Below are 111953 nucleotides of genomic sequence, written 5' to 3' on the forward strand. Positions count from 1 at the left end.
GCCCCCGTCAGGGGGCGAAGATTTTTCGGCGAAAAATCTCGCCTGCCTCAGCCGACGACGTTGAATTCCGGCCCGTAGGGATAGCCGGTGATGTTCTCGTTGCCGTCCTCGGTGATCACAAGGATATCGTGTTCACGATATCCGCCTGCGCCGGGCTGGTCATTGGCGATGGTCAGCATCGGTTCCATCGAGATCACCATGCCCGGCTCAAGCACAGTGTCGATATCCTCGCGCAGCTCCAGACCCGCCTCGCGCCCATAGTAATGGCTGAGCACGCCAAAGCTGTGACCATAGCCAAAGGTGCGGTATTGCAGCAGGTCACGCTCGGCAAAGAAATCGTTGATCTTGTGGGTGACCTCGGCACAGCTCGCCCCCGGTTTCAAGAGCGACATGCCGTATTCATGGGCTGCGACATTGGCCTCCCAGATCTTGAGGCTCGCCGGGTCCACTTCCTGCACGAACATGGTGCGTTCCAGCGCCGTGTAATAACCCGAGATCATCGGAAAGGTGTTGAGCGACAGGATATCGCCGCGTTCCAGCACCCGTCCCGTCACCGGGTTATGCGCGCCATCGGTGTTGATCCCGGACTGGAACCAGACCCAGGTATCGCGGTACTCGGCGTCTGGAAAGCGCTTGGCAATCTCCAACTCCATCGCGTCGCGCCCGGCCATCGCCACGTCGATCTCGCGCACTCCGGCCTTGACCGCCTCGCGGATCGCATAGCCGCCCACATCGGCCACCTGCGCGCCCTGCCGGATCAGGGCGATCTCGGCCGGCGATTTCATCATCCGCTGGCGCATGGTGGTGTCAAACAGGTCGACGGTTTTCGAAGGCGCCAGGAAGCTGTCCATCTTACCCTTCTGCAACAGGCTCAGGTGGTCGCTTTCATAGCCGATCACCCGCCCCTCTCCGGTGACCGAGCGGATCGCGCGCCAGTAATTGTCACGCTGCCAGTCGGTATAGGTGATGTTGTCGCCATGGCAGCGTCGCCAGGGTTGACCCGCGTCGATACCCGCGCTGATGGTCACGCTTTCGGTCGGGGTGACGACCAGCGCATAGGGCCGCCCGAAGGCGCAATAGAGAAAGCCCGAGTAATAGGCGATGTTGTGCATCGAGGTGAACACGGCGGCCTCGGCACCCAGCGCCTCCATCCGGGCGCGCAGCCCCGCAAGACGCACCTCATATTCGGCGGCCTCAAATGGCAGCCTGGCCTCGGTTCCGTTGTGATAGCGATAGAATTCCGGACGCGACAAATCAGCGGTCATGGTTGACCCTCCTTTGCAGAAAGGTCCCGGCGTTCAGGACGGGGAGCGGGCGCATGCCGCGCGGCATGAGGCGACGCCATCGCCAGAGCCCGCGCGGAGATTGGCCCAGAGCCCCGAGTCGTGCAAGCGGGATTTATCAGCCCTCACCGAGGAAATTTGATCAAATCTGGATTGATTCCAATTGCACTGTGGACATAGACAGGAACAGCGCCACCTGTTTGGGTGGACCCACGAATTCTAGGCGGAGACATGCCATGCTGGATGCAGCAACCGATCTGAAATCCCTTCTCAAGACGCCCGACCTGTTGGCGACCAAGGCCTATATCGGCGGCCAATGGGTCGATGGCGACAACGGCACCTTTGCCGTGACCAACCCCGCGCGCGGCGACGTGATCGCCGAGGTCGCGGACCTGAGCCGGGCCCAGGTGGCAGGCGCCATCGCCCAGGCCGAGGCGGCGCAAAAGGAATGGGCCAAATACACGGGCAAGGAACGCGCCGCGATCCTGCGGCGCTGGTACGACCTGATGATGGCCAATGCCGAGGATCTGGGCCGCATCCTGACCGCCGAACAGGGCAAGCCCCTGACCGAGGCGGTGGGTGAGATCGCCTATGGTGCATCCTTCATCGAGTTCTTTGCCGAAGAGGCCAAGCGCATCTATGGCGAAACCATTCCCGGCCACCAGCGCGACAAGCGGATCACCGTGCTGAAACAGCCGATCGGGGTGGCCGCGTCGATCACGCCGTGGAACTTCCCCAATGCGATGATCACCCGCAAGGCTGGCCCGGCGCTGGCGGCGGGCTGCGCCTTTGTTGCGCGGCCTGCGGCGGAAACCCCATTGTCGGCACTGGTTCTGGCGGTGCTGGCCGAACAGGCAGGCATCCCGGCGGGCGTGTTCAACGTGGTGCCCTCGTCGCGCGCCAGCGAGATCGGCAAGGAGTTCTGCGAGAACCCCGGCGTGCGCAAGCTGACCTTTACCGGCTCGACCGAGGTGGGTCGCATCCTGCTGAAACAGGCCGCCGACCAGGTCATGAAATGCTCGATGGAACTGGGTGGCAACGCGCCCTTCATCGTGTTCGACGATGCCGATCTGGATGCCGCCGTCGAAGGGGCGATGCTGTGCAAGTTCCGCAACAACGGCCAGACCTGCGTCTGTGCCAACCGGATCTATGTGCAGGCGGGCGTCTATGACGCCTTTGCCGAGAAACTCGCCGCCGCCGTGGCCAAGCTGAATGTCGGCGACGGGCTGAATGACGGGGTGACCACCGGCCCGCTGATCAATGCCGAGGCGGTTGAAAAGGTGCTGGAACATCTGGGAGATGTCACCGCCAAGGGCGGCGCGGTCCTGACCGGCGGCAAACCGCACGCGTTGGGCGGCACCTTCTTTGAACCGACCGTGGTAACGGGCGTCACGCAAGAGATGAAGGTCGCCAAGGAAGAGACCTTTGGCCCCCTCGCCCCGCTGTTCAAGTTCGACACGGTGGACGAGGTGATCCATATGGCGAATGACACCATCTTTGGCCTTGCCGCCTATTTCTATGCCAAGGATCTGAGCCGGGTCTACAAGGTGGCCGAGGCGCTGGAATATGGTATCGTTGGCGTCAATACCGGCATCATCTCGACCGAGGTCGCGCCCTTTGGCGGCATCAAGCAATCGGGCCTGGGCCGCGAAGGCAGCCATCACGGGATCGAGGACTATCTGGAGATGAAATACATCTGCATGTCGGTCTGACCGGGGTCAGGCGGGCGCGGCCAGCATCTCCATCAGCTGCGCCACCGCCTCGTTCCAAGCGGCTGTTTCCTCGGGCGACAACGCGTCCCCCATCACATCGGACAAGGCGGTCTGCAATGCGCGGGCCGCCTTTTTCAGGTCGGCATGGTTCAGATTGAACCGCGCATGCGACCGGGCCAGACCGCGCCCCAGAAGCTGGAAACTCTTCGCGTCGCTCATGCCGCGAACTGTGGCGGCCAGCATCGAGGCGAACATTTCCTTTTGCGCCGGGAAATCGCCTTTGAACAGCCGCCGGGAGTCGGGCAGTTCCCGGAAAAGATGGTGATAGAACCGTTCGGTCAGTTCCCCTTTGCGCGCGAATACCCGGGCAAAACTGGAATGTACCAGCCGGATCTGATCGTCTGTCATGCCACCTCACCATGCCTTACCGTCCGTCATCGGCGAGTATGGAGACCGCCGGTTAACGACGGGTTTCCGTTTCGGCAAAACGGAGTTCGGGCTTGTCCGGCGTCAGCGGCGCTTGCGGTCCAGCTTGCGCTTGATCTTGTCGGTCTTATGCTTGGCCTTGGCAGCCTTGCGGCGCACCACGCGTTTGCCTTTGGGCGGGGTGCCGCCGCGCGGCATCGCGTTATCCTCAAGGCTCAACATCTCGAATTCGAGCCCGCCGGTTACTGGCGAGGCCTGCGCCAGCCGCACCGTCACACGCTGCCCGATCGAGATGAGCAGCCCGGTTTCCGACCCCATCAGCGTGCCTGCCTCGCGGTCGAAATGAAAGAATTCACGCCCAAGCGAACGCACCGGGACCAGCCCGTCGGCCCCGGTCTCGTCCAGTTTCACAAAGGCGCCGAACCGCGCGATGCCGCTGATCCGGCCGGTGAACTCGTTGCCCACCCGTTCCGACAGATAGGCCGCCAGATAGCGGTCGGTGGTGTCGCGCTCGGCCATCATCGAGCGGCGCTCGGTGTCCGAGATATGGGTGGCGATGCGGTCCAGCTGCTCGATCTCGTCCGCCGTCAGCCCGTCATCGCCCCAGCCATGCGCCTTGATCAGGCCGCGATGCACGATCAGGTCGGAATAGCGCCGGATCGGCGAAGTGAAATGCGCGTAATTCCTGAGCGCCAGACCGAAATGCCCGAAATTCTCGGGGTTGTAATAGGCCTGCGCCATCGACCGCAGTGTCGACATGTTGATCAGCTCCGCCTCGTCGGTGCCCGCCGCCTGATGCAAGAGCGCGTTCAGGTGGCGGGTTTGCAGAACCTGCCCCTTGGCGAGCGTCAACCCCGAGGCCTGCGCCGTCTCGCGCAGCGCCTCCAGCTTTTCGGGGGCGGGTTCCTCGTGCACCCGGAACAACAGCGGCACGCGTTTGGCGATCAGCGTCTCGGCGGCGGCCACATTGGCGAGGATCATGAACTCCTCGATCAGCTTGTGCGCGTCCAGCCGGTCGCGGAAAGCGACGCTTTCCACATGGCCCTTGTCGTTCAGCACGATCTTGCGTTCCGGTAGATCAAGGTCGAGCGGCTGGCGCCGGTTGCGTTCCGCATCCAGCGCCTTGTAGGCAGCGTAAAGCGGCTTCAGCACCTCATCCAGAAGCGGCCCGGTCTTGTCGTTGGGGTTGCCGTCGATGGCGTCCTGCACCTCCTGATAGTTCAGCGAGGCCACCGAACGCATCAGCCCGCGCACGAACCGGTGCCCGATCTTGTTGCCCTGCGCGTCGATCTGCATCCGCACCGCGATACAGGCGCGCGGGACGCCCTCGTGCAGCGAGCACAGATCGCCCGACAGCCGGTCGGGCAGCATCGGCACCACCCGGTCGGGGAAATAGGTCGAGTTGCCACGCTTGCGCGCCTCGCGGTCCAGTGCGCTGCCCGCGCGGACATAGGCCGCCACATCGGCAATCGCGACCCAGACCACATGGCCGCCGGGGTTCTTGGGGTCGTCATCGGCATGGGCGAAACAGGCGTCGTCATGGTCGCGCGCATCCGAGGGGTCGATGGTGACCAGCGGCATGTCACGCAGATCCGTCCGCCCCGACAGGCCCAAAGGTTTTGTGCGGTCCGCCTCCTCGATCACCTTGTCGGGAAAATCGTCGGGGATGCCGTGCTGGTGAATGGCGATGAGCGACACCGCCTTTGGTGCGCTTGGGTCGCCCAGCCGCTCGATGATGCGGGCGCGTGGCAGGCCCATGCGGCCCTTGGGCCCGGCCTGTTCGGCTTCGACCAACTCGCCGTCCTTGGCGCCATGCACCGCGCCCTCGGCCACCAGCCATTCGTTCTGGCCCGCCTTGTCGATGGGCACGATGCGCCCGCCCTCGGCCCCCTTGCGAAAGATGCCCAGGATCTTGTGCGGGTTGGTGCCGATCCGCCGGATCAGCCGCGCCTCGTAATTGTGGTCTTCCTCATGCACCACGGTCAGGCGGGCAAGGATGCGATCCCCCGCCCCCAACGCCGGATCGCTGGCGCGCGGCAGGACCAGCACGATGGGTTCCACCCCTTCGCCATGCCATTCCAGCGGGCGCGCGAAGAGATCGCCGTTCTCGTCGGGTTCCTTGACCTGCAACACGCTGACCGGCGGCAGCCGGTCCGGGTCGGCATAGCTGCGCTTGCGCTTCTCCAGATGGCCCTCGGCCTCGAGCTCCTTGAGGACCCGTTTCAGGTCGATCCGGTCCGAGCCCTTGATGCCAAACGCCTTGGCGATATCGCGTTTCGAGGTGAGTGTGGGATGCGCGGAAATCCAGTCGAGGATTTCCTGCTTGGTAGGGATGCGAGTCATATCTCCGCCGTAGCACGCGGCGCGGTTCGCGTCATTGCAAAAGCGACGGCAGGCGGGCATCGCGCAGGTCGGCGGCGGTATCGACATCTTGCAGCGTGTCGACCAGGGCAACCCGATGCCCGCGCACCCCGGCCAGCGTGTCGCCCAGCGCGTGTTCGCTGGACCAGCGCACATCTCCGAACAGGCCCGGCGGCAAGGCATAACGCCGCGCTGCGCCCACCAACCAATAGCCCCCATCGGGTGCCGATCCGAACACGAAATCAGCCCCCCCCAGCGCCGCAAAGGCGCGGGCGATATGGGCGCGGGTGACGCCGGGAATATCGGCACCGATCAGGCAGACCGGCCCGCATGGCGCGCTCCGCAATTGCCGCGCCATGCGCTGGCCCAGATCGCCGCGCCCCTGCGGGCGGCGCGCCAGATCGGCGGGCCAGACCCGGCTGGCCATCCCCTCGGCATCCGGCGACACCGCCAGCACGATGCGCCAGCGCGGATCGCGCAACCGCCGGAGCAACGCCCGGGTCTGATGGCGAAACCACCAGGCCGCGCCCACCATGCCGATATCGCGCCCCAGCCGGGTTTTCACCCGGCCCGGATGCGGTTCCTTGACCATGATGACCAGCGTACACCGCATCGCTTTCGCTCAGGCGAAATAGTCCCGCAGGATCCGGCTATATATGGCCTTGAGCTGATGGATCTGGGCGATCTCGACCCGTTCGTCCACCTGATGCATGGTGCGGCCCACCAGACCGAACTCAACCACCGGGCAATGATCCTTGACGAACCGCGCGTCTGAGGTCCCGCCCGAGGTGGACAGCACCGGCACAACGCCGGTTTCCGCCTCGACCGCAGCCGCCACCAGATCGGACAGCGCACCGGGCGGGGTGAGAAAGCTTTCGCCGGAAATCTTCACCTTCATCTCGACCGCGACGCCGAATTCCTCGGCCACCCGGTCCGCCTCGCCCTGCATCCATTTGGTCAGGCTGGCACCCGAATGCAGGTCGTTGAACCGGATGTTGACCGCCGCGCGGCATTGCGCCGGGATCACATTGGTCGCGGTATTGCCGGTGTCGATGGTGACCACCGCAAGCGTAGACGCGTCAAAATGGTCGGTACCCTGATCCAGCTCGTGACTGGCCAACCGGTCCATCAGCCGTGCCATCGCCGGCAACGGGTTCTTGGCCCGGTGCGGATAGGCCGAATGCCCCTGCACGCCCGTCACCGTGAACCACGCGGTCATCGACCCGCGCCGCCCGATCTTCATCATCTCGCCCATGCGGTCGGGGCAGGTCGGCTCTCCCACGAGGCAGACCGACATCCGCTCGCCCGAAGCAGCCATGTAGTCGAGGAGCGCGGTGGTACCGTCCAGCGCGTCGCCCTCCTCATCCCCGGTGATGGTGATGATCACCGCGCCCTCGGGCGGGGTGCTGGTGACCAGGTCCACCGCTGCCGCGACAAAGGCCGCAACGCCCGATTTCATGTCGGTGGCACCGCGCCCGTAGAGAAAGCCATCCTTTTCCTCGGCCCCGAATGGCGCCACGGTCCAGGCCGCTGTGTCGCCCACCGGCACCACATCCGTGTGACCGTTGAACCCAAAGCTGCGTGCGTGTCCCTTGTCGCCCCAGCGCGCAAACAGGTTGCAGATACCGCCCCGGTCAACCCGGGAACAGGTAAATCCCGCCTGCGAAAGCACCCGCTCAAGCACGTCAAGCGCGCCGTCATCGGCGGGCGTGACCGAGCCGCAGCGGATCAGGTCGGCGGTCAGGCGGGCGGCGTCGAGTGTCATTCAGGCCTCCTTTGCGGTTTGGGCATCGTCCGGAACGGGAAATGTGACGAAAACGTCGCGTTGCCACCTCTGAATTGCCCGTTTTCACTTAACAGCGACAGAACTCCCATGCTAGCCTATAGGTAGAAAACAAAAGACCCGAGGCAGGGTTACGAGCAGCAAGGCCGCAAAGCGAGCAGTAACAATCGCAAAGACGGCTGAACCAAACCGGCAACCGCACGACAGATGCGATCGGTTTTAAGTGGTGCGTGGCGAATGCCCGCTCCGTCCTCCCTGCCCAGGATCGTGAGACCGTGGGGCAGGAGATGGCAACAGGCGCCGAGCTAAACTATAATCAGGGTGCCTCTGCGATGCAGATGGCGCAGACGATCTTTGGCGACGGTGTCACCGTTGTCGGTGCTTCTTATTCCGGCTGGAGCCAGTCTTCGGCAATCTATTCCAACGGTGACGCGCTGGCGCCGGGGGCCACCCCGGGCGATACCGGTGTGATCCTGTCCACCGGGCGGGCTAGCCATTTTACCCGCAACGGCAGCGACCCGAACCGGTCCACCAACACGTCGACCAATACATCGGGCGAAAACAACAACCCCGATTTCAACGCCGCAGCCGGCACCAATACCTATGACGCCTCGTATCTGGATGTCAGCTTCATCCCGGAACACGGTGTCATGACGATGCAATTCATGTTCTCGTCCGAGGAGTATCCCGAGTTCCAGAACTCGGTCTATCAGGATTTCGTCGGCGTCTGGGTCAACGGGCAACAGGCCCAACTGGAGGTCGGCAACGGCGATTCCGATCCCGGCAACATCAACTCGGTCAACAACCAGAACCTGTTCCTGGACAACACGGGCGACGCGTTCAATACCGAGATGGACGGTCTGACCGTCACCATGACCCTGACGATGAACGTGATCCCCGGACAGGTGAACACGATCCGTATCGGGGTCGCCGACGTGTCCGACAGCAATTACGACTCGAACCTGCTGATCGCCGCCAACAGCGTGCAAACCCGGCTGGTCGCGGTCGCCGATCACAGCACGATCTATCCCGACGGCAGCGTCACGATGGATATCCTGGACAACGATATCAACCACTCGGGCGCCACCCTGACCATCACCCACCTGAACGGCATTCCCGTCACCGCGGGCAGCACGATCACGCTGGCCACCGGGCAGACCGTAATGCTCAACGCCGATGGCACCATCACCGTGACGGGCGATGGCGATGTCGAGCATTTCAATTTCACCTACACGGTGACCAACGGCGCACAGACCGATACCGGCATCGTCAACGTCAACGCGATCCCCTGTTTCGTGGCGGGCACCCTGATCGACACGCCCTATGGCGAACGCCAGGTCGAGCGGCTGACGCCGGGTGACCTGGTGATCACCCGCGACAACGGTTCGCAAGCGGTGCGCTGGGTCGGCGAGCGCACAGTTGACGCCGAGGGCGATTTCGCCCCCGTCCTGATCCGCGCCGGAACCTATGGCGCCCAACGCGACCTTCTGGTCTCGCCACAGCACCGCATCCTCATCCACGACAGCCTGAGCGAGCTGCTGTTCGGCGAACGCGAGGTTCTGGTCGCCGCCAAGGATCTGGTAGATGGGCGCAGGATCCGTTTCATGCCCGGCGGGCGCGTCACCTATGTCCACGTGATGTTCGACAATCACGAGGTGATTTACTCCGAGGGACTGGCGAGCGAAAGCTTCCTGCCCGGCCCGCAAACCACGCATCTGTTCGAGCCCGAGACCTTGAACGAGATCCGGGCGGTTTTCCCCGAACTCGACACCGACACCGGCGAAGGCTATGGCCCTGCCGCCCGTCGGGTCCTGCGCAAATACGAAACCGAGCTGCTGCTCACATCGGCAAAGGTGGCCTGACATGGGATGGATCGCCGTTTCCGCCCCCGAGAACGAACATTTCCGCCCTGAGGGGCTTGGCGCCTCGACAAATGCGCCTTGCCTGGTCGGCACCCATGAAGACGACCTGATGGTTCGCGGCACTCTTGTGTTTGAAACCCGGCTTCCCAATGCCCAGCGTCCGCGCATCCTGTTGCAGTTCGACCGCGGCGGCGCCTGGCCCTTCCACCTGTCGTTGCAGGCGATTCCGGGCGGCGGGCTGATACTGATCGTCAATCAGGGGGGCTCGGTCCTGCATCAGGTTCTGAACGTGGCCGATACCGGGCGCATCGACACCTTGCGGCTCAGCTATGCCTGGGATGCGCCGGCCCGTGCCGGCTGGCTGGCCCTGGAACATGATGAACGCGAATATGCGCATCTGATCGAGGTCGAGGCCCCCAGCCCGCTGCGCATAGGTGATCTGCGGATGCTGTTTCGGGACGGCCCGCACCGTTTCACCGCCCCCGAACTGGTCTATTTCGCGCTGTCGAGCGAAATAGAACCCGTGGGCCCGATGCCCTCGCTGCACCCGGAAACGCCGATCGCCACACCAGAAGGCTACCGGCCCCTGTCGCGGATCCGGCGCGGCGACACGGTGATCGTCGCCAGCGGCGAGGCGGTTCCGGTCCTGCATCGGGTCAGCCGCACGATGCCAGCCTTCGGCAGCACCCGGCCCCTGACGATCCGCCGGCCCTATTTCGGTCTGAGACAGGACATCCAGGCCGCGCCCGCGCAGCGTCTTTTGCTCTCGGGAACCGAGGTGGAATACCTGTTTGGCCGAGAATCGGTGCTGGTCCCCGCCCGCCATCTGACCGGCGGGCATTCGGTTCTGCCCGCGCGCGCCGGGCTGACGGCGACCTATGCGCAACTGCTGCTGCCCACCAACGAGGCGATGGTCACGGCCGGGGCGCTGGCCGAAAGCCTGTTCATCGGCCGTCTGCACCGCAAGCCGCTTCATCTGGCCGCCAGCGTGCTCGCCGGGATCGAGCGCAGCCGCCTGCCCGATCATGGCCGCCCGAGCCATCATGTCCTGCGCGCGTTCGACGCCCGCATCCTGGCCGAGGCACGCGTCGCCTGATCCGAACCCGATGATGCTCAGGGTCCGGCCCGTGCGCATGACGGGCGCGGGCGGATTCTGCTGATAGCACGCCAGACGGGAAGCAAGCCCGGCTTTTCCCCTTGCCATGAGCAAAGCTGACCCTGGGGTCGCCTTGTTTGAACGCCCCGGCTGGGGTATGGGGCAAAAAACCGGAAAACAGTTTGCCGATGCACAAGCTCCTCATCTCTGTCTGCCTGGCCCTGGGATTGTGGCCGCAAGTGCTGTTGGCGCAGTCGCTGAACGTCGCCACGGTCACGCGTCCTCCCTTCTCTTTTGTCGAGGATGGGACAGAGACCGGTTTTTCGATCGATCTGCTCTCGGCGTTGGCCGACAAGCTTGGCTGGACCTACACGCTGGACCGCAAGGACAGGTTCTCGGACATGCTGACCGCCGTTATCGACGGAGAGGCGGATATGGCAATCGCCAATATCTCGATCACCGCCGCGCGCGAGACCGAGATGGACTTCAGCCAGCCGATCTTTGAATCCGGACTCCAGATTCTGGTGCCGTCCGAGAGCAATGCCGGCTCATCGCTCCTGAGGGCGCTGCTGTCCCGAGACCTGTTCATGGCCATCGGCGCCGCCTTCTTCATCCTGCTGACCGGCGGCATGTTGATGTGGTATTTCGAGCGGCGCGCGCAGCCCTATTTCGATCGCAAGCTGCACGAAGCCTGGTTTCCCTCTTTCTGGTGGGCACTGAACCTCGTCGTCAATGGTGGGTTCGAGGAACGGGTGCCGCGCACCGCCTTTGGCCGGCTGTTCGGCGTTGTGCTGGTGATCTCCTCGCTTTTCGTGGTTTCGGTCTTCACCGCGCGCATCACCTCGGTCATGACCGTCGAGGCGATCAGCGGCTCGGTGAATTCGGTCAACGATCTCTACGGGCAAGAGGTCGGCACCATCGAAGGCTCCACCGCCGCCGGCTTCCTCAATCGTCGTGACATCGGATTTGCCGCTTTCTCGAACCTTGACGAGATGCTGACTGCCTTTGAGCAAGGCGCGCTCGACGCGGTGGTGTTCGACGCGCCGATCCTATCCTATTACGCTTCGCATCAGGGCAAGGGAAAGGCTGTCACCACCGGTTCGGTGTTTCTGCGCGAGAACTACGGTATCGCATTTCCAACCGGATCAAGCCGGGTTGAAGACGTCAATCAGGCGCTGCTCGCCCTGCGCGAGGACGGCACGTATGACCAACTTTACCGCAAGTGGTTCGGTCGCCGGAACTGATCCGCCTCAGCCCGCCGCCTCGTCGTCGTCGAAAAACGGTGTCATCTGGGCCACGATGACGGCGTTTTCGTCCAGCGCCCGCTGCATCAGCGCGCGCTCTTCCGTATCGATCTCGTGACCCTGCGCCTCGCGCTCTTCGAGCGTGCCGTATCCGGTGACATCCAGCGGCGCGGTGTCAGCCTGTTTCAGAATCGCCACCGTTTCGCGCACCGCCTCGGCCTCGTCGACGCCGCTGGCATAACACATCAACGCCGCGCCGGTTGCCCCGTCTGGCAGGCCGTCACCGGACTTGCGCCCGATCTGGACGACAAGGGTATAGACTTGCTGGCGGGACTTTTTGGCGGGCTTTTCCATGCCGCCGCCTTAGCCTGCGCCAATCGACAGGTCAACGCCCGACAGATGCGGACAATTCTCCAAGAATACCAGACATCGCACCCGCAGTTGGTAAGAACACGGAAAGGGTCAACGGGATAGGCCGGGGATACGACAATCAGCAAGGCCCACCCGACATGCCCACAGCCAGTGAACTTCCCGTCGATACTTCGGCATCTGCCCTGGACATGGCGGATGCCATGTTCGGCTCGGGGATAGAGGTGGTAACAGCCAGCTATTCAGGCGCCACGTCGGCTTCAGGTATTTATTCGAACGGAGATACCGTCGCCCCCGACATCACGCCCTCCGACAGCGGGGTGATCCTGTCCACCGGCAACGCAACCTCGATCACCAACAGTTCGGGCGACGCGAATGTGTCGGCGGGCACCAGTACCAATCACGGCCTTGCCGGTGACGCGCAATTGTCCGAGATGGCGGGCGCGCAGACCTATGACGCGTCCGTGTTCGAGGCCAGCTTCATCCCCGAAGGCTCGACCCTGACCATGCAGGTGGTGTTCTCGTCCGAAGAGTATCTCGAATATGTAGGGTCCGGTTTCAACGATGCGGTCGGTATCTGGGTGAACGGCGTGCAGGCCGAACTGACGGTCGGTGACGGTGACATCACGATCGACAGTATCAACGATCAGTCGAACTCGAATCTCTATGTCGACAATCCGGCCTCGGGCGAGATCGCCAATACCGAGATGGACGGGTTCACCGTGACCCTGACGCTTAAGGCGCCGGTCAATCCCGGCGAGGTCAACACGATCAAGATCGCCATCGCGGACAGCGGCGACGGCGCCTATGATTCGAACCTGCTGATTGCCGGCGACTCGATCCAGACCGCCCTGATCGCCGAGGATGACAGTGTCGAAATCACTGGTGGCAATGCGGAAACCGTGGACGTCCTGGCCAACGACAGCTCTTCCGCGGGCGGCACGCTGACCATTACCAAGATCAACGGGCAGCCGGTATCGGCGGGGGATACCGTGACCCTGCCGACGGGAGAGACGGTCCTGCTGAACCCCGACGGGACATTCACCATCGATTCCGATGGGTCCGAGGAAAGCAGCAATTCCTTTTCCTACGAGGTCACCGATTCAGCCGGGAACACAGATACCGGTTTCGTCACGGTCAAGACCACACCCTGTTTCGTCGCTGGCACCCCGATCCGGGTGCCGAATGGCCGTGTTCCGGTCGAGAAGCTTGAGATCGGCGATCTTGTGATGACCCGCGACAACGGTCCCCAGCCATTGCGCTGGATCGGTCGCACGACCCGCCTGTCCAAGGGGATCGACGCACCGGTTCTGATCCAGCGCAATGCGCTGGGGCGGCATGGCCCGGTCGCCGTCTCACCCAACCACCGCGTGATGCTGGAGATGTCGCGCTCCGAGCTGCTGTTCGGGTCTCGCGAGGTTCTGGTCAAGGCCAAGGACCTGGTGAACGGACGAGATATCAAACGGTGCACGGACGGGTTGCCGGTGACCTATGTGCATCTCCTGTTTGACCGGCATGAAGTGATCTGGGCCAACGGCCTGGAAAGCGAAAGCTATCATCCCGGCGACATGTCCATCGGGGCCTTCGATACGGCCACACGCAGCGAAATCCTGCGATTGATGCCCGATTTGTCCGCGCCAGATTACGGCTACGGGCCCGCCGCGCGCCCGGCATTGCGCAGCTATGAAGTGCGCGCGCTGATGCGGGCCTGAAGGGAAACAAAAAAGGCCGCGGCACCTTTGCGCCACGGCCCAACCTGATGCGACTTGCCGGCAGGTTAATCCCGCAGCAACTCGTTGATGCCGGTTTTCGACCGGGTCCGTTCATCCACCCGCTTGACGATCACCGCGCAATAGAGGCTGACACCGCCGGTCGACGGCATCGAGCCCGAGACCACCACCGAATACGGCGGCACCTCACCATACATGACCTCGCCAGTCTCGCGGTCGACGATCTTGGTGGACTGACCGATATAGACGCCCATGCCCAGCACAGAGCCTTCGCGCACGATCACGCCCTCGACCACCTCGGAGCGGGCGCCAATGAAGCAATTGTCCTCGATGATGGTGGGACCGGCCTGCATCGGCTCCAGCACGCCGCCAATGCCGACGCCGCCCGACAGGTGCACGTTCTTGCCGATCTGGGCACAGCTGCCCACGGTGGCCCAGGTATCGACCATGGTGCCGCTGTCCACATAGGCCCCTAGGTTGACGAAGGACGGCATCAGCACCACGCCCGGTGCGATATAGGCCGACTTGCGCACCACGCAGTTGGGCACGGCACGGAACCCGGCGGCCTTCCACTGGTTCTCGCCCCAGCCTGCAAACTTGCTGTCGACCTTGTCCCACCAGCCGCCGCCCTGCGGGCCGCCCGACTGGATTTCCATATCCTTGATGCGGAAGCCCAGCAGCACCGCCTTCTTGGCCCATTGGTTCACGTGCCAGCTGCCATCGGCCTGTTTCTCGGCCACCCGCAGCGCGCCGCTGTCCAGCGCGGCCAGCGTGTCTTCGATCGCCTCGCGGGTGGCGCCTGTGGTGGCGGGTGTGATGCTGTCGCGCGCGTCCCACGCGGCCTCGATGGCGACTTCCAGCTCTCGGTTGGACATGAGGTCTTGCTCCCTGATGAATGCGTCACGTTGGTTTCGCCTATACGCAAGCGCGGACCAAGGCGCAATGCGACGCGCCCCGACCCGATTGCGGCCTTATGCGTCTTCCAGCGCCCCCAGCGCGGCGAACATCTCGGCATCGGCGTCGGTTCCGGCATTGGGCGCGGGCAGCGGCACGTCGCCATAGAACACCGAATTGGCCCCGGCCAAAAAGCACAGCGCCTGCTCGGCGGCGCCTTTAGCCTCAGCAGCCCCTCGCGCACCGGCACATGACTGGCATCAAAGGTACGCACGATATGGTCCTGACGCAGCTTCTCGTCCGCTGGCCGGGCGCCGCTTATCGTCCGCTGGCTGAGCCTCGCTTAGAACGTGTCGGCGATGGTTGCTGTCAGGAATAAAAATAAAGATCCCGGGTACAACCGGAACAAGCCGCAATCTTCACCCGGCAAAGGGATCCGGGGCGATATTGCCGCCGCAGACCAGCACCGCCACCCGCTCGCCTGGTTCGGGCCGATAGGCGCCACACATCAGCGCCGCCAGCGCGGTTGCGCCTGCCGGCTCGACCAGAACCCGCCGCTCGGCCCAGAGCGCGCGCTGGGCCGCAGCAATCGCCGCGTCCGGAACCAGAACCGACTGTGCCCCGCGTTGCGCCAGACCGAAACAGATTTCGCCGATCCGCCGCGCCCCCAGCGCATTGGCGGCGATGCCCGAGACCTCGACATCGACCGGCCCGCCAGCAGCGAGCGCCGCATTCAGTGCGCAGGAGGTTTCCGGCTCGACCGCAACCACCTTGCGTGCGCCCTGCCACCAGGCCAGTGCACCAGCCACCAGCCCACCACCGCCGACCGCGATCACAACCGTATCGGCCTCTAGCGCCTGCGCGTCCCATTCGGCGAAACAGGTGCCCTGCCCCGCCACGGTCGCGGGCGCGTCATAGGCATGGATCTGCATCGCACCAGTCGCAGCTTCATGCGCCTGTGCAAGGGCCAACGCATTTGCATACTCGCCCGGCACCACCTCAAGATCGGCGCCGGTATCCCGGATCAGCGCGATCTTGGCGGGGCCAGCCATTTCCGGCACGAAGATCTTGGCCTGATGGCCCAGCGCGCGGGCGGCATAGGCCACCGCAGCACCATGATTGCCACCCGAGGCGGCCACGACTCCGGCAGCGGGCACATCACTGGACAGCAGGGTATTGAAGGCCCCGCGCGCCTTGAAACTGCCGGTATGCTGCATCTGTTCCAGCTTCAGGCTGAGCGGATATGACAGGCCAAATCCGCGCGTCTGCATCACCGGGGTCACTTGCACATGCCCGTCAATTCGTGCCGCCGCCGCTGTGATCTCTGCTTTCCAATCCATTCTCATACCCTCTTCACCACCCGCCTCTGGCGCTTGCCCCGCGAACCCTATAGCTGTGGGGCAAAGACGCAAGCAGGGAAGCCCGCAGATGAGAGACGATCGTCAGAGCCCGTTTCGTGACGCCCATACCGACCGCTCGACGGCCAGCCATGTGCCCGATACGCCGCAGACGCGCTCGCCCGCCTATAAACTGGCCTTTGCCGACGAGGATTTCCTGTGCCGGGACGAGCTGCGCCCGGTGCGGTTGCAACTGGAATTGCTCAAGCCCGAGATGATGATGGCCGAGCGCGGCATCACCTCGACCGTGGTGATGTTCGGCGGGGCACGGATCCCGGAACCGGCGAAAAAGCACACCGCGCGCACCCAGACCTTGGCGGAGCTGTCGGAATACTATGACGAGGCGCGCGAGTTTGCCCGGCTGATCACCGAGAAATCGAAAGAGTCAGGCTGCAAGGAGCTGGTGATCGTCACCGGCGGCGGCCCCGGCGTGATGGAGGCCGGCAATCGCGGCGCCAAGGACGCGGGTGGCTGCTCGATCGGACTGAATATCGTGTTGCCGCATGAACAGGCGCCAAACCTGTTCGTGACGCCCGAGCTCAGCTTCAACTTTCACTACTTTGCAGTCCGCAAGATGCATTTCCTGATGCGCGCACGGGCGATTACCATCTTCCCGGGCGGCTTCGGCACGCTGGACGAACTGTTTGAATCGCTGACCCTGATACAGACCGGGCGCATGGAGCGGGTGCCGTTCCTGCTGTTCGGGCGCGATTTCTGGGAACGGGTGATCAACTGGCGGGCGCTGGCGGATGCCGGCACCATCTCGGCCGAGGATCTGGACCTGTTCCGCTTTGTCGACACCGCTCAGGAGGCGGTCGAAATTATCGACAACTGGGAGCCCGCGCCACCCCGCGATGCGATCCCGGGGCGCTGAGGCGGTCGGGTCGGTTCAGGCGAATTCAGCAGGCAACACGCCCAGTTCGACGCCCTGCGGCAACCGGGTGACCACCTGCGTGCCCTGCACGTCCTTGATGGCATAACCATAACCCATCAGCCGGAACTTCCATTCCCGCGCGCTGAGCGCCTTGGCGCGTTCGCGGTACAGCAGGTCCAGAACCCCCGCCTCGATCATTGCGCCACCGATATCTGCCTGTGCCATTTTCTGTCCTCCATGGCTTTGTTGCTGATTTCGAAACTGACTGTTGATCGGGGCGGAAATTCATCGCGAATGAGGAAAATTCAGGGCGCAGGCCTTTTGGGATAGGATGAAGGGGGCGCTGCCCCCGTCGCCTGCGGCGCCTCCCCCGGAGTATTTTGGGCGAAATGAAGGTGCAGCCATCTCTTTGCTTTGCCGTCGCGCAACCGGGTGCTAGATCGCGGTTTGACAGGCACGCGGGAGGGCGACAATGGAACATGGCGATCACGGGACACCTCGGATGGGTGCCTTTCTGCATCTGCGCGGCAACGAGATCGACAAGGGCGATCCGGTGGCGCTGCCGCTGGTGCAAAGCTCGATGTATCACCTGCCGGGCGCGCCCGATGGCGGCAACAGCTATGGTCGGGCGGACAATCCCACATGGGTGGCGCTTGAACATGCGATCGAGCATCTTGAAGGGGCGCCCTGCCGGATGTTTCCCTCGGGTATGGGCGCGATTTCGGCCGCGCTGTTTGCCACGCTCAAGGCCAGACAGCGCCTTTTGATCCCCGCGGATGGCTATTATGTCACCCGGTTGCTTGCCGACCGTTACCTGCGGCCTTTGGGGGTGATTGTCGAGGAGCGGCCCACCACCGGCTTTGCCGAGGGCGGGTTTAGCGACATTGACGTGGTGTTTCTGGAGACGCCGTCCAATCCGGGGCTGGACCTGATCGACCTTGCCGCCGTCGCGGGCGCGGTGCGGGCAGCCGGTGGCATCACCATCTGTGACAATACCACGATGACACCGCTGGGACAGCGGCCGCTGGATCTGGGCATCGACATCGTGGTCGCCTCGGACACCAAGGCGATGGGCGGCCATTCCGACCTGCTGCTGGGGCATGTGGCCAGCCGCGATGCCGGGCTGGTTCAGGCAGTGGAGGATTGGCGCCGTATCTCTGGCGCGATTCCGGGCCCGCACGAGGCCTGGCTGTTGCATCGCGGGCTGGAGACGCTGGAGGTGAGGTTCGACCGCATGTGCCGAAACGCCGAAGCCCTGGCGCCGCGACTGGCCGAACATCGGGCGGTGAGCGCCCTTCGTTATCCCGGTCTGCCGGGTGATCCGGCGCATAACCTGGCGCGGGCGCAGATGCAGCGGTTTGGCTTCCTGCTCTCGCTGGATCTGGGCAGCGAGGAGAAGGCGGAACAGTTCATCAACGGCTGCCCGCTTTTGCGTCCGGCGACCTCGTTTGGCGGCGTGCACAGTTCGGCCGAGCGGCGCGCGCGCTGGGGCGACGCGGTGGCACCAGGATTCGTGCGCCTCTCAGTCGGCTGCGAGCCGGTCGAGGAGTTATGGCAGGCCCTGCGCGATGCGCTCGATACACTCTGAATTCAGGCTTTCGGCTCTCGCAGGCTCTTGAACACATAGATCGGCAGCAGGATGCCGGCGATGAGCGCACCGAGCCAGACAAGCAGGGTCGCGGCCAGCAGGTTCGAGATCCCGCCCACGATCAGGCCCGAGGTCACCAGTTCGGTGACCAGAAGGCCGACGAAGATGACCACCAGCGAGATCCCGCCCTGAAGTGCGGGCAGGTTGCGCGCGCTCAGGCGGCGGATCAGCGGTTCGGCCAGGGCCTGGATCAGACTGAAGACGATGACCACGACAATCAGCGACAGCGGCGCGATGGAGAATCCGTCGAGCAGCAGCGCGGCAAGCAGGAGTCCAATGGCATTGCCGGCCAGAAGCGCGGCGATCGAAAGCAGGCGTCGAGACATGGCGAACCTCTTGAAGCTATTCACCCGAGCCTAGCCTATCACCCGCGTGAAATCACCACGGGAATCAAAGCCCCGTCTCGGCCTCGATCTGCTTTTTCGACTTGCGCGCCCGTTCGGTGGCCGATTTGAGCTGCCCACAGGCGGCCATGATGTCGTCACCGCGCGTCTTGCGGATCGGCGCGGCATAGCCCGCCTGATAGATGATGTTGGCAAATGCCCGAATGCGGTTGTTTGACGACCGCTTGTAGGGTGCGCCGGGCCATTCGTTGAACGGGATCAGGTTGATCTTGGCCGGGATCTTGTGCCGCTTGATATGGTCGAGCAGGCGATGGGCATCCGCGTCGCTGTCATTCACGCCGTCCAGCATCACGTATTCGAACGTGATCCGCTCGGAATTCGAGGCTTTGGGATAGACGGCCAGCGCAGAGAGCAGTTCCTCGATGTTCCAACGCTTGTTGATCGGCACCAGCACATCGCGGGTCTCGTCGGTGGTGGCATGGAACGAGATCGCCAGCAGACAGCCGATTTCTTCGGCCGTACGCGCGATTTCGGGCACCACGCCGCTGGTCGACAGCGTGATCCGGCGGCGCGACAGCTGGATGCCTTCGGGGTCCATCGCAATCTTCATTGCATCGCGCACGTTGTCGAAATTGTAGAGCGGTTCGCCCATGCCCATCAGCACGATGTTGCTGAGCAGGCGTGTTTCGTCCTTGGGCGCCCCCGGCACCGGCCATTCGCCCAGGTCGTCGCGCGCCATCATCACCTGGCCCACGATCTCGGCAGCGGTCAGGTTGCGCACCAGTTTCTGGGTGCCGGTATGGCAGAACGAGCAGGTCAGCGTGCAACCCACCTGCGACGAGATGCAAAGCGTGCCACGATCCTCTTCGGGGATATAGACCACCTCGACCTCATGCCCGCCGGCAATGCGGACCAGGTATTTGCGGGTGCCGTCTTCGGACACCTGCCGGGTCACGACTTCGGGGATCTCGATGGTGAAATGCTCGGCCAGTTGCGCGCGATAGGCCTTGGCGAGGTTGGTCATCGCGTCGAAATCGCGCACGCCCCATTGATAGATCCACTGCCAGATCTGGCCCACCCGCATCTTGGCCTGTTTCTCGGGCGTACCGTGTTCGATCAACACCTCGCGCATCCGGTCGCGGGTCAGCCCGACCAGGTTGATCCTGCCTTCGGGCAGCTTGCGGGGGATGGTCACGACATCCTGGGTGATCGGTGCTTTGACGGACATGGGTGCACTCGGCGGCTGATGGGGTCTGAGGCGATGGATGCGCCTCTATATAGGAAAGCGCGCGAAGATCAAAAGATTTCGCGCCCTCTTTGCCGCCGGTCGTTTGGGATGGTGCGGCAGGGGGCGCTGCCCCCATCGCGGCAGAGCCGCTCCCCCCGGAGTATTTTTGGCGAAATGAAGAGTTGAGTTACCGCGCCATCGCCATCAGGTCGCGGGTCCGGGCGCGGCCCAGTTCGATCTGGCAGGAGGTGATCGCGATGCCCGTGCCCGAGCCGCCGCCAAAGCTGGCACCAACTGCATCGCAATGCGCGTCGCGATAGGTAACCCAGGCCAATTGCGCAGCTTCAAGCGCGGGAAGTGCGACCTTGCGCCCGGTGACTTCGTCAAGTTCACCCGCCGAACCGCGGGCAATGTCGAGCGCGACGGCCAGCGCACCCTCGACACGATCTCTCATTTCGGAAACGCAGGCGCCAATCTCGACCTGGCTGCCTGCATCGCTGCATTCAAGCGCAGGATCGGCGGTGGCCGCCAGCGGTGCCAGCGCGAGCACAAACGCGAATTGAACCCGTCGCATATCACATCCCCATACAAGACCGACGGCGGGCCACTTACCCGCCGCAGCGTTTCTCGGCATCTTCGACAGCTGCGGTGAAGCCCAGCAGCGAGAAGGTATCCTTGGTCTGGGTGCCGCGCGCCGAACGGGCAGTCAGCACCGCGTCGGTGCCGCGCTTCATCACCGCAACGATCTTGGCGTCGTCGGCGGCGGTTGCCGGCCAGGCCCATTCGCCCTCGGTGATCAGTTCGAACTCGGTGCCGCCCACATTGAGATTGACCGTCGATCCGGGCGCGAAAGGATAGCCGCCGGTAAAGGTGACTTGCCCCTTGACCCCGGCCTTGGGCCGGAAGAACACCATCAGCAGGATATCGCTGCGGCGCACCGACACGACGCTGCCACCGCGGGTGTTCACGGTTTCCTTCGGTGCCGAAACGCTCCAGCATTCGGTCGGGTTGTCCTCGACGAAGACGCTCCAATCGGTCTTTGACGCGACCCGGTTGGTGCTTTCGCTTTGCTGCGCGGATACGCTGGTGGCGGCGGCCGTTCCGGCCAGACACAGGCCCGCAATGGCGCGGACAAGTTTCGATCCCATCTGTTCAGCCCTCCAGCTGACCTTTACCTCAATTCCATCACAGGATGCATTCGCGGAGTTTTGCCGATCCGTCTGGCTTGCGCATCCCGTCGATTGCCGACATAGACACAATAGCGCAGGTTTCGCCACGGACGAAAGGGCGATTGGCGAGAATTCGCGCAGATTTCTATTGGGGGACAGGATGACGCGACCGATACCGATGGCCGAAATCTGGCGCGGCGCGCTGTTGGAAAGCGTGCATTTGGGGCATGCGGTGATCTGCGACGGCAGCGGCCAGGTGGTGCGTAGCTGGGGCGATCCAGGGCTGGTGATGTATCCGCGCTCGTCCTCGAAGATGATCCAGGCGCTGCCGCTGCTGTCCTCGGGAGCGGCGGCCAAGTTCGGGTTGAGTTCGGAACAGATGGCGCTGGCCTGCGCCTCGCATAACGGGGCGGCGATCCATACCCATCGGGTGAATGATTGGCTTGGACAGCTGGGGTTGGGCGACGGCGACCTGCGCTGTGGCCCGCAGGATCCCGATGACCGGCCCGAGCATGAGCGGCTGATCCGCGCCTTTGAAAGCCCGTGCCAGGTGCATAACAACTGCTCCGGCAAACATGCGGGCTTTCTGACGCTGGGGCGTCATCTGGAGGCCGGACCCGAGTACCACGAGATCGACCACCCGGTGCAGCAAGCCGCCTTGGCCGCTTTTGAAGAGGTCACAGGCGAGGCAAGCCCCGGCTATGGGATCGACGGCTGTTCCGCCCCCAACTTTGCCACCAGCCTGACGGGACTGGCGCGTGCGATGGCCTGGTTCGCCTCGGCCCGCGACCGCTCTGACCGGCAAAGCCAGGCAGCGGCACAGCTGACCGAAGCCATGATGAAACACCCCGAACTGGTCGCAGGCGAAGGCCGCGCCTGTACCGAGCTGATGCGGGCCATGGGAGGGCGCGTGGCGATCAAGACCGGGGCCGAGGCGGTGTTCGTCGCCATCCTGCCCGAACAGCGTCTGGGCGTGGCACTGAAGATCACCGACGGCGCCACAAGGGCCAGCGAATGCGCGATTGCGGCCATACTCGTCGGTCTCGGCGTGCTGGACCCCGCGCACCCGGCCACCCGCAAGCGGCTGGACGCACCCATCCTGAACCGGCGCGGCATCGACTGCGGCAGCATCCGCGCCACGGCCGAGCTGCGGTTCTGACGCCGATCACATCTCGATGATCTCGGCCACCTCGACGGTGCCGTTGCCCGACATCACCATCGGGCAACCCCTGGCCATGTCGGTCGCGGCACCGATATCGGCGGCACGCACCACGGTATAGCCCGAGAGCGGGTTTGCGCCGCCATCGTCGGCCACGCCTGTGGCGCTGACCGTCTTGGACTGGCCAACCGGGTTGCCGGGGATCACGACCGCATCACCCATGCTATCGAACCAGGCCTGCCATGCGGCCATGACCTCGGCGCCTTCCTCGGGCGTTTCGGGCGTCTTGCCGCCATGATAGGCAAAGATGAAATCAGGCATGTCGCGTTCCTTCCCTTTGGTTGTAAAACATCAGGATCAGGCGAGTTCCGCCTCGAGCTTGCGCAACGACGAGGTCCAGCCCGCCTCGTGGCGCTGGCTCATCTCGTCGTCGCCCAATTCGCGGTGATCCAGGATCAACCGCGCGCCTTTGGCGCATGGTTCGACGATGAACATCACATGGCTTTCCGGCCCGCGCTGGTCATCATCGTCATGCCAGCCCCAGGTGAAGCCCACGGATTGCGGCGGTTTCACATGGGTAACATGGCCCGAGACCTTGTAGCGGTCGCCCGCGCCATTCACCATGACCGAGAACCAGGGCCCCAGCCGGGTGAAATCGAGGTCATGCTGATCGGCGGGCACATGCAGGCCCTCGGGTCCCCACCATTGCAGCAGTTTCGCGCCATCGCTGACCCAGGCGAACAGGGCCTCGGGCGTGACGGCGAATTCGCGTTCCAGTCTCAGGTCGGCCATGTCTTGTCGCTTTCGATTGCGGCGGCCAGCCGGTCCAGGCTGCCCTCCCAGAAGGTGCGTTTCGAGATCGTCCAGTCGGCAATCGCGCGCAGCCCCTCGGGCGCCACGGAGTAAAGCCGCTGGGTGCCATTGATACGCTGGCGAACCAGCCCGGCCTCGCGCAGCAGCTTCAGATGGCGCGAGATGGCAGCACCCGACATGCCCTTACCCTCGACCAGATCACCGGCGGGCAATTCGCCCTCGGCCATCAGTTGCTCGACGATGGCGAAACGTGTCGGGTCGGACAAAGCCGAGAAGGCGGCCAGAAGCTGGGTCATGGCTGCATTATTTAACCATTGGGTTAATAATGCAAGCGGAAGATCAGCCCGTCACGAAATCCGCCCGCGCATAGCCCTGAACAAAAAGCAGCGCCGTCAGGTCGCCGTGGTTGATGCGTACCGCGCATTGAGCCGCGACCGAAGGTTTGGCGTGCAGGGCAACGCCGGTGCCAGCGCGGCCCAGCATGCCCAGATCATTGGCGCCGTCGCCCACCGCGATCACATCCTGTTCGGACAGGCCCAGCCGCGCGGTGATCTGCTCCAGTGCATCGACCTTGGCCTGACGGCCCAGGATCGGGCGGGCAACATCGCCGGTCAGCTTGCCATCATCCGCCAACAGCGTGTTGGCGCGGTTCTCGTCAAAGCCCAGCTGCGCCGCCACCTGCGCGGTAAAGGCGGTGAACCCGCCCGAGACCAGCGCCGCATAGCCGCCATTGGCGCGCATCGTCGCCACCAGCGACCGCCCGCCCGGCATCAGGGTGATGCGCGTGTCGAGCACATGGCCGATCACCGCCTCGTCCAGCCCGCGCAACAACCCCACGCGTTCGAGCAGCGCGCCCTCGAAATCCAGCTCGCCGTTCATCGCGCGGGCGGTGATTTCCTTGACCCGCTCGCCGACGCCTGCCTCGTCGGCCAGTTCGTCGATGCATTCCTGCTGGATCATGGTGCTGTCCATATCCGCCAGCAGCATCCGCTTTCTGCGACCCTCGGCAGGCTGCACCACCAGATCGACACCCAACGCTTGCAGATCGTCCCAGACCTGCCAGCGATTGTCGGGAAGGGCTGCAAGCGTGAATTCGGCTGCTTCATCGGGGCTCAGCCAGACCGCATCGCCACCGCCCCAGGCGTTGCGCAGCGCATCGACCAGCGCCGGGTCGAGACGGGCAATGGAGGGGTTGGTCAACAGCGTGGCGACATACATGGGGCATCTCCTTTGGGTCGGGATGCCCATAGCGCAGGTGCGAAATCTCTTCCAGCCCCGCCCGACTGCGCGGACCGCATCGACAACCAACCTCCGCGCCGCCGCAGCTCGTGATTAACACTTTGTAAAAACTTGGATATCTTGAATCGCCCCCTAGGCCGGGAACGCGAGGTCTGCCACAGATCATTCTTTCCTTGCCGGGAAACACAAGTTTCCGATCGTAGTCGCAAAGGTCGCAATCAAATTTCAAAGCGGCGATTTTCGACCTCAATTCCGCTTGCGTGCCGCACTGCGGCGGACTAGCTGTTGCGGTGGGACACCCCTCCCCAACGAGGGGCGTATATCTGTAAGGGTAACACCAATGACTATCGACCAACCGGCAACGCGGCCGGTCAATCCGCGGTTCTCTTCTGGCCCCTGTGCCAAACCCCCCGTTTTTGATGTCTCCAAGCTTGCCGATGCCGCGCTGGGTCGCTCGCATCGTGCCGCCATCGGCAAGGACAAGCTGAAGGCTGCCATCGAAGGCACGCGCGAGATTCTGGGTATCCCTGCCGACTATCGCATCGGCATCGTTCCCGCCTCGGATACCGGCGCCGTGGAGATGGCACTCTGGTCGCTCTTGGGCGCCTGCAAGGTCGAGATGCTGGCCTGGGAAAGCTTTGGCGCCGGCTGGGTCACCGATGTGGTGAAGCAGCTGAAACTGGACGCCGAGGTCAAGACCGCCGACTATGGCCAGATCGTCGATCTCGCCTCGGTGGATTTCGACAATGACGTCGTGTTCACCTGGAACGGCACCACCTCGGGCGTGCGCGTGCCGAATGGCGACTGGATCGCCGCCGACCGTCAGGGCCTGACCATCTGCGACGCCACCAGCGCCGCCTTTGCCATGGACCTGCCCTGGGACAAGCTGGATGTGACCACTTTCTCCTGGCAGAAAGTTCTGGGTGGCGAGGCGGCGCATGGCATGATCGTGCTGAGCCCGCGCGCGGTGGAACGGCTGGAAAGCTATACTCCCGCCTGGCCGCTGCCCAAGATTTTCCGCATGACCAAGGGCGGCAAGCTGATCGAAGGCATCTTCAAGGGCGAAACGATCAACACCCCCTCGATGCTGGCGGTCGAGGATTATCTGCTGGCGCTCGACTGGGCACGCTCGGTCGGTGGCCTGAAAGGTCTGATCGCGCGGGCCGATGCCAATGCGCAGGCAATCTTCGATTTCTGCGAGGCACATGACTGGATCGCCAACCTGGCCGAGGATGCAGCCACGCGATCCAATACCAGCGTCTGCCTGAAATTCACCGATGCCCGCATTCAGGATGGCGCAGCGTTTGCCAAGGCGGTTGCCAAGCGGCTGGAGGCCGAAGGTGTGGCGCTGGATATCGGCGCCTATCGCGACGCGCCCGCAGGCTTGCGCATCTGGTGCGGTGGCACGGTCGAAACCTCGGATGTGGCGGCGGTGTTGCCCTGGCTCGCCTGGGCCTTCGAGGTCGAAATCGCCGCGCAAGCGCAAGCCGCATAGTCGCCCCCACCCTTGCAGGTGTCCTCGTCAAGAGGGTCCCCAAGGGTGGGTAGAGCATTGTATTTCCCTGCAAAGGACCAGCAGACATGGCCCCCAAAGTACTCATCTCCGACAAGCTCTCCGACGCCGCAGTCCAGATCTTCAAGGATCGCGGGATCGAGGTCGATTTCCAACCCGACCTGGGCAAGGACAAGGACAAGCTGGCCGAGGTCATCGGCCAGTATGACGGCCTTGCCATCCGCTCGGCCACCAAGGTGACCGAGAAGATCCTGGAAAACGCCACCAACCTCAAGGTGATCGGCCGCGCCGGCATCGGCACCGACAACGTGGACAAGGACGCCGCCTCGAAAAAGGGCGTGATCGTCATGAACACGCCCTTTGGCAACATGATCACCACCGCTGAACACGCCATTGCCATGATGTTCGCCGTGGCCCGCCAGATCCCCGAGGCCAGCGCCTCGACCCATGCGGGCAAGTGGGAAAAATCCAAGTTCATGGGCGTCGAACTGACGAACAAGACGCTCGGCGTGATCGGTGCCGGCAATATCGGCGGCATCGTCTGTGACCGCGCGCGCGGCCTCAAGATGAAGGTCATCGCCTATGACCCCTTCCTGGGCGAGGAGAAGGCCAACAAGATGGGCGTCGAAAAGGTCGAACTGGACGAGCTGCTGAAACGCGCCGATTTCATCACCCTGCATGTGCCGTTGACAGATCAGACCCGCAATATCCTGGGCCGCGAGAACCTGGCCAAGACCAAGAAGGGTGTACGTATCATCAACTGCGCCCGTGGCGGCCTGGTGGACGAGGAAGCGCTGGCCGAGATGCTGCAATCGGGCCATGTGGCAGGCGCCGCCTTTGACGTGTTCAGTGTCGAACCGGCCAAGGAAAACCCGCTGTTCGGCCTGCCCAACGTGGTCTGCACCCCGCATCTGGGCGCCGCCACCACCGAGGCACAGGAAAACGTCGCCCTGCAAGTGGCCGAGCAGATGTCGAACTATCTGCTGACCGGCGCGGTGGAAAATGCGCTCAACATGCCGTCGGTCACCGCCGAAGAGGCCAAGGTGATGGGCCCCTGGATCAAGCTGGCCGGCCATCTGGGCAGCTTCGTCGGCCAGATGACCGACGAGCCGATCAAGGCCATCAACATCCTCTATGACGGGACCGCTTCGACGATGAACCTGGCGGCCCTGAATTGCGCCACCGTGGCCGGTATCATGAAAAAGTCGAACCCCGAGGTGAACATGGTCTCGGCCCCTGTTGTCGCCAAAGAGCGCGGCATCCAGATCTCGACCACCAATCAGGACAAATCGGGCGCTTTCGACGGTTATATCAAGGTGACCGTGGTCACGGCCAAGCGCGAACGCTCGGTCGCGGGTACCGTGTTCAGCGATGGCAAGCCGCGTTTCATCCAGATCAAGGGCATCAATGTCGATGCCGAGATCGGCGCGCATATGCTCTATACCACCAACGAGGACGTGCCAGGCATCATCGGTACGCTGGGCCAGACAATGGGTGAGAACGGCGTCAACATCGCGAACTTCACGCTTGGCCGCGCCGCAGCCGGGGGTGAGGCAATCGCGCTGCTCTATGTGGATGAGCCGGTCCCGGCCGAAGCCCGCGCGAAGCTTGCCGAAACGGGCCTCTTCAACCAGATCAAACCGCTTGAATTCGACGTCGCCTGACCAGCGCGCCATTCAATCGAAAACGCCGCCTCGTAAGGCGGCGTTTTCGCGTTCAGGCCCTTGCAGCCACGCGCCTTGGCGCTTTCAACACGATCCAGCCGAACAACAGCATGGAAACCAGCATGATAACCGAGCCGAGCTTGGCCAGAAGCTCGGTCTTGCCCTGAATGGCCAGTGCCACGCCGGGCGCCAGCAGGATCACCGCCGCAACCACAAGGCCGAAATGCACCCGCGCCAGCGGGTTCTCGGCGGCGTCCGGCACAAGATGATAGTAGAATGCAAAGATCGAGCAGCTGACCCAGCCCAGCAGGTTCAAATGCCCATGCGCCGGCGACAGTGTGTGATCGTGGCTGGCCGACATCTGGATACCCCAGACCATGCCGCACAAGCCCGCCAGAATCGCCACCAATAAAAACGCTCTCGCCACACCGTTCATGTTTCTTTCCTCTCCCTGTTCGTGGCCGTATCGCCACCTGTGTCAAGTGTGAGGACATCATAAAAATATGTGAAATCAATAGATATTATGATATCTATCAGCTTGATGAATTTCAAAACCTTCGATCTGAACCTCTTGCGTGTTCTCGATGCGCTGCTTGCCACCCGATCCACCACGCTGGCAGGTCAGAGGCTCGCCCTGTCACAGCCGGCGGTCTCGGCCGCGCTTGCGCGGTTACGGCATGCACTGGGAGATCCGCTCTTCATCCGTCAGGGACGGCAGTTGGTTCCCAGCGATTACGCCACCAGCCTGCAAGCGCAGCTGCGATCGCTTCTGGAACAGACCGAATCCATGCTGGCGGGGCAGCCCGATTTCGACCCCGGAGCCTCGACCGACTGCCTGACCCTGTCAGGCAGCGATTTCTATGCCGAGCTGCTGATGCCCCGGCTGGCCCGCCACCTGTCCCGCCTGGCGCCGGGCATGCGCGTGCAGCTCGTCGATCTGGTGCCGGACAATTATGTCCAGTCGGTTGGCGAGTCCGGGGTCGATATGGCGATCCTGCCTGCGACTGAAACGCCCGACTGGGTCGAACAGCAGCGCTTGCACGGCTCGCATTTCCTTACTGTCGCACGCGCCGACCATCCGGAGATCGCCAAGGCGGGGCACGCCCCGGGCGAGGTCCTGCCGCTCGATCTCTTCTGCGGTCTCCAGCACGCGCTGTTCTCGCCCGAGGGCAAATTGCACGGGCTCGGCGACGCCGCCCTCGCCCGCATCGGCCGCGCGCGGCAGGTCACCATGACGTTGCCAGTGTTTTCCGGTGTGCTGAACGCCGTGTCGCAAAGCGACCTGATCGCCCTCATCCCTCATCAACTGGCCGAAAGCGTCGCGCCACGCCTTGGCCTGTCGCTCTATCATCCGCCCATCCCGGTTGGCCCGGTCGAAATCGTTCTCGTCTGGCACAAACGCGCCAGCAGCGCGCCGGCCCATCGCTGGCTGCGTGACCAGATTGCCATGCTGATGGCCGAGCTCGACACGATCCCTTCCATCGGATGCGGCGCTGCGGCAGAACCGGGCCTGCAAACAGCGGAGCAGGCGACATGAGCACCCCGATATACGCGGTCGGCGACATACACGGTCAGGCAGAGCAACTGGAAACCGCTCTGGCCCGGATCGAGGCCGATGGCGGTTCTGATGCCCGCATTGTCTTTCTAGGCGATTATGCCGACCGGGGGCCGGACAGTCGCGCGGTGCTGGACCGGTTGATCGCGGGTCAGTCGCAGGGGCGCGACTGGATCACGCTCAAGGGCAATCACGACCGCATGTTCGAAATGTTCCTGCGCGACCATCCCGCCCAGGATGACCGGCTGCTGATCGGGTATCACTGGCTGCACGATCGCATCGGTGGCGTCGAAACCCTCGCTTCGTACGGCGTCCCGGTGCCCGAAGGCGTTCGCACCTACCAGGTTCATGCCCAGGCGCGCGCGGCAGTGCCCGCCGAACACCGGAACTTTCTTGCCGGGTTACCCAACTACCATCAGGAGGGTGGGCTGCTCTTCGTACACGCCGGTATCCGTCCCGGCCTGCCGCTTGACCGTCAGGTGGAAAATGATCTGATCTGGATCCGCCAAGAATTCCTGGATGATCCGCGCCCGCATCCCTGGCTGGTGGTCCATGGGCACACCCCCGGCAAACGGGCCGAGCATCACGGCAATCGCGTCAATCTCGACGCTGGCGCCGGTTATGGCCGTCCGTTGGCAACTGCCGTGTTCGAAGGCGGCCAATGCTGGCTGCTGACCGAAACCGGCCGCCAACCGCTTGCCCCACACGCCTGACTCCGGCTTTCTTCTGTTCAAAAATACCTCGGGGGAGTCGCCCAGCGGGCGACGGGGGCAGCGCCCCCATCCCTCAGGTCCAGTCCAGCACCACCTTGCCGCTCAGTCCCGATTTCATCGCAGCGAACCCCTCGCGGAAATCATCGACCCCAAAACGGTGGGTGATCACCCGGGACACGTCCAGCCCATTCTGCAACATCGCGATCATCTTGTACCAGGTCTCGAACATCTCGCGGCCATAGACGCCCTTGATGGTGATCGCCTTGAACACGATCCGGGACCAGTCCACCGGCGACTTGCCCGGCGGAATGCCCAGCAGTGCGATCTTGCCACCCATCACCAGCGCCTCGACCATCTGGTCGAGCGCGGCTTGCGAGCCCGACATCTCCAGCCCCACGTCAAACCCCTGCTTCAGGCCAAGTTCGTGCTTCACATCAGCCAGCTCTTCGCGTGTCACGTCCACCGTGCGCGCCTTGGGCACCACATGCTGCGCCAGTTTCAGCCGGTCGGCATTGATATCGGTGATCACCACATGGCGAGCGCCCGCATGCTTGGCCACCGCCGCCGCCATGATACCGATGGGGCCCGCGCCGGTGATCAGCACATCCTCGCCCAACAGGTCGAAGCTCAGCGCCGTGTGCACCGCGTTGCCCAGCGGGTCGAGGATGGCGCCGATCTCGTCGGGGATATCGTCGGGCAGCGGCACCACGTTGAAGGCCGGCAGACGCAGGTATTGCGCGAAGGCCCCCTGCACATTGACGCCGATCCCGCGCGTGCCGGGGTCAAGGTGGAACTTGCCCGCCCGGCTCTGACGGCTGTCGGTGCCGATCAGATGCCCCTCGCCCGAGACCCGCTGACCGATGCTGAGACCGGTCACATCGCGGCCCAGCTCGACGATCTCGCCCGCGAATTCGTGGCCGGTGATCATCGGCACCGGCACCGTGTGCGCGGCCCATTCGTCCCAGTTCCAGATATGGATATCGGTGCCGCAGATACCGGTCTTGTTGATCCTGATCAGCACATCATCGGGGCCGATCTCGGGCACCGGCGCCTGAACCATCCACAGCCCCTCTTCAGGTTTGGATTTCTCCAGTGCTTTCATCGTATTGGGTCGCATCAGATCACTCCCAGTGCTTTGCCTGCGGTGGCAAATGCGGCCAGCGCGCGGTCCAGTTCCTCTCGTGTCAGGGCGGCGTTCATCTGGGTGCGGATACGCGCCTGCCCGCGCGGCACCACCGGAAAGAAGAAGCCCGAGACATAGACGCCCTCGTCAAAGAGCCGCGCCGCCATGTCCTGCGCCAGCTTGGCCTCACCAAGCATCACCGGGATGATCGGATGCTCGCCGGGCAACAGGTCAAAGCCGAGGTCGGTCAACCCGGCCCGCCAATAACGGGCGTTGTCGAACAGCCGCGCGCGCAGATCAGCGCCCTCCTCGACCAGCCGGATCGCCTCAATCCCGGCCATCACGATGGCGGGCGGCAGCGAGTTCGAGAACAGATAGGGCCGCGCCCGCTGACGCAGCAGATCGATGACCGGCTGCGGTCCGGCGATGTAACCACCGATGGCCCCGCCCAGCGCCTTGCCCAATGTGCCGGTCAGGATATCCACGTCCAGCCCAAAATGGTCGGGCGTACCCGCGCCATGCGGCCCCATGAAGCCGGTGGCGTGACAATCATCGACCATCACCACCGCATCATATTGCTGCGCCAACCGGGTGATCTCGGGCAGGTTGGCCAGATAGCCATCCATCGAGAAAACGCCATCGGTGGCAATCATCACATGCCGCGCGCCATCGGCGCGGGCCTGTTTCAGCTGCGCCTCCAGATCACCCATGTCGCTGTTGGCATAGCGATAGCGTTTCGCCTTGCAAAGGCGGATCCCGTCGATGATCGAGGCATGGTTGAGCGCGTCCGAAACAATCGCGTCCTCCGGCCCCAAGAGCGGCTCGAACAGCCCGCCATTGGCGTCGAAACAGGCGGCGAACAGGATCGCGTCATCCTTGTTCAGGAACCGCGCCAGCCGCTGCTCCAGTTCGCGGTGAATGTCCTGCGTGCCGCAGATAAAGCGGACCGAGGCCATGCCGAACCCCTTGGGCTCCAAAGCGTCACGCGCGGCGGCGATCAGCGCCGGATGATCGGCCAGACCCAGATAGTTGTTGGCACACAGGTTGATCACCTGCCGGTCACCAACGGTAATTTCGCCCCCTTGGGGCGAGGTGATCAGCCGCTCGCGCTTGTAAAGCCCCTCGGCCTCGATCTGGGCAAGCGTGTCGGTGAGATGGGACAGAAAGGATTGGGACATTGCGACCTCCGATTTGGCGCAATGTCTATCATAACGGATACGATTCCGAAATAGGGGAATTCGCTATGTTGGACAAAAATCCGTGAAACTGGACATTAGCGCTCCTGCTTGCCCAAGGGTACCACATTGGGCACCGGATCGGGGGCCAGTTCTTCGAAATCGAAATTGTCCAGCCGTTGCGCCCGCCGCCCGGCCTTGTCGGCGCTGATCTTGATCTCCGAGATATCCTTGGCCGCTTGCCCGAAATGGCGGTCCAAGTTCTCGACCCGGTCGCCCAGCCGTTCCACATCCTTGTGCAGCAGGCTCAGCTCCTTGCGGATGGCGCCCGCCTGTTCACGCATCCGCGCGTCCTTGAGGATGGCGCGCATGGTGTTGAGCGTAGCCATGCAGGTGGTGGGCGACACGATCCAGACCCGCGCGGCAAAGCCTTCGCGCACGATATCGGCGAAATTGGCGTGCAACTCGGCATAGACCGCCTCGGACGGCAGGAACAGCAGGGCGCCATCGGCAGTTTCACCCTCGATGATGTAGCGCTCCGAGATTGCCTTGATATGCGCCCGCACGGCAGTTTTCATCTGGCGCGCGGCCTCGGCCAGTTGCGGCGGGGTCTCGGCCCGGCGCAGCGCCTCATAGGCCTCCAGCGGGAACTTGCTGTCGATCACGATCGGCCCCGGCGGGTTGGGCAGATGGATCAGGCAATCGGCCCGCCGACCGTTCGACAGGGTATGTTGCAAGGAGTAGCTGTCGGTCGGCAGCGCCTTGGACACGATATCGTTGAGCTGGATTTCGCCGAACGCCCCGCGCGTCTGCTTGTTGGACAGGATGTCCTGAAGCGACAGAACATCGCCCGACAGCTTGGTGATATTGTCCTGTGCCTTGTCGATGGCAGCCAGCCGTTCCTGCAATTGCGTCAGCGAGGTCGCGGTCTGTTTCGAGCTGCCATGCAGGGTGGTGCTCATCTTTTCCTGCATCTCGGCCAGCGCCCGCTGCGCGCGCATGGCATTGTCGGCCAGCCGGTCGTTCATGTGCTGCTGCACGGCGGACAACCGCGCCTCGACCGTCTGGATCATCTGCACCTGCGCGTTGGCCTGCGCGTCCGAGACATGCGCCAGCCCGCCCCGCAACTGTTCCTGCCCCATGCTCAGTTGCTGCACGTTCTGGCCTAGCCAGGCCAATTGCTGCGCCATGGGTTCGGTCGTCCGGGCCGAGCGGTTAGCGGCACGCAGGGACAGAAATAGCATCAGCAGGATCAGCAGCAATACAGCGCCGCCGCCCAGAACCGCCATCACGATGGGGTCCTGCAAGGAATAGCTCTGATTGCCGATCTGAATCATGGTCTGCTCGCCTGTTCTTGTTTTGTTTTCAACTCCTATCCGGGATCGCCTGCCGGATCAACTGCGCCCGAACAACCGCTCGATATCGCTGAGTTTCAGTTCCACATAGGTGGGGCGCCCGTGGTTGCATTGGCCGGAATGGGGCGTCGCCTCCATTTCGCGCAAGAGCGCATTCATCTCTTCGCCCCGCATGCGGCGGCCCGACCGGATCGATCCGTGACAGGCGACCCGGCTCAGGATCGCCTCGATCCGGGCCTGAAGCGTGGCGCTTTCTCCCTGATCGGCCAGTTCGTCGAGGATATCGCGAAGCATCACGCCCGCATCCACCGGCCCCAGGATCGCCGGGGTCTCGCGCACCGCGACGGCACCACCGCCAAAGGGCTCGACGCTCAGGCCAAGGCGCGAGAGATCCTCGGAAAGGTCGAGCAGTCGCGCGCAATCGGCGGCGGAAAGCTCGACAATCTCGGGGATCAGCAGCGCCTGCGCCGCAACACCGTTCTCGGCCATCTGGCGTTTGAGTTTCTCATAGACCAGCCGTTCATGCGCGGCGTGCTGGTCGACGATGACCATGCCATCGGCAGTCTGGGCGATGATGTAGTTTTCATGTACCTGCCCGCGCGCCGCGCCCAGCGGCAGGGATTCGGGCGGGGTTTCGGCTGCTGGCTCCTCCGCCCTGCGGGCGTCCTCGCTGGGATCGGGTTCTACCATCCGGCCGCTATAGCTGCCGGAGAGTTCGGCAAATCCGGGCGCCTGCGCCTGATAAGAGGCCATACGCGCGGCAGGTGAGGGCCGGTCCATCTGGTAGATGCGCGCGCCGGTCTGTTCAGGCCGCATCGCCCCCAGCGTCGCCCCGGCCACGGTGGTCGAGGCCCGATGCCCGGCCTCGGCCAGTGCGTGCCGCAGGGCCGAGACGATCAACCCCCGCGCCACGCCGGGATCGCGAAACCGCACCTCGGATTTCGCCGGGTGCACGTTCACGTCGACCAGCGTCGGATCGCAGTCGATGAACAGGGCCGCCGCCGGGTGCCGGTCGCGGCTGAGAAAGTCGAAATAGGCCGCCCGCAGCGCCCCGGTCAGCATCTTGTCCCGCACCGGGCGCCCGTTGACGAAGAGGTATTGCGCCACCGCCGCACCGCGCGAATAGGTGGGCAGCGCCGCATAGCCATAGAGCCGCAGCCCCTCGCGCATCGTGTCGATCCGCAAGGCGTTGTCGGTGAACTCACGCCCCATGACGCGGCCCAACCGGTCGCGCAGCGCGTCGAACAGGTCGCCGGTTTCCGCATCCGCGCGGAACACCAGCCGCCCCTCGCCACCTTCGGAGACATCGCGCAGGGTGAAAGAAACCGAGGGTTCGGCCATGGCAAGCCGCTTGACCGTATCGGTCACCGCCTGCGCCTCGGCCCGGTCGGTGCGCATGAATTTGAGCCGCGCAGGCGTGGCAAAGAAGAGATCGCGCAGCTCCACCACCGTGCCCGCGCGCAAGGCGGCGGGCTTCACCGGATCGACCCGGCCACCCGAGACCCGGATACTGGCCGCCTCGGCGCCCAGGGCGCGGCTGGTGATGGTCAGCCGCCCGACCGAGCCCAGCGAGGGCAGCGCCTCACCCCGGAACCCGAAAGTGTGGATGTTGAGCAGATCCGACCCATCGATCTTGGACGTTGCATGACGCGCCAATGCCAATGGCAACTGATCGGGTGTCATGCCGCAACCGTCATCGGTGACCCGGATCAGTGTCTTGCCGCCATCCGCCAGGTCGATGGAAACTCGCGTCGCCCCGGCATCAATCGCGTTCTCGACCAGTTCCTTGACCGCCGAGGCCGGACGTTCCACCACTTCGCCTGCCGCGATCCGGTTGATCGCGGTTTCGTCCAGCTGGCGGATTTCCGGCTGCGTGGGGATGATATTGGGGTCTGTCGATGCCATACCCCTAGACCTAGCATGAGGCCCGGCGATTCTACCACCGGTTTGATGGTCGGCACCGCCCGGTCTCCCTTCCCGCGACACTTGCGCGGCGCGGGTCGGTCTGCCGCGAAAACCGGGCGGCGGGTGAGTGGTGGTCGGCACCGGATTCTATCCGGCCTGTTCACCTCAGCACTATCAGACCGCACTGCCAAGACGGAGGTTCACAGAGCCGCAAGTTGGGCGCCGATAAGCCAGCACCAGCACCAGACCCCGGCGAATTCCCGCCCAGTCAAGACTGAACGGGCGCTCCGGTCCGACTGCGGCAGGGACCGAACCGGGCCGCGAGTGCCAGGATGAGGCCCGACATCGTGGCGATCATCCCCGCAGCGCTGACCGCGTCGCGCGCGCCCAGCCACAGCGGGCCATAGCCCGCCAACACATAGCCCAGCACCGCCGAGAGGATGGCGAAGACGACGCTCCAGCCAACCTGCCCTTCAAGCGCGTTGGTCATCATCCGTGCGGCGGCGGGTGGACAGATGAACATCGCGATGACGATGATCGAGCCGACCGCGTCAAAGGCCGCAACCGCAGCCACAGCAGCGACGATGACCAGTGCAAGGCCCAAATGGCCGGTGCGAATACCGAGAGTGCGGGCAAACCCCTCGTCGAAGGTCGACAGCTTCAGGGGGCGCCAGAACAGCCAGATGAACCCGGACACCCCGGCCAGCGTGACCAGGATACGCGGCAGTTCCACCGGCAACCCAGCCAAAGCCAACGGATCAACCAGCGAGGCCCAGCCGGTGGCATCAAGCCAGATCAGGCTTTCCAGATTGCCATAAAGCGCGTGTTCCACATCCAGATGCACGGTCGAGGTGTCGGTCTGCTCCAAGAGCAGCACGCCGGCGGCAAACATGGTGGTAAAGACGACACCCATCGCAGCCCCCGGTTCGATCCGGCCCAGACGACGGATCGCCTCGATCAGAACCACCGCGACAACGGCAGCCCCGGCGGCGCCCAGCATCATCGGCCAGGCAGCAATGGCACCGGTCAAGAGGAACGCCACCACGATCCCCGGCAACACCACATGGCTGATGGCATCGCCGATCAAAGCCTGCCGACGCAGCACCAGGAAGTTGCCGGGCAGCGCACAGGCCACGGCGGAAAGGATGCCGATCAAGAGCGGCGTCAGCGACAGGGGCACAAATTCGGAACCGCTCATTCCGGGACCTCCTGGGGGCTACCGATGCGGCGGTCAATCTCGGCAATCTGGTCGTGGGTCAGCACGGTTTCGATATCGCGCAATCCGTCATAGAGGGCGGCGGCGGCTTCTTGCGCCTGATCGGCGCGCACGATTTCCCATCGCTTCTCGTCCCGTAGCGCTTTGGCGGCGCGTGCCCGGCCAATATCGGTTGCGACCCCGTCCGCGCGCACCAGTTCTGCCTGACGCAAAAGTCGCAATGTCAGTGGCTCGTAGATCCGTTGCCCTTGTGCCAGCGCCAGCAGCCCTTGCCTCAGGTGCACCCGGCGCTGGAATTGCGTATGGCGCAGGAACGCCGCCAGCACGCCGCGCCCCGGCGCCACCAGTAGCGACAAGGCGAAAAAGGCAAAGGACACCAGCACGATGATCGGCCCGGTGGGCAGGTTGGGGGCCGAGGCCGAGATCGCCGCGCCAAGATACCCGGCGAGCCCCCCGGTCAAGCCACTCAGCAGCACCACGCGGTCCGACCGCTCGGTCCAGAACCGTGCGGTGACCGGCGGGATGATCAAGAGCGCCACGATCAGGATCAGGCCAACGATCTTCAGCCCGACCACGGTGACTGCCATCACCAGCCCCATCATCGCCAGATCGATCCGATGTACGGGCACCCCGCGCGCGGCGGCATATTCGGGATCGAAGGCGACCAGCGTCATCGGACGGCGGATCAGCAGGATCAGCGCCAGCGCCCCCGCCCCGCCGAGCGCGATCACAAGCGCATCGTTCCACAGCATTCCTGCGGTCGATCCCAGCAGGAACCCCTCCAGCCCGGCCTGACGCCCGGCCCCCAACGTCTGGATCACGGTCAGCAGGACGATGCCGAAACCGAAGAACACCGACAGCACCGCACCGATCGCCGCGTCCTCGGCCAGCCTTGTGTTGCGGGTCAGCCAGTTGAGGCAGAGAAGCCCAACCCAGGCCGACAGTGCGGAACCGGCCATAAGGCCGGGCAGGCTGCGTCCATCGCCGCCCAGTGCCACCATCAACAGAAAGGCCAGACAGATGCCCGGCAACGTGGCATGGCTGATCGCGTCGCTGACCAGCGCCCGCTTGCGCAGGAAAAGGAACGTGCCGGTCGCTCCGGCGGATATGCCCAACAGCGTCGCGCCAACCGCGACAAGCGTGGCGTTATAACCCAATTGCAGCAAGAGCGCGTCGCGCAGCATCGGATCAGCCCAGCACGCGCGCCAGTTGGTCGACCTGCGCCGTTGCCAGCCGCCCGCCATAGGCCGCCTGCAAATTGTCGGCGGTAAAGCTCTCGGTCACCGGCCCTTCGGCCACGCGGCGGGTGTTGATCAGGAACACATGGTCGAAATAGTCGGTCACCGTGGCCAGATCGTGATGCACCACGACCACGGTGCGACCGGCCTGTTTCAACGCCTTGAGAACCGCGATAATCGCCTTCTCTGTCGCTGCATCGACCCCGGCAAAGGGTTCGTCCAAAAGGTAGAGATCGGCCTCTTGCGCCAGGGCACGGGCCAGGAACACCCGCTGTTGCTGGCCTCCCGACAATTGGCCGATCTGCCGGTCGGCGAAATCGCGCATGCCTACACGGGCCAGACAATCGAGCGCCCGCGCCTTGTGCCGGGCGCGCAGGCGGCCCAGCAGGCCAAGCTCGCAATAAAGCCCCATCAGAACAACATCGATCACCCGGGTCGGGAAATCCCAGTCGACACTGGCGCGCTGCGGCACATAGGCGATGCGGGCACGCTGTTCCTCGAGCGGGCGGCCAAACACGGTGACCTGCCCCGACAGCGGTTTGACGATGCCCAGCGCCGCCTTGAGCAGGGTCGATTTCCCTGCCCCGTTCGGCCCGATGATCGCCGTCATCGCGCCCGGCTGCACCGTCATATCCACCGAGAACACGGCCGGTTTCTGCCCATAAGACACGGTCAGCCCACGCACCGCCAGCGGGCTGTCGCCGATGGCGTCATCCTCGAGTCGTTTGCCTTCACGCGCCGCCAGTTCGATCATCGCTCAGAGCCCTGCCAATAATTTGCCATCCATGCCACGGGGCGGCACCTGTCCGCCCAGCGCGGCGGCGATGGTGGTGATGTTGTGATCAAGCATGCCCAGATAGGTCCCCTCGTAAGAGCCGTCAGGCCCCATCGCATCGGAATAGAGCTCGCCCCCCACCTGTACCTGATGCCCCTGCGCCGCGGCGCCTTCGATCAGGGCCCGGACCGATCGGTCCGAGACCGAGCTTTCAACAAAGACCGCCGTGATCTTGCGCGACACCAGCGTATCGACCAGTTCCGCGATCCGGTTCAGCCCCGCCTCGGACTGGGTCGAGATGCCCTGAACGCCCAGAACCTCGAAACCATAGGCCTGCCCGAAATAGCCGAATGCGTCATGCGCGGTGACCAGCGCCCGGTTACCCTCGGGCACCGTGGCCAGAACCGTTTCGGCATACCCCGACAGCCGGTCCAGATCAGCGATATGGCGGGCGGCATTGGCGGCAAAGGTCTCGGCGGCCTCGGGGCGGGTCTCGGTCAGGGCACGCGCGACCTCGGCCACCACCTCGCGCCACAGATCCGGGGTCATCCACACATGCGGGTCGAACTTGTCGGCATAATCGTCATGGGCGCGCAGGCGCGACGGCTCGATGCCTTCGGCCACCGCAACCACCTGACGCTTACGGCCCAGATCGTGAAAGAAGCTTTCCATCTGAGCTTCGAGGTAGAGTCCATGCCACAACACCAGATCAGCGCGGGTCATGGCGACGATATCGCTGCGGGTCTGGCGATAGGCATGCGGGTCGATGCCCGGCCCCATCAAGCCGGTGACCTCGACCAGATCGCCGCCAACCTGGCGGGCGGCATCGGCGATCATGCCGGTGGTTGCCACCACACGCAGCGGTGCCTCGGCCCAGGCCGCGAGCGGCAGGCTGCATGTCAGGGCAAGTGCGGCAAGGAACCCACGGCGAATCATCGCATACCTCGAAATCCAACTCTCTCACGGATGAATATGAGAACCATTCGCAACTAAGTCAACGCAATTGAGAATTATTCGCAAGAAAGAACACTTTTGTCCGAAAGGTAAAATTTTGACGCCGCGACCCACCTGCCTCCGCTTGCCATTCTGTCGCAGGTCATGCGACCTTGGCCGGGAACCTCCCAAAGGATGTGAAGATGGAAACGCAGAGCCTTGAGCGCACCGCGCATCTGCCGCAAGTGACCGAGCCGCGAAACCCCGGCATGGAACTGGACCTCGACTGGGTTCGCGCGGTGCAGGCCAATACTTCGGCGATCGAGCGGCGGGCGGCAACGCTGCCCGGCAGGCGCTCGGTGAAAAAGGATTATCAGGCTGCTTGGTTGTTGAAAGCGATCACGATGATCGACCTGACCACCCTGTCGGGCGACGACACCGTGGGCCGCGTGCGGCGCCTCTGCGCCAAGGCGCGGCAGCCAGTGGCACCCGCGCTGCTAGAGGCGATGGGCATGGGGCCGATCACCACCGGCGCGGTCTGTGTCTATCACGACATGGTCGCAACGGCGGTCGAGGCGCTGGGCGGTTCGGGTATTCCGGTGGCCGCCGTCAGCACCGGGTTTCCGGCGGGCCTGTCGCCCTTTCACCTGCGGGTGGCCGAGATCGGCGAGAGCGTCGCGGCGGGCGCCGAAGAGATCGACATCGTGATCTCGCGCCGGCATGTGCTGACCGGTGACTGGCAGGCGCTTTATGACGAGATGACGGCCTTTCGCGAGGCCTGCGGGCATGCCCATGTCAAGGCGATCCTGGCAACCGGAGAGCTGGGAAGCTTGCGTAACGTGGCGCGCGCCTCGCTGGTCTGCATGATGGCGGGGGCGGATTTCATCAAGACCTCGACCGGCAAGGAAAGCGTCAATGCCACCCTGCCCGTCTCGCTGGTGATGATCCGCGCCATCCGCGACTATTACGATCGCACCGGATACCGGGTCGGCTACAAGCCCGCCGGGGGCATTTCCAAGGCCAAGGACGCGCTGGTCTATCTGGCGCTGATCAAGGACGAACTGGGCGACCGCTGGCTGCAACCGGACCTGTTTCGCTTTGGCGCCTCATCGCTCTTGGGCGATATCGAGCGGCAGCTGGAACATCACGTGACCGGCGCCTATTCGGCGGGCTACCGCCATGCCATGGGCTGACCGGCGCGACAGGCGCCGGAATTTTGAAAAAATTCCGGCCCGTTTTCCGTGACGGAAAACGGCCCCCGGATACCGAGGACACCGCTATGACCATCAAGGAACTCTTCGACACCATGGAATACGGTCCCGCCCCCGAAAGCGCCGCCGAGGCGCTGGCCTGGCTGGTCGACCAGGGCGACCGGTTCGGCCATTTCATCAACGGCGCCTTTACCGCGCCAGGCGACGGGTTCGACAGCCGCAATCCCGCCACCGGCGAGGTCCTGGCCACCCTGACCCAGGCGAGCCAGGCCGATGTAGATGCCGCCGTTGCCGCCGCCCACAAAGCGCAGCCCATATGGGCCGCACTCGGTGGCGCGGGCCGGGCGCGGTACCTCTATGCCATTGCGCGGCTGATGCAGAAACACAGCCGCCTGTTTGCCGTGCTGGAAACGCTGGATAACGGCAAGCCCATTCGCGAGAGCCGTGACATCGACATCCCCCTGGCGCAGCGGCATTTCTACTATCACGCGGGCATGGCGCAGTTGATGGAAAGCGAGCTGCCCGACGCCGAGCCACTGGGCGTCTGCGGTCAGATCATCCCGTGGAACTTCCCCCTGTTGATGCTGGCGTGGAAGGTTGCCCCGGCGCTGGCCATGGGCAACACCGTGGTGCTGAAGCCCGCCGAATACACCTCGCTCACCGCACTCTTGTTTGCCGATATCTGCCAGCAGGCGGGTCTGCCCAAAGGGGTGGTCAATATCGTCACCGGTGACGGTGCCGTGGGCGAGATGATCGTGGCGTCGGATGTGGACAAGATCGCTTTTACCGGCTCGACCGCCGTGGGTCGCCGCATCCGCGAGGCCACTGCCGGGCGGGGGCTGGAGCTGACGCTCGAACTGGGGGGCAAATCCGCCTATATCGTGTTCGACGATGCCGATATCGACAGCGCCATCGAGGGGCTGGTCGATGCGATCTGGTTCAACCAGGGCCAGGTCTGCTGCGCCGGATCGCGCCTCTTGGTGCAAGAGGGCATCGCCGACCGGTTTCATACCAAGCTGCGCACCCGGATGGACGGGCTGCGGCTGGGCAATCCGCTCGACAAATGCATCGACGTCGGCGCGGTGGTCGATCCGGTGCAGTTGCAGACCATAGAGCGGATGGTCGCCAGCAACACGGCTGGCACGGTGCACCATGCCGCCTGTGCCCTGCCCGAAAACGGCTGCTATTATCCCCCGACCCTGATCACCGGATTGTCGACCAGCGACCCGCTGATGCAGGAGGAGATCTTTGGCCCCGTCCTCGTCTCGACCACCTTCCGCACCCCGGCCGAGGCGGTGGAGCTGGCCAACAACACCCGCTATGGGCTGGCCGCCACGGTCTGGACCGAGAATGTGAACCTGGCGCTCGATATCGCGCCGAAACTGGTGGCGGGGGTGGTCTGGGTGAATGCTACCAACCTGTTTGACGCCGCCGCCGGGTTTGGCGGTGTGCGCGAAAGCGGCTTTGGCCGCGAAGGCGGGTGGGAGGGGCTGACCGCCTATACCCGGCCCAAGGGCAAGCGCAAGGCGCTGGCCCGGATCGAGCCCGCCACCGGTCACGGTACACCGGTTGACCCGATCGACCGCACGGCGAAACTCTATGTCGGGGGCAAGCAGGCGCGGCCCGATGGTGGCTATTCCCGACCCGTCTGGGGTAAATCCGGCCTGTTGGGCCATGTCGGCCTTGCCAACCGCAAGGATGTGCGCAACGCGGTCGAGGCGGCCGCAGGCGCAACTGGGTGGGCAAAGGCCACAGGCCATCTGCGCGCGCAGATCCTCTACTACATCGGCGAAAACCTGTCGACTCGGGCCGCCGAATTCGCCCATCGGATCGACGCGATGACCGGCAAGCGCGGCGGGGCGCAAGAGGTCGAGGCCAGCATCCAGCGCCTGTTCACTGCCGCCGCCTGGGCCGACAAATATGACGGGCAGGTGCATGGCGTGCCGATCCGGGGCGTGGCGCTGGCGATGAAGGAACCTGTGGGCGTGATCGGCGCGCTTTGCGCGGACGAGGCGCCGCTCTTGGGCCTTGTCTCGGTCATGGCGCCCGCCATCGCGATGGGCAACCGCGTTGTGCTGGCGGCAAGCGAGCCCTATCCGCTGGCGGCCACCGATTTCTACCAGATCCTCGACACCTCGGACGTGCCGGCAGGCGTGATCAACATCCTGACCGGCTGCCATGCGGAGCTGGCCAAACCGCTGGCCTCGCATCTGAACGTCGATGCGGTCTGGTCCTTCTCCTCGACCGATCTGTCGGCCGAGATCGAAAAAGCGGCGGCGGGCAACCTGAAACGGACCTGGGTCAATAACGCAACGTCCCTTGATTGGGACGTGGACCACAGCAAGCGCTTCCTTCAGGCTGCGACCGAGATCAAGAACATCTGGGTGCCCTACGGAGAATAGGGCATCCCTGCACAAGGGAGGCTCTACATGGATTTCACCGGCAAGACCGTCGTGGTGATCGGCGGCACCAGCGGCATCAACCGCGGCATAGCGCTAGCCTTTGCCCGGGCCGGCGCGCGGCTGGCCGTGGCCAGTCGCAGTCAGGACAAGGTGGACGACACCGTGACCGAACTGCGCGCCGCAGGGGCGCAAGAGGCCCTCGGCGCATCCTTCGATGTGCGCGATGCCGAGGCGGTGGCCAAGGGTCTGCAAGGGTTCCGCGATCAACTGGGTGAATTCGATGTGCTGGTTTCGGGCGCGGCGGGCAACTTTCCTGCGCTGACGGCGGACATGTCGATCAACGCCTTCAAGACGGTGATCGACATCGACCTGATGGGCACCGTGCATGTGATGAAGGGCGCCTATCCGCATCTGAAGCGCCCCGGCGCCAGCATCATCAACATCTCGGCGCCGCAATCCTGGCTGCCCTACGAGGGGCAGGCGCATGTCTGCGCCGCCAAGGCGGGCGTCGACCAGATCACCCGCACACTGAGCCTGGAATGGGGGCCCGAGGGGATCCGGGTAAACTCGGTCGTGCCCGGCTTTATCGAGGGAACAGAGGGCGCCAGACGGTTGGCACCAAGCCCCGAGGCGGAAAAGACCTTCAAGGCGGATGTTCCGCTGGGTCGCTGGGGTCAACCGCAGGATGTGGCAAATGCCTGCCTGTTCCTGGGCTCGGACATGGCTGCCTATATCAGCGGCACGGTGCTGTCGGTCGACGGCGCACTTTATCAGCGTGGCTCGGGCCGGGCGGGTCAGATGATTGGCCAGATGCTGCGCGCAATGCCCAAGCGCGGTTGAACCGGCGCGTCTCCCGCAAGGCAGACGCCGGAAAACATGTGTTTTCCGGCCCGTTTTCCGAGCCGGAAAACGGCACCGCCGCGCACGATGCGCCAGAGATCAGTTGGTTCCTTCCAGCCCCACGGGCTTGCCCACGACGGTGAAGCTCAATCCCTCTGGGTCGAGGAAACCGGTGGCAAATGCGTTGATCTCTTCCAGCGTCACCGCATTCACCTGGTCGTTGCGGGTGGCGATATAGTCAATCGGCAGACCCTGTATCTGCATCCCGGCCAGGATATTGGCGATCCGTCCATTGCCGTCAAAACGCAGCGGATAAGCACCTGTCAGATATGTCTTGGCATCCTCCAGTTCCTTGGCCGTCACACCATTAACCGCCACATCCCGCCAGACATCGCGTATGACGGACACCGCCTCGGCGATCCGGTCATTGGCCGAGGCCACCGATCCCATGTAAATCGAAGCCAGATCCTTGGGCAGCAGATAGGAATAGACCCCGTAGGTCAGCCCCCGCTTCTCGCGCACCTCTTGCATCAGCCGGCTCTCGAACCCGCCGCCGCCGATGATGTGGTTGAGAATATAGGCGGCAAAGAAATCGGGATCATCGCGATCGATCCCCGGCTGCATGAACAGCGCCACCGACTGCGGTGTGTCGAAATCGACCACCCGCACCGGGCCGGGAACGCTGACCTGCGCCCGGTCAGGGATCGGCGCGCCAGTTTCCGGAAGGCCGGAGAGAAGCGTATCGAGCAGCGCGCCCAGTTCCTCGGCGGTGATATCACCCACCGCGCCGACATAGACCCGGTCACGTGCCAAGGCCCCCTTGAAGGCCGCCAATATATCGTCGCGCGTCAACGCCGCGACGCTGTCCACCGTTCCCTTGCCCTCGGTGGCGTAGGGGTGTTCGCCATAGACGGCCTCGGAAAGCGCCGCGCCAGCGATGCTGTGCGGGTCGGTCTCGTCCGAGCGCAGCCCCGACAGGACCTGCGCGCGCACCCGCTCTATGGCCTCGGGGTCAAATCGCGGCGCGTGCAGGGTTGTGCGCAATAGGTCGATCACCTCGTCGCGGTTCTCGGTCAGGAAGCGCGCCGAGACCGACAGCGTGTCATCGGTCACGTCATAGTCAAAGCTCGCGGCCAGTTCTTCCAGCCTTCGGGCATAGGCGCGCGCATCCAGCTCTCCTGCCCCTTCCTCGATCAGGCCGGTCATCAGATAGGTCGCGCCCCGCTTGCCTGGTGCATCGAGCGAGGTACCGCCACGGAACCAGATTTCGAGGGCGGTAAAGGGGATCGCGTGATCCTCGACCAGCCAGGCATTGTAGCCTTGGGGGGAGGTGACCTCCTGGATCTTGACTTCGGCCCAGGCCGGCAACGCCAGCATCAGGGCAGTCAATGCAGCAAAGAACGCCTTCATTGGGTCACCTCCTCGACATTGGTCAGCCAGCCTGTCACCGAAACCTCGGGCCGCAGTACCGACCGGGCGGCGGCGATGATCTCGTCGCCCGTCACCGCCTGCAGCACCTCGGGCCAGGCCTGCACATCGGCAATGGTCAGACCGCTGGCCAGGGCGGCGCCATAGCGGTTGCCAATCCCATCCACATTGTCGCGCTCGTAGATCAGCGCCGCACGCAGTTTCATCTTGATCCGGTCGAGATCCGCGGCATCCACCCCTTCGGCAATGAAATCCGCCAAAACCTTGTCCATTGCCGCTTCGGCCTCGGACAGGGTAACGCCCTGTGCCGGCACCACAATCATGTCAAAGGTGGTGTCGTCCAGCGAAAGCCCGCTGTAAAATGCGCCGGTATAGATCGCGGTCTGGCTGTCGAATTGCAGCTTTTCGTTCATGTAGGCCGTGGTGCCACCGCCCAGCAGTTCAGCCAACAGATAAAGCGCGGCGGCCGTCTCCTGAGCGCCAGCATCACGCTCGGGTGCCAGATAGGAGCGGTGAACATAAGGCTGCGCCACCCGCGCATCCTTGAAGGTCAGGCGCCGCGCGGCGGTTTGCGGCGGCTCCTGGCTGCGGAACCGTTCGGGCAGGTCGGGGTTTGCCGGGATCACGCCATAATAGGTCTCGGCCAATGCGCGCACTTCGTCGGGCTCGACATCGCCGGTCACGATCAGGATGGCGTTGTTGGGAGCGTAATAGGTGCGGTAGAAGGACAGCGCATCCTGCATGTCCAACGTTTCCATCTCGTGTTTCCAGCCGATCACCGGGACACCATAGCGGTGGTTGAGGAACTGGGCCGCATCCATTTGCTCGCCAAACAACGCGCGCGGGTTGTTCTCGGTGCGCTGGTTGCGTTCCTCCAGGATCACGTCGCGCTCGGTCTCGATATCGCGTTCGGTCAGGCGGATGTTACGCATCCGATCCGACTCCATCCGCATCATCAGTTCCAGTCGATCGGACGCCACCCGCTGGAAATAGGCGGTATAGTCATACGAGGTAAAGGCGTTGTCGGCACCGCCATTGGCCGCCACGGTGGCCGAGAGTTCACCCGCCTCCATCGTTTCGGTCGCCTTGAACAGCAGGTGTTCCAGGAAATGAGCCACCCCCGAGGCGCCGACCGGCTCGTCCGCCGATCCGGCCCGGTACCAGACCATCTGCTGTACCACGGGGGCGCGGTGATCTTCGATCACGACGACATCCATACCGTTTTGCAGGGTAAAGGTGGTGACCGCCTCTTGTCCCTCGGGCGCCGCCCAGAGCGGCGCAGCCGAGACAAGAGCGGCAACAAGAGCAAAAGCCCGGACCATGCGCATCCTCCGTATCGCTAGCCGACAACCTACGGCAGGCCCGGCAAGGTTCAAGACGCGCTGACGTAAAATTAAGGATTATTCACTTTCCGGCGGCGCCGAGGGCGTCGCGGCCCCGGCCCGACGGAAGCGCTCGTTCTGGTTGAACGGGTTGATCGCTTCCTTGCGATAGGCCTGCTCATAGCGATCGACCGGGAACAGCCGGATACGGGTCCAGCGCCCCTGACGCTTGCGGAATTCGGCGTCTTCGCTGGCCAGCGCGGTGCGCGTATTGGCGGGGACGCCATAGCGGCTGGAGGCACTGACCAGCGCCTGATCCGAGGCAGGAATGCCGCCACCCGGTTGCAGCGCGGTCTCCTTGCCGCCCAGCGCCACCACCGCATCGGCGGCGGGCGTCGGATCGGTCAGGTTGGCGCCACCCGGTGTCGGCGCGGGCAACACGTTGAAATCCTTGGGCTGGGTCAAGGGCTTCACCGGCATGATGGCGAACTCGTCGGGTCCGGTCCCCTGCGAACGGATATCGCGCAGCCCCTTGCTGGAGCAGCCCGATACCGCCAGGGCGGTCGCGATCACGATCAAAGCCAGCGGCGCGCGCATGGTCATCTCCTGCCTGTTTCGTCGGGTTTTATCGCATATCCGCGCGCCCGTCACGAGGGCTTTTTGCCATCCATCAGGATCAGCGCCGCCGCACCGGCAAAGATAAAGATATCGGCCACGTTGAACACATAGGGGTTGTCGATACCACAGCAGGACATGTTGAGGAAATCGAGGACATAGCCATAGATCAGCCGGTCGATCACGTTTCCGAGCGCACCGCCGATCAGCAACCCGCCTCCGATCAGCATCCACCGCGACGGGCGTCCCCGCGACAACCAGAACAGTACGACCGCACAGATCGCCAGCGACAGGCCAATCAGTATCCAGCGCGCGGCATCGCCCTCACCCTGGAACAGGCCAAAGTTGATGCCGCGATTCTCGCCATAGCGAAATGTCAGGAACGGCGGCAGCACCTCGATGCTGCCGCGATGGGCCACGTCCATCACGTGCACGACCAGGTATTTGCTGATCTGGTCGATCAGAAAGGCCCAGAAGGCGGACCAGAAGAGGAGCCGGGCGCGCATCAGTGCCGGAAATGGCGCATGCCGGTGAAGACCATGGCCAGACCCGCCTCGTCCGCGGCCTTGATCACCTCGTCGTCGCGCATCGAGCCGCCGGGCTGGATCACGCAAGCGCCCCCTGCCGCAGCCGCCTCAAGCAAACCGTCGGGGAACGGGAAAAATGCGTCCGAAGCCACGGCGCAGCCCTTGGCCGGGCTTTCGGGCAGGCCCAGTTCGGTCGCCATGCGCTGCGCCTTGGCGGCGGCCACATTGGCACTGTCCAGCCGGCTCATCTGACCCGCGCCGACACCCACGGTGGCGCCGTCCTTGACATAGACGATGGCGTTCGACTTGACATGCTTGCCGACCTTCCAGGCAAACAGCAGATCGGCCATCTGCGCATCAGACGGGGCCTTCCTGGTCACCACCTTGAGGTCGGCCAGATCGACATGGCCCACATCCTTGTCCTGCACCAGCATGCCGCCGGCCACCTGTTTCATCGCCACGATGGGCTGGCGCGGATCGGGCAGACCGTCGGTCAGCAGCAGGCGCAGGTTCTTCTTGGCGGCAAAGATCGCGATCGCCTCTTCGCTGGCACCAGGAGCAATCACCACCTCGGTAAAGATCTCGACGATCTTGCCAGCGGTCTCGGCGTCCAGCGGCTGGTTCAGCGCCACGATCCCGCCAAAGGCGCTGGTGCGGTCGCAGTCGAACGCTTTCTGATAGGCCTCGGACAGGGTCGCGCCCAGCGCCACACCGCAGGGGTTGGCGTGCTTGATGATCGCACAGGCCGGGCCGTTTTCGGGCGCGAATTCGGCCACCAGCTCGAACGCGGCATCGGTATCGTTGATGTTGTTATAGCTCAGCTCCTTGCCCTGCAACTGCCGCGCGGTAGCCACGCCCGGACGGTTCGAACCATCGGTATAGAACGCCGCCTGCTGGTGGCTGTTCTCGCCATAACGCAGGGTCTGTTTCAGTTCACCGGCAAAGGCGCGGCGGCGGGGGGCCTCCAGCGCCAGTTGACCGGCCATCCAGTTGCTGACGGCGGCGTCATAGGCGGCGGTGCGGGCATAGGCGGTCTGTGCCAACCGCTGGCGGAAGGCATAAGAGGTCTGGCCGTCATTGGCCGCCATCTCGGCCAGCAATGCGTCATAATCCGCGACATCCACCACCACGATGACAAAGGCGTGGTTCTTGGACGCCGCACGGATCATCGCCGGGCCGCCGATGTCGATATTCTCGATACAGTCGTCATAGGCGGCACCCTTGGCCACGGTCGCCTCGAACGGATAGAGGTTGACGACCAGCAGGTCGATGCCCGCGATACCGTGCTGCTCCATTGCCGCCACGTGCTCGGCATTGTCGCGCAGCGCCAGCAGGCCGCCATGCACCATCGGGTGCAGCGTCTTGACCCGGCCATCCATCATCTCGGGGAAACCCGTCACCTCGGCCACGTCGCGCACCGTCAGGCCCGCATCGCGCAGCGCCTTGGCGGTGCCGCCCGTCGACAACAGCTCGACCCCGCGCGCGGCGAGGGCCTGGCCCAGCTCGATCAGTCCGGTCTTGTCGGAAACGGAAAGAAGCGCGCGGCGCACGGGGGAAAGGTCGGTCATTTGCTCGGGGTCCTTATGCGGATCAGTCGAATTCGGGCTCGTCCCGGTTCAGGTCGCGAATGGCAATCGCGGTGTCCTGCGCTTTGCTCAGCGTCCACCGGATGCGGGTCGCATACTCCATTGCGCGCCCGGATAGAACGATCTGTTTTGTCGCGCGCGGCTTCAGGCGGGTCTTTTCAAGATAAACACTTGGCTCCAATGACAATTTATATTTGCCATCATGGCGGAAAACCCAGATCTCGCCGCTTTTGAGGGCCATCGACACCGCCGCGCCCCCCAGATCGACCGCCGCGTCCACCTCAGGGTGCAGATGCAGGCGCAGGTCGAATCCGACCCCTGCCAGCACCGAAGCATCCATCGCCTTGTCAAACCGGCGCTTGGCGGCATCGTCCATCGCCAGCAGCATGTCCTCGCCTGCCAGGCCGCGCCCGTCATGGCTCAGTTCCAGCGTTCGGGCATGGGTCAGGCCGAACACCTTGGCATAGCCATCATGGCCACCCTGAAAGCGGATACCATCCGTCATCTCCGAGATCTCAACCGGCACTTGTGTCGGGCCTTCGATCAGTGCCTCCAGCCCGGTGCCACGTTCAGGGTCGGCCAGGCGCGCGCTCGAGAACCCATCGAGGCAGAGGGTGGAATGGGACGGCGTGGCCCGTCCGGCCCGGCGCCATTCCACCCCGAAACTGATGCCCGAGCCGCAATTGACGATCAGCGGGCGGCGCCCTGAGGTCAGCTCGAACGCCAGGGTCGAGGCATGCGCGTTATAGGAGGCGGCGCCGCGCGGCGGCACGCTGGCATCGACGATGACACTGGTGCGCCCACCCGACAGGCGCGCATAGCCCATCGACAGCCCCTCGGCATGGACCGGCTTTACGCCGCTGGCCGCCAGTGCGTGATCCAACCGCCCTTCAAGCCCGCGCCCGCCGCCATGAAAACGACCCAGTTGCCCATCCGCATGGCGCAAGGCGCGCAGGGTCGGTGCGATCCGCTCGATTGCCTCGGTCTGCGCATGCGGCGCGCCGCGCCCTGCCTCGTGCAGCGCTGCGGTGGCCCAGCTAAGCAGGGTGAACACCTCCAGCAACTCCTCGGGGTTGCGGGTAGGCAGCCCGCCCTCCTTGTCGATCTGGTTGTTGCAATCGCGCGCCAGCGCCCGCACCGCCGGGTCGGCCAGTTCCTCCAACCCTTCCAGCGCCAGAGCCGCATAGATAACCCCTGTCAGCGCCTCGAACCGGCCCAGACCCGGCTTGGCGCCGGGCCAGCGTTTCGACAGGAACCAGGTCTGCTGTCCCAGCGAGCGAAAGAAAGCATGGCTTTGCTCGGGCTCGACGCCGCGAAGCAGGAACGGAGCGTGGTTGATCCAGCGGATGACGCGGCGTCCGGTCAGCTCGGGTGTCCAGCCGGAACCGCGCCCGCGCCCATGCGCCTCGATCCAGCCCCACAGCCAGCGCTGCGCCTTTTCGCGCGCTCGCACGTCGCCCACGGCGGCGAGATCGTCGAGCCAGGCAAAGCCCTGACGCTCGTCGTCAAAGGCGCCATTGGGCGCCGCGACCTCCCACAGGCCGCTGCTTTGGGATTCGACCAGATAACCGGCAAACAGCAGATTGCCCGCCACCAGCTGCCGCCCGCGCGCATAAGACCCGATGGTGCGGGGTTCGGGCTGCGAGACAAAGGCGCGCACCGATTTGTGCCGCTGGCTGACACGCGCGTAAAGACGGTTCTGGAACCGCGCCCATCTGCTGGCCATGTTATGCGAACCGGACATACGCTCTGCCTCTCACGCTCTTTGGCGTTTGTGGCGGAGGATAGCGGCACCGGCGCCGCAAGTCACCGGTTATTCCGGACCGTCGGCCGCCTTGCGCAGAACCGCCACGTAGAACCCGTCCATACCGCCCCTTTCGGACCAGTAATCGGGGCGCAGGCGCAGACCGCCCTCTTCGGTGATCCAAGCGGGGTCGATGCCCGGCAGGTCCAGCGCGGCGCGGTCAACGGTCATATCGGGATAAAGCGTCAGTGCCTCTTCAACCTGCACCTCGCCCTCGTCCGGCAACAGCGAGCAGGTACAGAACACCATGCGCCCGCCGGGTTTGACCAGGGTCCAGGCATGGGCGATCATCTGCGCCTGCAACTCGATCAGCGCGCCGAATTCGGAACCGTCCTTGGCCAGCGGCAGATCGGGGTGACGGCGGATGGTGCCGGTGGCCGAACAGGGCGCGTCCAGCAGCACCGCATCATATTGACCGCCCTGTTCCAGCGCGTCGCCCACCACCGTTTCGGCACTCAGGCCAGTGCGGGCAAGGTTTTCGCGCACGCGGGCCATCCGCCCTTCGGAGATATCGAGCGCGGTGACCCACGCCCCCGCGGCGGCCAGTTGCATCGTCTTGCCGCCCGGCGCGGCACACAGGTCCAGCACGGTCTCGCCCGGTTGCGGATCGAGCAGCCGCACCGGCAGCGCGGCGGCGGCATCCTGCACCCACCAGTCTCCGGCGGCAAAGCCCGGCAGGGCCGAGACCTGCCCCGCCTCATGCAGACGGACCGACCCGGTCGGCAGCACCTCTCCGCTCGGCGCGGATGCTCCGGGTTTCAACGTCAGGTCAAGTGGAGCGCCCGCGAAATGCGCCGCCTCCATCGCCGCGACGGCAGGTGCGCCCCAAGCCTGAACCAGCGGATCGCGCAACCAGCGCGGCAGGCGCGGCACCCGCAGCCGCGCCCAGTTAGCTGGCGCATCAGCGGCCACCTTGCGCAGTACCGCGTTGACGAGCCCCTTGAGCCGCCCGTGCCGGCGCGAGCGGCCGACAATCTCGACCATGGAATGCACCACGCCATGCGCGGCGGCCCCATGGGCCAGTTCAACCGTCCCCAACCGCAGCGCATTGCGCACACTCAGCGGCGGCGCCTTTTGCAGATGCGGTTTCAACAGCCGGTCGGCACGTTCCAACCCACGCAAGGTGTCAAGCGTCAGCCGCTGGGCGCGGGCGCGTTCCTCGGGCGGCAACCGGTCCAGCGCCCCGGCGCCGAGGCATTCGGACAACAGCCGTCCCTCGCCCAAAATCTGGTCGAGCAGATAGATCGCGCTCTGCCGCGCCTGGGTCGCGCTGTCCGCCATGGGGTGCCTCGTCCGGTTGTGACCATCCGCCCGCATTGCCAAGGGCGGACGCGGGCGTGTATCAGGATACCAGACCGAAAGGAACAGCAAAGCCATGAGCGAGCCGCGCACAGACCTGCCCCCCGCCGCCCAACGCGCCCTCGCCGAGGCCGAGGAACGCCGCCGCAAGGCCGAGGCCGAGGCCAAGCCGCTGCCCAAGGAGCTGGGAGGGCGCGACGGACCGGACCCGGCCCGTTACGGCGACTGGGAGAAAAAGGGCATCGCCATCGACTTCTGACCAGCGCGTTCCGGGTTGCAACCCGGCGACCCAGACCGCACTCTCTGACGCAAGGCAAGATTGGCCCAAAGGGCGACAGAGAGTTTCCATGACCTCCAGACCTCCGATGCAAACCGTCTCGACCGGCCTCGTCGTGGCTATCGTCGGTTTTTTCAGTTCGTTTCCGATCGTCTTGCAGGGTCTGGCAGGGGTTGGCGCGGATACTGCGCAAGCGGCCTCGGGTCTGATGTTCGCGGCGCTCTCGATGGGCCTCACCGGGATAGTGCTGAGCCTATGGACCAAGTCGCCCGTCTCGGTCGCGTGGTCCACGCCGGGCGCCGCGTTGCTGGCGGTGTCGGCGATGCCCGAGGATGGGTTCGGCGGAGCTGTGGCCGGGTTCATATTGGCGGGCGCATTGACCGTGATCGCGGCCTGGTGGCGTCCGCTCAGCCGCTTGACCGCCGCAATCCCCGGTCCCATCGCCCAGGCGATGCTGGCGGGGGTGCTGTTCTCGCTTTGCCTGCGCCCGTTTCAGGCATTGGCAGAGATACCTTTTCTCGCCCTGCCGATCCTGCTGACCTGGTTCATGGTCAGCCAGATCAGCCGCCCCTTTGCAGTGCCCGCCGCTGTGGTCGCCGGGGCGCTGGTCGTCACCGTCAACGCGGGCTTTGACATTCCGGCGCCAGAAACGCTGATTGCCGCGCCGGTCTGGGTCACCCCGGTCTTTTCGCTGGAGGCGCTGACCAATATCGCGCTGCCGCTTTTCATCGTCACCATGGCGACCCAGAACGTACCCGGCCTGGCGGTGCTGCGCGCCTATGGCTATCAGCCGCGCCCGGCGCCTCTGGTAACCGGGGTCGGTCTCGCCAGCGTACTATCCGCACCCTTCGGGTCTCCGGCCACCTGTCTGGCAGCAATCACCGCCGCCATGTGCGCCAACGAAGAGAGCCACCCGGACAGCGCACAACGTTATTGGTCGGCTGTCATGGGCGGGCTGTTCTATTGCGTGCTGGGCCTCTTTGCCGGGGTCATCGCCGGATTTGCGGCACTGACCCCCGCGCTGGTTCTGGGAACCGTTGCGGGCGTGGCGCTGCTGGGTGTCTTTGCCGGCTCGACGCTGGCGGCGCTGGAAGAGCCCGATTATCGGCAGGCCGCCGCCGCCACCTTTCTGATCACCGCGTCGGGCATCACCATCCTTGGGCTCAACGCCGCCGTCTGGGGCTTGGTGATCGGCGGTTTGATGCAGGCGATATCGGACCGGTTGCGGCCCATGCGTGTCTAGCCTCCCTCTCTACTCAGAACAGCAAGAAGCCCCTCGACCAGAGCGCGCTGACGCCGCGCGGTCAGGCGATCGCTGGGCCAGGTCAGCCAATACCCGTCACGCGTCGGTATCCGAGGCGCGTCCAGCAGGCAGAGTCGGCCTGCACCCAGCGCCGCGCGCGCCAGCGGTAGCGAGCCCAAAGCCACCCCGATCCCCTGTTCGGCGGCCACCAGCGCATGTCCCATGGAATCGACGCTCAACCGCGCCTGCACCTCGGGCATGGCTCCGGTCAGGCGCGCCCAGTCGCGCCAGCCGGGCCGCTCTCCGCGCAGGTCGATGATACCCGCATCCCAGCCCTGCCCCGGCGCCGCCATCGGCGCCAGTATCTCGGGCGCGATCAGCAGCGCCTCGCGCCCGGGCCAGGCACCACGTCCGAACCGGATTTGCAACCAGGTCCGTTCTTCGTCCAGACCGGCGCGGCGGGCGGCGGAATCACTCATCAACCGCACTCCGGGATGCGCCGCCAGAAATGCCGCCGCGCGCGGCAACACCAGCGCCTCGATATGCGAGGCAAGGCCCGCCACCCGCAACTCGGTCGGCGCGGTGCCGAACAGGTCCTCGGTGCTGCGGGCCAGCGCCGAAAGGCTTTCCTGCACCAGCGGCAGATAGCTTTCGCCCTCGACCGTCAGCGTTACCCCGCGCGGTCCGCGCACAAACAGCGCCCGGCCCAGCCAGGCCTCTAGATTGCCGATCCGCTGGCTGACCGCTGCCTGCGTCAACCCGAATTCCCGCGCCGCCGCCGAGAAGCCGCCCAGCCTGCCAGCAGCTTCAAACACCCGCAACCAGTCGAGCGGTGGCAAGCCGATGCGTGTTTTTCCCATAGATATTTCTAACCCTAAGCCAAAAGAAGGGATAACTATCTTGATGCCATTTGGCGCGCTATCTCTCAAGCCAGCAAATATGCGACAAAGGAGAGGCCTCATGCTGCGCCAGGTCACCCATACCGACCAAATCGTCACGCTGGAATTTGCCGATGGCGCCACCGCGCGGTTTCACGCCGTCTGGCTGCGCGACAACGCACTGGACCCAACGACCCGCGCGCCCGGCAATGGCCAGCGCCTGATCACCATCGGCGACATTCCCGCCGATCTTAGCATCGGCGCGGCCGCGCTTGCAGGGGACGCGCTGTCGGTCACCTTCTTGCCCGAGAACAAGACCGTCACATTTCCGGCAGACTGGCTGGCCGCCCATGCCTATGACCGAGATCAGGATCACCCGATCGGATGGACCGCCCCCGGCATCACCACCTGGCAAAACGGCATCGCCGCACCCGGCGCCGACTGGACCGCCGTGCATGCCAATCCAGCGGTCAAGCGCGACTGGCTGGCGGCAGTGGCCGAATTCGGCTTTGCCCGGTTGACTGGTGGGCCCACCGAACCCGGCGCGCTGCTCAAGGTGGCCGATCTCTTCGGTTATGTGCGCGAGACCAATTATGGCCGCTATTTCGAGGTGCGGACCGAGGTGAACCCCACCAACCTCGCCTATACCGGGCTGGGCCTTCAGGCTCATACCGACAACCCCTATCGCGATCCGGTGCCGACGCTGCAAATCCTCTACTGCCTGGAGAACAGCGCCGAGGGCGGCGACAGTATCGTGGTTGACGGCTTTCGCGCGGCAGAAAGGTTGCGCGATGCAAACCCCGAGGGGTTCGCGCTGCTTGCAGGCTATCCGGCCCGGTTCGAATACAAGGGAGCGGACGGGGTCTGCCTGCGGGCGCGCCGTCCGATGATCGAACTGTCCCCCGATGGGCAACTGGTGGCGATCCGGTTCAACAACCGCTCCTCTGCCCCCTTCGTGGATATCCCTTTTGACAGGATGGAGGCCTATTACGCCGCCTATCGTCAATTGGCCGAGTTCATCGACGACCCGGCGATGGGGGTCGCGTTCAAGCTGGAACCGGGCGAGAGCTTCATCGTCGACAACACCCGTGTCCTGCATGCGCGCACCGGCTATTCGGGCGCCGGGTCGCGCTGGCTGCAAGGGTGTTACGCCGACAAGGACGGGCTCCTCTCGACCCTCGCCGCAATGGAGGCCGCCGCGCCGGAGGCCGCGGAATGAACCCTGATTTCACAACTCTCAACCGCGACAACATCGTCGCGTTCCTTGTTGATATCTTCGCCCGCCGCGGCGGCGAGGAATATCTGGGAGAGCCGGTGACCATGGCCCAACACATGCTGCAAGGCGCCACCATCGCCGAACAGAACGGCCTGCCCGAAGAGATCATCGTCGGCGCGCTCTTGCATGATATCGGGCATTTCACATCGGAATTCGGCACCTATCATCCCGACGACACCGAGGACCGCCATCACGAGGATGCGGGCGAGGCGGTGCTGGCACCGTTCTTTCCCCCGGTGATAACCGATTGCGTGAAGTACCATGTGGCCGCGAAACGCTATCTCTGCGCCACCAAGCCCGCGTATTTCGCGCGCCTGTCCCCCGCCTCGGTCCATACGCTGGAGTTGCAGGGCGGGCCGATGAGTACCGAAGAGGTGGCCGAGTTCGAAAGGAACCCGAACATCGAAGCAATCATTCAGGTCCGCTATCTGGACGAGGCCGGCAAGCGAGCCGATATGGAAACCCCCGATTTCGACCATTTCGCGCCGATGGTTCAGCGTATGGTCGACCGGCATCTGCCGGGATCATAGGACGGAGCTGGGGACCAGCCCCCAGACCCCCGGAGCATTTCCGACCAGAAAGAAGCAAAAACGCTCCTGCTTCTTTCTGGTTTGCAAATACTCCCGCCGGAGGCTCCCGCCCGCACGGCAAAGACCCGCGCGGGCGAAGGCATGTTATACTGCGGTCTACTCGGCGGCCCAGCCGCCGACCGCCTTGACCTCAAGGAAGTCTTCCAGCCCCCAGACGCCACCCTCGCGCCCGTTGCCGGATTGTTTCATGCCGCCAAAGGGCGAGCCAGCAGAGCGGGATTGGCCGTTCATCTCGACCATGCCCGAACGCAGCGCGCGCGCCATGCGGTTTGCGCGGGCGGCGTCCTGCGTCTGGACATAGTTGGTCAACCCATAGGGCGTGTCATTGGCGATCTCGATCGCCTCTTCCTCGGTATCGAAGGGGATCATGGTCAGAACCGGGCCAAAGATCTCCTCTCGTGCGATGGTCATCTGGTTATTGGCATCGGCGAACACGGTGGGGCGCACGTAGTAACCCTTGTTCAGCCCCTCGGGCCGACCGGTACCGCCCGCGACCAGGCGGGCGCCTTCGTCGATGCCCTTCTGGATGAGGTCCTGGATCTTGGACCATTGCAACTCGTTCACCACCGGGCCGATATGGCGGCCTTCGTCCAACGCGTTGCCCACGGTGACCTTGCTGGCCACTTCGGCGGCAGTTTCGACCGCCTGGTCGTAGATCGGGCGTTGCACCAGCATGCGGCTGGGCGCGTTACAGCTCTGGCCGGTATTGTTCATCATGTGCAGCACGCCGCGCTTGACCGCCTTGTCATCGGCATCGGCAAAGATCACGTTGGCGCCCTTGCCGCCCAGTTCCAGATGCACTTTCTTGAGCGTATCGGCTGCCGCCTTGGAAATCGCGGTGCCCGCGCGCGTCGAGCCTGTGAAGCTGACCATGTCGATATCGGGATGCGACGAAAGCTGCGAGCCGACACCCACGCCATCGCCGTTCACCAGGTTGAACACACCCGGCGGGAAGCCGGCCTCGTCCATCATCTCGGCAAAGATCATCGCGTTGAGCGGGCTTTGCTCGGAGGGTTTCAGAACCATGGTGCAGCCCGCGATGGCGGCGGCGCCGACCTTGAGCGTGACCTGGTTCATCGGCCAGTTCCAGGGCGTGATCAGCGCCGTGACGCCCACCGCCTCGTAGATGATCCGGTCATTGGGGGCATGATCGCCCAACGGGCGCTCGAACTGAAACGCCTTGGCGGCACGGATGAAGTTCTTCAGGTGCCACGTGCCCGCGCCCACCTGCTGGCTGCGCGACATGTCGATGGGCGCGCCCATTTCCAGCGACATCGCCTGCGCCAGTTCCTCGCCACGGGACTGGTAGATCTCGATCAGCTTTTCAACCAAGGCGATCCGCTCGGCGACGGGGGTTGCCATCCATCCCGGCAGCGCCGCCTTGGCGGCGGCGACGGCGGCATTGGTATCTGCCTCGGAGCCGAGGGAGATGACGGCACAAGGCTCTTCGGTCGACGGGTTGACGACCTGGAAATCATTGCTGACGGCAGGCGCAACCCAGGCGCCGTTGATGTAGAACTCACGCTTTTCGATCATGTCTGCCTCTCCTGATCAGACGGTTTTCGACCGGGCGGTCGGGAATCGGGGCCACTGTGTCACTCAAGACAGCGCGCGGCAAGGGGTGGTCGCAAAATTTGATCAAATTTTGCCGTCCCGCAGATTTCTTGTGGCGGCACCTTGTCGCGGGTGGTGTATCCGGGCGGGCCAATCGCTAGATTGGTCGCGACTGACTCGCACTCACAGCAAAGGAGATCCCCCATGGGTTTGCGCATCAACGATATCGTTCCCAATTTCGAGGCCGATACCGACAAGGGGCGCATCGCGTTCCATGACTGGATCGGCGACAGCTGGGCCATCCTGTTCTCGCATCCCAAGGATTTTACCCCGGTCTGCACCACCGAATTCGGCGCCGTGGCGCAACTGGCCGATGAATGGGCCAAGCGCAACACCAAAGTGATCGGCGTCTCGGTCGACGGGGTCGAGGATCACAAGAAATGGAAGGGCGATATCGAGAGCTTTGCCGGCACCAGCGCCGGCTTTCCGATCATCGCCGACGAAGGGCTGGCAGTGTCCAAGGCCTTTGACATGCTGCCCGCCGACGCCTATCTGCCCGATGGCCGCACCCCCGCCGACAGCGCCACGGTGCGCTCGGTCTTCATCATCAGCCCCGACAAGAAGCTGCAACTGTCGATGACATATCCGATGTCGGTCGGGCGCAACTTTGCCGAGGTGCTGCGCGCGCTTGACGGGCTTCAGCGCACCTATCAGCAGCCGCTGGCCACCCCGGCCAACTGGGAAACCGGGCAGGACGTGATCGTCGCGCTGGCGCTGGACAATGCCGCTGCCGAAGAAAAATACGGTGCACTGGACATCAAACTGCCTTATCTGCGGTTTGCAAAGAACCCGGGCTAAGCCCATCGCGGGCGCGGGGTGACCCGCGCCCGTCAACGATAGAAAGACCTTTGCGATGGCCTCTTTGAAACGCTGGCTCGACCTGCGCCGCAACCCCTGGAAGGCCGAGCACTATGCCGGGCTCAAGGCCTGGCGCGCCGACAATGCGTTGAAGACGCGGTTTCACACCTATGACGATCTTGCCCCCGAAGCGGTGGTTCTGGATGTCGGCGGGTTCGAGGGTGGCTGGGCTGATCTGATCCTGTCCGTTCAGCCCAAGGCGCGGGTACATGTGTTCGAACCTCACCCCCGATTTGCCGATACGCTGAGGGCGAAATACGCCGACCGGCCGAATGTATCGGTTCATGATTTTGCCATGGGCGGGGCCGAGGGCACCCTGACGCTCAGTGACGATGGCGATGCCTCCTCGGCCTTTGGCGGTCAGGGTGGCGCGCTCACGGCGCCGGTGCGTCCTGTCGGCGCAGTCTTTGCCAAGCTGGGGCTGGACCGGGTCGATCTGATGAAGGTCAATATCGAAGGCGGAGAATACGATCTGCTGCCCGCCCTGCTGGAGAGCGGGCTGATGCCCCGCATCGCGCGGCTTCAGGTGCAGTTTCACCTGTTCGAACCGGCGCTGATCGACACCCGCGCGGCGATCTGCGCGCGGCTGGAGGAAACCCATGACTGCGCCTGGTGCTATCCGTTCATATGGGAGGAATGGCGCCTGCGCTAAGGCGCCTTCAGCCGCGTGACAAGCGCCGCACCGCTGCGCGATAGCGTGCGCGATGCCATTCGCGGATCAGCCGCTCGGTCAGGCTCTTTTTCGCACCGATGGTGCTGCCGCCGATGGCCCCGGTCCGGTCGCTCAGGCCCGACGGGCTGATCACCCCCAGTCGCAACCCGGTATGCCAGTGCATCTGCAGGAACGTGTCCACCGGCCGGTCAAACGGTTCGGTCAGGGCCAGCAGCCGTTCCGCCGCCCAGCGCGCTACCAGCTGGCCCGAGGTGCGCAGCGGTGTCAGATCGGGCTGCATCAACACGGATTGCCCTTGCTGATCTATCGCGGGCGCGGTCAGGGTGCGGGTCTGGAACTGGATATAGCCCATCTGCGCCACATGGCGCTGCGCCAGCGCCAGCGCATCACCAAACCCTGCCTCCAACGCCATGTCATCCTCGATGATCAGTGCAGCCTCTGCTTCGCTCTTGACCAACCGGGCCCAGGCGGCACGATGGCTGAGGAAACAGCCGATCTCGCCCGGGCGCAGATCAAAGGGATAGGCGGGTTTCAACAGCCCCGGTCGAAAGGCCCGGTCCCGCGCCTCCGGTGCCAGTGCCGCACCATCGACCGCAGGCAGAAGCACGGCATAGGGCAGCTCCGCCACCAGCGCCTCGGCCTGCGCGCGCCGGTCCTTGGCGCGTTCCAGATGAATGACGAAACCGATCGGATCCATGCCGGACCTCCCTGTCGCCGCCTGTCCAACGCGCGGCCCGAATGGAAAAGGCCCAGACAGGATGTCCGGGCCTTTCCGTCTGTGCAAGACCAGAGGCTTATTCCGCCTCAGAGGTCTCTTTCTTTTCCGGCACGATCTCTTCGCCGGTTTCCTGATCGACAACCTTCATCGACAGGCGCACCTTGCCGCGATCGTCAAAGCCCAAGAGCTTGACCTTCACTTCCTGACCTTCCTTCAGAACGTCCGAAGGATGGTTCAGGCGGCGGTTTTCGATCTGGGACACGTGCACCAGGCCGTCGCGCTTGCCAAAGAAGTTCACGAAGGCGCCGAAATCGACGATCTTCACGACTTTACCGGTATAGATCTGACCCTCTTCGGGTTCGGCCACGATGGACCAGATCATGTCATAGGCCTTCTTGATCGAGTCGCCGTTGGGCGAGGCGATCTTGATGATGCCATCGTCGTTGATATCGACCTTGGCGCCCGACACTTCGACGATCTCGCGGATCACCTTGCCGCCGGAACCGATCACTTCGCGGATCTTGTCGGTGGGGATCTGCATGGTCTCGATGCGCGGTGCATGGACCGAGAAGTCGGCAGCGCCCGACAGCGCCTTGTTCATCTCGCCCAGGATGTGCATCCGCCCATCCTTGGCTTGCGACAGGGCTTTCTCCATGATCTCGGGCGTGATGCCCGCAACCTTGATGTCCATCTGCAGCGAGGTGATGCCGTTTTCGGTACCCGCCACCTTGAAGTCCATGTCGCCCAGGTGGTCTTCGTCACCCAGGATGTCGGTCAGAACCGCATAGGACCCGTCGTCCTCCAGGATCAGGCCCATGGCCACACCGGCAACGGCGGATTTCAGCGGCACGCCCGCATCCATCATCGACAGCGACCCGCCGCAGACCGATGCCATCGAGGACGAGCCGTTGGACTCGGTGATCTCGGACACCACGCGGATGGTATAGGGGAAGTCGGTCGGCGCCGGCAGCACCGCCTGCAGCGCACGCCAGGCCAGTTTGCCATGACCGATCTCACGACGGCCGGGCGAACCCACGCGGCCAACCTCGCCCACCGAGTAGGGGGGGAAGTTGTAATGCAGCAGGAAGTTCGATTTGAAATTGCCGTGCAGCGCGTCGATGAACTGTTCATCGTCGCCGGTGCCCAGCGTGGTCACGACCAGACCCTGGGTCTCGCCCCGGGTGAACAGGGCCGAACCGTGGGTCCGCGGAAGCAGGCCGGTTTCGGCTACGATCGGGCGCACGGTGGTGGTGTCACGGCCGTCGATCCGCTTGCCACCCTTGACCACGTCGCCACGCAGGATGCCGGCTTCGAGCTTCTTCAGGGCCGAGCCGAGGTTGCTGTCTGCGACCTGCTCCTCGGTCAGGGCGGCCTTGATGGCCTCGCGCGCGGCGGCAACGGCCGCGGTACGCTCCTGCTTGTCGGTGATCGCGAAAGCGGCGCGCATCTGCTCTTCACCGGCGGCTTTGACAGCGGCGTAGAGGTCGGAATAGTCCGGCGGGGTAAAGTCGAACGGTTCCTTGGCGCACTGCTCGGCAAAGGCGATGATCAGGTCGACCACCGGCTGGATCTGCTCATGCGCAAAGGTCACGGCGCCCAGCATCTCGGCCTCGGTCAGTTCATAGGCCTCCGATTCCACCATCATCACGGCGTCCTTGGTCCCGGCAACAACCAGGTCCAGACGCTGTTCGGGGTTCAGGCGCAGGTCCTGCATGTCGTCGACGGTCGGGTTCAGGACATATTCGCCATCGACATAGCCGACGCGGCAGCCTGCGATCGGGCCCATGAACGGCACGCCCGAGATGGTCAGCGCGGCCGAGGCAGCGATCATCGCAACGATATCGGGATCGTTGACGAGGTCGTGCGAAAGCACGGTGCACATCACCAGCACTTCGTTCTTGAAGCCCGGCACGAACAGCGGGCGGATCGGCCGGTCGATCAGGCGCGCGGTCAGCGTTTCCTTTTCGGTCGGGCGCGCCTCGCGCTTGAAGAAACCGCCCGGCACCTTGCCGGCGGCATAGTATTTTTCCTGATAGTGGACCGTAAGGGGAAAGAAGTCCTGGCCCGGCTTTTGCTCGCGGGCAAAGGTCACGTTGGCCATCACGCGGGTCTCGCCCAGGGTGGCGACCACCGAACCGTCGGCCTGACGGGCAATCTTGCCCGACTCCAGTGTCAGCGTTTCCTCGCCCCACTGCATCGATTTCGTCGTTACATCAAACATGTGCGTATCCTAGATGGGAGCACTCCCAGGCGTATCCCGGGTCTCCCGTTTCAATGGCGGCCCCATTGCCGCCGACCCCGTTATCATTTCCTTCACGGTGCCGGGGTCCGGGCACCACGTCTCAGATTTTGCGCCCATACAGGAGTTTGGACCGGAATGAAAGAGGAATGGCGCGCGCCACGGGATGCGGCGCGCGCCTCGGTGTCGTCAAGGTCAGGCCGGGCGCACGATCAGTTGCGGCTGGCCGTCCGAGGTGCGCCGGCTCGACCGGCCATCCCATCCGATCTCGCCACTGACCCGTTGGCGCAGGGCCGAGAAACTGTCGAACCGGACCACATCGACCGGTTGGTCGAAATGCAACGTGATGCGGCGGTGGCCACCATCGCCCAGCACGGACAGGCCCCGGATCTCGGCGGTGAAGGGTTGGCCCAGATACTCGCCGGACACCCGGTCACCGACGCTGAAATGCAGCCGGTTGCCGGCTTCGGCCACCAGCGTGTTCCAGTCGCGGACACCGTGTTGGTGTGCCACGAGTTCAAGCGCGCGCGAATGGCTGATCGGGGTTCCCGCAGCGTGCAGATCGTCGCGCAGGCGACGGGCCTGCGCCTTGTATGCCTCGATGGGCGCGGCGGGTATTCTATGTGTCATCTTTGCCTCGTTTTCCAGAACGGGCGCATCAAAACGGACGGGGCTCGCATTGCCATCCAAGCGCCGGAAAAGGGCAAGGATCGTGATCAAGCGGGTTTCACCATGGCCAAATGGCCGCGAGCGGCAGGGAACCCGAACCTGGCGGATAGATAGGTAGGGGACCCCGGCCTGTCAACAACACCGCTCTGGAAGGCGTTTGAACCTACACAACGCCTCACGATTTCTTTACTAAGTGCCGAAACATAGAAGTTCGTATTCATGATCACCACCCGCCTGCACGGCCGCCTTGGCAACCAGATGTTCCAATATGCCGCCGCGCGCGGTCTGGCCGCGCGTCTGGGCACGCAGGTTGCGCTGGACACCCGGCTGGCCGAGGCGCGTGGCGAAGGGGTGTTGACCCGTGCCTTCGAACTCGACCTGGCCCGACCGGACTGCCTGCCGCCGCTCAAAGGCGACGGCTTCCTTCGTTATAGCGCCTGGCGGCTGCTGGGTCTGGCGCCCAGGTTCCGGCGCGAGCGCGGGCTGGGCTACAACCCGGCGATCGAGGGGTGGGGCGACGGCAGCTATCTGCACGGGTATTGGCAGTCGGAACGTTATTTCGCTCATATCGCCGACCGCATCCGCGCCGATTTCACCTTTCCCGCTTTTTCCAACAGCCAAAACGCGGAAATGGCCGCGCGGATCGGCGAATGCCCTGCAATCTCGCTGCATGTGCGGCGGGGGGACTACGTGGCGCTGGCCGCCCATGCACTGTGCGACCAGCGCTACTACGAGGCCGCGCTGACCCGGATCCTTGAGGGGGTCGCGGGCAATCCGGTTGTCTTTGTCTTTTCGGACGATCCCGGCTGGGCGCGGGACAACCTGCCGCTGCCGGTGCAAAAGGTGGTGGTGGATTTCAACGGACCCGAGACCGATTTCGAGGACATGCGCCTGATGAGTCTGTGCCGCCACAATATCATCGGCAACTCCTCGTTCTCGTGGTGGGCGGCATGGCTGAACGCAAACCCGGACAAGCGGGTAGCCGGCCCGGCCCGCTGGTTCGGCAATCCGAAGCTGCATAACCCCGACATCCTGCCGCCCAACTGGCTGAAGATCGAGGTTTGAGCATATAGCAAACGCCGCGGCGGGGGGCGCTGCCCCCCTGCACCCCCCGGAGTATTTGCGGCAAAGTGAAGGGAAGTACGGTCGTTCAGAAGGGCGCGGGTGCGCGAAACGTCATCGAACGGCCGCTTTCCGGGTGCTTGAGGCGCAACTCCTCGGAATGCAGCATCAGTCGCGGAAACGCCTGCGCGGCGCCCGTGGCATAGAACGGATCGCCCAGGATCGGGTGACCCAGCGCCTGGCAATGCACCCGCAGCTGATGCGACCGCCCGGTGCGCGGAAACAGGCGCACGCGGGTGGTATCGCCTTCGTATCGCAGGACCCGCCAATCGGTCACGGCGGGTTTACCTGTCTCGTGACACACCATCTGGCGCGGGCGGTTCGGCCAGTCGACGATCAGCGGCAGATCGACGGTGCCTGTCTTGGGTTCAAGCTTGCCCCAAAGCCGCGCCACATAGGTCTTGCGGGTCTTGCGTTCTTCGAACTGACGACCGAGGTAGCGCTGGGCATGCGGCGTCTGGGCAAAGACCATAACCCCCGATGTATCCCGGTCGAGCCTGTGCACCAGCAGCGCACCGGGAAATCCCGCCTGCACCCGTGACAGCAGGCAATCGGCCAGATGCGCACCCCGCCCCGGCACCGACAACAGCCCGGCGGGCTTGTTCACCACGATCAGTTCGGCATCCTCGTGGATAACGTCCAGCGGGTCTTGTGGGGGAGTGTAGTTGTCGTCCATGACCGCATGCCCTAGCGCAGACGACGGCCTCTCGCAACGTCGTGCTTGCGCCGCCGGTCAGGTGGCGCAAGGCTGCGGCCAAACCATCGAGAGGAGAACGCAGATGCACCCCACGATCGCACGGATGCAAGAGGTGGTGGCCAAGGGCGACGAGAGCCTGATCCACGCCCTGCTGGCCGAGGATGTTCGCTTCCTGCCGCCGACCTATTACAAGACCTGGACCGGTCGCGACCCGGTCGCCGCGGTTCTGGGCCATGTCGGACAGGTGTTTTCCGAGTTCCGCTATCGCCGCGTCATGGGCGAGGGCAAGGATTGGGCGCTGGAGTTTCAGTGCAAGGTTGGTGATCTGGACGCTGTCGGCGTCGACCTGATTACCCTCAACGACGCCGGGCTGATCCAGGAATTCGAAGTGGTCATGCGCCCGTACAAGACCATCGGCGCCCTGCGCGACGCGATGAACGCGCGGGTGATGACCGATGCGCGTTTCCTCAAGTATCGCGAGGCGCTCAGCTGATCGGGATCGACCAGATCCTGCGCCTGCCCCTGCTGCCGGTTCTGGCCGCACAGGGACTGGCGGTACGGCGCAAGGCGCAGCTCTTGCCCGAACCCGCAGGTTCGCGCGCCGGCACGGCGGGCAGTGGCCCCCAGTTGCGGCTGCTGATCGCGGGCGACAGTTCGGCCGCCGGGGTCGGCGCCACAACCCAGGCCGAGGCACTGAGCGGCCGGCTGGTGGCGCGGCTCGCCCTGGAATATACGCTCGACTGGCGGCTCGAGGCGACAACAGGCCACACCACCCGCGACACGCTGGACCGGTTGGTCCGGCTGACCGGACCGTTTGACATCGCAGTCACGGCGCTGGGAGTGAACGACACCACACGCGGGTCGAGTGCGCGCAGCTTCGCCCGGCGTCAGGCGGCACTGCTGGATCATCTGACGGGCCCGCTCGGGGCGCAGGTGGTCATTGTCACTGCGGTACCGGACATGGCCTTGTTTCCGGCCCTGCCGCAACCGCTTGCCTGGATACTGGGTGCTCAGGCCCGGCGGCTCGACCGCGCCTTGCAACAGGTCGCGGCGCATCACCCCAAGGCGGTGTATCACCATCCCGTCATTCCACCCGATCCGGCAATGGCCGCCCGCGACGGCTATCATCCCAGCCCGCTGGCCTATGATCGGTGGGCCGAGGGGCTGGCCGGTCTGATCCGCGATCAGGCCGCGCGCCGCATCTGCCGCAGCATCGGGACGGAATAGATCACCAGCGCGGCCCAGATCATCGGAAAAGCAATCATGCGCGCGCGGTCGATCTCCTCGCCGAACAGCGCAACAGCTGTGACAAAGATCATCGTGGGCGCAATATATTGCAGGATACCCATGGTAGACAGACGCACCAGCTTGGCCCCATTTGCATAAAACAGAAGCGGCACCGCCGTCACCACACCGGCCCCGGCCAACAAAAGGCTGTCTCCTCCGAAACCGCCGAAATGCCCCTGCCCCTGCGCCGTGATCCAGACCACGTAGGCGAGCGCAAAGGGCGACAGGATCAACACTTCGAGCAGGAACCCCTGATTGGGACCGATCGGCAGCGACCGCTTGAACAAGGCATAAAACCCCCAGCTGAAGGTCAGGCCCAGCGCCACCCAGGGCAATTCTCCCGCTTGAGCGATCAAAACAGCCACCCCTGCCGCGGCCAGCAGGATGGCACCCATCTGCGCCCGGCTCAGCCGCTCTCCCAGGAACAGCCCCGCCAGCGCGATGCTGAACAGCGGATTGATGTAGTACCCCAGCGCGGCATCCAACGCCCGGCCATTGGCGATCGACCAGACATAGATCGCCCAGTTGACCGAGATCAGCGCTGCCGTCAGGCAGGCCATGCCCAGCATGCGCGGATTGCGCAGTGCCGCACGCAGATCGCGGGTGCGCCCCAGCGCCACCAGCAGCGCCCCGGCCACCGGCACCGACCAGATCACCCGATGCGCCACCACTTCGACTGACGGAACATGCGCCAAGGCCTTCATGTACAGAGGCAGAAACCCCCACAACAGATAGGCGGTGATCGCCAGCACCAGCCCTTTGGGCGTATCCACATTCTCGGGCCGGTGATCGCTCATCTCGCATTCTCCTCTGCCCGCACGTTGTGAACAGGCACGGCGGGAAAGGAAAGCCTCTAATCGGTGAACCGACCCATCAACACCCGTGATATCGTCCCTTCCTCTTGCCCGAAATATCCCGGAGCGCGAGGCAGCGCCTCGCACCCCGCGCGGAACGCGCGGCACCAACAAAGCGCGCCGCAGGCGCTCCTTTTGGTAACCCGCTAGACCTTCACCCGCTCGGATTTCGGATCATACATCGGGGCGAGCGCGGCCTCGGCGCGCACGCGGGTGCCCATCACGTCGATCTCGTAGGTCGAGGCCAAAACATCCGCCGCGCTTTCGCCTTCGCAGGGGACATAGCCCATGCCGATGGCACCGCCCAGATGGTGGCCGTAGGCGCCGGAACTCAGGTAGCCGACGATCTGCCCGTCCCTGAGCAGCGGCTCGTTGTGATAGAGCAGCGGTTCGGGGTCGGTCAGGCGGAACTGGACCATACGGGTTTTAAGCCCCTCGTCTTTCTTGCGCAGCACCGCGTCACGGCCGATGAAATCGGGCTTGTCGGTCTTGACCGCAAAGCCCAGCCCAGCCTCCAGCACGTGATCCTCGGGCGTGATGTCATGGCCGAAATGGCGGAACGCCTTTTCGATCCGGCAGCAATCCATCACATGCATGCCGCAGAGTTTCAGGCCCAGGTCCTGGCCCGCCTCGAACAGGGTTTCAAACGCATGCCCCGCCATGTCGGAGGAGACGTAGATCTCCCACCCGAGTTCACCGACGTACGTCACGCGGTGGACGCGGGCGAGGCCCATGCCCAGTTCGATTTCCTGCGCGGTGCCAAAGGGATTCACATCGTTCGAGAAGTCGTTCGGGCTGACCCGCGCCATCAACTCGCGCGCCTTGGGGCCCATCACCGCCAGCACGCCCTCGCCCGCGGTCACATCGGTGATCACCACGCTGAAGTCTCCCACAAGGCGCATCATCCGGGTCTGGTCGGCATAGCGGGTGGCCGCAGGGGTGACGACCAGATAGGCGGTCTCGCTCAGGCGGGTGACGGTGACGTCGGCCTCGATCCCGCCGCGCGCGTTCAGGAACTGGGTATAGACGATGCGGCCCACCGGCACGTCGAACTGACCGCCCGCGATATGGTTCAGATAGGCGGTGGCGTCCGGCCCTTCGACGCGGATCTTGCCGAAGGAGGACATGTCATACATGCCCAGCCCGGTGCGGATCGCCCTGTGCTCCTCGGCCACGTTGTCGAAGAAGTTCTGCCGCCGCCAGCTGTAGCGGTATTCGCGTTCCTGATCCGGGCGCGCGTACCAGTTGGCGCGCTCCCAGCCCGCCAGTTCGCCGAATACTGCGCCATTTGCTTTCAGATGCTCATGGAACGGGGTGCGGCGCACCCCGCGCGAGGTGGCTTTCTGCCGGTAGGGGAAGTGATCGGCATAGAGCAGGCCCAGCGTCTCGGTCGAGCGTTCGACGAGATAGCGCTTGTTGCCCTGAAAGGGCTGCATGCGGGCGATGTCGACATCGCCGAGGTCAAAGGGTTTCTCGCCGCTGTCCATCCACTGGCTGAGCGCATGGCCCGCGCCGCCCGCCGACTGGATCCCGATCGAGTTGAACCCGGCGGCGACCCAGACGTTGTCCATCTCGGGCGCAAGGCCAAGGTGATAGGCGTCGTCGGGGGTAAAGCTTTCGGGTCCGTTGAAGAAGGTGTGGATACCCGCGCTGCCCAGCATCGGCATGCGGTTCACGGCGGCCTCGAGGATGGGTTCGAAATGGTCGAAATCCTCGGGCAGCTGGTCGAATTCGAATGTGTCGGGGATGCCGTCCATGCCCCAGGGTTTCGATTTCGGCTCGAACGCGCCCAGCATCATCTTGCCGGCGTCTTCCTTGTAATAGGCGCATTCGTCGGGAACGCGCAGGACGGGCATCTGGGTCAGGCCCTGGATGGGTTCCGAGACGATGTAGAAATGTTCGCAGGCCTGCAGAGGCACGTTGATGCCCGCCATGCGGCCCACCTGATGGCCCCACATACCGGCACAGTTCACGATCATCTCGCAGGCGATATGACCCTGTTCGGAGCCATCGTCGCTGATCCAGTCGACGCCGGTGACCCGGCGGCCCGCTTTGGCGATGCCGGTCACCTTGATCCGTTCCTTGACCACGGCGCCGCGCTGACGCGCGCCCTTGGCCAGCGCCAGCGCGATATTGGCCGGGTCGGCCTGCCCGTCGGTCGGCAGCCAGACACCGCCGGTGACACCGTCGAGGTTGATGTGCTGATAGCGCTCCTTGACCTCGGCAGGCGACAGTTCCTCGACCGGGACGCCAAAGGCGCGGGCCATGGCGGCGTTGCGGTAAAGCTCTTCCAGCCGTTCGCCCGTGAGCGCGACCGAGACGGAGCCCACCTGCCGCATGCCGGTGGCAACGCCGGTCTCGGCCTCGAGCCCCATATAGAGCTCGGCCGAGTACCGGGCGAGCTTGGTCATGTTCGAGCTGGCACGCAGCTGGCCGATAAGGCCCGCGGCATGCCAGGTGGTGCCCGAGGTCAACTGCTTGCGTTCGAGCAGAACGACGTCTTTCCAGCCGAGCTTGGTCAGGTGATAGGCGACCGAGCAGCCGACGACGCCGCCGCCGATGATGACCACGCGGGCCTGGGTGGGAAGATCAGCCATATATGTCTCCACAACTTTCGATTTGCCCGACAATGCCACGGGCGGGCGACAGGAAATCCATCAAAAACGTCACGGCAGCGGTGAAAATCACCGCTGCACAGCCGCACGTTTCTGCCGCCTCAGCACAAAGGGGGTAACCCCGTAGAAGCTTTTGTAGACTGCCGAGAATCCGTTCGGAAAGCCGCAGGCCAGCCCGATTTCGCGTACGCTCATAGCGGTATTCAGCAGCAGAGAATTGGCCTTGGCCAGCCGCATTTCGCGATAGAAGTTGTTGGGCGTTGTCCCCATATAGGTTCGGAACTTGCGCTCCAACGAGCGATTGGACAGACCGAGCGCCGCAACGATCTCACCAATGGGCAGAGGGTCCTCGATATTGGCCTGCATCATCTTGATGCACTGATCCAGCGCCTCGTCCCCGGTTGAGGTGGTCTTGATCCCCGAGAACGGCTGCATCGTGGCAAAATCGCGGATATGTTCATGAAGCATGATATCGGCAACCGTCATCTTGGCCGGGCCCGAAACATGTCGCCCGATCACTGACAAAACCACGTCGACCGTCGCACCCATGCCCGCACAGGTCACCACCGGCCCCTGCTCTGTCGCCAGCGAGAAGGTCGCATCGAAGCGCGCGCCGCGTTCGCGCAGAAACGCGGCATTTTCCCAATGGGTGGCCAGATCGGCGGTGCCGCGTTCGTTGATATATCGGCTCGCGGCCTCGGCCAGCAGAAACACCTGCGCCCCGCGAAAGGTGTAATCCTTGACGACGCGTCCCAGCGACAATTCGGGCTGGTCGGGATCGGAATTGCCGATGACGAACAGGTAGTCCGCCCTTGGTTGGGCCGGCACCCGCTCGGTCGCGACCACGGCGCCGCTGCTGCTTTCGATCAGACCGCCACGCAGGGAACGGTAAGTATAGGCAAAGGGGGGGTGCGGGCAGACCCGATTGGCGATCCGCAATACGTCGACCAAAGCGGCCAGTTCGGTCAGCACGAAACCGGGCGCGACGATGATATCGAACTGCGTTTGCCGGGTTTCGGCCTTGACCAGTTTCAGCGTTGTTTCGGCCCCCATGTGCCGCACTCCTCAGACGATACGATGCCCCGCCGCGCGCAGGCGACGGGCAAGATGCGCGATATGCTCGGGGCCGACCTCGCAACAGCCGCCGACGATGGTGGCGCCCTGACCGACCCAGCCCATGGCAAAATCGGCATAGGCCTCGGGCGTCAGGTCGACGCGGGCAGAGAGCGCCTCGACCGTGGGGCGGGATTCAAGGAAGGCCTCGGTGATGCGGGTAAAGCCGTTGGCATAGGCGCCGAACGGCAGGCCAATGCCAGCGATGATGTCGAGCGCGGCCGCCATGGCCTCGGGGCGGGAGCAGTTCACCAGCACTGCTTGCGGTTGGTACTGGGCGACGATGGCGGCCAGCTCGCCCACCCCTTCGCCCGAGCGCAGGCGGCTGCCGTCGTCGTCCATCACGGTGACCGACAGCCAGACGGGTTTGGTGCCAAGGGATGCACCCCGGAGCGCGCCCTCTGCCTGGGCAACCGAGGCGGCGGTTTCGATCAGGAACAGGTCGACCCGGTCGTTCATCGCCCGGACGCTGTCGGCATAAAGCGCCGCGGCTTCCGCAGGCGGCGGGCAGATGTCGGGGCGGTAGGAGGCGCCGAGCGGCCCCAGCGCGCCCGCGATGCGGCCCGATCCATGCGCGGCGCGGGCGGTTTCGGCCTGGGCCAGCGCGGTGTCGATGAGCGCCTCGAACTGGTCACCGATCCCGGCCGGTTCCAGCCGGTCGCGCAGCACCGCATAGGTATTGGTGGTGGCGACGGTGGCGCCCGCTTCGAAATAGTCGCGATGCACGGCACCGACGTGATCGGGCGCTTCGAGCATGACCGAGGTGGACCAGAGCGGCGTCGGGCGCTTGCCCGCGCGTTTGACCAGTTCCTGGCCGATGGAGCCATCAAGCAGGGTAATGTCGGTCATGGGTGCTCCTGTGGGGGGATGAGGACGATCTTGCCGGGCAGGCGTTTGGTCATGAATTCGGCCTGCGCCTGGGCGATCTGGTGGAGGGGATAGGTGGCCGTGACCAGCGGGCGGATGGCGCCTGTGTTGATCAGGTCGATGAGGCGGGCAAAGACCGCGCGCGGTTGGTAGGTGGCGCCGTGGATGGTGATGTCGGGCAGGTAGATCTGGCGCAGATCGGCACTGACCATCGGCCCGGCGATGGCGCCCGATACGGCGTAGTGGCCGCCGGGTTTCAGGGCGCGGATCAGGTCGGGCCAGAGCGGGCCGCCGACCACGTCGATCACCCGGTCGAAGCGGGCGGGCGGGGGAGCGTCGTCGCGGCCCAGGATGGTTTTTGCCCCGGCGGCGGTGACGGCATCGGCCTTGGCAGGCGAGGTCATCGCGGTGACGGTTGCGCCCAGATACGCGGCCAGTTGCACGGCGGCCAGCCCCACGCCGCCCGAGGCGCCGGTGATCAGCACCGTGTCACCCTGCCCCACGCCGCAGCGCGCCAGCAGGTTCCAGGCGGTGCCATAGGCACAGGGCATGGCGGCGATTTCGATGTCCGAGAGCGGCGAGGCGGTGACGTCGAAGAGATCAGCCGCCTGAAGCAGGCAATATTCGGCAAAGGCGCCGTCCAGTTCCGAACCTAGCGCCACGAAGCCAAACGGGTTGTCGGGTGTCGGGCGCGGCAGGTTGATCTGGCAGGTGACGCGCTGGCCTATGCTCCAATCACTCACGTCCGCACCCAGCGCAACAATGCGGCCGCAGAGGTCGCCGCCCTGGATGCGGGGGAAGTTGAGCGCCCCGGCCCAGCCGCCCGCCTCGCCCGTCTCGCCGCTGTCGGTAGCGCCAGTCACATCCGAGGAATACCAACCGATCCGCGTGTTGATGTCGGTGTTGTTGACCCCGGCGGCCAGCACCCGAACCAGAACCTGCCCCGGCCCGGGGGCCGGGACGGGGATGTCATCGCACCACGCCAGTGCCTCTGGCCCGCCGTGGCGGGTCAGTTGGACGCCGGACATGGTTGCAGGGATGGTCATGCGCGCAACCGCTCGTTTTCCGGATCCCAGAGCGGTTGATCGGGCTGCACCACGGCGCGGCATTTCTGCCCGTAGATCTCGACCTCCAACTCGGTGCCTGGCACCGCCAGATCGGCGCGCACCATGCCCAGCGCGACGCTGGCGTTGATGCGATAGCCCCAGGCGCCCGAGGTGGTCTCGCCCACGATCTGCCCGTCATGCCAGAGGCAGGACATATAGGGCGCGTCGGCATCTCCGGCCTCGACCAGAAGGGTGACGAAGCTTTTCTTCACGCCACGCTGTTTCTCGGCCAGGATCGCGGCCTTGCCCGGGAAATCCTGCGGCTTGTCGAGCTTGACGAAGCGTTCCAGCCCGCCTTCGAGCATCGAGTAATCAGTCGACAGGTCGCCCTTCCATGCGCGATAGCCTTTTTCGAGGCGCAGCGAGTTCAGCGCCCACATGCCGAAGGGTTTGGCCCCGGCGGCAAGGATCGCGTCGTAGATCGCGGGCATATGTTCGTTGAGCGCGTGCACCTCCCACCCCAGCTCCCCGGCAAAGGAGACCCGGATCAGGAAGGCGGGTTGGCCCGCGACGGTGGCGGCCTGATGCGTCAGCCAGCCTTGCGACAGATCGGCGTCCGACAGCCCGGCGAGGATCTCGCGCGATTTCGGGCCGGTGACGATCAGCGTGTCGCGGGTGGTGGTCACATCCTCGACCGTGACACCGGCGGGCATGGCACCCAGCAGGATATCGCGGTCATGCCATTGCGCGGTGGCCGCCGTGATCATCACGAACTCGTCCTCACCCAGGCGGATACAGGACATTTCGGTCAGGATGCGGCCGCGGCTTTCAGAGATGTAGACGAGGTTCATCCGCCCGACCTTGGGCAGGCCGCCGGTGATCAGGCCGCGCAGCGCCTCGGCGGCACCTGCTCCCTTGACCAGAAAGCGCGAGAAACCGGGCAGGTCAAGCACGCCGCAATGGTCGCGCACGGCCTCGCATTCCTCTTTGATCCGCTGCTCCCACGGGCCGGAGCGGCCCCAGGTGTGGGTGCTTTCCTCGGAGGTGTCATCACCCGGCTGCGCGAACCAGTTGGCGCGTTCCCAGCCGTTATAGACGCCCATGACACCACCCTGCGCCTTGACCCGGTCATGCACCGGCGAGAGTTTCTTGTCGGGCGCTGCGGGCCAACGGTGCCAGGGGAAGTGCATGGCATATTCGTTGCCATAGACCTCCATCCCCTTAGCGACGCAGTAGTCGTGATCGGTGTAATCGGTATAGCGGCGCGGATCGCAGGACCACATGTCCCATTCGGTCTGGCCATCGATGATCCATTCCGCCAGCACCTTGCCCGCGCCGCCGCCCTGGGCGATGCCGAAGGTGAACACGCAGGCCTCGAAGGCGTTCTTCACGCCCGGCATCGGGCCGATCAGCGGCAATCCATCGGGGGCATAGGGGATCGGGCCGTTGATGATGCGGCTGACACCTGCGGTGGCGGTAACGGGCACGCGTTCCATTGCGTCGGCGACGATATCCGCGATCCGGTCGAGATCGTCGGACCAGAGCTGGAAGCTGAAATCGTCGGGCATCGGGTCGCTGTCCACATCCCAATGGGCGCGGCAGTTGGGTTCGTAGGGGCCGATATTGATGCCGTTCTTTTCCTGCCGCAGGTAATAGGACACGTCCACGTCGCGCAAGAGCGGCAGCTTGCGGCCATTCTCCTTGGACCAGGCCTCAAGCTCGGGGATCTGCTCGGTCAGCAGATACTGGTGGCTCATCACCATCATCGGCACGGTACGGCCGCCATAGGGTTTGAACCATTCGCCGACCCGCTGGGCATAGTAGCCGGCGGCATTGACCACATAGTCGCAGGCGATATCGCCCTTATCGGTGTGCACGATCCAGCTGCCATCGGGCTGCTGGGTGACGCCGGTGGCAGGGCAGAAGCGGATGATCTTGGCGCCCATGTCGCGGGCGCCCTTGGCCAGTGCCTGGGTCAACTGGGCCGGGTCGATATCACCATCGGTCGGATCGTAAAGCGCCCCGGCCATGTCATGGGTTTCCAGGAAGGGATAGCGCGCCTTGGCCTCGTCGGGCGTCAGCATCTCCATCTTGATGCCCTGATAGCGGCCCATGGCACAGGCGCGCTCGAACTCCTGCATCCGCTCGCGTGTATGCGCCAGACGGATCGAGCCGGTCTGGTGGTAGTTCATCGGGTAGTCGACTTCCTCGCCCAGACGGGCATAAAGCTCGGTCGAGTACCGCTGCATGTTCATGATCGACCACGAGGTCGAAAAGGTCGGCACGTTGCCAGCCGCATGCCAGGTAGAGCCCGCGGTCAGCTCGTTCTTTTCCAGCAGAACGCAGTCGGTCCAACCCTTCTTGGCCAAGTGATAGAGCGAGGACACCCCCACCACACCGCCGCCGATGATGACCACGCGGGCCTTGTTGGGAAAATCGGACATGTTCACTCCCTAGTCCTTGTGCGGCGCATCGCCCGCGATGTCGTAATAGTCGCCCTTGTCAGCGACAAAGATGTGCTTGGTCAGGCGCAGGTTGGTGGGGCCATCGACAGAGCCCAGCGAAAAGCTGATCGTGTCTTCGTCATTGGCCTTCCAGAACAGGAAAGAGCCGCAACGAGCGCAGAACCCCCGCTTGGCGCTGTCGCTGGCGGCAAACCAGCTGACTGGGCCGGTGATGGTCAGGTCGGCCTCGGGCACAAAGGCCGAGGACCAGATGCCGCCCGATTGCCGCCGGCACTGACCGCAATGGCACATCGAGGCGCCCTGGGGCTCGGCTTCGGTCGCGTAGCGGATATCGCCGCACAGGCAGGAACCTTTGATCATGGCATTCTCCTCAATATACCGGTGGCGCGATCACCCAGACAGCAACGGCGGGTTCATCATGGGGATTGGCCCATTGATAGGGTTCGTGGCGGATACGGAAACTGTCGCCCGGCCCGACCGAGAAGACGCGCCCGCCGATGGTCAGCTCCAGCCGCCCCGACAGCATGTATCCAACCTCTTGCGTGGGTCGGTTCGCCGGGGTCTGCATCCGCGAATGCGGGGCAAAGGTGGAATGCACCATCTCGAAATCGTCGGTCAGATCCGGCGACAGCAGTTCTTCGATCAGCCCCTCCTCACCCGAGCCCATGGGCCGCCGCGCGCCTGCCCGCACCACATAACCCTGTTCGGCGGCCGGGGCGGCGGCATGGGCAAACAGCATCGACATCGGCACGCCCAGGCAACCCGCAATTTGGCGCAGGTCCGAGATCGAGGGTTCGGACATGTCGCGCTCTACCTGACTGAGCCAGCCGACCGAGCGCCCCAGCCGCGCCGCGATCTCGCTCAGCGTCAGGCCACGCGCCTTGCGCAGGGCGCGCAGATCGGCGCCAAGCGTCGCGCTGGACGGGGCTTGCGTATTCACCGGCGCCTCCCAAGCTTCGTGAAAAAACTCCATCTAATTTCATGATGACGCGATTCTCGTGAAATTCTCAACACAAATTTCACGAACCAACAGAACACCGCTTCACTTTGCAGTAAATACTCCGGGGGAGTCGCCGCTTTGCGGCGGCGGGGGCAGCGTCCCCCTTTTCCACCGCCGGTTCTTGCATCTCTAACCGGGCAAACGCTAAGACCCGCCCATGTGGAACGCGATCCTCTATCTCTGGGTCCTCAATGGGCTGACGGTGGCGCTGTTTGCCTGGGACAAGCTCTCGGCGCGCTGGAGCCGGGGCCGGGTGCCCGAGCATCTGCTGCTCTGGCTGTCCGCCCTTGGCGGCAGCCCGGCGGCGCTGTTGTCGCGGTGGCTGTTTCGGCACAAGACCCGCAAGCAGCCTTTTGGCCGCTGGCTGTGGTCCATCGTGCTGTTTCAGATCACCGCCCTGGTGATCCTACTGGGCAAAGACCTGCTCTAGGATCGCGCCCAGCGCGGTGGCGTCTTCTTCGGTGAAAGCATCCGGCAGGTCGCTGTCGATATCGAACACCGCAATCAGCGCGCCAGTCCCGTCAAACACCGGCAACACCAGTTCCGACCGGGTGGAAGAGGCGCAGGCGATATGGCCGGGAAAGGCATCCACATCCGGCACCAGTTGCACCTGACCGGTCCGCGCCGCGGCCCCGCAGACGCCCTTGTCAAACGGGATTCGCAAACAGCCGTGACCGCCCTGATAGGGGCCGATCTTGAGCACACCGGGCTCGGTCACCCGGTAGAAACCGGTCCAGTTGAAGCGGTCATCCGCATGATGCACCTCGCAGGTGACCGTCGCCATCAGCGCCACCGGATCGGTCTCGCCCTCGGTCAGGGCGGCAATGGTCTTGGCGAGGGTGGTGTAGTCAACGGTCATGGCGGCTCTGCGCTGGGTCTGGCGTGAAACAAGCCTATCGCGCGGACAGGGAGCAAAGACAAGAGACGGGTCAGCCCAGAAGGCGGCACATATGCGTGACCGCTGCCGCCCCGCGGGCACGGCACGCAGCCTCTGATGGTACGGGCAGGCGCCCGATCACCCGGCGGATCTGCTGGTCGCCCACCAGCAGATCGAGGTAAAGGCCCGCCGCTGCCCCGGCATCGTAGAAGTGAAACAGGCCCTCGGCCCGCGCGGCCTTCAGCACCTGCACGATCAGCGGCATCACGCTGTCGCGGCCCGATTGGGCGATCAGCGCGCCCAACTCGCCACTCGGATCGGCGGCGGCGGCACGGTTCAGCGCCACCGCCCGGTCACCCAGCAAGAGCATCAGCAGGCGCGGCCCCAGCGCGGCTAGGGTATCACGGGGCGGGCGGGCGGCGGCCAGATCGGCCTCAAGCTGCGCGCGCACCTCGGCGGCGTTTCGAATGACCAGCGCCCGGAACAGGCCCTGCTTGTCGCCATACCAGCTGTAGAGCGTCTCGTTCGAGGCGCGCGCAAGCCGCGCGATCCCCTGCATTGAGGTGCCCGCATAGCCTTTTTGTTCGAGCAGCGCATAGGCCGCTTCCTCGATCTGCTGTTGGCGGTCGGCGCGGCTGTCATCCTTCATCGGGTTTCCTTTCGCTTGACGTCAACCGTAATCATCATTACGGATACAAGCAACCGTAATCGCAATTACGCTTTTCGATGACACCGATTCAGGAGAATGACATGACCCAGACCGACCGCCCCAGCCTTGCCGCGCTTGTGGTGCTGATCCTGTTGCAGCTGATCATGCTGTCCGCACTCTACGCCGGAGTGCCCCCGCACCCACCCATCGCGACGCCGCTTTTCGGCATCGGGCCGTTCATAGGTGCTTCGGTCTCGGCGGCGATTGCGGCGATTGTGCTGGGAGAGAGCCGCGCCGGGCGCCTGCTGACCCTTATTGCAACGCTCGCCGCGCTGGTCTCGTTCGGGCCGCAGAAATACGTCGACCCGCAGTTCCCGCTGATCTGGCCCGCCGTGATCACCGCGCAGCTGGCCGCGATCACGGTGCTGGTGCGCCTGTTCCCTGCGCTGTCGCGGCAAGGGGCCTGAACTGATGGAGCTGATGCTTGTCGGTTTCGTCCTGACCGCCTTGGCCGCCATCGCCACCCCCGGGCCGACCGTCTTGCTGGCGTTGGGCAACGGAGCGCGGGGCGGCATGCGTGGCGCGGTGCCGGGGATCATGGGCGCGGCCCTATCGGACATCCTGTTGATCACGGCGGCGGCGCTGGGCCTGGGGGCGGTGCTGAGCGCCTCGGCCCTGCTGTTCGGGTTGGTGAAATGGGCGGGCGTGGCCTATCTCGCCTATCTCGGGTTCCGGCTGATACGAGGGGCGACGCATCCCGGTACGATAGAGAGCGCCCCGCAGGAGCGCGCCACGACGGTCTTTCGCCGCAGCTTTCTGGTCGCAGTCACCAACCCCAAGGGCTATCTGTTCTTTGCCGCCCTCTTGCCGCAGTTCATCGACCCCACCCAGCCTGCGGCCCGGCAATATCTGGTGTTGGCCGCGCTCTTCGTGGCGACGGACCTGATGGTGATGAGCCTCTATGCAGCTGTTGGCGCCTGTTCACAGCGCCGGGGAGGGCGCATGGTAGGGCTGTGGCTGGGCCGGTTCTGTGGGCTGGCGATGATCGGGGTTGCCGGGTCGCTGGCCTTGATGCGCCGCGCCGAGGTCTGAGGAACGCGCCGGATCGCTCCGGCGCGCCATTTTTTCAAAGGGTCAGACCCGCTCGATGGCGATGGCGGTGCCTTCGCCGCCACCGATGCAGATCGCGGCAACGCCGCGTTTCAGCCCGCGCTTTTCCAACGCGTTGAGCAGCGTCACCATGATCCGCGCGCCCGAAGCGCCGATCGGATGGCCCAGCGCGCAGGCACCGCCATTGACGTTCACCTTGTCGCGGGACAGGCCCATTTCATGCATGAAGGCCATCGGCACCACGGCAAAGGCCTCGTTCACCTCCCACAGGTCCACATCCTCGACGCTCCAACCGATATTGGCGAGCAGCTTTTTAGCGGCTGGAACCGGGGCGGTGGTGAACCAGCCCGGCGCCTGGGCATGGCTGGCGTGGCCTAGGATGCGGGCGCGCACGGTCAGGCCCCGGGCAGCTGCGGCCTCGGCCGAGGCCAGCACCAGAGCGGCGGCACCGTCCGAGATCGACGAGGCATTGGCCGCGGTCACGGTGCCATCCTTTCGGAAGGCGGGTTTCAGCGTCGGGATCTTGTCGGGCCGGGCGCTTTTGGGTTGTTCGTCAGCATCGGTCACCACCTCGCCCTTGCGGGTCTTGACGGTGACGGCGGCAATCTCGCCGTCAAAGGCGCCCGAGGCCTGCGCGTCGAGCGCGTTTTGCAGCGAGCGCAGCGCATAGTCGTCCTGCGCCTCGCGGGTGAACTGGTAATGCTCGGCGCAATCCTCGGCAAAGGTGCCCATCAGGCGGCCCTTGTCATAGGCGTCCTCCAACCCGTCGAGGAACATGTGGTCGATCACCTGTCCATGGCCGATACGGGCGCCGCCGCGCATCTTGGGCAAGAGGTAGGGGGCATTCGACATGCTCTCCATCCCGCCCGCGATCATGGTGTCGGTATGGCCCAGCGCGATCTGGTCAAAGGCGATCATCGCCGCCTTCATGCCCGAGCCGCACATCTTGTTGAGCGTGGTGGCGGGCACCTCTTCGCCCAGGCCGCCGGCAAAGCCCGCCTGGCGCGCGGGGGCCTGACCCTGACCGGCGGGCAGGACGCAACCCATCAGCACCTCGTCCACGGTGGCGGCCCCTGCCCCGGCCAGCGCGGCGCGAATCGCGGCGCCGCCCAGTTCGGCGGCGCTGACGCCGTCATACATGCCCTGGAACCCGCCCATCGGTGTGCGCGCGGCACCGGCGATGACAACTTCTTTCATCCTGTCCTCCTGAGGAAAGCTCTGCGCCTGAATACCGAATGGTAAGAATTGCCGTCTACCCTCGTGCGGCGAAAAGTAGCCACCCGAGGAGTGGGAGTATGAGTCTGACCAGCACCGTGGCCGGTGACACAAGGGTGATCACCGTGAATGTAGAACGAATAGACGCCGCCATGGCGATCCAGTTCAAGGAAGACATGCGCAGCGAAACCGAAGCGGGACCCGATCGCGTGATTCTCGACCTGTCGCAGGTCACGTTCATCGATTCGAGCGGGCTGGGCGCGATTGTCGCTTCGATGAAGCAACTCGGCGGCAACCGACGGCTGGACCTCGCCGGGCTTACCCCGGTCGTGGACAAGGTGTTTCGCCTGACCCGCATGGATACCGTGTTCAATCTGTTCGCAACGCTCGACGACGCGCTTGCGGTACACCCGAATTAACCCGCCGGGGAGGCTGGCACCGTGCAATTCAACGCGGATCGGCAAGGGTTTGCCCTGAATTTCCGAGCCACCGAAATGGAGGCGCGAGAGGGGATTCGCGCGGTTGCGACCCAGCTGCGCCAGCGCGGCCTGTCCGAGGACCGGGCCGGGGATGTGGAAATCGCGCTGGCCGAAGCGATCAACAATGTGGTCGAACATGCCTATGCCGACATCGAACCGGGTCAGGTCCGCATCCGGTGCCAGATACGCAACGACAAACTGCTGATCCGCATTTCGGACCAGGGCCGCCCGCTACCCGACGGACAGTTGCCCAAGGGTGAGCCCGCCAGTGTCGAGACCGACTTTGCCGATCTGCCCGAAGGGGGCTTTGGCTGGTTTCTGATCCGCCAATTGGTCAGCGAGATTCGATATGAACGACGCAAGAACAGCAATCTGCTGTCCCTGCGGTTCGACCTCCCGCAGATTTCGTGAACAAACTCTGGCGCGACACAATCTTGCCTCATTGACTCCGAACTCATGCCGCAATGGCAGGTCAGAAACGAACCTGTAGCTGCATATGGCTTCCCTCGGCGTTGCGCGTTACAGCCCCCACCCAGTGCGCGGCGCCGAGGACTACCCTTCCCCAGGACATTGCCGGTTTCTCTGCCCGTCGCGCCCGTTCATGCGGAACAACGGTTTGATTTCCTGTGCTCGCCGCCTAGTGTCGCGATAACACGAGGGAGACACCGCAATGCGCGATTTTCACATGCCGGGACGATCTCAGGTTTTCGCCACCGAGGGAATGTGCGCCACATCCCACCCGCTGGCCGCCCAGGTGGCGGTCGATCTGCTCAGACGGGGTGGCAATGCGATGGATGCGGCATTGGCGGCGGGTCTTGTGCTGGGCATCTGCGAACCACAGATGACCGGCATCGGCGGCGACTGTTTCGTGCTGTATACCCGACCCGGAGAGGACCGCATCCGCGCCCTGAATGGCTCGGGTCGCGCTGCGGCCGGGGCCAATGCCGCTGCCTTGCGGGATCAGGGACTGGATCGGGTACCGCTTCGCAGTCCCCATGCGGTCACCATCCCGGGCGCCATCGACGCCTTCTGCCATCTGGCCGAAACCGAGGGCAAGCTGGGCCTCGACACCCTGTTGCGGCCCGCCATCGAATATGCCGAACGCGGCGTTCCCGTGGCCCCCCGCGTGGCCTTCGACTGGGCACGGGACGCAGGCACCCTGCAGGGCGCGGCCCGCAAACACTATCTGCTGGACGGGCGCGCGCCGGTGACAGGCCAGATCTTTGCCGCCCCCGGCCAGGCAGAGGTCCTGCGCCGCATCGCCCGCCACGGGCGCGACGGGTTCTATTCCGGCGAGGTGGCCGAGGACATGCTTGCGGCACTGAACGCCCTGGGTGGTCCGCACCGGGCCGAGGATTTCTCAGCCACAACCTGCACCCCGACCGAACCCGTTTCCGGCCCCTACAAATCGGCCGAACTGGTCGAGCATCCGCCCAACGGCCAAGGCGCCACGGCGATCCTGCTGCTCAACATCCTGTCGCATTTCGACATCGCAGCGATGGACCCGCTGGGCGCCGACCGCATCCATATCGAGGCAGAGGCCGCCAAGTTGGCTTATGACGCTCGCAACCGGTTTCTGGCCGACCCCGACCACACCACGGGCCTTGCACACATGCTGTCCCCGGACACCGCGGCCAGGCTGGCGGCGCTGGTCGACCCGGACCGCGCCATGGCTTCTGCCGCGCCGCTGACCGAGGCCGTGCACAAGGACACGATCTATATCACCGTGGTGGACCGCGACCGTATGGCGGTGTCGCTGATCTATTCCATCTTTCACGGTTTCGGGTCTGGCATTGCCTCCGAGAAATTCGGGATTCTGCTGCAAAATCGTGGGGCGGGTTTCACGCTGGAGCCGGGGCACCCGAACGAGATGGCCGGCGGCAAGCGCCCCATGCACACCATCATTCCGGGCATGCTGCGCGAGGGGGCAGATATCCTGACCCCGTTCGGCGTGATGGGTGGTGCCTTTCAACCGTCAGGTCATGCGCGCTTCGTCTCGAACCTGGTCGACTTCGGAATGGACCTGCAAACCGCCATGGATACGCCCCGCGCCTTTGCCGATGCGGGCGAGTTGAAGCTGGAACGCGGATACGCAGCGGCGGTGCGCCAGGCGCTGGCCGACAAGGGGCACAAGATCGTGACACCCGAGGTGCCGCTGGGCGGCGCGCAGGCTATTCGCATCCGCCCCGACGGCGTGCTGGAGGCCGCAAGCGACCCGCGCAAGGATGGCTGCGCGCTGGGGTATTGACCCCCGCGCGCACAGCCCCAATCGGACAGGCCGTCAATTTAACTGGAAGTGTAACGGATAGGTTCCGTCCTGAAACGGTCCGAACATGTCTGGAATGTCCGGGTGGTCCACCGGCTCGCCGGAATAATCGGCGATCAGGTTCTGCTCGGACACATAAGCCACATAGTAGCTTTGGTCGTTCTCGGCGAGCAGATGGTAGAACGGTTGATTTTTCAGCGGCCGGCTATCTTCGGGGATAGCCTGGTACCACTCTTCGGTGTTGGCAAATTGCGGATCCACATCGAAAACGACACCCCGGAACGGGTGTTTCCGATGACGGACCACTTGCCCCAAATGATATTTGGCGTGTGATTTCATCATTGTCATTTCAGCCCCTGGTGCAATTAGTACCGTCAACCGCCGCCCGGTGTCCAACAATTGATCGAAAATTAAGGGAAACAGTCTGTGAACCTTGCCGTGACAGTGCTTGAAATCGTTGCCCCCGTCTTTCTGCTCGCCGCGGTCGGGTTTGGCTGGGTGCGGCTTGGCTTCGAGTACCGGCTGCAATTCGTCACCCGGTTGGGCACCATGCTTGCGGTGCCCTGCCTGATCTTCGTCGCGCTGATGAAGACAGACATACCGGGTGGGGATCTCAGCCGCTTCACGCTGGCCTCGGCGCTGGCGATTCTGGTGCTGACCGTGGTGTTCGGACTTATCGTGCGGGCCAGCGGGCTGGACCGGCGTACCTATCTGCCGCCGCTTCTGTTCGGCAATACCGGCAATCTTGGCCTGCCGCTGTGCATGTTCGCCTTTGGAGTCGAGGGGTTGAGTTATGCGGTGGTGTTCTTTTCGCTCAGCGCGCTCTGGTCGTTTTCCTATGGCATCCACGTCGTCGCGGGACAGGGATCGCTGTCCAAGGTCGCGCGCGAGCCGATGGTCTGGGCAACCCTGCTCGGGGCGCTGTTCCTCACCCAGGGCTGGCAGACCCCGCGCTTTCTGACCAACGCGCTGGAACTGATCGGACAGATGGCGGTGCCGCTGATGCTGATTACGCTGGGTGTGGCGATTGCCCGCCTGTCGATCCGACGGATCGGACAGGCGGTGGGACTGTCGATACTGAAACTGGCGGTCTGTTTCCCGATCGGCTGGCTTGTCGCGCAAGGCTTTGGCCTAAGCGGCCCGGCACTTGGGGTACTGGTGGTTCAGATGTCGGTCCCCGCAGCGGTTTCGGCCTATCTGCTGGCCGAACGATTCGGCGCCGATGCCGAGGCGGTGGCCGGGATGGTGATGGTCTCGACCCTGCTGGCGGTCGGCGCCTTGCCTCTGGTTCTGGCCGCAGTTCTCTAGCGAATGTGATTCCATCATTTCGCAGAATGCGTTAAACTGCCCAAAAAAAGGCAAGAGGCAGATGAGCAGATCTCTTTGCGCGCTGGTTGCGGTGCTGTTGATGGTATCGTGCAGCGGTGGGTCGAAAAACCCGCCGCGCAATCTTGATGATGCTTGCAGTATTGCGGGCGAGCGCCCCGAATACATCAAGGCGTTCAAGCAGACGGAACGCAAATGGGGCGTGCCCGTGCATGTCCAGATGTCGACCATTTATTACGAAAGCCGTTATCGTTCCGACGCGCGCACGCCGCACCAGTTCGTGCTAGGCGTGATTCCGGTGGGTCGGCAAAGCAGCGCTTTCGGCTATAGCCAGGCGCTGGACGGAACCTGGGACCAGTATCGCAAGGAAACCGGGCGGCGCGGCGCCAAACGCGACCGGATCAAGGACGCCTCGGATTTCATCGGCTGGTACATGAACAAGACGCGCGAGAAAAACGGCATTTCGCTTGGCGATGCGCGCAACCAGTATTTGGCTTATCACGAGGGGCATGCAGGATATGCCCGTGGCAGCCATAACGGAAAATCCTGGTTGCTGCGTACTGCCGATGATGTAGCGGCACGGGCAAACATGTATCAGCGGCAGCTTTCAAGCTGCCGCCGCTATCGGAATTGACTCTGGATTCCGGGGGCCTGCTCAGCGGTTGACCGAGACGCCCGGCTGACCGTCGATGAACAGGTTCTGATTCAGGCTGTTACCCTTGGTCAGTTGCCCGAGGATCACAGTGGTGCGCGACCCGGCGCCATCATGGACCACCCATTTGCGCAATTCGACCGGATCGCCGGTAAAGCTGAGGTCGATACGCCCGTAGTCGGGGTTCTCTGGGTCCTGCGCGGTGACCACGGTGGCGGTGCCGTCAAAGGCGTGCCCCACCACCATATTGGCGCGGTCCAGATCCACCGTCCGCGCCAGAACGATCGACAAGGGCGTGCGGTTCAGCGGGTATTGCTCGGGCGGCTGGTTCGACTTGGGGTCGTGGATGATCACGGTGCCGCCCTTGGCCAGCACCACCGAGCGGTCGGGCGGATCGTATTCGAACCGCATCCGGCCGGGCCGTTGCAGCCACAGTTTGCCGGTACTCAGCGAGCCGTCGTCGTTGATCTGGGTGAACGTGGTCTGAACGGTTTTCAGGCCGTTCAGATAGGTCGATATTTCGGCCAAGGGCAGCTTGTCCGCCGCCCAGGCCGCCGGCGCGACCAGGGTCAGCGCAAGTGCGAGTGCAATCCGTTTCATGTCACCCCAGATAAGCATTCGCCCGGCGCCGGAAAAGATCACCCCTGCTCCGGCACCAGGATTTCGCGTTTGCCCACATGATTTGCCGAAGAAACAACGCCTTCGTCCTCCATCTGCTCGACCAGCCGGGCGGCCTTGTTATAGCCGATGGCGAGTTTCCGCTGAATGTAGGAGGTCGAACATTTGCGGTCCTTGATGACGATGGCCACCGCCTGATCATACAGCGCATCCTCGCCATCGGTGTTGCCGCCGGTGTTCAGCCCGAGCACCGCGTCGATATTGTCGGCCTTGTCATCGTCCGGGCCTTCGACCACGCCACCGATATAGTCGGGCGGGCCGAACTGTTTCAGGTGGTTGACGATCTCCTCGACCTCTTCGTCGCTGACAAAGGGGCCGTGGCAGCGTGTGATCTTGGCCCCGCCCGCCATGTAAAGCATGTCGCCCTGGCCCAAGAGCTGTTCGGCGCCCATCTCGCCCAGGATGGTGCGGCTGTCGATCTTTGACGTCACCTGGAAGCTGATCCGGGTGGGGAAGTTGGCCTTGATGGTGCCGGTGATCACATCGACCGAGGGGCGCTGGGTGGCCATGATCAGGTGAATACCCGATGCACGCGCCATTTGGGCCAAACGCTGGATACAGGCCTCGATCTCCTTGCCCGCGACCATCATCAGGTCGGCCATCTCGTCGACGATAACCACGATATAGGGCAGCGGGATGGGCTGGAATTCCTCGGTCTCGAACACGGGTTCGCCGGTCTCGTCGTCAAAGCCGGTCTGCACCGTGCGGCTGAACATCTCGCCCTTGGCCAGTGCCTCGCGGACACGGCCGTTGAATCCCTCGATGTTGCGGACGCCCATCTTGGACATCTTGCGATAGCGGTCCTCCATCTCGCCCACCACCCATTTCAGGGCAACGACGGCCTTTTTCGGGTCGGTCACCACCGGAGAGAGGAGATGCGGAATGCCGTCATAAACCGAGAGTTCCAGCATCTTGGGATCGATCATGATCAGCCGGCATTCGGCGGGCGTCAGCTTGTAGAGCAGGCTGAGGATCATGGTGTTGATCGCCACCGATTTACCCGAACCGGTGGTGCCCGCGATCAGCAGGTGGGGCATCTTGGCAAGGTTGGCCACGACCGAGTCGCCACCGATATCCTTGCCCAGCGCCAGCGGCAGGCTCATGTTGCTGTCGCCGAAATCGCGGCTGGCGAGGATTTCGCGCAGCACCACCTTTTCGCGGTGCTCGTTGGGCAGTTCGATACCGATGACCGAGCGGCCCGGCACGGTCGAGACCCGAGCCGAAAGTGCCGACATCGAACGCGCGATATCGTCGGCCAGACCGATCACGCGGCTGGCCTTGAGGCCCGGCGCCGGTTCCAGCTCGTACATGGTGACAACGGGACCGGGGCGGACCGAGACGATCTCGCCCTTCACCCCGTAGTCGTCCAGCACGTTTTCCAGCATACGCGCGTTTTCCTCCAGCGCCTCGTCGCTGAGGTGATGGCGCTGGATGCTGGTGGGGCTGGCCAGAAGGTTCAAGGGCGGCAGTTCAAAGGCGACGGCGGGTTCTTCAAAGGCAAGCGTCGGCTGCGCCTCGGCCTGCGCGCGGCGCGAGGGGACCGGGTTGCGCCGCACCGGCTGCGCCACGACCGGCTTGCGTGGTTGTGCTGCCGGAATATTGGCCATCGGTTGCGGTTGCACGGTCCTGGCGGTCGCTTGCGGGGGTGCATCGTTCGCGAGCGGCTGTCCGGCTTCGAAACTGTCCACGGGTTCCCAATCCTGGTCGAACTCTTCCGAGGTCAGGTGTTCAAAGTCCGAGGCCCGGACCATGTCAGGGACCTCCGAAAGCGGGGTGGACAGCGGCGCGGCACTCGGCGCCGGAGCGCGCAACTCGGGCGTTGCCGGGGTCTTGACCGGCGCAAACACCGGCGCTGCCTGCGGGGCCTGAGGGGCAGTCACCGGGGGCTCGGCCGGCAGTTCCCCCCGGCGACGGGTGTCCAGCAACAGCGGATCGGGGCCGCGCCCGCGCCCCTTGGTCAGCGGGCGCTGCGGGTCGGGCGGCGGCGCAACCACGCCAGCGGCCTCCTTGCGGCTGCGCACGGCGGCAGCGATCTTGGACTGGATACGCTCGGTCCCCGGCATCTTGTCATAACCCTGCACCGGTTCGGGCTCGACCAGCTCCGGCTGCGGCATCGGTTCGGGTCGACGGATCAGCCCCGGCACCCGCGCCAGCAGGCTGGGCTTGGATTGCGGCGCCGGTTCGGGGACCGCCTCTTCCTCTACCAAGGTCTCGGCATAGGCGGCCTCTTCGGCAAACCTGGCCTCTTCGGCGGCCAGCCGCGCCGCCTCGCGCCGTTCGGCCCTCAGCGCCTGACGCGCCCGTGCCGCCGCGACCCCGGCCGATGCGCCACGACCCAGCAGCGTCATCAAGCCGCCGTAGACAATGATCGCCCCCACCATCGCGTGACGCAAGCCGCGCCGCATCTCGGGCCAGGTGAACCCCAGTACAAAGGCCGCCATCGCCAGCATGACCACAGCCATCGCCAGCGAGGTCAACTTGACCATCAGATGCGACCCCAGCGGAACCAGCGTCAGCAGCGCCCCCATCACGGTGTCGCCAAACAGACCGCCCAGTCCGAAACTGTGCGTCGCGCGCCAGGTCTCGCCCGGAACAAGAGTGGCGGCATAGACAGAAACGACCGCGATCCAGATCGGCATGAAGACCAACCGGCCCATCGCCCGATCCTCGCCCGAATGCAGGGCAAAGCGCAGGCCCCAGGCGACCAGCACCAGCGGAATGCCCCAGGCGCCGCCACCGACAATCATGAACAGCGGCGCAGCGATCGACGCGCCAATCCGCCCGGTCCAGTTCTGCACCGGCGCATCGGTCGATACCATCCAGTTGGGGTCGTCGGGCGTATAGGTGCCCACCATCGCCGCAGCAAGCAGGCCCAGCACGATCAGCGCCAGCCCCAGCAACTCTTTCCCGCGCCGCTCGATGGCGGCCTGCATGTTGCTGTCCAGAAGCGGATCGCGATTGCGTGCGTGATATGATGCCATGCTACCCTCGAACCTCAGCGATAGATGCAGTCGCGAAGGGCGATCAGCCCGCGCTGCAAGTCTTGTTTTGGAGCCACCATCGCGACCCTGATATATGTCTCTCCGGGGTTCTGCCCCGGTTTTCCCTGTGCCAGATAGGCGCCGGGCAGCACCCGGACGCCGGTTTCGCGCCATGCCTTGAGCGATGCTGCCTCGCCATCATCGACGGGCAACCAGAGAAAGAAGCCAGCCTCGGGCGGCTGATAGCCCTGCACCCCGGCAAAGACCTGATCGGCTAGCGCGTATTTCTCCTGATAAAGCGCGCGATTTTCGGCGACATGCGCCTCGTCCGCCCAGACCCGCGCGGCGGCTGCCTGCAACGGCCCCGGCAGTGGCGCTCCGGAATAGTTGCGCAACTGCTTGACATGTTTCAGCGTTTCCGGCCCACCCGCGATCAGGCCCGAGCGCAGGCCCGCCAGGTTCGAACGTTTCGAGAGCGAGTTGAACAGCACCACCCGTTCGGGATCGGCACCCATCTCTTGGGCGACGGTCAGCGCGCCCGTGGGCGCCGTGTCACGGTAGATCTCGGAGTAACACTCGTCGGCGAAAATGCGGAAATCGTATTGTTCGGCCAGTCCGATCAACTCGGCCCAATATGCGCGGCTGGCCACTGCGCCCTGCGGGTTGGCCGGAGAGCAGATATAGGCCACGGCAGTGCGGTTCAGCACCTCGGCGGGCAGGCTGGCATAGTCGGGCAGATGGCCGGTGGCGGCGGTGGCGGGCACGAAATGCGGCTCGGCGCCCACTGAAATCGCGGCAACCATATAGACCTGATAGAACGGGTTCGGACACAGCACGATGGGTCGCTGTCCGTTCTTCTGTTCGGGGCAGAGCGCCATGGCGGCGTTGTAGAGACCCTCGCGCGTGCCATTCAGCGCCATCACGTTTTTCTCGGGGTCGAGCGTCACGCCATAGCGGCGCGCGATCCAGTCCGTGATCGCACCGCGCAGCTCGGGTGAGCCCTCGTTCGGCGGATAACTTTGGAACAGATGGGCATTCTCGACGATCACTTCGGTAACCCAGGCCGGGAAATCGTGCTTGGGCTCTCCGATGGTCATATGCACGACTTCGCCGCCCGCCGGATGGTGGTCGAGCAACGCACGCAGGCGCGGGAATGCATAGGCCGGTAGGTTCGAAAACCGCTCGGGGAAGTTCATCTGGTCTGCCTCGTGTCGGGATCGTCAACGCCCCGTTTGCAAACCAAAGTACAGACGATCCCCGCGTGCGTCCAGACAAAGCGTTGCCTGCGCAGGGAATTGTGGCATTCAGGTCAGCGCCTGCTCTGCCGCCGCACCTACGCGCAACAGCGCCTCTTCGCCGTCCGGGCGCCCCAGCATCATCAGACCGCAGGCTGGCGTACCGGTGGGCAGGCTCAACCCGCTGAGGCCCATCAGGTTGCCAATGCGGGTGTTGCGCAGCGCAAGCAGGTTTTCGGAGACGTAATAGTCGTGGTCGCTGAGCAGCTGGTCACGGTCGGGCGGCAGGATCGGCGCGGTGGGCATCAGCACCGCATCGAACCCGGCAACCGCGCCATCCCAGGCCGCGCGGCAGGTTTCCAGCCGCGCCCAGGCGGCCACGTAATCGGGGCCGGAGAAACCAGCACCGGCGCGGAACCGTTCCAGGATCTGGTCATACATGGCACTGGGATTGGCCTCGATCACGTCACGCCACAGGCCATAGGCCTCGGCGGCATAGAGAACACCCGACAGGGCCATCGCATCAAGCAGTTCCGGCACATCGAGGGGCACGATCTCGGCCCCTGCGGCGGACAGACGCGTCAGCGCGGACTCGAACCCCGCGCCCGGCGCCTCACGCAGATCATCCAGCGCCACGGTTTGCAACACGGCCAGACGGCACCCTTTGAGCGATACGCCCCGCAGGTCAGCGGCGCGCCCCCCCTCCAGCAGAGCCAGCGCCTCGGCCGCATCCTCGACCGAGCGGGCCAGCGGGCCGACCGTGTCGAATTTCAGGCAGAGCGGCACCACCCCTTCGAGGCTGAGCCGCCCCGACGTGGTCTTGAGCCCGACCAGATCGTGCCATGCCGAGGGGATGCGGACAGACCCGCCGGTATCCGAGCCGATGCCACAGGCGGCAAGACCGAACGAGACCGAGGCCGCCGCCCCCGAGGACGACCCGCCCGGCACCCAGGCCGGATCATGCGGGTTGGGCGGGGTTGCGGTCACCGGGTTGAGGCCAAGACCGGAAAAGGCCAGCTCGCTCATATGGGTCTTGCCCAGGCAGACGGCGCCCGCAGCGGTGGCATTGCGCAGCACCAGGGCGTCCGCCTCGGGCACGCGTCCCGCGAGCAGGGCCGAGCCGGATTCGGTGGCCACGCCCGCGCTGTCGAACAGGTCCTTCCAGCTGAGCGGTACACCATCGAACAGCGACCGGCGCAGGCCCAGCCTAGCGCGTTCGGCGGCGGCGCGCGCCTCGGCCCGCGCACGGTCGGCGGTGACGCGGGCATAGATGCGGTCGCGGTCTGGATGGGCATCGATAGCGTCCAGATAGCATTCGGTCAGTTCGACAGGGTCGATCTTCCCCGCCGCGATGCCGCGCCCCAGATCGCTTGCCGTCATCGTCAGCCAATCGCTCATCTTACCCTCCCGCTTGCTTTTGCCGCGACGGTAGCGACAGGACTGCGCATGGACAATCCCGAACCGGCGCGCATATTGCGACTCATGGAACACAGAGCCGATATCGCAATCGTGGGTGGCGGGCTGAACGGTCCGGTGCTGGCCCTGGCGCTGGCCCAGAGCGGGCAAAGCGTCACCCTGGTGGATGCCCTGCCCGACCCGCTGAGCACCGACGCCGCATTCGATGGCCGCGCCTATGCGCTGGCGCTGGCCTCGCAACGGCTGCTGGCCGCTGTGGGCGTCTGGGATCATGTGGCGGGTAACGCCCAACCGATGCTGGAAATCAAGGTCAGCGACGGCCATGCCGGCTCAGGCCCCTCCCCCTTCTTCCTGCATTTCGACCATGCCGAGATCGAAGAAGGGCCAATGGGCTATATGGTCGAGGACCGCTATCTGCGGCGCGCGCTGCTGGCCGCGATGGAGGCGGCACCGGGCATCACCCGGCTGAACGGCACCGCCGTTACCACGCAACAAACCGATGCCACCGGCGTTACGCTGACCTTGGCGGATGGCTCGCAGTTGCGTGCCGGGTTGGTGGTGGGCTGTGACGGACGCAAGAGCGGCACCGCCGCGCGCGCGGGCATCAAGCGGACCGGCTGGGACTATGGCCAGACCGCGCTGGTCTGCGCCATTGCACACGAATTGCCCCATCATGGCATCGCGCATCAGTTCTTCATGCCGCCGGGGCCGCTGGCGATCCTGCCGCTGCCCGGCAATCGCAGCTCGATCGTCTGGAGCGAGCGGACCGAGGCCGCCGCCCGCATCAATGCCCTGCCCGAGGCGGAATACCTGGAAATCCTGCGCCCCCGGTTCGGCGATTTCCTGGGCGAGATCCGGCTGGAGGGTGCCCGTTTCACCTATCCGCTGAACCTGACCGTGGCCAATGCCTTTGTCGACGAACGGTTGGCGCTGGTGGGAGATGCCGCGCATGGCATGCATCCTATTGCCGGTCAGGGGCTGAACGCGGGCCTGCGCGACGTGGGCGCGCTGGCCGAGGTTCTGATTTTGGCCGCTCGCCGGGGCGAGGATATCGGCTCGGTATCCGTATTGGACCGTTATCAGCAATGGCGCCGGTTCGACACGGCGACGCTGGCACTGGCGACCGATGCCTTCAACCGGCTGTTTTCAAACGACAACCCGATCCTGCGGCTGGGGCGCGATGTCGGCATGGGCGTATTGGGCGCCTTCCCCGGCCTGCGGCGTGGCTTCGTGCGCGAGGCTGCCGGGCTGACCGGTGACCTGCCGAAACTGATGCAGGGCCGCGCGATCTGAGCGCGGTCTTCCGGCCTGTCAGGCGTCCGCGCCTCAGTCGCTGCCTTCGCGCTGTGCCCGATAGCGCTGCACCCAGTCCCGGCTTTCTGCGCCAGAGAGTTTGGCAACCGCCGGGGTCAGGCCCTGCGCCCGGTCCCGGTCCTGGCCCAGATGCGCAAGAATGGCCGAGACCACCTTGATCGGACTTTCTGCAAGGTCTTCGTAGTCGATGCTCAGCGGCGTGATGCCCTGAGCGGCGAACCATTTGGTCCAGTCCGCTTCATAAGCTTCAAGCGCGCGCACTTGGGTGTCTATCGCGGCGAAATCGTAGACCGGGTCGCGATGGGGGGCGAGGCGTTCAACCTCGCTGCCATCGGGCGCGATATGCCAGAGGCCCGATTGCTCGGCCCGCACCCGCGACACCGCTTGCGCCACCTTGTCCCGGCGGCGCAGATGCAGATAGCGGGTTGGTCCGAATGCCGCCTCGATCAGGGCGGTATCGCCGGGCAATCCGGGATAGAGATGGTCGAGCATGTCCAGCATGTCGCCCAGATTCTCGCGCATCAGGCGCAGCCCGAATACCGGCGTCCCGCTTCGCCCCTCGACCAGCGCCGCATCCAGATACGCACGTTCAAATCCGGCAGCGCCCGGGCGCAGCGTCTCGGGCAGGCCCCAATCCTGGGCCCACCAATCAACGGATTGTGTGCGAAAGAAGGAATCGGGGGATCCGGCCACGCCGGTGGCCGCCAGATAGCCGCAAAGGAGGGTGCTGCCGCTGCGCGGGGTCCCGCAGAGGATATAGGCCGCAGGCCGTTCAGTCATCCAGCGGGCGCGCCTCGTCCACCAGCATCACCGGGATCCCGTTGCGGATCGGAAAGGCCAGCTTGGCCCCCTTCGAGATCAGTTCCTGCGCCTCGGCATCGTATTCCAGCGTGGCATGGGTGAGCGGGCAGACCAGCGCCTCGAGCATGCGGCGGTCAAAGGCGGCGGCGGTTTCACTCATTGCAGGGGGTCCTTGCCGCTGTTGCCGCAGAGGGCGAATTCGATCAGGGTGACCAGCGTCTCGCGCCGGGTCTTGAGGCAGGGCGCTTCGAGCAGGGCCTGTTTGTCCTCGGGCGTGAAATCCAGCAGCATCGACAGCGAATTGACCAGCAGCTCATCATCGGCCTGGGTCAGGCTGTCCCAGTCGGTGCACATGTCGCGCGCCTCGAAGAACCGTTGCAGCAGGCGCAGGAAGTCATCGCGATCGAACCGGGGATCGGGCGCGCAGGAAGAAGCCAGATCGTGATCGAAGCTTTTCCAGCAGACGGTGCAGCGGCGATAGGGTGCAAACCCGTCGACCTCGGACTTGATCCGAAAGCGCGACACACCGGTCAGGGTGATCATGTACCGCCCATCCTCGGTTTCCGAGAACTGGGTGACTCGCCCGGCACAACCGATCTGATGCAGCTTGCCGCCATCCTGACGACAGGGATTGGGCTGTACCATACCGATCAGCCGCTGCGGCGTGCGCAGCGCATCATCCAGCATCTGAAGGTAACGCGGTTCGAACACATGCAGCGGCAGCCGAGACCGGGGCAGCAGCAGCGCTCCGGGCAGCGGAAAAACCGCCAACGTGTCGGGAAGGTCAGCGGATTGCATCATGCTTTCAACTGTAGCTCTATCGCGCGATTAGGCAAATATCATCGAGCTGAGTTTGCGACGGCCATTGAGCACGATCGGATCGTTGGGCTTGAGCGCATCGAAGATGGTGAAAAGCTGCGCCTTGGCGGCGCCCTCGTTCCACTCGCGGTCACGGCGGAAAAGGTCGAGCAACTCGGTAACCGCCTCTTCGGTCCGGCCAGCGGCATGCAAAGCCTGGGCCAGATCAAACCTGGCCTGATGGTTGTTCGGATCGGCCTCGACCGCGGCGGCAAGTTCGGCGACCGGACCGGCGTTCGACGCCTGACGCGCCAGTTCCAGCTGGGCATGGGCGGCTTCCAGCTCGGGCTTGGTCGAGATCGCGGCGGGTGCGCCGTTCAAAATGGCTTCGGCCTGGTTCAGATCGCCCAGCGCGATATGGGCACGCACCAGCCCGCCATAGGCGGCGGCATGGTCGGGCTCTTCGCCGAGGATCGCGGCAAAGGTTTCTGCCGCATCGGCAGCGGCGCCCTGCTCCAGCATCTCCTCGGCGGCAGCGACCGCCTCGTCCAACTGGGCGCCGGGCGCCTCGCCACCGGCGGCGGCGACAACCCGGTCGATGAAGCCCTTGATTTCGGACGCGGGCAACGCCCCCTGGAACCCGTCGACCGGCTGGCCTTGGTAAAAGGCATAGACGGTCGGGATCGACTGGATCCGCATCTGGCCTGCGATCATCTGGTTTTCATCGACATTGACCTTGACCATCTTCACCGCGCCCTTGGCGGCGGTCACGGCGGCCTCGAGCGCGGGGCCAAGCGTCTTGCAGGGGCCGCACCAGGGCGCCCAGAAATCGACGATCACCGGAACCGTCTGGCTGGCCTCGACCACGTCGGCCATGAAGGTGGCTTCGCTTGTGTCCTTGATCAGATCGGCGGCAGGGGCGGCGTTTTGTCCAAGTTCAAGCATATCGGGCGTCCTTACGGAATGAGTTGGCACATATATGGAGCGAGGAAGAGCCGGGAGCAACCCGTCACCCCTTGTCTTTGCTGATATGCAATCGAAAGGTCTGCGCCCCGAAAACGGCGCCCGCCAAAGCGGTAGAGGCAATCATGTTCAGGCCGGGAACCAAAGACAACAGCCCCGAAACCGCCGAAATCAAACCGATCTTGTAGAGGCCACCATAGGTGCCCTGTTCCTTGTCCAGAAAGGTGATGCATCTGTCGGTCAGCTGCGCCAGATGGACCAGCCGCTCCTTCAGGCCCCGGGCCTCTTTCTCACTCAACGGGCGCGCGTGATCCTCGGGCAGCTCATCGCGCAGGGCGATCAGTTCGGCCTTCATCACCTCCAGAAACCCGGCCTTGGCATCATATTCGGCCTTGGCCACTTCCTCGTTAGGGATCGGGATCAGCCTGTGCACCGCCTGTTCCTGCTGGACCAGCACCATGAGGTGTTCGAGGCGGGAGGAGAATTCAGGGCGGTTGGCCCGAAACTGGTTGCGGATCTGTGAGACAGAGACGGCATTTGCGGCCAATGTGATTGACTGGGGTGCTGCGGTGGGCGCGCTGGGTTTGACGGTATCGGGTGGCTCCCAATCTTCCAGATAGTCGAACAGGGTCTGGGCGCGGGTCTTGTGATCTTCGATCTTTGCAATCCGCGCGATCTCAGGGTCCTGTTGCGCCGCCGTGCAGTTGGTGAAGGTGAGGCCGCTTAATTCGGGGTCGGTAACAAGGCGCGTCAGCCGCCGCAACGGTCGCAGATCATGGAGTTGCGTGTTGTCCAGCGTCAGCGTGGTCAGCCGGGTCAGGGTGGCAAGCGGGGCAATATCCGAGACTTGCGTGTTGTAAAGCGACAGCGTGGTCAACCGGGTCAGGGTGGCAAGCGGGGCGATATCCGATACTTGCGTGTTGTCCAGCGACAGCTCGGTCAGCTGGGTCAGGACCGAAAGGGGCGTGATATCCAATACTCGCGTGTTGATCAGCGACAGTGTGGTCAGCCGAGTCAGGGCGGCAAGCGGGGCGATGTCCGATACTTGCGTTATGTTCAGCCACAGCCCGGTCAACCGGGTCAGGGCGGCAAGGGGCACGATGTCCGATACTTGCGTTCTGTTTAGCCACAGCTCGGTCAGTTGGGTCAGGGCGGCAAGCGGGGAGATATCCGAGACTTGCGTGCTGTCCAGGTATAGAGCGCGCAGTTCCGTCAGCTCTGCGATCGACGGCGGCAACCGATCGAGGGCGCGGGTCTCTTGCCGGTCAAGGTCGAGGGAGCGAGTCCCCGTCCCCTCCCTCTTCGCCTCGTCAATCAGCCGTTCCGCAGCGGCATAGGCTTTGTCGGCGTCACTCATTACTCTCACCTCTGGTTGAGGTCAGCGTAAGGTGGCCGGGGCGGCGCGGCAATATCCGTCGGGGTGCTACAGGTCGAAACTGGCAAACACGGGGGCGTGGTCGCTGGGTTTCTCCCATCCGCGCGCGTCACGCAGGATGCGGCTGGAATGGCCCGCACGCGCGATATCCGGCGTGGCCCAGACATGGTCCAGCCGGCGGCCCTTGTCGGCGGCATCCCAATCCTTGGCGCGGTAGGACCACCAGGAATACAAAAGACCCTCGGGGATGTCCTGGCGAGTGATGTCGACCCATTTGCCCGCGTCCATCACCTGGCCCAGGTGGTCGACCTCGATCGGCGTGTGCGACACGATCTTGAGGAGCTGCTTATGGCTCCAGACATCGTCCTCGCGCGGGGCGATGTTGAGATCACCCACCAGAATGGATTTCTCGGGACTGTTGGCTTGGAACCAGTCGCGCATCTCGGTCAGGTAGTCGAGCTTCTGGCCGAACTTCTCGTTCACCTCGCGGTCGGGCACATCGCCCCCGGCGGGGACATAGAAGTTGTGGATCGTCACCCCGTTTTCCAGCCGCGCCGCGACATGGCGGGCATGGCCGAGGGTGGCGAAATCCTCGCGCGCGACTTCCTCGATCGGCAGGCGCGACAGGATGGCGACTCCGTTATAGCCCTTTTGACCATGCGCCACGACATGCCGGTATCCCAGCTCGGCAAAGCTTTCGACCGGCATCTTGTCGACCGGCGACTTGATCTCTTGCAGGCACAGGATGTCAGGCCCCTCTTCGGCCAAAAGCTTGCACACGATGGGTTCGCGCAGGCGGACCGAGTTGATGTTCCAGGTGGCAAGGGTAAAGGGCATGGCGCGTCTCGCTTTCGTCGGGTCCGGCGAAACCTATCGCCTTGTCCGTCGATGTCCATGGCCTGTACAAAAAAAGGGCCGGGCACTAGGCCCGGCCAGTCCAACAGGGAGGTGCATGTCATGACCCGGACATGCGCGGGTTGGGGTCAGGCTAAAGGTACCACAAAGATTCCACTTTGACCTGAATCAATATCACAAATTACGCCACCAGCCTGTATCCGCCGGATTCGGTGACCAGCAGGCGCGCGTTTGACGGGTCTGGCTCGATCTTCTGGCGCAGGCGATAGATATGGGTTTCCAGCGTGTGGGTGGTGACCCCGGCATTATAACCCCAGACCTCGTGCAGCAGCACGTCGCGCGGCACCACGCCGTCGGTCGAGCGATAGAGATATTTGAGAATGTTGGTTTCCTTTTCGGTCAGGCGGATCTTGCGATCATCCTCGGTGATCAGCATCTTCATCGCCGGCTTGAACGTATAGGGCCCCAACTGGAACACAGCGTCCTCGGATTGTTCGTGCTGGCGCAGTTGCGAGCGGATGCGGGCCAGCAGAACCGGGAACTTGAACGGTTTGGTCACATAATCGTTGGCGCCGGCATCGAGGCCCAGAATGGTGTCGGCGTCGCTGTCATGGCCGGTCAGCATGATGATCGGACTTTTGACGCCCTGCTTGCGCATCAGGCGGCACAACTCGCGCCCATCGGTATCGGGCAGGCCCACATCCAGAATCACCAGATCATAGATCGCCTCTTTGGTCCGCTCCGATGCCGCATGGCCGGTCTCGGCCTCGAAGACATCGAAATCCTCGGTCATGACCAGCTGTTCGCTCAGCGCCTCGCGCAGGTCGTCGTCATCATCTACCAGCAGGATTTTTTTCAGCTGCGCCATACCCGCATCCTCCAGATTTCGTTTCCCAACAGGTGAGGGCGCAGCACGAATTCGGCAAGTTTTGCTGCATATCTCTCACGCGGTCGTGTTTTACTTGCGAGATTTATTTCACATTTCTGCCGACAGCGACTAGGTAAAAGCCGTGAACGTTATAGGATAACACCCGATGAGTCTGATCCCGGATATCACCGAGCTTCTGGCCCGCGCCCGTGCCGACCTGCGCATGGGGGTGCCGGTCGTGTTGCGGGACGAGGACGGGGATTGCACTCTGGCGCTTGCGGCCGAGACGCTGACAGCGGAGCGGCTGGCGGATATGCGGCAGTTGGGCGATCCGGTTATCGCTATCACCGGGCGCAGGGCGGAAACGCTCAAGGCGCGGGCCTATGATGGCGATCTGGCGCGGGTTAGCCTGCCTGCCGGGGCCGATCTGCGCTGGGTCCAGGCGGTGGCCGATCCATCGGACGATTTGAATACGCCGATGAAGGGGCCGCTGACGACATTGCGACAAGGCAAGGCCGGCTTGCACCGCCTGGCGATCAACCTGACCAAATCCGCCCGGCTGCTGCCGGCGGCGGTGCTGGTGTCGCTGCCCGAAGGACGCGATTTCGCCGCCGCGCACGGGCTGACCACGATTGACCACGCTTCGGCCGCGCCGCATCTGTCCGAGCGCAGCCCGCTGCACGTGGTCTCGGCCGCGCGCTTGCCGATGGAGGTCTCCGAGGCCGGACGCCTGCATGTGTTCCGTCCCGAGGATGGCGGCGAAGAGCATTACGCGGTCGAGATCGGCCGCCCTGATCGGGACAAGCCGGTTCTTGCCCGGCTGCATTCGGCCTGTTTCACCGGCGACCTGATGGGCAGCCTGAAATGCGATTGCGGCCCGCAGTTGCGCGGCGCGCTGGCACAGATGGGGGCCGAGGGCGCGGGCGTTCTGCTCTATCTCAACCAAGAGGGGCGCGGCATTGGCCTTGCCAACAAGATGCGCGCCTATTTCCTTCAAGATCAAGGGTTTGACACGGTCGAGGCCAACCACAGGCTGGGGTTCGAGGATGACGAGCGCGATTTCCGGCTGGGCTCGGACATCCTGAAATCGCTGGGCTTCAAATCGGTGCGGCTGCTCACCAACAACCCCGCCAAGATCGCCATGATGGAACGCACCGGCATCGCGGTGACGGAACGGGTGCCGCTCAAGGTAGGCGAGACCGCGCATAACCGGGGCTATCTGGCGACCAAGGCGGCCAAATCGGGCCATATGTTGTGAGCCCGCAGGATATGGTCCTGACTCCGCGCGGGGTGCGGTTCTGGGGCCGCTATCTTCCCTGCTCCATCGGCAAGGGCGGCATCCGGGCCGACAAGCGCGAGGGCGACGGGGCGACCCCCGTCGGCATCCATCGCATCGTCGGCATGCTGTATCGCGCTGACCGGATCGCACCGCCTGCCCCATGGGCACGGCCCATCGGTCCGGGCGATCTGTGGTCGGACGATATGGGCGACGCGGCCTATAATCATCTCGTGCACGCGCCATACGGGCATAGCCACGAACGCCTGCGCCGCGGCGATCCTCTTTACGATCTGGTATTGGTGACCGACTGGAACTGGCCCGAGGCGGAACCGGGGCGCGGCTCGGCCATTTTTGTCCATCAATGGCGAAGGCCCGGCTATCCGACCGAGGGCTGCGTGGCCTTCAGCCGCCCCGATCTGCACTGGCTCACGCGGCGGGTGCGGCCCGGAACGCGGTTGATCATCCCGCCGCTTTGACCCGGTCGCCGAAAATGGCAGAGCCGACCCTGACATGGGTGGCTCCCAGCGCGATGGCGCTTTCGAAATCACCGCTCATGCCCATGCTCAGACCCTCTAGCCCGTTGCGCGCGGCGATCTTGGCCAGCAACGCGAAATGCAGCGCGGGTTCCTCTTCGACCGGGGGGATGCACATCAGCCCGCGCACCGGCAGGTCAAGCGCGCGGCATTCGGCGATGAACCCGTCCGCTTCCATTGGCAGAACACCCGCCTTCTGATCCTCTTCGCCGGTGTTGACCTGAATGAACAGGTCGGGACATTTGCCCATTTCCTGCGCCAGACGGGCAAGCGTGGTGGCCAGTTTGGGGCGATCGACCGAGTGGATGGCGTGCACCAACTCCATCGCCTGGCGCGCCTTGTTGGTCTGGAGCGGGCCGATCAAATGCAGTTCCACACCCTCGTACCGCTCCATAAAGGCAGGCCATTTTCCTGCCGCCTCCTGCACGCGATTCTCGCCGAAGATGCGATGCCCCTGCTCCAGCACCGCCTCGACGCGTTCGTTGGGTTGTACCTTGGACACCGCGATCAGCTTGACCGACCCCTCGGGGCGGCCTGCGGCCTGTTCGGCCCTTGCGATGCGGTTCGTAATCTCTTGCAGCGACATGTCGTCCCCCGATCTGGCTTGCCGCAGAAAAACACCATGTCGACGCAAAAGAAAAGGGCAGGTCCGAAGACCTGCCCCCATTCGATACCGTCAAGCGGTGTACAGCTTAGAAGCTGAAGTACACACCGGCCTGGAAGGTGTCGTTGTCGTTCGACGCACGACGGTAGCCTGCTTCGAAGGAAGCGCCGCCGCCCAGGTCGTACGAGTAGTGGATACCATAGGAACCACCTTCGTTCTGGTTCGAACCGGCGATGTTGTCGCGGTTGTCGCCACGGCCGGCCAGAACGTCAGCTGCGCTGACTGCGTCTTCGTCGGTGTAGAAGACCAGCAGGTTCGAAGCCGAGCCGATGTCCATGTTGCCATAGATGCCGAACTTCGAGATGCCGTCGTTGTCAGCGTATGCAACGCGTGCGCCGAACTGGCCACCGTCCCATGCGACCGACACCAGGGTCTTGTCTTCCCACATGGCGTCCGACGACTGGTGCGCAGCTGCGACAGTCCAGTCACCGAAGTTGTAGGCCAGCATCACGCCGATACGGTCCGAAGCAACGGCGCCGTTACGGGTCGAGTACGACAGGTGGCCGGTGAAGCCGCCGGTCGAGTACAGAGCTTCGATGCCGTTCACACCAACGCCAGCCGACGAGTATGCATCCCAGTTGAAGAACTCGTTGTTCACGTTACCAACGTGCGAGTAGAAGCTGGCGCCGTCGATACCGATACCTGCGGTACGGGTCTCGAGGTAGGTGCCGGGCATGTTTTCAACTGCACCGATGATGTTGCCGACGTTCACGCGGAAGCCCTGGTACGACACACCAAAGCGAGCGCCGTTGAATGCTGCGCCACCCGGGGTGTTGTCACGGCTTTCGGCCTGTGCACGGAAGCGAGCGTCGAACGCAACACCGGCGTCGGTTTCTGCCGACATGTCGAACTGCAGACGCAGACGGCTGGTGATGGTGGTCTTCGAGACACCGTTCACGGCGCGGTCGTTGGCGTCGTTGTAGTCCAGACCGAAGCGGCCGTAACCGCTGAGACGAACGTCTGCTGCTGCGACGCTTGCGGTAGCGATCAGCGCAGTCGTTGCGAAGAGAACTTTTTTCATCGTGTTTCCCTCGGTTTTCATTCATACGCCCAAACCAGTGAATCCGGCGTGGGTATGGACAGGGGTTTCGCTCTTTCGCCCCCCTGTTTGCAAGTCTTGGCGGCAAGCCCGGCGCAAAGTCGTCACGGATGGTGCAGCTTTGCCACAGTCCGGTGACCCGGCAGCGGATTTTCCCCCTCACGCCCCATCAGAAAGCGGACAAATCCGCCTCGTACGCGCGCGTTCCCCCTATAGAGGCTTGCCCCCCTCACGCGGCTTGGGTAGGACATTTCCCATCAGAAAGCAGTGGGACCGTCCAATGACCTTGCAGAACGCGTTCAAAACCACCCTCGTGCTTGCCTTGGGCCTGGGCCTGGCCGCTTGCGGCAACCGGGGTGGTGGCGTGCGGATCGCCGATGCGCCGCCGGCGGACGATTCCTATATCACCAACAACCGCGAAAGCGCGCCCACCAACTACGAGAAATCATCGATCTGGGACGTTTTCGGCCCGTCCAAGGCTGAACAGACCGTCCAGGTGAACCGCTATCTCTGGGCAGCATCGCTGGATGTGCTCAGCTTTCTGCCGATTCAGTCGGTCGATCCGTTCACCGGCGTGATCGTTACCGGCTACGGCACGCCGCCGGGTGGCGGACGCTCGTACAGGGCCACCGTGCACATCAAGGATCCGGCGCTTGAAGCCCGCGCGCTGAAAGTGTCGCTGCAAACCAGCGGCGGCGCCCCGGTCAATGCCGCCACCGCCCGCGCGGTCGAGGACGCGATTCTATCGCGCGCGCGCCAGCTGCGCATCGGCGACGACAAACTCTAGAACCTCGCGCCAATTCGCTTTATCACCACGCCGGGTTCACGCCCGGCGTTTGCATTCATCAAGGACCAGAACCGCCATGTCGCGCTATTCCGCCACCGAAATCGAAGCCAAATGGCAAGAGGCCTGGGACAAGGCCGGCATCTTCAGGGCCGCGCGCACGGCGGACAAGCCGAAATACTATGTGCTCGAGATGTTCCCCTATCCCTCGGGGCGCATCCATATCGGCCATGTGCGCAACTACACGATGGGTGACGTGATCGCGCGCTACAAGCTGTCGAACGGGTTCAACGTGCTGCACCCGATGGGGTTTGACGCCTTTGGCATGCCGGCCGAGAACGCGGCCATGGCCAGCGGCGGCCATCCCAAGGACTGGACCTACACCAACATCGACACGATGGTCGCGCAGATGAAGCCGCTGGGCTTTGGCCTTGACTGGTCGCGCATGTTCGCCACCTGTGACCCGGAATATTACGGTCAGCAACAGGCGCTGTTCCTCGATTTCCTCGAAAAGGGGCTGGTTTATCGCAAGAACGCAGTGGTGAACTGGGACCCGGTCGACATGACCGTTCTGGCCAATGAACAGGTCGAGGACGGGCGCGGCTGGCGCTCGGGCGCGCTGGTGGAACGGCGCGAACTGACGCAATGGTTCTTCAAGATCTCGGACATGTCGGGCGAGTTGCTGGATGCGCTCGACACGCTGGATGATTGGCCCGCCAAGGTAAAGCTGATGCAGGCCAACTGGATCGGCAAGTCGCGCGGGCTGCAATTCTCCTGGGCACTGACCGCACCCGCTCATGGCATCGACTCGCTCGATGTGTATACCACCCGCCCCGACACGCTGATGGGCGCCAGCTTCCTCGGCATCTCGCCCGATCACCCGCTGACCAAGGCGCTGGAGGCCGAGAATCCCGACCTCGCCGCCAAGGTGGCCGAGATGCGCAAGGGCGGCACCACCGAAGAAGCCATCGAAAAGGCCGAGAAGCTGGGGGCCGATACCGGGTTGCGCGTGCGCCATCCGCTGAACCCCGACTGGGAACTGCCGGTCTGGGTCGCGAACTTCATCCTGATGGATTACGGCACCGGCGCGATCTTTGCCTGCCCGGCGCATGACCAGCGCGACCTCGATTTCTGCCGCAAATACGACCTGCCGGTGATCGACACCTTTGTGGCGCTCGACGATCCCAAACCGGTCGCGACCGAGGCCTTTGTGCCGCTGAAAACCGAAAAGGTGAAATGGATCGACCATTTCGCCGGGCTGGATGTGGCCACCGGGCAAGAGGCGATCGACACCACCATCGACTGGATGGAGGCAAAGGGGCTGGGCACTGGCGTGACCAAGTTCCGCCTGCGCGACTGGGGCCTGTCGCGCCAGCGCTATTGGGGCTGCCCGATTCCCGTGGTCCACTGCGATAGCTGCGGCGTGGTGCCCGAGAAAAAGGAAAACCTGCCCATCCGACTGCCCGACGATGTCACCTTTGACGTGCCCGGCAACCCGCTGGACCGGCACCCGACCTGGCGCAACTGCGCCTGCCCGTCCTGCGGTCAACCCGCCCAGCGTGAAACCGACACGATGGACACGTTTGTTGACAGCTCGTGGTATTTCGCGCGCTTCACCGCCCCGCGCGCCGAAACGCCCACAGACATGGCCGAGGCCGAATACTGGATGAATGTCGACCAGTATATCGGCGGTATCGAGCATGCGATCCTGCACCTGCTCTATTCACGGTTCTTCGCCCGCGCGATGCATATCTGCGGCCATCTGCCCGAGAAATCGAAAGAGCCTTTCAACGCGCTCTTTACCCAGGGCATGGTGACCCATGCGATCTACAAGACCACCGGCGCCGATGGCCGCCCTGTCTATCACTACCCCGAGGCTGTGCGTCTCGAAGGCGGCAAGGGCTATCTGGAGAATGGTACCGAGGTCGAGATCATCCCCTCGGCCAAGATGTCGAAATCCAAGAACAACGTGGTGGACCCGGTGGCCATCATCGACCGCTTCGGCGCCGATACTGCCCGCTGGTTCGTTCTGTCCGACAGCCCGCCGGAACGTGACGTGGAATGGACCGATGCAGGCGCCGAGGCTGCGCACAAGCATCTGAATCGGGTCTGGAACCTGTGCGACAGGATCGCCGCGATGGACACCACCGCGCCCGGCGAAGGTGACGACGATCTGCTGCGCGAAATGCACAAATGCATCCGCGACGTGACGAACGGGATCGAAAGCTTCGGCTTCAACGCCTCGATCGCCAAGCTCTATGCTTTCACCAACACCCTGGCGAAATCCAAGGCCGGGGCGGCGGCACAGAAACAGGCGATCATGACGCTGGCACAGCTGATGTCGCCGATGACCCCGCACCTGGCCGAGGACATCTGGGCCCATCAGGGCGGCAAAGGCCTGATCGCGGCAGCCCCTTGGCCAGTCGCGGACGAGGCAATGCTGGTCGATGCGCTGGTTACCCTGCCGGTGCAGATCAACGGCAAGCGCCGCGCGGAAATCAGCGTGCCCGCCGATATGGACAAGACCGAGGTTGAAAAACTGGCACTCTCCACCGATGCTGTGCAAAAGGCGCTGGATGGCGCCGCACCGAAAAAGGTGATCGTCGTGCCGGGCCGGATCGTCAATGTGGTCGTTTGATCGCAGAACCCTGCTGATGGTGCCGCTGGCGCTGGCCGCCTGCGGCTTTCAGCCGGTCTATGGCCCTGGCGGAGCGGGCGATGCGCTGCGCGGCCGGGTCGAGGTTTCGGCCCCCGATGATGTCGAAAGCTATTGGCTGGTGCAGAATCTGGAACAGAGCCTGGGCCGGACCGCTGTCGCCGGCACCGACTATCTGCTGGACGTCAAGGTGCGCACCGCCTCGCAGGGGCAGGCAATCACCGCCTCGAACGACACCACCCGCTATTCCATCGTCGGCACCGCCGCCTATACCTTGACCGACAAGGAAAGCGGCGCAGTGATGGCCTCGGGCGAGGTCCGCAATTTCACCGGCTATTCCGCCACCGGATCGACCGTCGACACGCTGGCGGGGGAACGGGATGCGCGCCAGCGCCTGATGGTGATTCTCTCGGATCAACTGGTCACCCAGCTTTACGCAACGCTGGACCAACCGGCATGAAGCTGTCCCCGCGCGAGGCGGATGGCTATTTCGCCCGACCCGACGCGGGCAAGACCGGCATCCTGATCCACGGGGCCGATGCCATGCGCATCGCGCTGAAACGCCAACAGATCATCGCTGCACTGATTGGTCCGGGGGGCGACGAAGAGATGCGCCTGACCCGGATGCCGGGGGCCGAATTGCGCAAGGACGCGGCCCAGCTTTTGGACGCGGTCAAGGCGGTTGGGTTCTTTCCCGGCCCGCGCGTTGTCTTTGTCGAGGATTGCCCCGAAACCTCGGCCCCCGCAGTTCTGGCGGCACTTGAGGACTGGCAGCCGGGCGATGCGCAGATCGTGGTGACCGCCGGTCAGTTGAAGCCGAGTTCCAAGATCCGCAAGGCCTTCGAAACCCATCCCAACGCCTATGCCGCTGGCATCTATGACGATCCGCCCTCTCGGGCCGAGATCGAAAGAATGCTGACCGCCGCCGGCATCCGTGACGTCCCGCCCGAGCCGATGACGGTCCTGTCCGATCTGGCGCGCGATCTGGGGCCCGGAGATTTTGCGCAGACGATGGAGAAGCTTGCGCTTTACAAGCTGGGTGACGAGAGCCCGCTCGGGCTCGAGGATATCGCCGCCTGCGCCCCCCGCTCGACCGAGGCGGCGCTGGACGATGTTCTGAACGTGGTGGCCGAGGGAAAGGAGGGCGAGATCGGCCCATTGATCCGTCGTCTACAGGCCCAGGGAACGACGCCGGTCAGCCTGTGTATCGGGGCAACCCGACATTTCCGCACGCTCTACGCCTGTGCCTCGGCCCCCGGTGGCCCGGCGCAGGGCATCGGCACATTGCGCCCGCCGGTCTTTGGCCCACGCCGCGACCGCATCCTGAGCCAGGCCAAGCGTTGGGGCGCAAGGCGACTGGAAACGGCCCTGACGGTGCTGACCGATACCGATCTCGCCCTGCGCTCGGCCGGGCAATCAGCGCCCCAGATGGCGCTGGTCGAGCGGGCGATGATCCGGCTGGCGTGGTTGTCCCGGTCACGGTGACGTTACGGCCTCGCACGCAGGGCTTGACCCCGCGCGCGCCGACACCATCCTGCAACGGGATCATCAGAATGGGAGAGGATCATGTACAAGGTCTATGGGCGGGTCAAAAGCCGTGCTTCGCGTGTTTTGTGGCTGCTCGAAGAGTTGGGGCAACCCTACGAATTCGTCGATGTCGGCCCGCATGACCCACAGGTCAAGGCCCTGAACGGCAGCGGCAAGATCCCGGTGCTGGTCGATGGAGAGCACGTGATCACCGACAGCTCTGCCATCATGACCTATCTTACCGACAAGCATGGCGACCTGACCTATCCCGCCGGAACGCCCGAACGCGCCAAGCAGGACGCCTTGTTCCACACGATCCTTGACGAGATCGACGGGGTGCTGTGGGTCGCCGCCCGCCACGGGTTCATCCTGCCCGAGGACAAGCGCGTGCCCGCCGTCATCGACTGTGCCAAATGGGAGTTCGAGCGCAATCTGGCGCGTCTGGAATCCCGTCTGGGCGACCCGTTCGCAATGGGAGACAAGATGACGATCGTCGATATCCTGTTGGTACATTGCCTCAACTGGGCCTTTGGTGCGGGTTTCCCGATCACCTCGGACCGGATCAAGGCCTATGGCAAGGCGGTACGCGCGCGCCCCGCGTTTCAGCGCATGGGTGCATTGACCCCGGCCTGAACCCAAGCCGCCGCCGCGCGGCCGGCCCAACGGCCGGTCGCCAGGCATCCGGTCAGGAGGTAGCCGCCGGTCGGCGCCTCCCAATCCAGCATCTCGCCCACGCAGAACGTGCCGGGCATCTGCTTTAGCATCAGTCCCTCATCCAGCGTCGTGCGCGGCACCCCGCCTGCGGTCGAAATCGCCTCGTCCATCGGGCGCAGGCCAGCATGGTGCAGCGGCAATCGCTTGAGCAGCGCCGCCAATGCCTCGGGCGCCTGCGGCAACGGGCGGCCGAATTCCATCAGCAGTGACCGGCTTTCAGGGTTCAATTTCAAAATCTTGCGCAGATGCGACGACAGGCTGGCCTTACCCCGCGGACGCGCCAATCGAGCGGCCACCTCTTCCAGCGGCAGGTCGGGCAACAGATCGACAAACAGGGGGGCGCCCTGCCGGACCGCCGCCGAGACCGCATAAATGCCGCCGCCCTCAAGCCCACGGGCAGAAATCACCGCCTCGCCCCGGCTGCTCAGCGCGCCCGCCTGCCAGGCCACGCCCTTGACCGGGTGACCGGCCAGCGGCGCCATATGCGCGGACCAATCGACCAGCAACCCGGCATTGGCAGGCGCAAAGGGGGTCAACTCCACCCCGCGCGCCTCGAGCAACGCGGCCCACGCCCCGTCCGAGCCGAGCCGGGCCCAGCTGGCCCCGCCCAGCGCAAGCACGGTGACCAAAGGTTCGATCCGTTGCGCCCCCTCGGGCGTGTCGAAACAGAGCGCACCACCCTGCCAACCGGTCCAGCGCCAGCGAGTGCGAATCTCGACCCCGTGTCCCGCCAGTTCCGCCAACCAGGACCGCAACAGCGGAGAGGCCTTCATCGCGGTCGGAAACACCCGCCCCGTCGAACCGGTAAACAGGTCCTGCCCCAGGTCGCGCGCCCAATCCTGAACCGCATGGGCATCAAAGGCCGCCAGCATCGGGCGCAGCCACTCGGCCGCATCGCCATAGGCGGCAAGCAGCCGCTCAAGAGGCTCGTCCTTGGTCAGGTTCAGACCCGACTTGCCCGCCATCAGGAACTTGCGCGCAACCGAGGTCTTGGCCTCGGCCACCAGCACCGGCAGGCCGGCGCGGGCCAACTCGCCCGCGGCCATCAGACCCGCCGGTCCTGCCCCTATCACGACCGCCGGTTTCATGCCTGCCGCGTCTCGATACTGCCGGAAAGTTCCACCACCCGATGCGGATAGGGGATTTCGATGCCGTTCTCCTTGAGCGCGTTCCAGATCAGGAAAAGCACATCTGACATGAACTTGTTCTTGCCGTCATCGATCCCTTCGACCCAGAATTCGACCGCGAAATCGACCCCGCTATCGCCGAAACCGCGCAGCTCGCAGTCGGGTGGAAAGGGGTTTGTCAGCACGCCGGGATGTGCCGCCACCGCCGCCTCGATGATCGCGGGCACCCGGTTGATATCGGTGTCATAGCTCACCGAAAACGGCGCCTCGTACCGGTTGGCGCTTCCCTGATCCGAGAAGTTGACCACCCGCGTGGTGATGAAATCCTCGTTCGGGACCACGATCCAGCGCCCGTCGAATGTCTCGAGGATGGTGGCGCGCGCGGTCATCTTGACGATGGTCCCCGCCTCTCCCCCGTCGAGTTCCACGTAATCGCCGACGGTTGCCTGCCCTTCGAGCAGCAGGATGACGCCCGAGATGAAATTCGAGGCGATCTTTTGCAGGCCAAAGCCGAGGCCGACACCGATGACACCACCCAGAACGGCCAGCGAGGTCAGGCTGATACCCATGATGTTCATCACCAGCAGGAAGGCGATGCCGAAGATACCGATCTCGACCGCCTTGACGGTCAGTTCGCGCATCGCCGGGCGCATTTCACGCTGTTGCTTGATGAATTGCGCCGACTGGTCGTTGGACCAGCGCCCGAGCCAGAAAATGGCGCCGCCCACGACAAGGAAACGCAACGCGAAGAGCAGCGAAAAGGACAGGTTGCCCAGCGGCACCACGGTCTGGTCCAGCCTGGCCATGGCCGGTTCCAGAAGGCCCAGTGCATAGAGCGCCGCCACCGGGATCAACACGTAACGGCCCAGCAGCTTCATCAGCGGATCGTCGAGGATTTCGCGCACCAGAATGCGGGCGGCCAGGAACAGGAACACCCGCTTGCCAAAGGCAATCACCGCGCCCGAGCCGAACAGCGAGCGGGTGACACTCTCGCCGATGCCGGTAAAGACATAGGCCAGGAGCGGCAGCAGCAGCGGCACGAAGATCAACACGAAACGGCGGGTCCGCGACAGCGGATCCATCTGTCCCGAGGGTGGGGTCAGCAGGCCCGACAGTGGCTCACGCAACCGGCGCGCGGCATAGAGCGCCACCAGATAGGCCACCATCAACAGGGCGAATTGCGACCAGGCGGCCGGGCTCGACAGCCAGCCCAGCGCAATTGTCCAGAGACGCTCGCCCTGTTCGATCAGGCTGTTCAGCAGCTCGGTCTGGGCCTGTGTTCCGAATTCCATGGGTCTCTCCACTTGCGCCGTTTGCACGGTGGTGCATCCTCTTGCCCATGACAGACAAGGAAAACAAGTGCCCGGATCTCCCCCCACCCGAAGGGGTCTGCCCGTTATGCGAACGGCCGATACCCGAAGGCGACGGCAGCCAGCACCACCTGATCCCCCGGCTGAAGGGTGGCAAGGGAGGACCGACGGTCCTGTTGCATGTCATCTGCCACAAGGAGATCCATGCCACCCTGACCGAGGCGGAACTGGCGCGCAGCTTTCACACGGTAGAGGCTCTGCGCGCCCATCCCCGGTTGGCGAAGTTCCTCGCCTGGGTGCGCAAACGGCCCCCCGGGTTTCGCTCGAAAGTGCCGGGCGGGCGGCGCAAACGCTAGCGACTCAGAGCCTTGACGCGCGACGGCGACCGGAAACCTGCAAGGTTTCCGGCCCGGTTTCGTTGCACGAAACCGGCGCTGTCCTGAAGGGCTGGTCAGGAACAGAGCCGGGAAATACCTGCCGCAACCGCCGGATCGGCGGCCAGGGAATCGGCCACCAGCGCGCGGGCGGTCTCCATCAGCTGATCGGCAGGCACGATCCGGTCGATCAGGCCGAAGTCATAGGCCTCCTGCGCGGAGATTTTTTGCCCCGCCATCAGGATCAGCCGGGTCCGCGCCGGGCCGATCAGCGCCGCCATGCGGGCCGGATCGGAAGGTTGCGGCAGAAAGCCAAGCTTCATCACCGGATAGAACACCTTGGCCTCGGGCACCGCGATGCGCAGGTCGCAGGCCAGCGCCATGCCGTTGGCACCACCCGCCAGCGTGCCGTTCAGGGCCGCAACCGTCAGGCAAGGCAGCGCCGCGATCGCGCCCGACAGCCGCTCCCACAGGTCCGAGGTCGCCAGCCCCGCCCGCGCGGCCTCGAGATCGGCGCCGGCGCTGAACACCTTGCCACGCCCGGTCAGGATCAGCGCCCGCGCCTCGCCCGCCGTCTCGGCGATCTCGACCAGCCGTTCCAGCATGGCCACCGTCAGCGAATTGGCCTTGTCGGGGCGGTTCAGGGTGACGGTCCACAGACCGTCCTCCTTTTCGAGTTCGATCATGCCAGCCCCACACGCTTGCGAATTTCTTCGTCCCTGAGCGAGATCTCGGTGCCCAGAAACGCGTCTGCCTCGGGCCCGCACATCCACAAGAGCGCCCGCGCCGGCCAGTCTGCCGGGATATGCGCCGACCAATCGAGCTGGCTGACCGGGTTGATGCCCGACCCCTTGATCTCGCGCTGCATCTGGGTGGCAACCGTACCCGGCGACAGGCCCATGGCGCGGATGCCGTGATGGCCCTCTTCCAGATGCAGGCAGGCGGTCAGCATCGCTGCCCCGGCCTTGGAGGCGCAATAGTGGCTCCAGGCCTCGACCGGGTTATGGGCGGCGCCCGAACTGACGGTCAGGATGGTTCCGCCCCCCGCTCTACGCATCACCGGCAGTGCCGCGCGCATGCCGTAATAGACACCCTTGAGGTTGATATCGATGGCGTGGCCCCAGCCCGCGGGGTCCGAGCTGGCCAGATGCGAGATC

General features: G+C 64.4%; 110 protein-coding genes and 1 pseudogene (1 of these 111 running past the window's edge). 41 read left to right on the forward strand and 70 right to left on the reverse strand.

Going from position 1 to position 111953, the window contains the following annotated elements; all coding sequences use genetic code 11:
* Window positions 1-47: 47 nt before the first annotated feature.
* Window positions 48-1265 carry an aminopeptidase P family protein gene (locus AC2FLM_RS19700; RefSeq protein WP_496859596.1) on the reverse strand — a complete coding sequence of 406 codons (1218 nt, stop codon included), beginning with the start codon at window positions 1263-1265 and terminating at the stop codon, window positions 48-50.
* 254 nt (window positions 1266-1519) lie between these two features.
* Here AC2FLM_RS19700 and AC2FLM_RS19705 point away from each other — a divergent pair, with 254 nt between their 5' ends.
* Window positions 1520-2995: an NAD-dependent succinate-semialdehyde dehydrogenase gene (locus AC2FLM_RS19705; protein WP_496859597.1), complete on the forward strand. Its 1476-nt coding sequence runs from the start codon at window positions 1520-1522 to the stop codon at window positions 2993-2995.
* A gap of 6 nt (window positions 2996-3001) precedes the next feature.
* Here the strand turns inward: AC2FLM_RS19705 and AC2FLM_RS19710 are convergent, their stop codons facing one another.
* The 4 genes from AC2FLM_RS19710 to dapE all read right to left on the reverse strand — a co-directional run bounded on the left by AC2FLM_RS19710 (window position 3002) and on the right by dapE (window position 7547).
* Entirely contained in the window at window positions 3002-3403 is a 402-nt protein-coding gene (locus AC2FLM_RS19710; RefSeq protein ID WP_496859598.1) for a globin domain-containing protein, read from the reverse strand.
* Window positions 3404-3505: 102 nt separating this feature from the next.
* The gene (rnr, locus tag AC2FLM_RS19715; RefSeq protein ID WP_496859599.1) at window positions 3506-5764 is read right to left on the reverse strand and encodes a ribonuclease R; all 2259 of its coding nucleotides are present in this window, start codon (window positions 5762-5764) and stop codon (window positions 3506-3508) included.
* A gap of 31 nt (window positions 5765-5795) precedes the next feature.
* Window positions 5796-6395: a TIGR04282 family arsenosugar biosynthesis glycosyltransferase gene (locus AC2FLM_RS19720; protein WP_496859600.1), complete on the reverse strand. Its 600-nt coding sequence runs from the start codon at window positions 6393-6395 to the stop codon at window positions 5796-5798.
* A gap of 9 nt (window positions 6396-6404) precedes the next feature.
* Window positions 6405-7547 (reverse strand): succinyl-diaminopimelate desuccinylase, encoded by a 1143-nt coding sequence (gene dapE / locus AC2FLM_RS19725; RefSeq protein ID WP_496859602.1) that lies wholly within the window; start codon window positions 7545-7547, stop codon window positions 6405-6407.
* 305 nt (window positions 7548-7852) lie between these two features.
* On the opposite strand from dapE, the gene AC2FLM_RS19730 reads away from it, so the two are divergent.
* The 3 genes from AC2FLM_RS19730 (at window position 7853) to AC2FLM_RS19740 (ending at window position 11767) form a co-directional block, all read left to right on the forward strand.
* Window positions 7853-9427 (forward strand): Hint domain-containing protein, encoded by a 1575-nt coding sequence (locus AC2FLM_RS19730; RefSeq protein WP_496859603.1) that lies wholly within the window; start codon window positions 7853-7855, stop codon window positions 9425-9427.
* Window position 9428: 1 nt separating this feature from the next.
* The gene (locus AC2FLM_RS19735) at window positions 9429-10523 is read left to right on the forward strand and encodes a Hint domain-containing protein (RefSeq protein WP_496859605.1); all 1095 of its coding nucleotides are present in this window, start codon (window positions 9429-9431) and stop codon (window positions 10521-10523) included.
* Between the two features lie 188 nt (window positions 10524-10711).
* Entirely contained in the window at window positions 10712-11767 is a 1056-nt protein-coding gene (locus AC2FLM_RS19740; RefSeq protein WP_234138624.1) for a transporter substrate-binding domain-containing protein, read from the forward strand.
* A gap of 6 nt (window positions 11768-11773) precedes the next feature.
* Here AC2FLM_RS19740 and AC2FLM_RS19745 read toward each other — a convergent pair whose 3' ends face one another.
* Window positions 11774-12121, reverse strand: coding sequence for a DUF8846 family protein (locus AC2FLM_RS19745; RefSeq protein ID WP_496859607.1), 348 nt, complete (start codon window positions 12119-12121; stop codon window positions 11774-11776).
* Between the two features lie 155 nt (window positions 12122-12276).
* Here AC2FLM_RS19745 and AC2FLM_RS19750 point away from each other — a divergent pair, with 155 nt between their 5' ends.
* Complete coding sequence (locus AC2FLM_RS19750) at window positions 12277-13848, forward strand: choice-of-anchor L domain-containing protein (RefSeq protein ID WP_496859609.1); 1572 nt, start codon at window positions 12277-12279, stop codon at window positions 13846-13848.
* Between the two features lie 65 nt (window positions 13849-13913).
* Here AC2FLM_RS19750 and dapD read toward each other — a convergent pair whose 3' ends face one another.
* The 4 genes and pseudogenes from dapD to AC2FLM_RS19770 form a co-directional block, all read right to left on the reverse strand.
* On the reverse strand, window positions 13914-14741 hold the full coding sequence (gene dapD, locus AC2FLM_RS19755) for a 2,3,4,5-tetrahydropyridine-2,6-dicarboxylate N-succinyltransferase (RefSeq protein WP_234138617.1): 828 nt from the start codon (window positions 14739-14741) through the stop codon (window positions 13914-13916).
* A 96-nt stretch (window positions 14742-14837) separates the two neighbouring features.
* Window positions 14838-14951, reverse strand: coding sequence for a hypothetical protein (locus AC2FLM_RS19760; RefSeq protein ID WP_496859611.1), 114 nt, complete (start codon window positions 14949-14951; stop codon window positions 14838-14840).
* A gap of 23 nt (window positions 14952-14974) precedes the next feature.
* Window positions 14975-15082, reverse strand: a pseudogene (locus tag AC2FLM_RS19765) (GntR family transcriptional regulator); the annotation flags it as partial.
* Between the two features lie 97 nt (window positions 15083-15179).
* On the reverse strand, window positions 15180-16100 hold the full coding sequence (locus tag AC2FLM_RS19770) for a threonine/serine dehydratase (RefSeq protein WP_496859613.1): 921 nt from the start codon (window positions 16098-16100) through the stop codon (window positions 15180-15182).
* Between the two features lie 88 nt (window positions 16101-16188).
* On the opposite strand from AC2FLM_RS19770, the gene AC2FLM_RS19775 reads away from it, so the two are divergent.
* Window positions 16189-17031: an LOG family protein gene (locus AC2FLM_RS19775; protein WP_234138607.1), complete on the forward strand. Its 843-nt coding sequence runs from the start codon at window positions 16189-16191 to the stop codon at window positions 17029-17031.
* A 15-nt stretch (window positions 17032-17046) separates the two neighbouring features.
* Here the strand turns inward: AC2FLM_RS19775 and AC2FLM_RS19780 are convergent, their stop codons facing one another.
* Window positions 17047-17256 carry a hypothetical protein gene (locus AC2FLM_RS19780; protein ID WP_234169167.1) on the reverse strand — a complete coding sequence of 70 codons (210 nt, stop codon included), beginning with the start codon at window positions 17254-17256 and terminating at the stop codon, window positions 17047-17049.
* Between the two features lie 247 nt (window positions 17257-17503).
* Between AC2FLM_RS19780 and AC2FLM_RS19785 the strand changes: the two genes are divergently transcribed.
* A complete protein-coding gene (locus tag AC2FLM_RS19785; RefSeq protein ID WP_496859614.1) occupies window positions 17504-18619 on the forward strand; it encodes a cystathionine gamma-lyase in 1116 nt (371 codons plus the stop codon).
* A gap of 2 nt (window positions 18620-18621) precedes the next feature.
* Here the strand turns inward: AC2FLM_RS19785 and AC2FLM_RS19790 are convergent, their stop codons facing one another.
* From AC2FLM_RS19790 to AC2FLM_RS19805, 4 genes are all read right to left on the reverse strand, one after another.
* Window positions 18622-19005 (reverse strand): phage holin family protein, encoded by a 384-nt coding sequence (locus tag AC2FLM_RS19790; protein WP_234138599.1) that lies wholly within the window; start codon window positions 19003-19005, stop codon window positions 18622-18624.
* Window positions 19006-19069: 64 nt separating this feature from the next.
* Window positions 19070-20251: a dual-specificity RNA methyltransferase RlmN gene (gene rlmN / locus AC2FLM_RS19795; RefSeq protein ID WP_496859615.1), complete on the reverse strand. Its 1182-nt coding sequence runs from the start codon at window positions 20249-20251 to the stop codon at window positions 19070-19072.
* 187 nt (window positions 20252-20438) lie between these two features.
* Window positions 20439-20825, reverse strand: coding sequence for a lysozyme inhibitor LprI family protein (locus AC2FLM_RS19800; protein ID WP_496859616.1), 387 nt, complete (start codon window positions 20823-20825; stop codon window positions 20439-20441).
* Between the two features lie 34 nt (window positions 20826-20859).
* Window positions 20860-21399: an invasion associated locus B family protein gene (locus tag AC2FLM_RS19805; protein WP_496859617.1), complete on the reverse strand. Its 540-nt coding sequence runs from the start codon at window positions 21397-21399 to the stop codon at window positions 20860-20862.
* Window positions 21400-21580: 181 nt separating this feature from the next.
* On the opposite strand from AC2FLM_RS19805, the gene AC2FLM_RS19810 reads away from it, so the two are divergent.
* Window positions 21581-22579 carry an asparaginase gene (locus tag AC2FLM_RS19810; protein ID WP_496859618.1) on the forward strand — a complete coding sequence of 333 codons (999 nt, stop codon included), beginning with the start codon at window positions 21581-21583 and terminating at the stop codon, window positions 22577-22579.
* Window positions 22580-22585: 6 nt separating this feature from the next.
* Here AC2FLM_RS19810 and AC2FLM_RS19815 read toward each other — a convergent pair whose 3' ends face one another.
* From AC2FLM_RS19815 to serB, 4 genes are read right to left on the reverse strand one after another with little or no spacing between them, the layout of a single operon-like run.
* The gene (locus tag AC2FLM_RS19815) at window positions 22586-22900 is read right to left on the reverse strand and encodes a YciI family protein (RefSeq protein ID WP_496859619.1); all 315 of its coding nucleotides are present in this window, start codon (window positions 22898-22900) and stop codon (window positions 22586-22588) included.
* A gap of 36 nt (window positions 22901-22936) precedes the next feature.
* Complete coding sequence (locus tag AC2FLM_RS19820) at window positions 22937-23371, reverse strand: SRPBCC family protein (RefSeq protein WP_496859620.1); 435 nt, start codon at window positions 23369-23371, stop codon at window positions 22937-22939.
* Window positions 23359-23688, reverse strand: a complete 330-nt coding sequence (locus AC2FLM_RS19825; protein WP_234144356.1) for an ArsR/SmtB family transcription factor — start codon at window positions 23686-23688, stop codon at window positions 23359-23361. The genes AC2FLM_RS19820 and AC2FLM_RS19825 overlap by 13 nt, the downstream gene beginning before the upstream one ends.
* Before the next feature lie 43 nt (window positions 23689-23731).
* Window positions 23732-24610 (reverse strand): phosphoserine phosphatase SerB, encoded by an 879-nt coding sequence (gene serB, locus AC2FLM_RS19830; protein WP_496859622.1) that lies wholly within the window; start codon window positions 24608-24610, stop codon window positions 23732-23734.
* 361 nt (window positions 24611-24971) lie between these two features.
* Here serB and AC2FLM_RS19835 point away from each other — a divergent pair, with 361 nt between their 5' ends.
* Both AC2FLM_RS19835 and serA read left to right on the forward strand, forming a co-directional pair.
* Window positions 24972-26126, forward strand: a complete 1155-nt coding sequence (locus tag AC2FLM_RS19835) for a phosphoserine transaminase (RefSeq protein ID WP_496859623.1) — start codon at window positions 24972-24974, stop codon at window positions 26124-26126.
* Between the two features lie 86 nt (window positions 26127-26212).
* Entirely contained in the window at window positions 26213-27808 is a 1596-nt protein-coding gene (gene serA, locus AC2FLM_RS19840; RefSeq protein ID WP_234182695.1) for a phosphoglycerate dehydrogenase, read from the forward strand.
* A 52-nt stretch (window positions 27809-27860) separates the two neighbouring features.
* Here the strand turns inward: serA and AC2FLM_RS19845 are convergent, their stop codons facing one another.
* Window positions 27861-28244: a heme-copper oxidase family protein gene (locus AC2FLM_RS19845; protein WP_234138574.1), complete on the reverse strand. Its 384-nt coding sequence runs from the start codon at window positions 28242-28244 to the stop codon at window positions 27861-27863.
* Window positions 28245-28349: 105 nt separating this feature from the next.
* Between AC2FLM_RS19845 and AC2FLM_RS19850 the strand changes: the two genes are divergently transcribed.
* Both AC2FLM_RS19850 and AC2FLM_RS19855 read left to right on the forward strand, forming a co-directional pair.
* Entirely contained in the window at window positions 28350-29345 is a 996-nt protein-coding gene (locus tag AC2FLM_RS19850) for a LysR family transcriptional regulator (protein WP_234220191.1), read from the forward strand.
* Window positions 29342-30076 carry a metallophosphoesterase family protein gene (locus tag AC2FLM_RS19855; RefSeq protein WP_234220192.1) on the forward strand — a complete coding sequence of 245 codons (735 nt, stop codon included), beginning with the start codon at window positions 29342-29344 and terminating at the stop codon, window positions 30074-30076. Before AC2FLM_RS19850 ends, AC2FLM_RS19855 begins: the two co-directional genes overlap by 4 nt.
* Window positions 30077-30149: 73 nt before the next feature.
* Here AC2FLM_RS19855 and tdh read toward each other — a convergent pair whose 3' ends face one another.
* From tdh to AC2FLM_RS19895, 8 genes are all read right to left on the reverse strand, one after another.
* The gene (gene tdh / locus AC2FLM_RS19860; RefSeq protein WP_234220518.1) at window positions 30150-31178 is read right to left on the reverse strand and encodes an L-threonine 3-dehydrogenase; all 1029 of its coding nucleotides are present in this window, start codon (window positions 31176-31178) and stop codon (window positions 30150-30152) included.
* A gap of 14 nt (window positions 31179-31192) precedes the next feature.
* Window positions 31193-32377, reverse strand: coding sequence for a glycine C-acetyltransferase (locus tag AC2FLM_RS19865; protein ID WP_496859626.1), 1185 nt, complete (start codon window positions 32375-32377; stop codon window positions 31193-31195).
* A gap of 95 nt (window positions 32378-32472) precedes the next feature.
* Complete coding sequence (locus AC2FLM_RS19870) at window positions 32473-33711, reverse strand: DNA recombination protein RmuC (protein WP_496859628.1); 1239 nt, start codon at window positions 33709-33711, stop codon at window positions 32473-32475.
* A gap of 57 nt (window positions 33712-33768) precedes the next feature.
* On the reverse strand, window positions 33769-35634 hold the full coding sequence (mutL, locus tag AC2FLM_RS19875; protein ID WP_496859629.1) for a DNA mismatch repair endonuclease MutL: 1866 nt from the start codon (window positions 35632-35634) through the stop codon (window positions 33769-33771).
* A gap of 268 nt (window positions 35635-35902) precedes the next feature.
* Window positions 35903-36832 carry a metal ABC transporter permease gene (locus AC2FLM_RS19880; RefSeq protein WP_496859630.1) on the reverse strand — a complete coding sequence of 310 codons (930 nt, stop codon included), beginning with the start codon at window positions 36830-36832 and terminating at the stop codon, window positions 35903-35905.
* Window positions 36829-38034, reverse strand: coding sequence for a metal ABC transporter permease (locus AC2FLM_RS19885; RefSeq protein ID WP_496859632.1), 1206 nt, complete (start codon window positions 38032-38034; stop codon window positions 36829-36831). Before AC2FLM_RS19885 ends, AC2FLM_RS19880 begins: the two co-directional genes overlap by 4 nt.
* Window positions 38035-38038: 4 nt before the next feature.
* On the reverse strand, window positions 38039-38842 hold the full coding sequence (locus AC2FLM_RS19890; protein ID WP_496859633.1) for a metal ABC transporter ATP-binding protein: 804 nt from the start codon (window positions 38840-38842) through the stop codon (window positions 38039-38041).
* A gap of 3 nt (window positions 38843-38845) precedes the next feature.
* The gene (locus AC2FLM_RS19895) at window positions 38846-39799 is read right to left on the reverse strand and encodes a metal ABC transporter solute-binding protein, Zn/Mn family (protein ID WP_496859634.1); all 954 of its coding nucleotides are present in this window, start codon (window positions 39797-39799) and stop codon (window positions 38846-38848) included.
* Window positions 39800-39999: 200 nt separating this feature from the next.
* On the opposite strand from AC2FLM_RS19895, the gene deoC reads away from it, so the two are divergent.
* From deoC to AC2FLM_RS19910, 3 genes are all read left to right on the forward strand, one after another.
* Window positions 40000-40989, forward strand: coding sequence for a deoxyribose-phosphate aldolase (gene deoC / locus AC2FLM_RS19900; RefSeq protein ID WP_496859635.1), 990 nt, complete (start codon window positions 40000-40002; stop codon window positions 40987-40989).
* Between the two features lie 86 nt (window positions 40990-41075).
* Window positions 41076-43409, forward strand: a complete 2334-nt coding sequence (locus AC2FLM_RS19905; protein WP_496859636.1) for an aldehyde dehydrogenase family protein — start codon at window positions 41076-41078, stop codon at window positions 43407-43409.
* A 27-nt stretch (window positions 43410-43436) separates the two neighbouring features.
* The gene (locus tag AC2FLM_RS19910; RefSeq protein WP_496859637.1) at window positions 43437-44249 is read left to right on the forward strand and encodes an SDR family oxidoreductase; all 813 of its coding nucleotides are present in this window, start codon (window positions 43437-43439) and stop codon (window positions 44247-44249) included.
* Window positions 44250-44348: 99 nt separating this feature from the next.
* Here the strand turns inward: AC2FLM_RS19910 and AC2FLM_RS19915 are convergent, their stop codons facing one another.
* The 7 genes from AC2FLM_RS19915 to AC2FLM_RS19945 all read right to left on the reverse strand — a co-directional run bounded on the left by AC2FLM_RS19915 (window position 44349) and on the right by AC2FLM_RS19945 (window position 52812).
* Window positions 44349-45659: a M16 family metallopeptidase gene (locus AC2FLM_RS19915; RefSeq protein WP_496859638.1), complete on the reverse strand. Its 1311-nt coding sequence runs from the start codon at window positions 45657-45659 to the stop codon at window positions 44349-44351.
* The gene (locus tag AC2FLM_RS19920; RefSeq protein ID WP_496859639.1) at window positions 45656-46999 is read right to left on the reverse strand and encodes a M16 family metallopeptidase; all 1344 of its coding nucleotides are present in this window, start codon (window positions 46997-46999) and stop codon (window positions 45656-45658) included. The genes AC2FLM_RS19915 and AC2FLM_RS19920 overlap by 4 nt, the downstream gene beginning before the upstream one ends.
* A 78-nt stretch (window positions 47000-47077) precedes the next feature.
* Window positions 47078-47596: a DUF3035 domain-containing protein gene (locus AC2FLM_RS19925; protein ID WP_496859640.1), complete on the reverse strand. Its 519-nt coding sequence runs from the start codon at window positions 47594-47596 to the stop codon at window positions 47078-47080.
* A gap of 50 nt (window positions 47597-47646) precedes the next feature.
* Window positions 47647-48120, reverse strand: a complete 474-nt coding sequence (gene lspA / locus AC2FLM_RS19930; RefSeq protein ID WP_234182662.1) for a signal peptidase II — start codon at window positions 48118-48120, stop codon at window positions 47647-47649.
* On the reverse strand, window positions 48120-49709 hold the full coding sequence (purH, locus tag AC2FLM_RS19935) for a bifunctional phosphoribosylaminoimidazolecarboxamide formyltransferase/IMP cyclohydrolase (RefSeq protein WP_496859641.1): 1590 nt from the start codon (window positions 49707-49709) through the stop codon (window positions 48120-48122). The genes lspA and purH overlap by 1 nt, the downstream gene beginning before the upstream one ends.
* A gap of 22 nt (window positions 49710-49731) precedes the next feature.
* A complete protein-coding gene (locus tag AC2FLM_RS19940; protein ID WP_496859642.1) occupies window positions 49732-51471 on the reverse strand; it encodes a heparinase II/III family protein in 1740 nt (579 codons plus the stop codon).
* Window positions 51472-51540: 69 nt separating this feature from the next.
* The gene (locus tag AC2FLM_RS19945; protein ID WP_496859644.1) at window positions 51541-52812 is read right to left on the reverse strand and encodes an RsmB/NOP family class I SAM-dependent RNA methyltransferase; all 1272 of its coding nucleotides are present in this window, start codon (window positions 52810-52812) and stop codon (window positions 51541-51543) included.
* Window positions 52813-52906: 94 nt separating this feature from the next.
* On the opposite strand from AC2FLM_RS19945, the gene AC2FLM_RS19950 reads away from it, so the two are divergent.
* Together AC2FLM_RS19950 and AC2FLM_RS19955 are read left to right on the forward strand one after the other, a co-directional pair.
* The gene (locus AC2FLM_RS19950) at window positions 52907-53089 is read left to right on the forward strand and encodes a DUF1674 domain-containing protein (RefSeq protein ID WP_234144378.1); all 183 of its coding nucleotides are present in this window, start codon (window positions 52907-52909) and stop codon (window positions 53087-53089) included.
* A gap of 88 nt (window positions 53090-53177) precedes the next feature.
* Window positions 53178-54350, forward strand: a complete 1173-nt coding sequence (locus AC2FLM_RS19955) for a benzoate/H(+) symporter BenE family transporter (protein WP_496859645.1) — start codon at window positions 53178-53180, stop codon at window positions 54348-54350.
* Here the strand turns inward: AC2FLM_RS19955 and AC2FLM_RS19960 are convergent.
* Window positions 54347-55210: a LysR family transcriptional regulator gene (locus AC2FLM_RS19960; protein ID WP_496859646.1), complete on the reverse strand. Its 864-nt coding sequence runs from the start codon at window positions 55208-55210 to the stop codon at window positions 54347-54349. The genes AC2FLM_RS19955 and AC2FLM_RS19960 overlap by 4 nt on opposite strands.
* A gap of 100 nt (window positions 55211-55310) precedes the next feature.
* Here AC2FLM_RS19960 and tmpA point away from each other — a divergent pair, with 100 nt between their 5' ends.
* Together tmpA and tmpB are read left to right on the forward strand one after the other, a co-directional pair.
* Window positions 55311-56447 carry a 2-trimethylaminoethylphosphonate dioxygenase gene (gene tmpA / locus AC2FLM_RS19965; RefSeq protein ID WP_496859647.1) on the forward strand — a complete coding sequence of 379 codons (1137 nt, stop codon included), beginning with the start codon at window positions 55311-55313 and terminating at the stop codon, window positions 56445-56447.
* The gene (gene tmpB / locus AC2FLM_RS19970; RefSeq protein WP_496859648.1) at window positions 56444-57034 is read left to right on the forward strand and encodes a (R)-1-hydroxy-2-trimethylaminoethylphosphonate oxygenase; all 591 of its coding nucleotides are present in this window, start codon (window positions 56444-56446) and stop codon (window positions 57032-57034) included. Before tmpA ends, tmpB begins: the two co-directional genes overlap by 4 nt.
* A gap of 156 nt (window positions 57035-57190) precedes the next feature.
* Here tmpB and AC2FLM_RS19975 read toward each other — a convergent pair whose 3' ends face one another.
* Complete coding sequence (locus AC2FLM_RS19975) at window positions 57191-58630, reverse strand: aldehyde dehydrogenase family protein (protein ID WP_496859649.1); 1440 nt, start codon at window positions 58628-58630, stop codon at window positions 57191-57193.
* 222 nt (window positions 58631-58852) lie between these two features.
* Between AC2FLM_RS19975 and AC2FLM_RS19980 the strand changes: the two genes are divergently transcribed.
* Both AC2FLM_RS19980 and AC2FLM_RS19985 read left to right on the forward strand, forming a co-directional pair.
* Complete coding sequence (locus AC2FLM_RS19980) at window positions 58853-59506, forward strand: peroxiredoxin (RefSeq protein ID WP_234220211.1); 654 nt, start codon at window positions 58853-58855, stop codon at window positions 59504-59506.
* A gap of 55 nt (window positions 59507-59561) precedes the next feature.
* Window positions 59562-60218 (forward strand): FkbM family methyltransferase, encoded by a 657-nt coding sequence (locus AC2FLM_RS19985; RefSeq protein ID WP_496859650.1) that lies wholly within the window; start codon window positions 59562-59564, stop codon window positions 60216-60218.
* Between the two features lie 7 nt (window positions 60219-60225).
* Here the strand turns inward: AC2FLM_RS19985 and AC2FLM_RS19990 are convergent, their stop codons facing one another.
* The 3 genes from AC2FLM_RS19990 to AC2FLM_RS20000 all read right to left on the reverse strand — a co-directional run bounded on the left by AC2FLM_RS19990 (window position 60226) and on the right by AC2FLM_RS20000 (window position 63826).
* Window positions 60226-60936: a glycosyltransferase family 25 protein gene (locus AC2FLM_RS19990; RefSeq protein ID WP_496859652.1), complete on the reverse strand. Its 711-nt coding sequence runs from the start codon at window positions 60934-60936 to the stop codon at window positions 60226-60228.
* Window positions 60937-61033: 97 nt separating this feature from the next.
* On the reverse strand, window positions 61034-63178 hold the full coding sequence (gene pnp, locus AC2FLM_RS19995; RefSeq protein WP_496859653.1) for a polyribonucleotide nucleotidyltransferase: 2145 nt from the start codon (window positions 63176-63178) through the stop codon (window positions 61034-61036).
* A 213-nt stretch (window positions 63179-63391) separates the two neighbouring features.
* Window positions 63392-63826: a glyoxalase superfamily protein gene (locus AC2FLM_RS20000; protein ID WP_496859654.1), complete on the reverse strand. Its 435-nt coding sequence runs from the start codon at window positions 63824-63826 to the stop codon at window positions 63392-63394.
* A gap of 258 nt (window positions 63827-64084) precedes the next feature.
* Between AC2FLM_RS20000 and AC2FLM_RS20005 the strand changes: the two genes are divergently transcribed.
* Window positions 64085-64930 carry an alpha-1,2-fucosyltransferase gene (locus AC2FLM_RS20005; RefSeq protein ID WP_496859655.1) on the forward strand — a complete coding sequence of 282 codons (846 nt, stop codon included), beginning with the start codon at window positions 64085-64087 and terminating at the stop codon, window positions 64928-64930.
* 85 nt (window positions 64931-65015) lie between these two features.
* Here the strand turns inward: AC2FLM_RS20005 and AC2FLM_RS20010 are convergent, their stop codons facing one another.
* On the reverse strand, window positions 65016-65663 hold the full coding sequence (locus AC2FLM_RS20010; protein ID WP_496859656.1) for an RluA family pseudouridine synthase: 648 nt from the start codon (window positions 65661-65663) through the stop codon (window positions 65016-65018).
* Window positions 65664-65766: 103 nt separating this feature from the next.
* Between AC2FLM_RS20010 and AC2FLM_RS20015 the strand changes: the two genes are divergently transcribed.
* Both AC2FLM_RS20015 and AC2FLM_RS20020 read left to right on the forward strand, forming a co-directional pair.
* A complete protein-coding gene (locus AC2FLM_RS20015) occupies window positions 65767-66177 on the forward strand; it encodes a nuclear transport factor 2 family protein (RefSeq protein ID WP_234138478.1) in 411 nt (136 codons plus the stop codon).
* A gap of 83 nt (window positions 66178-66260) precedes the next feature.
* A complete protein-coding gene (locus AC2FLM_RS20020; RefSeq protein WP_496859657.1) occupies window positions 66261-66911 on the forward strand; it encodes an SGNH/GDSL hydrolase family protein in 651 nt (216 codons plus the stop codon).
* Here the strand turns inward: AC2FLM_RS20020 and rarD are convergent.
* From rarD to AC2FLM_RS20060, 8 genes are all read right to left on the reverse strand, one after another.
* A complete protein-coding gene (rarD, locus tag AC2FLM_RS20025) occupies window positions 66869-67768 on the reverse strand; it encodes an EamA family transporter RarD (RefSeq protein WP_234167535.1) in 900 nt (299 codons plus the stop codon). The genes AC2FLM_RS20020 and rarD overlap by 43 nt on opposite strands.
* A gap of 203 nt (window positions 67769-67971) precedes the next feature.
* Window positions 67972-70422, reverse strand: a complete 2451-nt coding sequence (locus AC2FLM_RS20030) for a GcvT family protein (RefSeq protein ID WP_496859659.1) — start codon at window positions 70420-70422, stop codon at window positions 67972-67974.
* 87 nt (window positions 70423-70509) lie between these two features.
* Window positions 70510-71493: a GlxA family transcriptional regulator gene (locus tag AC2FLM_RS20035; protein ID WP_234144391.1), complete on the reverse strand. Its 984-nt coding sequence runs from the start codon at window positions 71491-71493 to the stop codon at window positions 70510-70512.
* Between the two features lie 12 nt (window positions 71494-71505).
* The gene (locus AC2FLM_RS20040) at window positions 71506-72402 is read right to left on the reverse strand and encodes a homocysteine S-methyltransferase family protein (protein WP_496859660.1); all 897 of its coding nucleotides are present in this window, start codon (window positions 72400-72402) and stop codon (window positions 71506-71508) included.
* A complete protein-coding gene (locus tag AC2FLM_RS20045; protein WP_496859661.1) occupies window positions 72399-73466 on the reverse strand; it encodes an alcohol dehydrogenase family protein in 1068 nt (355 codons plus the stop codon). Before AC2FLM_RS20045 ends, AC2FLM_RS20040 begins: the two co-directional genes overlap by 4 nt.
* Window positions 73463-75910 (reverse strand): GcvT family protein, encoded by a 2448-nt coding sequence (locus AC2FLM_RS20050; RefSeq protein ID WP_496859663.1) that lies wholly within the window; start codon window positions 75908-75910, stop codon window positions 73463-73465. Before AC2FLM_RS20050 ends, AC2FLM_RS20045 begins: the two co-directional genes overlap by 4 nt.
* Before the next feature lie 9 nt (window positions 75911-75919).
* Window positions 75920-76291 carry a GFA family protein gene (locus AC2FLM_RS20055; RefSeq protein WP_496859664.1) on the reverse strand — a complete coding sequence of 124 codons (372 nt, stop codon included), beginning with the start codon at window positions 76289-76291 and terminating at the stop codon, window positions 75920-75922.
* Between the two features lie 10 nt (window positions 76292-76301).
* Window positions 76302-76904, reverse strand: coding sequence for a helix-turn-helix domain-containing protein (locus AC2FLM_RS20060; RefSeq protein ID WP_496859666.1), 603 nt, complete (start codon window positions 76902-76904; stop codon window positions 76302-76304).
* A gap of 184 nt (window positions 76905-77088) precedes the next feature.
* On the opposite strand from AC2FLM_RS20060, the gene AC2FLM_RS20065 reads away from it, so the two are divergent.
* A complete protein-coding gene (locus AC2FLM_RS20065) occupies window positions 77089-77361 on the forward strand; it encodes a DUF1294 domain-containing protein (RefSeq protein WP_234167542.1) in 273 nt (90 codons plus the stop codon).
* Here AC2FLM_RS20065 and AC2FLM_RS20070 read toward each other — a convergent pair.
* Together AC2FLM_RS20070 and AC2FLM_RS20075 are read right to left on the reverse strand one after the other, a co-directional pair.
* The gene (locus AC2FLM_RS20070; protein ID WP_496859667.1) at window positions 77338-77790 is read right to left on the reverse strand and encodes a GAF domain-containing protein; all 453 of its coding nucleotides are present in this window, start codon (window positions 77788-77790) and stop codon (window positions 77338-77340) included. The genes AC2FLM_RS20065 and AC2FLM_RS20070 overlap by 24 nt on opposite strands.
* 70 nt (window positions 77791-77860) lie before the next feature.
* The gene (locus tag AC2FLM_RS20075; protein ID WP_496859668.1) at window positions 77861-78457 is read right to left on the reverse strand and encodes a TetR/AcrR family transcriptional regulator; all 597 of its coding nucleotides are present in this window, start codon (window positions 78455-78457) and stop codon (window positions 77861-77863) included.
* 101 nt (window positions 78458-78558) lie between these two features.
* Between AC2FLM_RS20075 and AC2FLM_RS20080 the strand changes: the two genes are divergently transcribed.
* Both AC2FLM_RS20080 and AC2FLM_RS20085 read left to right on the forward strand, forming a co-directional pair.
* Window positions 78559-78924, forward strand: a complete 366-nt coding sequence (locus AC2FLM_RS20080; RefSeq protein ID WP_496859669.1) for a hypothetical protein — start codon at window positions 78559-78561, stop codon at window positions 78922-78924.
* Window positions 78925-78928: 4 nt separating this feature from the next.
* Window positions 78929-79549: a LysE family translocator gene (locus AC2FLM_RS20085; protein WP_496859670.1), complete on the forward strand. Its 621-nt coding sequence runs from the start codon at window positions 78929-78931 to the stop codon at window positions 79547-79549.
* A 42-nt stretch (window positions 79550-79591) separates the two neighbouring features.
* Here the strand turns inward: AC2FLM_RS20085 and AC2FLM_RS20090 are convergent, their stop codons facing one another.
* Window positions 79592-80764, reverse strand: a complete 1173-nt coding sequence (locus tag AC2FLM_RS20090) for an acetyl-CoA C-acyltransferase (protein WP_496859671.1) — start codon at window positions 80762-80764, stop codon at window positions 79592-79594.
* Between the two features lie 98 nt (window positions 80765-80862).
* Here AC2FLM_RS20090 and AC2FLM_RS20095 point away from each other — a divergent pair, with 98 nt between their 5' ends.
* The 3 genes from AC2FLM_RS20095 (at window position 80863) to AC2FLM_RS20105 (ending at window position 83509) form a co-directional block, all read left to right on the forward strand.
* Complete coding sequence (locus tag AC2FLM_RS20095; RefSeq protein WP_234144402.1) at window positions 80863-81201, forward strand: STAS domain-containing protein; 339 nt, start codon at window positions 80863-80865, stop codon at window positions 81199-81201.
* A gap of 21 nt (window positions 81202-81222) precedes the next feature.
* Window positions 81223-81672 carry an ATP-binding protein gene (locus AC2FLM_RS20100; RefSeq protein WP_234144403.1) on the forward strand — a complete coding sequence of 150 codons (450 nt, stop codon included), beginning with the start codon at window positions 81223-81225 and terminating at the stop codon, window positions 81670-81672.
* A 259-nt stretch (window positions 81673-81931) separates the two neighbouring features.
* Entirely contained in the window at window positions 81932-83509 is a 1578-nt protein-coding gene (locus AC2FLM_RS20105; protein ID WP_496859672.1) for a gamma-glutamyltransferase family protein, read from the forward strand.
* Window positions 83510-83542: 33 nt separating this feature from the next.
* On the opposite strand, the gene hspQ is transcribed toward AC2FLM_RS20105, so the two are convergent.
* On the reverse strand, window positions 83543-83869 hold the full coding sequence (gene hspQ, locus AC2FLM_RS20110) for a heat shock protein HspQ (RefSeq protein ID WP_234144660.1): 327 nt from the start codon (window positions 83867-83869) through the stop codon (window positions 83543-83545).
* Window positions 83870-83953: 84 nt separating this feature from the next.
* Between hspQ and AC2FLM_RS20115 the strand changes: the two genes are divergently transcribed.
* A complete protein-coding gene (locus tag AC2FLM_RS20115; protein WP_234182628.1) occupies window positions 83954-84835 on the forward strand; it encodes an AEC family transporter in 882 nt (293 codons plus the stop codon).
* A gap of 61 nt (window positions 84836-84896) precedes the next feature.
* On the forward strand, window positions 84897-85487 hold the full coding sequence (locus AC2FLM_RS20120; protein ID WP_234138436.1) for a transglycosylase SLT domain-containing protein: 591 nt from the start codon (window positions 84897-84899) through the stop codon (window positions 85485-85487).
* A 21-nt stretch (window positions 85488-85508) separates the two neighbouring features.
* On the opposite strand, the gene AC2FLM_RS20125 is transcribed toward AC2FLM_RS20120, so the two are convergent.
* From AC2FLM_RS20125 to AC2FLM_RS20140, 4 genes are all read right to left on the reverse strand, one after another.
* A complete protein-coding gene (locus AC2FLM_RS20125; protein WP_234220232.1) occupies window positions 85509-86105 on the reverse strand; it encodes a LolA family protein in 597 nt (198 codons plus the stop codon).
* Between the two features lie 38 nt (window positions 86106-86143).
* Window positions 86144-89164, reverse strand: a complete 3021-nt coding sequence (locus tag AC2FLM_RS20130; protein ID WP_496859674.1) for a DNA translocase FtsK — start codon at window positions 89162-89164, stop codon at window positions 86144-86146.
* A 14-nt stretch (window positions 89165-89178) separates the two neighbouring features.
* The gene (locus AC2FLM_RS20135) at window positions 89179-90360 is read right to left on the reverse strand and encodes an aminotransferase class I/II-fold pyridoxal phosphate-dependent enzyme (RefSeq protein ID WP_234144409.1); all 1182 of its coding nucleotides are present in this window, start codon (window positions 90358-90360) and stop codon (window positions 89179-89181) included.
* A gap of 108 nt (window positions 90361-90468) precedes the next feature.
* Entirely contained in the window at window positions 90469-91797 is a 1329-nt protein-coding gene (locus AC2FLM_RS20140; protein ID WP_496859675.1) for an amidase, read from the reverse strand.
* A 48-nt stretch (window positions 91798-91845) separates the two neighbouring features.
* On the opposite strand from AC2FLM_RS20140, the gene AC2FLM_RS20145 reads away from it, so the two are divergent.
* Window positions 91846-93108, forward strand: coding sequence for an FAD-dependent monooxygenase (locus tag AC2FLM_RS20145; RefSeq protein WP_496859677.1), 1263 nt, complete (start codon window positions 91846-91848; stop codon window positions 93106-93108).
* A gap of 33 nt (window positions 93109-93141) precedes the next feature.
* Here the strand turns inward: AC2FLM_RS20145 and AC2FLM_RS20150 are convergent, their stop codons facing one another.
* The 7 genes from AC2FLM_RS20150 to AC2FLM_RS20180 all read right to left on the reverse strand — a co-directional run bounded on the left by AC2FLM_RS20150 (window position 93142) and on the right by AC2FLM_RS20180 (window position 98789).
* Window positions 93142-93909, reverse strand: coding sequence for a Stf0 sulfotransferase family protein (locus AC2FLM_RS20150; RefSeq protein ID WP_496859678.1), 768 nt, complete (start codon window positions 93907-93909; stop codon window positions 93142-93144).
* On the reverse strand, window positions 93902-94090 hold the full coding sequence (locus AC2FLM_RS20155; RefSeq protein WP_234220237.1) for a Trm112 family protein: 189 nt from the start codon (window positions 94088-94090) through the stop codon (window positions 93902-93904). Before AC2FLM_RS20155 ends, AC2FLM_RS20150 begins: the two co-directional genes overlap by 8 nt.
* Window positions 94087-94731, reverse strand: a complete 645-nt coding sequence (locus tag AC2FLM_RS20160) for an LON peptidase substrate-binding domain-containing protein (RefSeq protein WP_496859679.1) — start codon at window positions 94729-94731, stop codon at window positions 94087-94089. Before AC2FLM_RS20160 ends, AC2FLM_RS20155 begins: the two co-directional genes overlap by 4 nt.
* A gap of 27 nt (window positions 94732-94758) precedes the next feature.
* The gene (gene trxA / locus AC2FLM_RS20165) at window positions 94759-95673 is read right to left on the reverse strand and encodes a thioredoxin (RefSeq protein ID WP_496859681.1); all 915 of its coding nucleotides are present in this window, start codon (window positions 95671-95673) and stop codon (window positions 94759-94761) included.
* Window positions 95674-95737: 64 nt separating this feature from the next.
* Entirely contained in the window at window positions 95738-97048 is a 1311-nt protein-coding gene (locus AC2FLM_RS20170) for a leucine-rich repeat domain-containing protein (protein WP_496859683.1), read from the reverse strand.
* A 66-nt stretch (window positions 97049-97114) separates the two neighbouring features.
* Window positions 97115-97903 carry an exodeoxyribonuclease III gene (locus AC2FLM_RS20175; RefSeq protein WP_496859684.1) on the reverse strand — a complete coding sequence of 263 codons (789 nt, stop codon included), beginning with the start codon at window positions 97901-97903 and terminating at the stop codon, window positions 97115-97117.
* Window positions 97904-98102: 199 nt separating this feature from the next.
* Window positions 98103-98789 (reverse strand): response regulator transcription factor, encoded by a 687-nt coding sequence (locus tag AC2FLM_RS20180; protein WP_234138406.1) that lies wholly within the window; start codon window positions 98787-98789, stop codon window positions 98103-98105.
* A gap of 166 nt (window positions 98790-98955) precedes the next feature.
* Here AC2FLM_RS20180 and ribA point away from each other — a divergent pair, with 166 nt between their 5' ends.
* Entirely contained in the window at window positions 98956-100047 is a 1092-nt protein-coding gene (ribA, locus tag AC2FLM_RS20185; RefSeq protein ID WP_496802549.1) for a GTP cyclohydrolase II, read from the forward strand.
* Window positions 100044-100544, forward strand: coding sequence for a L,D-transpeptidase family protein (locus tag AC2FLM_RS20190; protein WP_496859685.1), 501 nt, complete (start codon window positions 100044-100046; stop codon window positions 100542-100544). Before ribA ends, AC2FLM_RS20190 begins: the two co-directional genes overlap by 4 nt.
* Here AC2FLM_RS20190 and AC2FLM_RS20195 read toward each other — a convergent pair.
* Window positions 100528-101187 carry a YggS family pyridoxal phosphate-dependent enzyme gene (locus AC2FLM_RS20195; protein WP_234182605.1) on the reverse strand — a complete coding sequence of 220 codons (660 nt, stop codon included), beginning with the start codon at window positions 101185-101187 and terminating at the stop codon, window positions 100528-100530. The genes AC2FLM_RS20190 and AC2FLM_RS20195 overlap by 17 nt on opposite strands.
* A 106-nt stretch (window positions 101188-101293) precedes the next feature.
* The gene (locus tag AC2FLM_RS20200) at window positions 101294-102286 is read right to left on the reverse strand and encodes a porin (protein WP_496859686.1); all 993 of its coding nucleotides are present in this window, start codon (window positions 102284-102286) and stop codon (window positions 101294-101296) included.
* Between the two features lie 298 nt (window positions 102287-102584).
* On the opposite strand from AC2FLM_RS20200, the gene AC2FLM_RS20205 reads away from it, so the two are divergent.
* The 5 genes from AC2FLM_RS20205 to AC2FLM_RS20225 all read left to right on the forward strand — a co-directional run bounded on the left by AC2FLM_RS20205 (window position 102585) and on the right by AC2FLM_RS20225 (window position 107904).
* Window positions 102585-103091: a DUF3576 domain-containing protein gene (locus AC2FLM_RS20205; RefSeq protein ID WP_496802546.1), complete on the forward strand. Its 507-nt coding sequence runs from the start codon at window positions 102585-102587 to the stop codon at window positions 103089-103091.
* Between the two features lie 76 nt (window positions 103092-103167).
* The gene (gene leuS, locus AC2FLM_RS20210; RefSeq protein ID WP_496859688.1) at window positions 103168-105726 is read left to right on the forward strand and encodes a leucine--tRNA ligase; all 2559 of its coding nucleotides are present in this window, start codon (window positions 103168-103170) and stop codon (window positions 105724-105726) included.
* Window positions 105713-106204, forward strand: a complete 492-nt coding sequence (gene lptE / locus AC2FLM_RS20215) for an LPS assembly lipoprotein LptE (protein WP_496859689.1) — start codon at window positions 105713-105715, stop codon at window positions 106202-106204. Before leuS ends, lptE begins: the two co-directional genes overlap by 14 nt.
* Window positions 106201-107229, forward strand: a complete 1029-nt coding sequence (gene holA / locus AC2FLM_RS20220) for a DNA polymerase III subunit delta (RefSeq protein ID WP_496859690.1) — start codon at window positions 106201-106203, stop codon at window positions 107227-107229. Before lptE ends, holA begins: the two co-directional genes overlap by 4 nt.
* Before the next feature lie 81 nt (window positions 107230-107310).
* Window positions 107311-107904 (forward strand): glutathione S-transferase family protein, encoded by a 594-nt coding sequence (locus AC2FLM_RS20225; protein WP_234144425.1) that lies wholly within the window; start codon window positions 107311-107313, stop codon window positions 107902-107904.
* Here AC2FLM_RS20225 and AC2FLM_RS20230 read toward each other — a convergent pair.
* Window positions 107874-109073, reverse strand: a complete 1200-nt coding sequence (locus AC2FLM_RS20230) for a TIGR03862 family flavoprotein (RefSeq protein ID WP_496859692.1) — start codon at window positions 109071-109073, stop codon at window positions 107874-107876. The two genes, AC2FLM_RS20225 and AC2FLM_RS20230, sit on opposite strands and share 31 nt — an antisense overlap.
* The gene (locus AC2FLM_RS20235; protein ID WP_234144427.1) at window positions 109070-110404 is read right to left on the reverse strand and encodes a mechanosensitive ion channel domain-containing protein; all 1335 of its coding nucleotides are present in this window, start codon (window positions 110402-110404) and stop codon (window positions 109070-109072) included. The genes AC2FLM_RS20230 and AC2FLM_RS20235 overlap by 4 nt, the downstream gene beginning before the upstream one ends.
* 47 nt (window positions 110405-110451) lie before the next feature.
* On the opposite strand from AC2FLM_RS20235, the gene AC2FLM_RS20240 reads away from it, so the two are divergent.
* Window positions 110452-110778 (forward strand): HNH endonuclease, encoded by a 327-nt coding sequence (locus tag AC2FLM_RS20240; protein WP_234138379.1) that lies wholly within the window; start codon window positions 110452-110454, stop codon window positions 110776-110778.
* Between the two features lie 95 nt (window positions 110779-110873).
* Here the strand turns inward: AC2FLM_RS20240 and AC2FLM_RS20245 are convergent, their stop codons facing one another.
* Both AC2FLM_RS20245 and AC2FLM_RS20250 read right to left on the reverse strand, forming a co-directional pair.
* Entirely contained in the window at window positions 110874-111482 is a 609-nt protein-coding gene (locus tag AC2FLM_RS20245; protein WP_234182588.1) for an enoyl-CoA hydratase/isomerase family protein, read from the reverse strand.
* Window positions 111479-111953, reverse strand: the 3' portion of a protein-coding gene (locus tag AC2FLM_RS20250; RefSeq protein ID WP_234138375.1) for an SDR family oxidoreductase. It continues 278 nt past the right edge of the window; 475 of the gene's 753 nt are visible here — the last part of the coding sequence; its start codon lies beyond the right edge, outside the window — the gene reads right to left on this strand; it ends in the stop codon at window positions 111479-111481. The genes AC2FLM_RS20245 and AC2FLM_RS20250 overlap by 4 nt, the downstream gene beginning before the upstream one ends.

It is taken from the genome of Ruegeria sp. SAZD011, assembly GCF_059612545.1.

Coding starts and splice junctions, on each gene's coding strand:
- AC2FLM_RS19700 (WP_496859596.1), bottom strand. CDS start 1,265: ATGACCGCTGATTTGTCGCGTCCGGAATTCTATCGCTATCACAACGGA.
- AC2FLM_RS19705 (WP_496859597.1), top strand. CDS start 1,520: ATGCTGGATGCAGCAACCGATCTGAAATCCCTTCTCAAGACGCCCGAC.
- AC2FLM_RS19710 (WP_496859598.1), bottom strand. CDS start 3,403: ATGACAGACGATCAGATCCGGCTGGTACATTCCAGTTTTGCCCGGGTA.
- rnr (WP_496859599.1), bottom strand. CDS start 5,764: ATGACTCGCATCCCTACCAAGCAGGAAATCCTCGACTGGATTTCCGCG.
- AC2FLM_RS19720 (WP_496859600.1), bottom strand. CDS start 6,395: ATGCGGTGTACGCTGGTCATCATGGTCAAGGAACCGCATCCGGGCCGG.
- dapE (WP_496859602.1), bottom strand. CDS start 7,547: ATGACACTCGACGCCGCCCGCCTGACCGCCGACCTGATCCGCTGCGGC.
- AC2FLM_RS19730 (WP_496859603.1), top strand. CDS start 7,853: ATGGCAACAGGCGCCGAGCTAAACTATAATCAGGGTGCCTCTGCGATG.
- AC2FLM_RS19735 (WP_496859605.1), top strand. CDS start 9,429: ATGGGATGGATCGCCGTTTCCGCCCCCGAGAACGAACATTTCCGCCCT.
- AC2FLM_RS19740 (WP_234138624.1), top strand. CDS start 10,712: ATGCACAAGCTCCTCATCTCTGTCTGCCTGGCCCTGGGATTGTGGCCG.
- AC2FLM_RS19745 (WP_496859607.1), bottom strand. CDS start 12,121: ATGGAAAAGCCCGCCAAAAAGTCCCGCCAGCAAGTCTATACCCTTGTC.
- AC2FLM_RS19750 (WP_496859609.1), top strand. CDS start 12,277: ATGCCCACAGCCAGTGAACTTCCCGTCGATACTTCGGCATCTGCCCTG.
- dapD (WP_234138617.1), bottom strand. CDS start 14,741: ATGTCCAACCGAGAGCTGGAAGTCGCCATCGAGGCCGCGTGGGACGCG.
- AC2FLM_RS19770 (WP_496859613.1), bottom strand. CDS start 16,100: ATGGATTGGAAAGCAGAGATCACAGCGGCGGCGGCACGAATTGACGGG.
- AC2FLM_RS19775 (WP_234138607.1), top strand. CDS start 16,189: ATGAGAGACGATCGTCAGAGCCCGTTTCGTGACGCCCATACCGACCGC.
- AC2FLM_RS19780 (WP_234169167.1), bottom strand. CDS start 17,256: ATGGCACAGGCAGATATCGGTGGCGCAATGATCGAGGCGGGGGTTCTG.
- AC2FLM_RS19785 (WP_496859614.1), top strand. CDS start 17,504: ATGGAACATGGCGATCACGGGACACCTCGGATGGGTGCCTTTCTGCAT.
- AC2FLM_RS19790 (WP_234138599.1), bottom strand. CDS start 19,005: ATGTCTCGACGCCTGCTTTCGATCGCCGCGCTTCTGGCCGGCAATGCC.
- rlmN (WP_496859615.1), bottom strand. CDS start 20,251: ATGTCCGTCAAAGCACCGATCACCCAGGATGTCGTGACCATCCCCCGC.
- AC2FLM_RS19800 (WP_496859616.1), bottom strand. CDS start 20,825: ATGCGACGGGTTCAATTCGCGTTTGTGCTCGCGCTGGCACCGCTGGCG.
- AC2FLM_RS19805 (WP_496859617.1), bottom strand. CDS start 21,399: ATGGGATCGAAACTTGTCCGCGCCATTGCGGGCCTGTGTCTGGCCGGA.
- AC2FLM_RS19810 (WP_496859618.1), top strand. CDS start 21,581: ATGACGCGACCGATACCGATGGCCGAAATCTGGCGCGGCGCGCTGTTG.
- AC2FLM_RS19815 (WP_496859619.1), bottom strand. CDS start 22,900: ATGCCTGATTTCATCTTTGCCTATCATGGCGGCAAGACGCCCGAAACG.
- AC2FLM_RS19820 (WP_496859620.1), bottom strand. CDS start 23,371: ATGGCCGACCTGAGACTGGAACGCGAATTCGCCGTCACGCCCGAGGCC.
- AC2FLM_RS19825 (WP_234144356.1), bottom strand. CDS start 23,688: ATGACCCAGCTTCTGGCCGCCTTCTCGGCTTTGTCCGACCCGACACGT.
- serB (WP_496859622.1), bottom strand. CDS start 24,610: ATGTATGTCGCCACGCTGTTGACCAACCCCTCCATTGCCCGTCTCGAC.
- AC2FLM_RS19835 (WP_496859623.1), top strand. CDS start 24,972: ATGACTATCGACCAACCGGCAACGCGGCCGGTCAATCCGCGGTTCTCT.
- serA (WP_234182695.1), top strand. CDS start 26,213: ATGGCCCCCAAAGTACTCATCTCCGACAAGCTCTCCGACGCCGCAGTC.
- AC2FLM_RS19845 (WP_234138574.1), bottom strand. CDS start 28,244: ATGAACGGTGTGGCGAGAGCGTTTTTATTGGTGGCGATTCTGGCGGGC.
- AC2FLM_RS19850 (WP_234220191.1), top strand. CDS start 28,350: ATGAATTTCAAAACCTTCGATCTGAACCTCTTGCGTGTTCTCGATGCG.
- AC2FLM_RS19855 (WP_234220192.1), top strand. CDS start 29,342: ATGAGCACCCCGATATACGCGGTCGGCGACATACACGGTCAGGCAGAG.
- tdh (WP_234220518.1), bottom strand. CDS start 31,178: ATGAAAGCACTGGAGAAATCCAAACCTGAAGAGGGGCTGTGGATGGTT.
- AC2FLM_RS19865 (WP_496859626.1), bottom strand. CDS start 32,377: ATGTCCCAATCCTTTCTGTCCCATCTCACCGACACGCTTGCCCAGATC.
- AC2FLM_RS19870 (WP_496859628.1), bottom strand. CDS start 33,711: ATGATTCAGATCGGCAATCAGAGCTATTCCTTGCAGGACCCCATCGTG.
- mutL (WP_496859629.1), bottom strand. CDS start 35,634: ATGGCATCGACAGACCCCAATATCATCCCCACGCAGCCGGAAATCCGC.
- AC2FLM_RS19880 (WP_496859630.1), bottom strand. CDS start 36,832: ATGAGCGGTTCCGAATTTGTGCCCCTGTCGCTGACGCCGCTCTTGATC.
- AC2FLM_RS19885 (WP_496859632.1), bottom strand. CDS start 38,034: ATGCTGCGCGACGCGCTCTTGCTGCAATTGGGTTATAACGCCACGCTT.
- AC2FLM_RS19890 (WP_496859633.1), bottom strand. CDS start 38,842: ATGATCGAACTGGCGGCGCGTGAAGGCAAACGACTCGAGGATGACGCC.
- AC2FLM_RS19895 (WP_496859634.1), bottom strand. CDS start 39,799: ATGATTCGCCGTGGGTTCCTTGCCGCACTTGCCCTGACATGCAGCCTG.
- deoC (WP_496859635.1), top strand. CDS start 40,000: ATGGAAACGCAGAGCCTTGAGCGCACCGCGCATCTGCCGCAAGTGACC.
- AC2FLM_RS19905 (WP_496859636.1), top strand. CDS start 41,076: ATGACCATCAAGGAACTCTTCGACACCATGGAATACGGTCCCGCCCCC.
- AC2FLM_RS19910 (WP_496859637.1), top strand. CDS start 43,437: ATGGATTTCACCGGCAAGACCGTCGTGGTGATCGGCGGCACCAGCGGC.
- AC2FLM_RS19915 (WP_496859638.1), bottom strand. CDS start 45,659: ATGAAGGCGTTCTTTGCTGCATTGACTGCCCTGATGCTGGCGTTGCCG.
- AC2FLM_RS19920 (WP_496859639.1), bottom strand. CDS start 46,999: ATGGTCCGGGCTTTTGCTCTTGTTGCCGCTCTTGTCTCGGCTGCGCCG.
- AC2FLM_RS19925 (WP_496859640.1), bottom strand. CDS start 47,596: ATGCGCGCGCCGCTGGCTTTGATCGTGATCGCGACCGCCCTGGCGGTA.
- lspA (WP_234182662.1), bottom strand. CDS start 48,120: ATGCGCGCCCGGCTCCTCTTCTGGTCCGCCTTCTGGGCCTTTCTGATC.
- purH (WP_496859641.1), bottom strand. CDS start 49,709: ATGACCGACCTTTCCCCCGTGCGCCGCGCGCTTCTTTCCGTTTCCGAC.
- AC2FLM_RS19940 (WP_496859642.1), bottom strand. CDS start 51,471: ATGTCCGGTTCGCATAACATGGCCAGCAGATGGGCGCGGTTCCAGAAC.
- AC2FLM_RS19945 (WP_496859644.1), bottom strand. CDS start 52,812: ATGGCGGACAGCGCGACCCAGGCGCGGCAGAGCGCGATCTATCTGCTC.
- AC2FLM_RS19950 (WP_234144378.1), top strand. CDS start 52,907: ATGAGCGAGCCGCGCACAGACCTGCCCCCCGCCGCCCAACGCGCCCTC.
- AC2FLM_RS19955 (WP_496859645.1), top strand. CDS start 53,178: ATGACCTCCAGACCTCCGATGCAAACCGTCTCGACCGGCCTCGTCGTG.
- AC2FLM_RS19960 (WP_496859646.1), bottom strand. CDS start 55,210: ATGGGAAAAACACGCATCGGCTTGCCACCGCTCGACTGGTTGCGGGTG.
- tmpA (WP_496859647.1), top strand. CDS start 55,311: ATGCTGCGCCAGGTCACCCATACCGACCAAATCGTCACGCTGGAATTT.
- tmpB (WP_496859648.1), top strand. CDS start 56,444: ATGAACCCTGATTTCACAACTCTCAACCGCGACAACATCGTCGCGTTC.
- AC2FLM_RS19975 (WP_496859649.1), bottom strand. CDS start 58,630: ATGATCGAAAAGCGTGAGTTCTACATCAACGGCGCCTGGGTTGCGCCT.
- AC2FLM_RS19980 (WP_234220211.1), top strand. CDS start 58,853: ATGGGTTTGCGCATCAACGATATCGTTCCCAATTTCGAGGCCGATACC.
- AC2FLM_RS19985 (WP_496859650.1), top strand. CDS start 59,562: ATGGCCTCTTTGAAACGCTGGCTCGACCTGCGCCGCAACCCCTGGAAG.
- AC2FLM_RS19990 (WP_496859652.1), bottom strand. CDS start 60,936: ATGGATCCGATCGGTTTCGTCATTCATCTGGAACGCGCCAAGGACCGG.
- pnp (WP_496859653.1), bottom strand. CDS start 63,178: ATGTTTGATGTAACGACGAAATCGATGCAGTGGGGCGAGGAAACGCTG.
- AC2FLM_RS20000 (WP_496859654.1), bottom strand. CDS start 63,826: ATGACACATAGAATACCCGCCGCGCCCATCGAGGCATACAAGGCGCAG.
- AC2FLM_RS20005 (WP_496859655.1), top strand. CDS start 64,085: ATGATCACCACCCGCCTGCACGGCCGCCTTGGCAACCAGATGTTCCAA.
- AC2FLM_RS20010 (WP_496859656.1), bottom strand. CDS start 65,663: ATGGACGACAACTACACTCCCCCACAAGACCCGCTGGACGTTATCCAC.
- AC2FLM_RS20015 (WP_234138478.1), top strand. CDS start 65,767: ATGCACCCCACGATCGCACGGATGCAAGAGGTGGTGGCCAAGGGCGAC.
- rarD (WP_234167535.1), bottom strand. CDS start 67,768: ATGAGCGATCACCGGCCCGAGAATGTGGATACGCCCAAAGGGCTGGTG.
- AC2FLM_RS20030 (WP_496859659.1), bottom strand. CDS start 70,422: ATGGCTGATCTTCCCACCCAGGCCCGCGTGGTCATCATCGGCGGCGGC.
- AC2FLM_RS20035 (WP_234144391.1), bottom strand. CDS start 71,493: ATGGGGGCCGAAACAACGCTGAAACTGGTCAAGGCCGAAACCCGGCAA.
- AC2FLM_RS20040 (WP_496859660.1), bottom strand. CDS start 72,402: ATGACCGACATTACCCTGCTTGATGGCTCCATCGGCCAGGAACTGGTC.
- AC2FLM_RS20045 (WP_496859661.1), bottom strand. CDS start 73,466: ATGACCATCCCTGCAACCATGTCCGGCGTCCAACTGACCCGCCACGGC.
- AC2FLM_RS20050 (WP_496859663.1), bottom strand. CDS start 75,910: ATGTCCGATTTTCCCAACAAGGCCCGCGTGGTCATCATCGGCGGCGGT.
- AC2FLM_RS20055 (WP_496859664.1), bottom strand. CDS start 76,291: ATGATCAAAGGTTCCTGCCTGTGCGGCGATATCCGCTACGCGACCGAA.
- AC2FLM_RS20060 (WP_496859666.1), bottom strand. CDS start 76,904: ATGGAGTTTTTTCACGAAGCTTGGGAGGCGCCGGTGAATACGCAAGCC.
- AC2FLM_RS20065 (WP_234167542.1), top strand. CDS start 77,089: ATGTGGAACGCGATCCTCTATCTCTGGGTCCTCAATGGGCTGACGGTG.
- AC2FLM_RS20070 (WP_496859667.1), bottom strand. CDS start 77,790: ATGACCGTTGACTACACCACCCTCGCCAAGACCATTGCCGCCCTGACC.
- AC2FLM_RS20075 (WP_496859668.1), bottom strand. CDS start 78,457: ATGAAGGATGACAGCCGCGCCGACCGCCAACAGCAGATCGAGGAAGCG.
- AC2FLM_RS20080 (WP_496859669.1), top strand. CDS start 78,559: ATGACCCAGACCGACCGCCCCAGCCTTGCCGCGCTTGTGGTGCTGATC.
- AC2FLM_RS20085 (WP_496859670.1), top strand. CDS start 78,929: ATGGAGCTGATGCTTGTCGGTTTCGTCCTGACCGCCTTGGCCGCCATC.
- AC2FLM_RS20090 (WP_496859671.1), bottom strand. CDS start 80,764: ATGAAAGAAGTTGTCATCGCCGGTGCCGCGCGCACACCGATGGGCGGG.
- AC2FLM_RS20095 (WP_234144402.1), top strand. CDS start 80,863: ATGAGTCTGACCAGCACCGTGGCCGGTGACACAAGGGTGATCACCGTG.
- AC2FLM_RS20105 (WP_496859672.1), top strand. CDS start 81,932: ATGCGCGATTTTCACATGCCGGGACGATCTCAGGTTTTCGCCACCGAG.
- hspQ (WP_234144660.1), bottom strand. CDS start 83,869: ATGATGAAATCACACGCCAAATATCATTTGGGGCAAGTGGTCCGTCAT.
- AC2FLM_RS20120 (WP_234138436.1), top strand. CDS start 84,897: ATGAGCAGATCTCTTTGCGCGCTGGTTGCGGTGCTGTTGATGGTATCG.
- AC2FLM_RS20125 (WP_234220232.1), bottom strand. CDS start 86,105: ATGAAACGGATTGCACTCGCACTTGCGCTGACCCTGGTCGCGCCGGCG.
- AC2FLM_RS20130 (WP_496859674.1), bottom strand. CDS start 89,164: ATGGCATCATATCACGCACGCAATCGCGATCCGCTTCTGGACAGCAAC.
- AC2FLM_RS20135 (WP_234144409.1), bottom strand. CDS start 90,360: ATGAACTTCCCCGAGCGGTTTTCGAACCTACCGGCCTATGCATTCCCG.
- AC2FLM_RS20140 (WP_496859675.1), bottom strand. CDS start 91,797: ATGAGCGATTGGCTGACGATGACGGCAAGCGATCTGGGGCGCGGCATC.
- AC2FLM_RS20145 (WP_496859677.1), top strand. CDS start 91,846: ATGGACAATCCCGAACCGGCGCGCATATTGCGACTCATGGAACACAGA.
- AC2FLM_RS20150 (WP_496859678.1), bottom strand. CDS start 93,909: ATGACTGAACGGCCTGCGGCCTATATCCTCTGCGGGACCCCGCGCAGC.
- AC2FLM_RS20155 (WP_234220237.1), bottom strand. CDS start 94,090: ATGAGTGAAACCGCCGCCGCCTTTGACCGCCGCATGCTCGAGGCGCTG.
- AC2FLM_RS20160 (WP_496859679.1), bottom strand. CDS start 94,731: ATGATGCAATCCGCTGACCTTCCCGACACGTTGGCGGTTTTTCCGCTG.
- trxA (WP_496859681.1), bottom strand. CDS start 95,673: ATGCTTGAACTTGGACAAAACGCCGCCCCTGCCGCCGATCTGATCAAG.
- AC2FLM_RS20170 (WP_496859683.1), bottom strand. CDS start 97,048: ATGAGTGACGCCGACAAAGCCTATGCCGCTGCGGAACGGCTGATTGAC.
- AC2FLM_RS20175 (WP_496859684.1), bottom strand. CDS start 97,903: ATGCCCTTTACCCTTGCCACCTGGAACATCAACTCGGTCCGCCTGCGC.
- AC2FLM_RS20180 (WP_234138406.1), bottom strand. CDS start 98,789: ATGGCGCAGCTGAAAAAAATCCTGCTGGTAGATGATGACGACGACCTG.
- ribA (WP_496802549.1), top strand. CDS start 98,956: ATGAGTCTGATCCCGGATATCACCGAGCTTCTGGCCCGCGCCCGTGCC.
- AC2FLM_RS20195 (WP_234182605.1), bottom strand. CDS start 101,187: ATGTCGCTGCAAGAGATTACGAACCGCATCGCAAGGGCCGAACAGGCC.
- AC2FLM_RS20200 (WP_496859686.1), bottom strand. CDS start 102,286: ATGAAAAAAGTTCTCTTCGCAACGACTGCGCTGATCGCTACCGCAAGC.
- AC2FLM_RS20205 (WP_496802546.1), top strand. CDS start 102,585: ATGACCTTGCAGAACGCGTTCAAAACCACCCTCGTGCTTGCCTTGGGC.
- leuS (WP_496859688.1), top strand. CDS start 103,168: ATGTCGCGCTATTCCGCCACCGAAATCGAAGCCAAATGGCAAGAGGCC.
- lptE (WP_496859689.1), top strand. CDS start 105,713: ATGTGGTCGTTTGATCGCAGAACCCTGCTGATGGTGCCGCTGGCGCTG.
- holA (WP_496859690.1), top strand. CDS start 106,201: ATGAAGCTGTCCCCGCGCGAGGCGGATGGCTATTTCGCCCGACCCGAC.
- AC2FLM_RS20225 (WP_234144425.1), top strand. CDS start 107,311: ATGTACAAGGTCTATGGGCGGGTCAAAAGCCGTGCTTCGCGTGTTTTG.
- AC2FLM_RS20230 (WP_496859692.1), bottom strand. CDS start 109,073: ATGAAACCGGCGGTCGTGATAGGGGCAGGACCGGCGGGTCTGATGGCC.
- AC2FLM_RS20235 (WP_234144427.1), bottom strand. CDS start 110,404: ATGGAATTCGGAACACAGGCCCAGACCGAGCTGCTGAACAGCCTGATC.
- AC2FLM_RS20240 (WP_234138379.1), top strand. CDS start 110,452: ATGACAGACAAGGAAAACAAGTGCCCGGATCTCCCCCCACCCGAAGGG.
- AC2FLM_RS20245 (WP_234182588.1), bottom strand. CDS start 111,482: ATGATCGAACTCGAAAAGGAGGACGGTCTGTGGACCGTCACCCTGAAC.